Genomic DNA, 96,410 nt, shown 5'->3' with positions numbered 1-96,410 from the left:
GCGGTGACGGCTTGTGTGAGAAAGCTGCTAACTATCCTGAATGCGATGCTGCGGGATAATAAAAAATGGGTGACAAATTAATCATCACCCGTTGACTTTAAACACAGCTGCTCTCCCGCAGGGAGAGGGTTAGGGTGAGGGGCATCACATCACTTCAGCGCCCGCAGATGGCCGATCTCCTGCCAACCGTGACGCGCCGCATCTTCCAATACCGCACACACCTCATGGATCGCCGTCGGCACTGCCTTGCTGAAAGGCTCCCCCTGCAGCAAATGGGCAATTAACAGCGCGGTGAACATGTCACCCGTCCCCTTCACCGGCGAATCGATTTTGGCATGGGTGAAGCTTTGCGCCTCGTCGGCGGTGACCAGCAACAGGCCAACTTCTTGCTCGCTGTTTGCAACGCCGGGCGCGCTGGTGACCAGTACCCACTGCGTATTGCCTTTGAGCAGCGCCCGTGCAGCCTGTTCGGTTTGCTCACGCGTGCTTAGCGCCATGCCGCACAACTGTTCCAGCTCGAAACCGTTCGGCGTAAGGCCATGGGCCAGATTGAGGTAAGGGGAACGATAACGCTCAACCAGACGTTTATCGACGTAAACCCCTTCGCCGTAGTCTCCCATCACCGGATCGATATAGATCTTGATGCCCGGATTGAGGGTAATCACCCGCGGTAGCCAGTCGGCCAGAATATGGCACTGCGCCACGTCACCCAGGTAACCGATAATGATGGCCCGCGCGCGGCACACGACTTCACGGGCGATCAAATCTTCCAGAAAACCGCTGAACCATTCGCTGGAGATCGCTCCCCCGTGCGGCGCGCCGTAATAGGGCGGGCAACCAAACAACACGCTCGGTACCTGCAACACCTCCAGGTTCTTCTTCAACAACGTGCGGTAGGCAATGCCATTCCCCACGCTACCGTAGACCACCTGCGACTGAATGGTGATCACATCAATGGGTGGTGGCCGCAGTTTAGAGCCTTGTTGCATGTGGACTTCCTTGGTTCATTGTTATTCAAGCGCAACGGTCGGCAGAGGTAACTCGCCGAGGTAGAGAAGTTTAACCTATTGAAGGGCATGGCTACAGTAGGTCGCGGGAGAGTTTGATGATTTTTCGTTGGATCGCTTGCGATTTTTCCTGTGGCTAATCGTGATGCGAATCACAAAGCTTACCGTCGCCGGTTGCCTGGAGATCGCGTCCGCGGTATTACTTGCGTCGTAGCCTAATCAGCTACTCAATCATTTTTATGATGGCGTGTTACTGCGCAAGCAGGCAAGACCAAAATAGAAATGCACTTCTTCTGCCGAAGGGGAGCATTTTCATTTTGGTCTTTTTTTTTGTTTTTTTGCCGGGGAAAACCTATGGATTATAACAAGTTGGGCTTGGACATATTGGCACTGGTCGGGGGGAAGGCTAACGTCAGCAAGCTGACGCACTGCGCCACCCGCCTGCGGATGGAATTTAACGACGATAGTCGGGTCGATGCCAAAGCGATCGAAGCTTTGCCCGGCGTGATCAGCGTGGTCGAGCGTGGTGGCCAGTTCCAGATTGTGGTGGGCAACAACGTGCAGCAGACTTTCCGCGCTTTGCAAAAAGCGATCGGCCAACCGCTGGGCAAACCGGGCGGACAGCCGAAGAACAAGGCCAAGGGCGGCGTCTTTACGCAGATTATCAGCGTGATTTCGACCACCTTTACGCCGGTGATCCCGGCTATTACCGGCGCGGGGATGATCAAGGCGCTGCTGGCGATCCTCAAGTTAACTGGGGCGATCAGCGCGGCCAGCCCAACTTACCATCTGCTGGATACCATCGCCGATGCAGCCTTCTTCTTCCTGCCGGTACTGCTGGCCTACGGTGCTTCGATCAAGTTTGAGTGTAACCCTATTCTGGCCATGACCATCGCGGGAGCCTTGCTACATCCCAATCTTGCCCAGATGCTGGCCGCCGGTTCGCCAATCGATTTTATTGGCATCCCGGTGCGGTTGGCCGATTATGCCGGTTCGGTGCTGCCGATCATTTTCACGGTGTGGTTGATGTCCTATATCGAGCGCTTTGCAGAGAAAGTCTCGCCGACCATGATTAAATTCTTCACCAAACCGATGATCATCCTGCTGGTTACCACGCCGCTAGCCTTGGTGGCGGTAGGGCCGTTCGGTATTTTCCTTAACGATCTGGTGGCCAGCGGCGCGGCGATTATCGATGGCAAGGCCAGTTGGCTGATCCCGATGCTAATGGGCGGGCTGCAACCGTTCCTGGTGATCACCGGCACCGCGTGGGCGATGACGCCTATCGCCACCGGGCAGTTGAGTAAAAACGGCTTTGAGATGATTAATGGCCCCGGCATGTTGGCTTCCAACATTGCCCAGGGCGCGGCAACCCTGTGCGTCGCGTTCCGCACCAAGAACAAAAATCTGCGTCAGTTGGCCTCATCCGCCGGTTTCACCGCGCTGTTGGGGATCACCGAACCTTCACTCTACGGCGTCACGCTGAAACTGCGTAAACCGCTGATCGCGGCCATGATTGGCGGTGGCTGTGCCGGTGTCTATGCGGGAGTCAGCGGTTTGGTGCGCTATGCCTTTGTTTCGCCGGGGTTGGCAGCATTACCGGCCTTTATCGGTGAAAACCCAATGAATATCGTGCACGCTCTTATCACCTGCGTCATCGCCATCGTCGTGACCTTTGCCTTGACCTGGATACTGGGCTTTGAGGATCCGGTTGATGAAGAAGAGGTAACAGTCACAGACAGCGTATCGTCTGGTGATGACGCGGTGCTACACAGCCCGTTGGCTGGTCAACTGGTGGCGTTGGAACAGGTGAATGACGACGTATTTTCGCAAGGGCTGCTGGGCAAAGGCGTGGCGATACTGCCTGAGCAAGGCGTGCTGTGTGCACCCGTGGACGGGGAAATCGTGACTTTCCTGCCTTCGAAGCATGCCGTGGGCATTAAGGCCGATAACGGCATGGAAGTGCTGATGCATATCGGCATCGATACCGTCAATCTCAACGGTGAGCATTTCAGCTCTCAACTGCAGGTGGGCGATCGGGTGAAAACCGGTGATGAGCTGGTGCGTTTTGATATTGCCGCCATTACCGCGCTGGGTTACGACATTATCACCCCGGTGCTGGTGGTCAACAGCGAGCAGTATCCGCACCTAAGCTGCCGACAGCCAGGCCCTGTGAACTTTGGTGAGCAAATTGTCGCGCTGAATACCAAGGAGCAAAATGTATGATTTACCAACAGCTGAACGATTTTCCACCAGGCTTCCTGTGGGGGGCCTCAACCTCGGCTTATCAGGTTGAGGGGGCATGGGACGAAGACGGCAAAAGTCCTTCCATTGTTGATATGCTCGATCATCCCGTCGAGACGGCAGATTTTAAGGTGGCCAGCGATCATTACCACCGCTTCCGTGAAGACGTTAAGCTGTTCGCCGAATTAGGGCTGAAGGCGTACCGTTTCTCCGTTGCCTGGACGCGCATTTTGCCCAACGGTACGGGCGAGGTGAATCAGCCTGGCCTGGCGTTCTACCGTGACCTGATCGATGAACTGCTCAAGCACGGCATTGAACCGGTGGTCACGCTCTACCATTTCGATCTGCCCTATGTGCTGGAACAACAGGGCGGTTGGAGCAATCGGCAGACCATCGATGCCTTTGTCGAGTATGCGGACGTGCTGTTTACTGCCTTTGGCGATAAGGTCAAATATTGGCTGACCATCAACGAACAGAACACCATGATCCTGCACCCTGGTGCTATCGGGGTACCAAAGGGCGGCGAACTGCCTACCAAGCCGGTACTTTATCAACAGAGCCACCATATGCTGGTGGCGCAGGCGCGGGTCATGGCTTTGTGCCATCAGCGCTGCCCCAAGGGAAAAATCGGCCCGGCGATCAATACCACTTCCATGTATCAGGAAACCTGCCATCCGTTGGATGCCATCGCGGCCCACAACTGGGAAACGCTGCGCTGCTGGAGCTTTCTGGATGTTGCCGTTCATGGCCGATACAATGCGTTGGCCTGGCGATATTTGCAGGATCGTGGCCTTGCCCCAGTGATTGAAGCCGGAGATACGGAACTACTGCTGCAAGGGCGGCCGGATTATGTGGCGATTAACTACTATTCCACCGCCACCATCGCCGCCAGCCGTGGCGATGCCTCGGATATCACAGCTCGTGCGGGGGATCAGCAAATCATGCTGGGTGAGCCGGGCGTATATCGGGCAGCGGAAAACCCCTATGTCGATAAAACGCCCTATGGTTGGGTGATCGACCCCGTGGGCCTGCGGCTGACGCTGCGCAAGGTTTATGAACGTTATCATCTGCCGATTTTAATTACTGAGAATGGCATCGGCGCGCCGGACCAGCTATTGTCTGGGGATATCATCAATGATGATTACCGCATCGATTTTATGCGTGCGCATATCGAACAGATGCAGTTGGCGATTAACGATGGTGTCGATCTGCTGGGTTACTGCCCGTGGGCGGCGATCGACCTGGTCAGCACGCATCAGGGCTACGCCAAGCGCTACGGTTTTATCTATGTTAACCGTGGTGAACAGGATCTGCGCGATCTGCGGCGTATCAAGAAGAACAGTTTCGCCTGGTATCAGCGCCTGATTGCCTCGAACGGCCAACAACGTGGGTAACACAGTTTAATGATGAAAGTCATCAAGGTGCTCAATAACAGCCTGGTGCTGTCCACCGACAGCGATAACCGCGAAGTTATCGTGATGGGCAAGGGCATCGGGTTTAACAGCAAAGTGGGAGATGTGCTGGCTGCGGCCAACATAGAAAAAGTCTATGTGGTGCAGAACGGTCAAACCGGCCACGACCATCTGCGCCTGATAGAAGCCACGCCGGAGCAGCATATTGAACTGGTGCAGATGATCCTCAGGCTGGCTAACAGCCAACTGGGCGGCCGGGTCAACGAACAGATCTTTTTCACCCTGGTGGATCATCTCAGCTTTGCGATTGAGCGCTGCCGTAAAGGCATCATCATTCAGAACCGGCTGTTGCATGAGGTAAAACGCTTTTATCCGCAGGAGTTTGCCGTGGCATTGCAGGCACTGGCGCAGATCAACGAGCGTTTGGATATCCTGTTGCCGGAGGCAGAGGCGGGGAACATTGCCTTTCACCTGGTCAATGGCCAAACCGACGTGCAGAGCATGGAGCACACGTTGCTGGCGGTGAAGATGCTGAAGGATATCTTCAACATCATCAAATACCATTTCCGTATCGATATCGCCACAGATTCGCTCAATTACTCGCGTTTCTTGTTGCATATGCAGTTTTTCATTCAACGGATGATCGATAACAAACAGGTAAAGTCGAAAGACGATTTCCTGTTCTCGCAGGCGACGAAAGAGTATCCCGATGCCTATCGTTGCGCACTGGTGATCCGTGACTATGTGAAAAATCTGCTGGAAATGGAGATGTCCAACGATGAGCTGCTGTACTTGGTCATCCACCTGACGCGGATTGTCGATCGGGACGATTAAGCTCGATCTTCAGTGCGTTCACCGTAGCGATAATGGCTCTGAAATGCATTAGACATCATGGCTTGGCCGCGTGCATTATGCCAGATAACAACTGAGATAATGTGGGAAACGCAATGTCAGATCCTAATGCGCTACAGGGCCATGAAATGGCAAAGCCACCAAGCAATACTCAACTGTTTACCGGTTTTCTGATGCTTGGCCTGATCGGCTTTGGCGGGGTGCTGCCGCTGGCGCGCAGCATGTTGGTGGAACAACGCCGCTGGTTAACTGCTGAGCAGTTCACTGAGCTGCTGGGATTGTGCCAGTTCTTGCCGGGTGGCAACGTCATTAACCTTTCCGTAGCGGTGGGTATGGAGTTTCGCGGACTGCGTGGCGCGCTATGTGCTTTGCTCGGGCTGATCTGCGCCCCAACGGCGATTGTGGTCGGCCTGGGCGTGATTTATGCCCGCTACCAAAACGATGCCCATGTGCAACACGTGTTTGCCGGTTTAGCCGCAGCGGCGGCGGGTTTACTGCTCTCTACCGCGTTGAAAATGTTGTTGCCGCTGTGGGGGAAATGGTTGCCGTTAGCGATTGTCGCCATTGCTTTGGTGGCGATTGCCTGGTTACGCTTGCCCTTGCTGCCTACCATGCTGGTGCTGGCTCCGCTAAGTATTCTACTGGCCTGGAGGAAACCTTCATGATGGCGGTGCTAATCTCGTTGGCGATCATTTTTACCGAGCTTTCACTGATGGCGTTTGGCGGTGGCTTTACCATTCTGCCGGAAATGCAGCGCCAGGTGGTGGAGGTGCATCAATGGATGAGCGCCCAGGAATTTAGCGCGCTGTTCGCCATGGCGCAGGCGGCTCCGGGGCCGAATATGATGATCGTGCCGCTGATTGGTTGGCACGTCGCGGGCTGGGCCGGGCTGTTAGTTTCCTCTGTGGCCAAGTTTGGGCCGTCGTCCATCATTACCATTTTGGTGATGGGCGCATGGCGGCGTTTTAAAGATAAGCCCTGGCGGCGTATCGTGCAGGTTGGGCTGGTGCCGGTGACGGTCGGGTTGGTTGCCGCCAGCGGCGTGCTGATTGCCCAGGCTTCAGCGACCAATTGGCGGTTAGCAATATTAATTGTGTTAGCAACGCTGCTGAGTATGAATAAACGTATTCATCCATTATGGATCCTGGCGGGCGGGGCAGTGCTGGGATTAGTGATTGGGTGACGCCTTAACGTTCTGAAGGGAGCCGTATGCTGCGCTCCTACGTAGCGATATATGTCATTATATTTATCTTAATTAATCGGTGACGTAATTAAATTAACTAAATTATCTAAGTAAACCACAAGGCTAATAATTCACAATGTTTTTGTGATTAAACTCTAAAATTAAAAATCCCGCTTTTGTTTTATATTGATAATTTCATGATGATAAAGTGATAATCAACTCGCTGTACTCTTTTACATTGTCAATAATAAGGATATTTTCTATGAAGCTCTTAGGGCTTTAATTGTTGGGGTAGATGTCTGACGGTCGAGGAAATAACTGCAGCTCTAACGCTGGCAGTTCATGCTCATGGTAGTCAACTAACATAAACCTTTTAAATGAATGTATACCGGTTATGTCTGACTGGACAAATTTCATGAAAGCAATTGTACGTATACTTGCCTCTTTGGCCAGCTTTTATCTGGCTGCAGCTTTATTAAAAGGGGCCTGCGTGTGGTCGTTGGGTTGGTATGCTGCACCAGCCAATATTTCTCACTTACTGGTTTCTCTCTCGTGCTGTTATGTAGTGGCGAAATTGGTTTTTTGTGTAGTGAACTATTTCTACCCGAAGTAGTAAGCTGTAACCGGTTCAGCACGTAGGGGCGCTGCAGGCTGCGCCTGAGGTTATTAATCTCAAGCCACCCGTTTTGGCAGGTGGCTTTTTTATCACGGCAGTTGACGGTAATCCTCGTCGGATACCGGTTCCAACCACTCATTGGAGGAACCCTCGGCCGGGACCGCCACGGCAATATGCGCAAACCAGCTATCCTGGGCTGCACCGTGCCAGTGTTTGGCTCCTGCCGGGATATTGATTACGTCCCCGGCGGTAAGTTGGCGAGCCGGTTTATTCCACTCCTGATACCAGCCGCGCCCCCCGGTCACCAGTAGGATCTGGCCGCCCTGATGGTGGATATGCCAGTTATTCCGACAGCCTGGTTCAAACACCACATTGCCAATGGCTACTCCTTCGGTGGTCAACATGTTCAGGTAGCTGGTGCCGGTGAAATATTGCGCATAGGCGTCATTTTTTGGCCCTTTGGGGAAAATACCGTTACCGTCAAATTTCTCGCTCATTTCGTCTCCGCCGTCAAATTACGCCTGCTTTCAGGAAGCAATCAAAAAGGGTGGCCGATGTGCTTATGGCCGACAGGAGGAAGTGTATTACAGGGCCGATTCAATGATAAGGTAGCTAAATATGCATACACCTATGCAAATAATTCATTAGTCATGACAATGACCTGCAAGTATGCGGCCTTAGCTGGCAGTGCTCTTGAGGGTAAATATGGGTGGAAAGAACCATGAAGCAAGCGTTTAAAAACGGCATATTGGCATTACTGTTGTCCAGCGTGGCAGGGGCCGCCTGGAGTGAGCAAACCCTGGTTTTCGTTCGCCACGGTGAGAAGCCAGACAACAACAGTGGTCAGCTGACCTGCAAAGGCTTTAACCGCGCCTTGGCACTGCCGGAGGTCTTAATCTCCCGCTTCGGTAAACCCGAAGCCATTTATGCCGCAGGCCCCAAGAAAAATAAGCTGGGCAGCTCTATGCGGGCATTGACCACGATTACCCCAACGGCCATTCGGCTCTCACTGCCGGTGAATATCCAGTATCACGCCGATGACATTGCTGATTTGCAGACGGCTCTGCTGGACGATCGTTTCCGCAATGCCGTGGTGTATGTCTCTTGGGAACATCACAACTTGGTGCAGGTGGTAAAAAACATTATCACCGCAGAAGGGGGCGATCCCCAACAGGCGGCCAAATGGCCGGGCAGTGATTTTGACAGTATCTATGTTCTGACGATTGACCATGACGCGCCCGCCAACAAGATCCGCTTCGAACATCAAACCGAAGGGCTTAAGAATGTCGCGGATACTTGTCCAACCGGAATGAAGTGACAATATCAGTGCAGAAATGCAGTCGTCGGAGTCACTAGGGGCGCGGTACGGCGCCCCTATCCATTTAGAAACATTACCCCTTTGATTTTTCGCTATTTCTCAAGGTATAGGCTGGGTGGCACGCCAAGTACACGGCGGAATAGTGCAGTGAAGGCACTTGAACTCCCATAGCCAAGGTCCAGCGCAACGCGAGTAACCGATTCCCCATTATTGAGGCGGGTGATAGCCGCCAGCAAACAGGCTTGTTGGCGCCACTCGCTAAAGCTCACCCCAGTTTGAGCTCGGAACACTCTGGTGAAAGTGCGCCGACTCATGCCTGCCTCAGCAGCCATTTTGTTGATATCGATAGAAAGCGAGGGATTTTCAATCAGTTGACGACACAGTATGGCTAAACGAGGTTCGTCGGGCAACGGAGTATTTAGCAACAGCGACGGCATAGTGGCAATTTCATCAAGCAACAGAGACATGATCTTGCCTTCTCTATTATTCAGGTCATAGAGCGCTGGCAAATCCACTGCCTGTACTAACAGGTTCTGTAGCAGGGGGGATACTCCAATGACTCGACAGCCATCGGGTAGTCCTGCGGCGCGGGCAGCGTCCGGGGTAAAAAATGCGTTCAACATGGTGACGGGGCCACGCATATGCATCTCATGGTCGATGCCAGCAGGTATCCAGCATGCCCGCTGTGGTGGAACAACCAGGTTTTCGCGCGCCGTGAACACGCTGATCGTCCCGGAGGCGGCATAGGCAAACTGGCTGCGACGATGTGTATGGGAGGGAAAAGTCGAAGACGCCGGGTAGTCATTTGCGGTGACTACGGCAATTCGTGAAATGTCTTCGTAGGGGTCGAGTAACGTATTACGCATGGCCCAAACTCTATAATGATTGACTCAATATTGAAAGCGAGCTGGTACTGCGGATCCTACAATGGCCACGGTAAGGAAATCATCTGGCACATTCAGTTTATTAGGAGTCGATATGTCCAACACGTTTCACCGAGTAGGTAGTGGTCCACATCCTGTCATCGTTCTTCACGGGTGGTTTGGTGATTGCCATGCTTTCACGCCAATGGAGGACGCCCTCAGCCGCGAAGAATTTACTTATATCTTTATGAACTACCGTGGATACGGGAGCATGAGCTCCGCCGCTGGCACTTATAGCATGGATGAAATTGCGATGGATACCTTATCCCTTGCTGATGAGCTTGGATGCGACACGTTTAGCTTGGTAGGCCACTCGATGGGAGGAATGGCAATTGAACGTGTAGCGACTTTGGCCCCTGAGCGCGTGCGTATGTTAGTGCCTGTCGCACCGGTTCCTTCCTGCGGTGTGGCCTTCGACCCTGTAGGGCAAGCATTGTTTAATGGTGCGGCTGATAGCATCGAGAATAGGAGGAACATCATCCATCGTAGTACTGGACAGCGCCTTTCACGAGCGTGGATCGACTGGAAAGCTGAGTATTCAATGGCGCATTCGTCCAGAGCCGCTTTTGCCGCTTACTTGAATGCATGGAGCAACACCGATTTCAGCGCGGAGGTACAGGGTTTACCACACAGGGTTAAGGTGCTGATCGGGGAGCATGATCCGACATTCAACACAGATCTGATGCGTTCCACCTACCTTGCATGGTATCCAAAGGCTGAACTGGAAATACTTGAGAATGCCGGTCATTACCCAATGAATGAAGTACCGCTCGCCTTGGCAACGAGTATAGAGAACTTCCTACGGCAGGCCTAATTTTTGAGCGCAGCTAAAAAGCCTTCGGGGGGTGACAAGGTTTTAGACCATGGCTATCGATTTATTTTCCGCTGCTTACTTTGATTGTTGCTAATAAAATTACCATATCGCTTTAACGGTTTTCATTATAGGAATGATTAATAGGCATTTACTGTCGAATAAAAAATAACTTGACCTTGATAAAATAATTTAGAATGATAGTCATTATCAACTTTTGGATGGTTATTCTGTGATGACATCATTTGAGAAATGAGTAGATAGGTTATATCACAACCCTTAGCATCTTCAGGCATTTTTATAATGCCTGAACAATCTCTCTTATTTTTATGATTTATTGAAATCAATATTGTAATTTTAAAAACAAGTTCATTACTTACATTTCAGGGGGGTTAATGAAAAATATTCTATTTATCTTTTTTTGTGTTTTTCTTGGCGTTGCCATAGGTTCTATTGCGAGAAGTTTTAACGCGTCTCCGTTATTTCAGTCCTTGGCTATTTCTACTGGCATAGCAATCGTGATGTTTATTTATTATCAAGTAACAGGAGTTTTTAAATGAAAGTCTTAAGCTTTGATGAAATTAATATGGTTTCAGGTGCAGGAAATGTAAACTGGGAACAAGCAGGTAGAGAGGTTGCCGTTGGCGGAGCCACAATCGCTGGCACGGCATTCGGAACGGGTTTGGCTGGCCCATTAGGGCCGGCAATTGGACTAGCCGCAGGGGTTGCGGTGGGAGCATTATAGGATGCTGCAGGAAACCAAAACGCCAGTGGGCCAGCCTGGAATGGAATTTGTCGACCTAATAAGCCATTAATATGCATGAGTAAACAAGGTCAATACGAATCCTACTGCAATGGGCTGTAATCTTTCGTGATAGGGGGCAATCATTGAGGTGGTTTACATCACACCTCAATGATTTTTGTGTTAATTCATGGATTATCTTAAGTGGGCAACGGTATCTCGACGCTTATCTTTAATACCGTCACTGAACCCCACGTTTCCATCGATATAGATTGAACATCCCCGGTTTGGAAAACATCACCAGGTTGCCCAGCAGGATCAGGCACAGGCCAATCACCGCATTCAGATGCCACTGGTAACCCTCATACAGAGTGGAGATCGTTAGCGCCACCAACGGGAACAGCAAGGTGCTATAGGCGGCGGCCCCTGAGCCGATGCGGCCTAGCAGGGTGAAATAGGCGGCAAAGGCGATCACCGTGCCAAAAATCGCCAGATAGAACAGCGATCCCAGATAGCGAGTGGTGAATTCGAGCTGCAATGAATCGCCCTGTGCCAGTGCGATGGCAAACATCAGCAGTGTGCCGTAGCTCATGGCGTAGGTATTGGTGGAAAGCATATCCAGCCCACGGCGTTGGTGGCGCGTGCTGAGCATGTTCCCCAGCGAAAAACCGTAGGTGCCCAGCGCGCTCAACCCGATCCCTTTAAGCAATTCTGGCGCCATCTGGGTCGCCATCAGATCCTGCCAAAATAGCGCCACGATGCCGGTCATGCCTAACAGTGCCGCAGGCAGCAGATTCGGGCTGGGGCGTTGGCGGAAGAAAATCATGCTGTTAACCGCGTTGAACAACACCGCCATCGAGAAAATCACCGATTCCAGCCCGCTGCTGATATAGGCCGCCGCCAGGTAGAAACAGTAAAAGTTAAAGCCAAACACACAGCAACCCTGCAACATGCAGAACAGGTGGTCCCGCAGGCTAATGGCCCGCAGACGGCGTAGCGCCAGCATGGCTAGCCACATCACGGCGGCAGCAAGCAAGAAACGGTAACCGATCGACACGGGGATCGCCACCGTGCCTTGTTGCAGGGTAATCGCAATCCAGGTGGTGCCCCAAATCAGCACAACGGCAAGGTACAACAGCGTATTCATGAGTTCTCCTGTTAATGATGGCAGGAGTATTCATCTTTTTGCGCTGTAACGCTTTCAGCCTTTTGCGGCCAATTGCATATTCTTGCGCTTTTTTTGTTAAAAGCGCCCGGTGACAACTGGCATCCCGCGCCGCCACTCTTTAAACTGGAACGGCTTGGATCACAGGAATAGGGCAGCTATGGCATACCTGGCATTTGAAACATTGCACCAACATAAAGCCCGGTTGCACAACAGCGTGCAGCTGGGATCTGGCGTGCAATTGGCGGCCTGGTCAAACTGCAATGACCGTATCACCCAGGAAAGTGCCGATCACCACACCCTCAGCCTGTACGTGGCGGATGGTTATGAGTGCTATCAGAAGGTGCCAGGGGGGTGGCAGAACGGCGGCGGCCCGGATCGCTTTTGCATCATGCCGCGTCATTACGAATCCACCTGGGATGTACGCAGCAATCTCTCCTTTGTTCATCTGTATTGTACCGACCAGCATTTGCGCCATTTGGTGGAGCAGACCTGGGATCGCAGCCCGGCGTCCATCAACGTAGAGCCGCTGTCGTTTGCGGAAGATCCGCAAATCACGCTGCTGTATCGCCAGTTTTTACTTAATCACAATTGGCAAGACAGCGCCAACCAACTGGCACTGAGCAGCGCCTCCACGTTGTTGATGTCGCATATGCTTCAGCGCTACACCCAGTTGCAATGGCGGCTGCCCAGCGTGCGTGGTGGGCTGGCACCGGCCGTGCTGAAGCGGGTGCAAGAGTTTATCTATCACCATCTCGATCAACCATTGGTGCTGGCAGACTTGGCTGCTCAGGCGGAATTGAGTGAGTTTCATTTTGCCCGCATGTTTAAACACAGCACCGGGCAGGCACCACATCAGTACGTGATGCAAGTGCGTTTGCAACAGGCGGAGAAATTACTGCGCAACACGCTGATGCCGCTAACCCAGATTGCGCTGGACTGCGGCTTTAGCTCGGCCAGCCATTTCAGCCACCGTTTCAAGGCATTCTATGGCTATACGCCGATACGGCTGCGGCAGCAAAGCCGTTAATCTCTGAGGAGAAAGGATATGGAACAACCCTTTTGTGGTGTTGAGGTACTTTTTGTCGCGGGTTTTGGCCCGATCACCCAAAACACCAGCCAAAGTGCCGCGTTGTATCAGCAAGCGCTGGGGTTGCCGCTCAAGCCAATGGAAGGGAATGAGGACTATCTGTTGACCGAGCACGATGCCTTGCCCGGGGTGAAGCACTTTGCGTTGTGGCCTTTGGCGCAGGCTGCCAAATCCTGTTTTGGTCAGGATCAGTGGCCACAAGATTTACCGGTGCCGCAGGCGTGGATGGAGTTTGACGTGGCGGATATGGCGAAGGCCACCCAAACGCTGCTGGATCAAGGCTATCAACTGCTGGTAGCCAACCGTTTGGAACCGTGGGGCCAGAGCGTCACCCGTCTGTTAAGCCCGGAAGGCTTGCTGGTTGGCGTGACTTTAACACCCTGGATGCGGGCTAACCCATAACCCACTGGCTACCTATGGCACAGCACCATCGGCGGATGGTGCCAAGAACGGTGGTTATGGCAAGGGGAAGGCGGTCGGGTTTTGGCTCATGACATCGATGAAGACGTCCTTGAAAGAGGCCCAGAAATGCATAATGCCAGCCAGGTTGAAGGACATACCCATCAGCCCCATCACAAACCAGCAGCTAGTGAACAGCCCCAGGCTGCTGAACACAAACGCCATGCCGTTACGGCTGGCTTTGCGGCACACCACATTCAGTTGGCTGGCCAGAAACATCATCACTGCGCTCAGCAATTCCCAGCGCATCATAATAAAGCCAGTGGCTATGGTACTCATCGGTGGTGATCCTTTGCTACAAACGCCGCATCCATCTCCTGGTATCAGACTCTGGGGAAGAATGCGCATTGATAGACGGTGGTTTAGGTTGTTGGTGTGATCTACGTCACATTGTAGCATCGGAATAATTGGTGTCTCAATAGTCGTCATGGCCTGTCTGACAAATCACAGCAACATTCCAATATGTTGAAACATTTATGCCAAATCATTAGCAACCTTTTAATGTGGCTCCAGGGTTATTAACGCTATGCTGGCCGGCTTTTCGCACCCATTATAGCTATCAGTCAGGCAGGTAAGACTCCGCGCATGGCCCAATTAAAAGATCCTTTCCGTGACCATCCCGCCGAAGAAACGTTGTTTATTCGCCGTGCCTGCGTGGCGATGGTGTTGGTCGTCGCCTGTTTTGGTTTGCTGGTTTACAACCTTTATCAGTTGCAGATCAAACAGCATGCGTTTTACCAGACTCGCTCTAATCAGAACGATATCAAGATGCTGCCGATTGCCCCTCATCGTGGCCTGATCTTCGATCGCAACGGCATCCCGCTGGTGCGCAACATACAACTGTATCAGATTGAAGTGACCCCCAGCAAGATTGCCGATATGGCAACGCTGTTGCAAAACCTGACGCCAATCGTCGATCTGACGCCGGATGACATCGCCTCATTCCGTGACGATATGCACCACAATAGCCGCTACAAGCCCGTCACGCTGAAGACCGGACTTAGTGAAACCGAGGTGGCTCGTTTTGCGGTAAACCAGTATCGCTTTGACGGTGTAACCATCGAGACCTACCAGCAGCGGCAATATCCTTACGGGGCACAGTTGGCGCACGTGGTGGGGTATGTCTCGCGCATTAACGATAACGATGTTAAAAAGCTGGAGCAGCAGGGATTAGCGCAAAACTATGCGGCCGACCACAATATTGGCAAACAGGGGCTGGAAGCCTATTACGAGAAAGAGCTACACGGCACCACTGGCTATCAGGAAGTGGAGGTGGATAACCACGGGCGTATCGTTCGCCTGCTGAAGGAACAGCCGCCCCAGGCGGGCAAAGATATTTATCTGACGCTAGATCTGCACCTGCAACAGTACATCGAAAGCTTGCTCAAAGGGCAACGGGCGGCGGTAGTGGTCGCCGATCCGCGCGACGGAGGCATTCTGGCGATGGTTTCCAGCCCTAGCTACGATCCCAACCCGTTCGTCAAAGGTATTGGCTATCAGGCCTACAAGTCGCTGCTCAGCAACCCGGACTTACCACTGATTAACCGCGTGACGCAGGGGCTATACCCGCCAGCCTCAACGGTAAAACCTTATATGGCGGTATCGGCACTGTTTGCCGGTGTCATCACCCCAACCACCACTTTCTTTGGCGCACCCACCTGGACCCTGCCGGGAACGCAGCGGCACTATCGCGACTGGTTGAAAACCGGGCACGGCCTGCTGAACGTCACCAAGGCGATCGAGGAGTCAGCCGATACCTTCTTCTATCAGGTTGCCTATGAGATGGGGATCGACCGGATCCATCAATGGCTAAGCCAGTTTGGCTATGGCAAGGCGACGGGAATCGATCTAAACGAGGAATATCGCGGCGTTCTGCCGAGCAGGGAATGGAAGCAGCGGGTACATAAAAAAGGCTGGTACCAAGGTGATACCATCTCGGTGGGTATTGGCCAGGGGTATTGGGTCGCTACGCCGCTCCAGATGGTGAAAGCACTGACCACGCTGATCAACAGCGGCAGGGTGAAAACGCCGCATCTGCTGTATTCGATGAAGCAGGGCCGGGAAGTCGAACGCTATCAGCCATCAGAGCAGGCCGTACAGATTGGAGAGGCCAAATCGCCGTATTGGGGGATTGTGCGCAACGGTATGTATGGCATGGCGAACCTGCCTAACGGGACCGGGTATAAACTGTTCCATACCGCGCCCTACCAGATAGCGGCCAAATCGGGGACGTCACAGGTTTTCAGCCTGAAAGAAAACCAGACTTACAATGCCAAAATGATCCCGGTACGCCTGCGTGACCATATCTTCTATACCCTGTTTGCGCCGTATAAAAACCCGCGGGTGGCGATGGCGCTAATTTTGGAAAATGGTGGTGGGGATGGCGTAGTTGCAGGGCCAACGGCCAGGGCAATTCTGGACCATATTTTCGACCCGGCCAATGCGCCTACGCCGGGGGATAACGACGGTAGCATAACGCAGCTGGGAGACAGTGACGATGTGCAACATTAAACGCGTATTTCTCACTACAATAATAAAATCAATAAGCCTGCGAAAGCAGGTTTTTTTTGTGGCCGCAAAACGTGTGCCGCCACCTTATCGCCATTCAGTCAAATGACGATCCCTAAGTGACTGTTTTAAACAGCTGTAAAATTAAAGCAACAAAAAAGCGTTTGTTTTTACTTTCTTACAAACTGCAACCTTCAGGCAATCTGACTCAGGTTAGACTTAGCTGATAAATAATCAGTTTAAAAACGTAGGCTTAACAGTGGCTCCTCCAACCAAGAAAAACGGTAAAAACTACTCGACGGCGCGTTTTGGCTGGATTTGCGCGGGCATCTTGGTCTGCTTTTTTCTCTTGATGTTCCGGGTCGGCTATTTACAGTTGCTGGAACACCAACAGTTGGCCGATCAGGCTGACCAGCGTTCCATTCGTACCCAAGTGGTGCCCACCAACCGAGCGATGATCACCGACCGTAATGATGCGGCGCTGGCGGTCAGCGTTTCTTCCAAAGATATCGTGTTGGACCCCAAACATATCCTCGACACCCAAACCGATACCAGCACCGAGCGCTGGCAGAGTTTGGCCAACGTGTTGAAAATGCCGCTTGCTGATGTTCAGCATCTGATCCAGGCCAACGCTCGTAAGCGCTTTGTCTATCTGGCTCGCAAGGTGGAGGATGACAATGCGGCCTATATCAGCAAGCTGCACCTGACCGGCGTTAGCACCGAGCAGGACTTCAGCCGTTTCTATCCCATGGGGCAAGACGCCGCCGGGCTGATTGGCATTGTGGGGCAGGATAATCAGGGGCTGGAAGGGATTGAGTTGGGTTTCAACCCGTTGTTGCAGGGTAAAAACGGCCTGCGTGTTTATCAGAAAGACGGCAGCGGTGCGGTCATCGGCGTGATTAAAAGCGTTGACCCAGTGCCGCCACCGAACGTGACGTTAAGCATCGACAAATTTATTCAGTACGTGCTGTTTTCCCAGATCCGCGATGGGGTGATCGCCAACCAGGCCGATTCCGGCTGTGCTGTGCTGGTGAAGGTGAATACCGGTGAGATCCTCGGTATGGCCAGCTATCCCTCTTTCAACCCTAACAACTACGCCAATACGCCGGTGAAAGACATACATAATGTCTGCAGCAGCGACAGCTTTGAACCCGGCTCGACGGTTAAACCGGTGGTGGTGATGGTGGGGTTGGATCACAAGCTGATCCGGCCAGATACCGTGCTGGATACTACGCCTTATACGGTGAACGGCCATCTGATCAAAGACGTGGGCCATTGGTCGAAACTGACCATTACCGGCGTGCTGCAAAAATCCAGCGATATTGCGGTTTCGCATATTGCGCTGGCGCTGCCTGCCACGGTGTTGCCTGCCGTTTATCGCAGTTTTGGCCTTGGGCGGCCAACCGATCTGGGGATTGGTAACGAAAGTAGTGGCTATTTGCCCGCTCACCGCGCGCGCTGGGCCGATATTGAACGAGCTACCTTCTCCTTTGGTTACGGTTTACGCGTCACGCCGCTGCAGATGGTGCGTGAATATGCCACCATCGGTTCATTCGGTGTTTATCGCCCACTTTCTATCACTAAAGTCACGCCGCCGGTCATGGGGCAGCAAGTCATGTCCGCCGAGGTGGTAAAAACCGTGGTGCACATGATGGAGAGCGATGCGTTGCCTGGGGGAAGCGGCCTCAGTGCCGCAGTGCCTGGCTATCGCTTGGCAATCAAGACGGGGACTGCTGAGAAGATGGGGCCAAACGGCAAGTACGATGGGGGTTATATCAACTACACCGCAGGCGTGGCACCGGCCAGCGATCCGCAGGTTGCCCTCGTGGTGATGGTCAATAACCCCAAGGCAGGCAAACACTTTGGTGGCTCGGTGGCGGGGCCGGTATTTGGCAAGATTATGGCCCAGGTGTTGGAGCATATGAATATCCTGCCGGATGCTCAGCCGTTGAAGGTGGTGGCGGTAGCCAAGGGCTGAGGGGTATTACTTCTCAACCACCCGCAGATCGATTCTGCGGTTTTTGGCACGATTGGCTTCGCTATCGTTAGGTACCAAGGGGTAAGCCGAGCCGTAACCTTCTGCGCTGATACGGCTTTCCCCAATCCCCATTTTTACCAATGCCATGCGTACGGCATCGGCACGATCCTGCGATAAACGCCGGTCCATCTGTTCATTGGCCGACTTGTCGGTATACCCCCCCAGTTGGATCTCCACATCCGGGTAAGCACGCAGAATATCGACGATATTCCTCAGCTGTTCCTGTGATGCAGGGGTTAACTCGGTGCGGTTGGTGTCGAACTGCAGACGATCCAGCGTAAACCAACGCTTTTCGCTAGTGGGAGCATTGCTCTCAATATAGGTGATCAGCAGGTTCTCGACGCTACGCTGCGACAGCAGGAGCTGCTTTCCATCGGCCAACCGGCGGTAGGTCACATCGCTCTGGCCGCTGGCCTGCATGGGTTGTAACACGCTAAAACCGCGTAGTGAGAACAGCAGCGATACCAATAGCAGCGACAGCATTAGCCACGGCCAGATACGGCGTTTGGGGGGCACCAGCGATCCGGTGCGGGAAACGGCCGGATCGGCTGGGATAAGCGCAGGTAGCTGATTGAGCACCGCCGTTGGTTGGACTGCGGCAATCTGCGGCAACTGCCACTCGAGCCAGCCTTTTAACGACGGTGATTGTAGGGAACGTTGGCGCAGATATTGGCCCAACAGGCCAAACACCACCGCGGAGGCCACGGAAAACAGCCGCTCGGCGACCTGTTTTTCCAGCACATAAAAGCTGACAAACAGCTGGGTGAGGTGCTTCACTTTGTGGCCAAGCACCATCGTCAGCAATGCTGGGCTGAATTTGCCCAGTGCTTCATCCAGAAAAGGCAATTCGAAGGGGGGAGTACGCCCGACCAACTGGCGGAAACGGAGAGAGTTGCCATTGCGATGCAGGTAGTCGCGGGTCTTTTGCAGGATCAAGGCCCCCATACCGTTAAGGCACAGCGCGATCTTTTCCTTAGCCGTTACCAGCTTTTGTTCCAACACTGTCAGCACCTGGGGCGAGATCGCCGCCATTTGCTGGTTAATGACATTTCCCATCTGGTACATCCGAACCTCCATTTCATCTGCGCGTATTCTGCACCGCAGAGTATGGTCAGTTCAACTTGTTAAACTACGAAACTAACATGGATAAGTCTGATATTTCAGCCTGACTAGGGTGTTTTCATAGCCTGACCGATTCTGCTGGTGAATCCGGGCTCGAGCTCTGTCGGGCAGAGTAACAGACTGGCCTGCTAAGCCGAAGAGATTAATGATTAAAAAATGAGTAGCGAAGCGGAAAGGAAGGTTGTGTCTCCCGAAGCCCTGGCTTGCCAAAGGTGATGTTCGCTTGACAATGGTTCTTTTGGGGCTGAATTTGAATTTTAGCGGTGCATTATTGTTTGAAAACGCTTCCTGTTTAAACATCATGCGTCAAATCAATGCAGGACATGATGAGAAACCCTCCGACATTTTTCGGTCACCAAGATAAATTAGAGAGGGTTGAAGTTTAATGATCGCTATTTTTTAAATAGGATGAAAGGTAAAAATACTTTAAATCAGGTTATTTCTTGAATTAACCTCAATCAAATCTTTTGTTATTTTGAATGCTCCTGTCTTGCGGGATTATTCTTGTAAAAATAAATCTCCTTTAATTAATGAAAAAATGACACATCCGACCAAGTAAAGTGGCGTTATGGATTTTTATTCTTCATTATAGCTTTGCAATTAGAATAATATTCCATTTTATTTATTGGCGGTGTTTTTTACTGGGGTTTTATTGATTGTTTTAAACATTTCGCGATAACATTCTCGTTAAGCAATGCAGACAATACCCTATTGCAATATTATTGCCTTATAGGGGACACCATCATTGCCATATTGTATCTGCATATTATGTCGCTTTCACACGAAGCTGTTTCAATGGATTTGACGATGGGAGTCAGAAAGGATGAATCTTGGTGTGGATATTATTGAGATCGCACGGGTAAACACCGCATTAATGCGAAGTGGCAATAGGCTGGCACAGCGTTTGTTAACCCCGGCAGAGCAGCAGGCTCTGGGGGATTTGGCCGAGAACGTCGAACGGTTGGCCGGTTTCTGGGCTGCCAAGGAAGCGGCGGTGAAGGCGCTTGGTACCGGATTCCGCCTGGGGATCTTATTCCACAACATCGAAATCAGACACGATGAGCTGGGCGGCCCTTATTATTTTTTCAGCGGTGAATTTGCCAGGTTGATGCGGGAGAAAAAATTGACTCGTGCCACGCTGAGTATTTCTCATTGTCAATCGCATGCCATTGCCGCAGCGGCATTGGGCTAATTATAGAATAAGGGAATATCTATGTCTCACTATCCCGACATCGGGGGTAAAAATGTGGTTGTCACCGGCGCCAGTGGTGATATTGGCCTAGCCATTTGTGAGAAATATCTCGAGCAGCAGGCTAAGGTTTTTGCTATTTACCATCATGATAATAGCGGTTTGGGAAAATTAAAAACCTCCCATCCGCAAGGTGACAACCTGCATATCATGCAGTGTAATGTTGCCGATGTCAGCGAGGTCTCCAGCCTGGCCAATGAGCTTGAGAAACAGGCTCATGAGGTGCATGTGCTGATTAATAATGCCGGGATATACAAAGACAACGTATTTTCCGCGCTGACATATGAGGAGTTTGATCAGGTTATCAAGGTCAATCTGTATGGCACCTTTACCATGACCAAACGGCTGTTGCCATTATTGCGTCACGCCCGCAATTCAACAGTGGTAAATATATCTTCGATATCCGGCATCACCTCCAGCTTTGGCCAGAGCAATTACAGCGCCGCCAAGGCTGGCATTATTGGCCTTACCCGCACCTTGGCCAGCGAAATGGCCTCAAAGGGGATCCGCGTCAATGCCGTGGCACCGGGGATGATTGAATCCAGAATGGTAAAAAAAGTGCCGCGCCAGATAGTGCGCAACGTAATGTCTGCTATCCCGTTGAAACGTCTTGGTCGTGTCGACGAGATCGCCAACGTGGTGGCTTTCTTAAGTTCAGACGCATCCAGCTATATCGTTGGTCAGACTTTGGTGGCCGATGGCGGCCTGGTGATGCGTTAACCGACAGGAATGTTGTATGGCTAATTATAACAAGAGCTTAGTCCAGCCCAATCTGCTGCTAAAAATGGGGTCCTGGCGTGCACCGATATTTATGGTTGACCGCATCGTGGACTTTTCACCGGGAGAAAGGGGCTCGATTACCGTGATCAAGCACGTCACCTTTAATGAATCCTATATTCCGGGGCATTTTCCAGACAACCCGGTAATGCCCGGCGTGATGATCGCCGAGATCTTCGGCCAGTCTAGTGAATACCTGAGTCTGCTGAACGATTTCTGCCAGTTGCATGAGCGTGAAACCCAGCAACCGTTGAAGAAATTTGATGAGGTATCACGTGCGCTGCAGACGCCAGAAGGCACGGCACGAGTGATAGCCGAACGGGCGCGCGTGTTAGGCGTGCTGGCCTCTCAGGACGTCAAATACAAAAGCATGGTTGCGCCTGGCGACACCATTGAAGTCAACAGCCGCTTGGCGTTCGCCGATATGAACGGGTTTCACCACTACGAAGTGGAGGCGCGGGTTGGCCGGAATGTGGCGTGCGTCGGGCGGATTGTCAATTTTCGTACCGATCGCATTCTGGCTGAAGGCAAAGGTATGTACGTTTAACTAACAGGGAGTAATACCGCTATGAGCAACATCGCGCTTATTGAAAGGATTGAACAGCGCAAATCTGTGCTGGAGAAAATCAAAACGGGGCTAATAGAACGCCTGAACCTCTATCAGAAAGTCAATCAGATTGACGATGACACACCGCTGTTTGGTAGCGGGTTGAAGCTGGATTCGGTGGATGCCACCGAGGTCGTCGTGTTGCTGGATGAAATCTTCGGCATCCGTGTGACAGAAGGTGACGATCCTTCCTACATGCGTAGCGTCAACACCCTCACTTCGTTTGTTATTGGCAAGCAGGGGGAAACCACCAACGGAACAGCAACAGGAGCGGACAAGGAATGACCAAACTCACTGACATTCATCGGCAGCACGGGGCGGTAATGGGGGAGCGTAACGGCGTTGCCATTCCCCTGAGTTATTTTGCAGCGGATGAGGAGCACAAGGCGGTACGTCAACACATTCTGCTGTCCGACTACTCCCATTTTGGCATCGCGGCTATCAACGGTGACAGCGCTTGGTCGTTGCTCAACCAGTTGGTTTCCGGCGATGTTTCATCGATCCGGGATGAACAAGCCATGTACAGCCTGATCCTCGATGATGGAGGCAATATCATTACCGACCTGTATATCGCCTGTGATGACGAACGTTTTCTGTTGCTGTCGGAGTGGGTCAGCGGTGAAACGCTGTGCGACATGCTGCGAGCCAAGCTGGCAGGCAATGAAGAAGAGTTTGAGGATATCGACTCGATCGAATCGCTAACGCCAGAGTGGGGCATGTTGCACTTTGAAGGGCCATACGCCTGGGAACTGTTGGCTGAAGTCTATGGGATGGACGTGATTGGCCTGCCATACCAGGAACACATGCACGTTGAGGACGATCTGATCCTGCTGCGCAGCGGAAAACATGGCGAGTACTCTTACAAACTGATGGGGCCACAGGATCTGCTGGCCAACGTTTGGATCCAGATGCTGGAGGCTGGCGAAAGGTATGACATGCGTACCGGCGGGCTGAACTACCAGCGGAAAGTGCGCCTGGAAAATCCTTGCTGGGAACCCGGCATGTTCAACGCCTACACCGGCTGCCCGATCGCATTGCAAATGCAATGGGCAGTGCGCTACGACAAAGAAGCTTTCACCGGCCTGGCAAGTTTGAGTGACCGCGTAGAGCAGGGCATCAGCCACCGTATCGTGGGGATGAGCATTGCCGGGACACCGAACGCCATCCCGCAACGCGGCGACAAAGTGATGTTTGACGGTAACTGCATCGGTGAAGTGATCGTCTGCGACTATTCGGCAGATCTGCAAGCCTGTCTGGGCCGTTTGTTCGTGACCGACGCCTGGGCTTGGGCAGACATTGATGGCTATCACGTGGTGACGGCTAATGGCCCGGTGGCGGTAACAACGTCAGCGGTGCCTTTCGCCCGTAACTACAGCTTCCTGATTAATCCTTCTGAACACAGTTATGTCGACAGCTCGCGCCCACGCGATCTGCTGCAACAGCTTGAATGGCAAAAACTCAGAGAAGAGAACGAGTAAGCCGAACACCCCCTTAAGCATCACGCTATTTTGCGCCATGGCAACATGGCGCACCCACATTCGATTTCTGGTTTGCTGACACGGAAGGCACTATGACAGTCACGCGTAAACGAGTGGTGATCACCGGTATGGGTCACCTCTCTTCCATTGCCACTAACGTTGCCGAGTTCAAACAGGCACTGCTGAATAAAACCTGCGGGATCAAGCCCAGTAAAAAGTATCTCGAATGGTTCGAGGATGCCAACGCCTCCGAGGTAATGCAGCCTTTGAGTTGGCCCGATCTCCCTCCTGAAACCGTTGCCTCAATGGATAATGCTTCGCTGTGGGCCTATAAGGTTGGCGATGAAGCTTTGCAGCAAGGCCAGTTACCACGCGGAGAACTACGGGATAAAACCGGGCTGATCATCGGCGTTTCCTCTGCCGGTACCGAGCCCTTTATGCCGCTGATTGAACGTCAGACGGAGCGCTTCTCGTTACAGAAGGCCATGGTATCCGGCAGTTTTTCTTCCTGTAGCGCCATTGTCTCTTCGCTGCTGGGGCTGAAAGGGGGCTTTGAACTGGTCGCTACAGCCTGTACGGCCAGTACCAACGCGATGGGGATTGGCTATGACCTGATCCAGAACGGCAAGAATGCCACGGTGCTGGTGGTTGGCACCGAGCCTGTCTATCTGCCGACCTTTGCCGGATTTTACGCGCTCCATGCCATGAAACGTACGCCGTCCAGCCCGTTCTCCGGCACTCCAGGGATGTCGGTTGGCGAAGGTGCAGGCGCTTTGTTGCTGGAAGAATACGAGCATGCTGTCGCTCGTGGTGCGACGATCTATGGTGAGATGGTCTCTTACGCCACCTCTTGCGATGCCTATCACGAAACGGCCCCCGACCCACGGGCCGAAGGGGCAGTACAGGTGATGCGCCATGCGATGCAGAACGCAGAGATCGGGCCGCAGGATATTACTTATATCAATGCCCACGGTACCGGCACGGACGCTAACGATCGCTGCGAAACGCTGGCCATGAAAAAGGTCTTCCCGAATATCATGGATATTCCGGTGAGTTCAACCAAGGCTTATGTGGGGCACAATATCGGTGCCGCCGGGATCATCGAGCTGACCGCCTGCTTCCTGACCTTGCCGGAAAACAAGATCCTGCCAACGCTCAACTTTACTACGCCGCGCGCAAACTGCGATCTCAACTATGTGCCCAACGAGTTCCAGGAAGCCGAAGTCAAGATGTTCATGAAGAACAACTATGCCTTTGGCGGTAACAACTGCTGTGTGATTGCCAGCGTCAAGCCTGAGCAAAGTCCGGTAACGCATTATCAACCCAAACGCGTCGCGATCACCGGCATGGGGGCGGTCAGCTCCGTGGGCCACACCTTGCAAAGCATGCTGGAAAAAATGTGGGCGCAGGAGCCACTACCACAACTGTTCTCACCGGCACTTGATGACGATACCCGCCAGGGATTTCGTGAATTACTCAATGTCATGTTGAGAAACCAGGGAGTGGCGGACTACATGGGTAACCGCTTCGGTGAACAGGATGTGGAATGTGAGCTGAACAAACCGGGCGGGGTGCATCAGGTACAAGGATTGGACGCCCGTAAGACACTACGCCGCTTTGATCCTCGTAAAGCCAATACCATCAGTACCTTTGCCTTACTGGCCCTTACCCAAGCCATGAATGACGCCGGGCGTAAGATCAAACGGGACGGTCAGACGATCGGCATGATCCTTGGTATGTCCAAAGGGCCACATTCGACGGTAGATCGCTACCTGCAAAGCCTGTTCCCAGACCCAACCAAAGTGCGAACCTCCGAATTTCCAGGTGCGCTGATGAATGCCATTTCGACCTTCTGTTCCATTTCCGAAGGGATCAAGGGCTATAACACCTCGCTGGCAACGGGTATCAATGCCGGATTGGGCGCATTGACTTATGGCTATGAGTTGGTCCGCCAGGATCTGCAACCGCAGATGATTGTAGGGGGGGCGGATGAAAATATGAACACCTTCGTCATCTGCCTGCAGGCGCTGAACAGCGATCTGTTACTGACACGCGACCCGGCTGATTTCCAGATCTACAGCAAGGACGCCAAAGGCTATATCCCAGGTGAAGGCGCAGGCATGTTGCTGATTGAAGATTTACAGCATGCACAGGATCGTGGCGCCCACATTCACGCCGAGATTGTCGGCTATGGCAAATCCAGTGATGGCTGTTACTTTGCCAAGGATGATATGCCAGCCCGGATCGAGTCCATGGCGGTGGCCATTCGTCAGGCATTGCATGAAGCAGGCATGGAGCCGGAAGAGGTGGATCTGATCTGTGGCACCAGTGATGGCACTGCCGCCCGAGATGCCGTTGAGATTGGGGCGATCCGTAGCACCTTCGGCGAAGCTCGCCGTAATCTGCCGTTTGTTAACTACAACGCCTGGTTTGGTCTGGTGGAGTCCTGCGTCGGTATCCTCAATATCGCGGTGGTCACGGAGATTATGAAGCGGGGTGAAATCCTGCCGATCCCTTACACCGAAAACTTCTGTGCGGAAGATATCGCCTTTGTCACCCAACCGCTGAAGAAAACCGTCCGTAACGCTCTGGTGCTCGGCTCAACGGAAGGTGGCAATCACTATGCCGTGGTGCTGAGGAGTATGGCGTGATTCAGAATGTCGTCCTGAGTGGTTGGGGCGTCACCAGTGATTATGCGCCGGATTTTCCGGCGCTGATCAAGGGCCTGAGCGAAAACAGATTGGCCAGCACACAGCCCTGGTTCGCCACCGAAAGCGAATGGCAGGATCTGCGTTTGAGTTGCAACCCGCACCATGTTGCTGACCATCAGCCATCCGGCGTGATGTTGACCCGCCTGCAGCCGGTTATCAATCAGGCGCTTGCCAGCGCTGGTATGACAAGGGATCAATTGCAGGGAAAGCGGGTTCGGGTTTATCTGGTAGGCCATGGTGAGCGCCCCGACATCGCTGATTTTATGGGGTATCAAGAGCGTAACGATCAGGAAGAGCTACGGTTATTTCCAAAAATCAAACGGCTGCATGCCAAGAGTTACGGTCAGGATCGGCTGGCGCGACAACTCACTCAGAGCTATCAGCTAAGTTGGCCACCAGTTTCGCTTTATTGCGCCAGCAACTCTTCTTTAGCGGCGGTCCATTTGGCCCACTCGGCCATTGCTGCCAATGAGGTTGATTTGGTGCTGGTCGTTGGCTGGTTTGAAACGCTGACGCAGGACATTATCTTCCTGGGTGGCCAGGACATGCTGGGGGAAGAGGGTTCACAACCGTTTAGCAGCCATAACAGCTGCATTCTACCCACCAACGGTGTCGTGGCGGTGATCGTTGAAAGCGAGCAGCACGCTCGTCAGCGCAACGTTACTCCGCCTGTCAAAATACGCAGCTCTGTGTTTTGCCAGAGCAGCGGTGCCAGGGGCAGCAGTTCCTTCACGGCGGATTTCCGCACCATTGCCCAGACGTTTGAGCGGGCGCTGCTGGAAGCCGGACTCACTGCGCAAGATATCGCCTGCGTTTTCCCTCATGCCAATGGGGTGATCGCCAGCGACAAGGCAGAAGCCATGGCGCTGCAAAAAGTCTGGGGGAAATGCGGGGTTCCGGTGGTCAGTTACAAGGGACAGGTCGGTTACATGGAGAGCTGCTGTGGTTTGCTGGACCTGATGCTGGCGGCGGATGCGTTACAACAACGTCGTCTGCTGGCGCTGGCCACGCGTTACCCGATTAACGACAGCCTGCAAATTCATGTTCATGCCGATAGCCCACCGTTGGCACTGAAACGACAGCACATCCTCAAGTCTGGCATCGGGCTCGATGGTTCGGCTATCGCCATGGTGATCTCCGCTAACAGTGAGGGTGCAGATGAACACGGTTAAACAAGTGATACCGGCGGCGGCCATCAATCTGGTGGGATTCTCCCTGCTGGAACCCTGCACGCCGATGCAACGGTTTTTCCCTAGCTGGTACAACGTGTGGGAAGCCTGGTTGCATAAAAAGGCCAATGCCAAAGCGGGCAGCAACCAGTGGTTGTTCCGTCGTTTCGGCATTGACAGTGAAATGCTGCCTGAAGAGGCGCTGCGTAAAGCCAATTATCGTGGCTGGCTGAACGACATGAGTGCGGCCTGTGCTGAGGCGGTGGCACAGTTGGGGAGCAGGGGGGAGTTTCGCCTGCGCCATGAGCGTAATGCGTTTATTTATTGTGATTCCTGGGGGGAAGCATCGGTATTTGAAGGGGTCAACAGCTGGCGAGACTCGTTGAGCGTCGATATTCTGCCCAAAGGTATCGTGCGGGATTACGGCATCAAGGATTTCACCTGCAAATTGCGCGGTGAACGTAACGGCTTGGTGAGTGCTTTGCGGATGGCGCAGGACTGCCTGAACAGTCATATGGCCGATAACGTCATCATCTGTGGCCAATTCCGCAGCTTCCCGGTGTTGGTTTTCTCTGAGGCAGAACACTTTCCCTCATCCAGCAAACGGGGGCCGATCCCCGCCAACAGTCAGTTCAGCGTTGAGCGTGTCGGTTGCCTGATCCTCAAGAAGCAACCAGGCCAGGGCGTCGCTCTACATTTGAGTGATTATCAAGCCTTGTCGGGTTCTACCCAACGGCGCTCTCTGCAGTTGGCTGACCACTGTAAGCGGTATCTGGCTACGGATACCCAGGCCGTGTTGGGCGTTACACCGCCGGCACTGTCTTTTCGTGCCTTGCAGCGGCAAGCGTTTGAACAGTTGCCTCCCGGCCTGGCTTGCGTCTCGCTCAGTGAACTCTACGGCGACAGCGGTTGCATGAACCCGGCATTGGCCTGGCAGTATCTACTGCAAAGCAATATCACCGGGCACAGCTTGTTGAGTGTGCTCGACGGTGAGGGTGGAGCCTGGTTGCTGGAGAACTGGGTACCGCAAGCCGGTCACTTACCGTCAAATTATCGGGGAACATCATGACCACCCTACATATTGCACAACCTTTGCCTGTGGTGTCGATGCAACAGGCAGGCAAACGCTTTGGTAAAGGGCCGGGTGCCATTGTGGCGCTGGGATCGATTACCAGCGAAATCCATGACGGCGAGTTTATCGCGTTATGTGGGCCATCCGGCAGTGGTAAAAGCACGTTGCTCAATCTGATGGGCGGTATCGATTATCCCACCAGTGGCCATGTCTATTTGCTGGGTAACGACCTTTCCACGCTCAATGACCAACAAGCCGCTTGCCTGCGTGCTGATGCCATCGGCTTCGTATTCCAGTTCTTTAACCTGCTGCCGGTACTGAGCGTGTTCGATAACGTTTATTACCCACTGATGCTTAACGGCTTCAGCCGCCGCGTGGCGCAAGATCAGGTGATGGACATGATCGAAAAAGTGGGGTTGGCGGCGCACTACAAACGCACGCCCGGCGAGCTTTCCGGCGGGCAGCAGCAGCGCGTGGCGATCGCCCGTGCGCTGGTTAAACGCCCACGCTTGATCGTTGCCGATGAACCCACGGGCAATCTGGATACTCGTACCGGGCAGGAGATCGTCGATCTGCTGCTTACCATGAATCAGGAATTGAAAACCACGTTTGTTATTTCCACCCATTCCTTGACGCTGCGCGATCGGGCCAAACGGGTGTTGGAAATCAGGGATGGGGAACTGGAAAATGATTTTGTTATCGCTTAAACGTTACGCTGTCACTTTATTAGTGTTGGTCAGTGGGCTTTCGCAAGCCACTGGTTTGCAGGAAACGCAGGACAACCTCAACTTACAGGCGATCCTGGCGGTTAATTCCCAAGCACCAATGAGCACGTTGAACACTGCGGCCAGCCAGTTGCAAGCCTTGTATCAACAGCACCCGGATCGCCGCATCGCCAAAATGTTTTATGGCTACGCACAACTGTTTATGGCCACGGATTTTCTGGCCAAGAAGAATTACATGCGTGCGGCAGAAACCTCAAAACTGGGTTTTTTCTACATAGATGAAGCGGCGGAAAGCGAAGAGAGCGACTGGCAGATGCGCTTTCTGCGTGTGCGGATGGATGCATTTGTTCCCGCCACCCATGGCCGTTGCGTTGTGGCCTTGAAAGACCTGGACTATTTGCAGCAGACCCCGGCGGTACCCGCTGATTTGCAACCGATGATCACGCTGATGTCCGCGCATGCCCTGGCCAGCTGCCAGCGTGTGGCTGATGCCAAGGCGGCCTGGGCGGCGTTGGCACAGCAGGGCGCAGAGGGAAAACGTCTGTCCGAGCACAGCACGGCCCCTGAATGGACGCCTGCTGAACTGAACACCATCATCCAGCCGCTGACGGAGGTACCGCTATGATGAATATCCTGTTCTGGGTTGCCAACATGATTATCATTTACGCCTTGTTGGTGGTGATCCTGACGGCGATCCGTAAACCTACCGATATCCGTTACACCTTCCTGAATCTGTTTCGCCAGCGCCGCCGTTCCGGGGTAACGCTACTGGCGATCACCTTGGGAGGGGTGGCGGTGTTTATCTTCGGTGGGTTTGTCGATTACTCGTTCTGGGCGCTGCGTGAACAAACCATCCGCACCAACCTGGGGCATATTCAACTTTATCAACAAGGCTACCTCAGCAGCGGGGCCAACAATTCGCTGCAGTACACCATCGATAACTACGATGAGGTGAAACAGCTCCTGCAGGCCGATCCGGTGATTGCACCGAAGATCGCCACCATTACCGGGCAACTGGCTTTTACCGGCATCATTTCCCAGTATGACAAGGGGGCTTCCACCTTCTTTACCGGAGTGGGGATCGAACCTCTAACCTCGTTGGTGCTGGGCTCGCTGGATAAAATCATTTCTGGTAGCGACCTGTCGCGGGTTGCGCAGCAGGACATCACCCTGGGTTCTGGTATTGCGAACGCCTTGTCCGCGGGCTATGGCGACTGGGTCGACATGTTGGTGGTCAACCCGCAAGGCGGGCAAAACGCCATGTCTTCTCAGGTACGCGGCGTCTTCCAGTCCGGCATCAAAGAATACGACGATACGGCGATCAAAATGCCGCTGCAAACGGCCCAGCGTCTGTTGCAGACCCAGGACGTCAGTAAAATCATCATCATGCTGCAGGACACCGACCAAACAGAGGACGTGTTGGCGCGGGTCAACCAGCTAATTGAACAGCATCAGTTCAAGCTGGAAGCGCGCTCCTGGTATGAGTTGGCCATTTTCTATCATCAGGTGGTGAATCTGTTTGAAGGGATCTTCCTGTTTATCAAATCCATTGTCAGCGTCATCGTGGTGTTCATGATCGGCAACACGTTGATGATGAACGTCATCGAACGTACCCGCGAAATCGCTACGCTGCGCGCACTAGGCCTTAACCAAGCCTATATTGGCCGTTTGTTTGTGCTGGAAGGGATCATCATTGGCATTATTGGCTCGGCGCTGAGCGTCAGCTTCGGCATTCTTATCGCTGCACTTATCAATATCAATGGCATACCGATGCCGCCTTCACCGGGTTATACCCAGGGCTATCTGGCTTTTGTGCTGTGGGATCAGGACTTCAATCTGTTCTGGTTCTCCTGCGCGTTGCCGCTGGTGACGGCATTGATAGCGTCCATTATCCCGGCACGCCGGGCATCGAAACTGGTTATAGCGCAAGCGTTCCGTTTTGTTTAAACCCTCAGGGAGAGAAGAGACATGTCAAAGGGACAAACCGTACTTATTACCGGCGCAGGCCGTGGCATTGGTATGGCGATTGCCGAAAAACTGGCGCAAGAGGGCTATGACCTGATCCTAAACTACCGCAAGGATCAGGGGAAAAGTGCGGCCAATCTGCAACGCTTTGTAGCAGCAGAAACCCGGGTGAAGGTGACCTTGGCCAAAGCGGATATCGCCGAACCGCGCGATATCAGTGACATGGTGAATAAGCTCAGGCAGCAGGGGATCGAACGTATCGATCATCTGGTGCTGAATGCCGCCGCCGCGCCGTTCAAAGCCTTTATGGACATGACGCGCAGCGACTGGAAGCTGTTGCTCAATACCAACCTGATCGGCAACACCGCCTGCGTACAGGAAGTGGTACCGATGATGCCTCAGGGCGGTACGATTTGCGTGATTTCCAGTTTAGGCAGCCAGCGCGTATTGGAGAAATACCCGCTCGGCATCGCTAAATCGGCACTGGAAAATCTGGTGAGCTACCTGGAGGTGGAACTGTATGACCGCAATATCCGGGTCAACGGCATCTGCGCCGGGGTGGTGAATACCGATATGCTGCCGTACCTGGACGAACTGTGGTCAGCAATGTTCGAACGTTGGAATAACGCGCCGCGCCGTTGGAAGGTGGAGCCGGAAGAGGTGGCCAACATTACCGCGTTTCTGGTCTCTGAGCAGTCGAGCGCGATACGAGGCAGCACCCTTATTGCCGATCTTGGCATGATGCTGGATATATAGCCCCATAAACAAGGACCGTTCCCATGAAATACCAATTAGCTGGATGCCTGGTTTTACTGGGCCTGTCGTGTGTGGCTCAGGCGGCAGATCCGTTGGATCGTCATCAACTGAATAGCCTGACCCAGGAAGATCTGCGGGCCCGTGAGATTATCCGTCGTGCCGATCGCGTGAGAGCACCCGAGCGGCCTTTCCGCTATACGCTGACGCTGCTGGAACATAAGGAAGGGCGTGATGTTACGGAGAACCAGCAGGTGCTGGATATTTCCATGCGCTTCTATAAACCCTCGGAGCAGGTAGAGAAAGGGGATGCGCGTGCACTGGTGCGCTTTATCTCCCCGGTACGCGACAAAGGTAAAGCCTTGCTCTCCGATCTGGACAAGATGTGGTATTACGCTCCAGACCTGCGGCGTCCGATCCCGATTTCCCGCCAGCAACGCCTGATGGGGCAGATTTCCAACGGTGACGTGGTTGCCGCAGACTTTGATTACTCCTATATCTCCCGGCTGGTTGGTGAAGAGGCCTGTGGCCAGACGATCTGCTACAAACTTTCGTTACAGCGCCGTTGGCCCTATGTCACCTATCCAGCGATCAGTTACTGGGTGGAAAAAGACACCGGTTTCCCTAGCCGGGCCGACTTCCTTTCTGCCGACGGCGTACCGATCAAGCGTTCGTATTACCGCGATTATCAACAGGTGTTGGGCCAGATGCGGCCAACCACTATCGTGGTGGAAGACGCGCTGCGCAAGGATAACTACACCACCATGCGTTACAGCGACATCCAGTTGGAAACGTTGCCGGAAAGCAACTTCCAGAAAGAGTATCTGCTGAGGTTGAACGGTTGATGGCGAGCAGGCGATCCCCGATTAGCGGGGTTCTGCTGCTGGTGGGCGCCTATAGTAGCAGCAGTTGGGCGGTTGACTGTCTTATCCAACGCAGTTACGCGGGCATAGAGGGGATATCGTCCCATTCCTCGGACTCATTATGGCAGTTTGACGACCCGGCATTTCGTAACAACGCTATGGCCAATCTGTACCTTTCAGGTGTGTCCCACTGCACGTTGACCGAGACCCTCAGCCTCAAAGCGCAGGCCAGTGGTGAGTACGCTATCCAGGCACGACAGCCGGGAACTCTGGAGGATCAACGCCGCCAGGGGCTGGGCATACTCAACGAGGCCACTGCCAGTTGGGCGGTCAGCGACAGTGGGTATATCGATGCCGGTAAGGTACGTAAAACCAGTGGTTATCTGTTCTCGGTCGCGCCGCTCGACCTGCTGCGCAACATCAGCGGCAGCATGCGTAGTGTGCGGGTGTTTGGCCTGGGGGAGCGCGGGCGCAATTTCTACGAAGAAGGGGCGTATGGCATCAGCAGCTCATGGTACCGCAACGAAGGAACCTTCACGTTAGCGGCCTTTCCGCGCCTCAAGCGCAACACCCAGCGCCAGGAAGCCGCCTCGGAGTGGGACGCGATCCTGCGCACCAACAGTACCGACAGATACTATGCCAGTTACACCGCGACCGGTCTGAAGGCGTTCAACCCGACTTTTTCGCTACTGGCTGGCGATCGGAAAACCGTGGCGTTAGGCACTAGTGGCAACCTGACGGATATGCTGATCCTCAGCGTTGAGGGGGCGATTTCCCATGGGCAAACCTGGCGTCACCTAGACATGGCTTCCGCGCGTGCCATGCGCCAACTTGCCAATGTGCAGGAGCCGTACAAGGTGCGCGCCCATGGTGCGCAAGCGGATATCGGCGTTGGCCTGCGTTACACCACTGGCGATCAAAGCGAATACGGCGCGGAATATTATGGTCAGAGTCAGGGCTACAGCCGCAGTGAGTGGCAGGACAACGTCAACACCATTCGCTTCGTTAATGGGGGTTACGGCCAGTCATTGCCACCGCTACCGCCATCGTTCATGGCGGATATCCGTAACGGCTATCAGCAGTACTCCCGCCTGATGGCGGCAGAAACCGATAACGTCGGGCGGGGCGGCGACCTGCTCGGCAAACACTACCTCACCCTCTATACACGCACCAATAAAGAGCAGGTCGGCAGTATCGACTGGTCGGTCTCCGGTATGGTCAATCTGGTGGATGGCAGCAATGTGCTGAATCTGCACCTGAGCACGCCGCTCAAAAACAACATTGAGGCTTACACCGGCGTTGCGGCCAGCTTCGGCAGTAAAGAGAGTGAGTTTGGCACCTTCGGAGAAAAAGGAAATATCTATGCAGGTATGCGAATCAATTGGTAATACATCGGCCGCAACTAACGTCGCGGACGGTTGGATGATGATTTTCCCAGGACAAGGATCCCCGGCGATCGGCATGGGCAGCGATGTCTGTGATGTTTCACCGGGCACCAAGGCGGTGTGGGATTGTGCCAGCGATGTTTCCGGGCTGGATGTACGCAAGCTCTGCCAGAAAGGGCCGATGACACGCCTGACCAAAACCCTTTATCAGCAGTTGGCCGTCACCACCGTTAACGCCGCCATGCTGACGTTGTTACGCGAACGGACCCCGGTGTTGGAAACCGGTTACGCCGGGCATAGCGCAGGTGAATATACCGCGCTGTATGCCGCCGGGGTGATGGATCTGGAAACGCTGTTCCGCGCGATCACGCTGCGCGCGACGATCATGCAAAACCTGGCAGAAAAGCGTAAAGGGGCGATGTATGTGGTCAAGCCCTACGGTCATGATGCGCTGCGCGAGCAGATCGATAATCTTGGGCTGGGAACCGTACTCAACGTGTGCTGTGACAACGGGCACCAGCAGCAAGTGGTAGGGGGGGAACTGACCGCCGTTAAAACCCTGGTTAATCACCTGGCGCGCGATGGGGTAAATACCATCAAGTTGGGCGTCAATGGCGCCTGGCATACGCCGTTGATGCATGATGGGGTGGCACTGATGCGCCAGGCATTGGCCGACCTGCCATTCTCTTCGCCGGTTTGCCCACTGATTATGAACAGCAGTGGCAAAGCGGAATATAGCGTGGCGCAGATCAAGGAAAATCTGGCGTTGCACCTTATCCATACCGTGCGCTGGCGTGAGAGTATGGATCGGTGGGCACAGATGGGACATCGCCGCTACCTGGAGATCAGCAACAAGAAAATCCTCAGCCACCTGTTGGCGGAGCACTACGGGTCTGACGAGGATTACCATATCCAACACTATTACCATCTCGTTGGCAGCAGTGTTAAGCATGCGGGATAAGGGCGATATGATGCCAACATTGACTACTTTCAGCCAAAGATACATGCGAGGAGCCGTGATCCCCGTGGTGTTGGTCTCCGCTATTCTGACTTCGTCGCTGATCCGCAACGTCATTGACATTACTCTGCCGGAGATGATTGCCGGGTTGGGGGCAATCTGTCTGTCGATTGTCTGGAGTATGATGCGCGATGGTCAAGGTTACTGGGCGTACAGCGTATTCACCTTGCGGGTGTTTAAAAACCCGCAAGCGGTCGCGGGCCAGTATAAAGAGCGTAAAACAGCAGGGATGGCGAAATTGCTGTACCAGCCTGGCTGGGCTTCCTTGGTCATAGTGTGCCTGGCGGCGGCGCTGAGCGGCCTGATATGGCTATGCGGCCCAGACTGGCATTATCCGTTGATTGCGCTGTTTGGTGTCTTGGTGCTGCCAGCCTTGATGGTGGTTCAGCTAGGCAAATCAACCCCGTTCAATATCCTGCTGGCCTTGAAGTCCTATAGTGAGCCCGAAGCCTATCACCCTCGGCAGCGTCGCTTGCCAAGGTTGGTGGCCGAAGATTTGCTATTGAATCTGCTAACCAATTTCGCCCTGGTTTTGCCGATTGCCCGTAAGCCCGCATTCAGCATGGCTCCCGGCTATGCCGATCCTGCCTTTATCGTCGCGTTTATGATCCTGATGGGGGCGGTGACGCTGTTTATGCTGGTGTTTGCTGGCCGGACGCGGCGCTATGTGTTGTTTGGGGAATTACTCAATGGCACGCTGGACGCCAACTCTGCGCCTGTTGCTATCTGGGCGTTCACCGGCAAGCTGGCGCGTTGGCAGCGTGGTCTGCTCTGGTTACTGGCTTCACAGCTGTGGGCTATTGCGATCTGCCTGATTTTTGCGGCATTGCAGATCACTCCGCAATTTATCCCGCTATACCTTTGTGCCTTGTTGCCGTTATTGGTCGTTTACTGTGCGGAACGCTATCAGACCTTATATGACAACTACCATGACGCGCTGGAAATGCATAAACGCCATCAGGTGTATGCTATTAACGATGTCAAAACGATGAGGTAATTCATAGGGGGCACCTGGCGCCCCCTATGTGACTAGAGAAGTCCGCGGTTATTGGATATTGAAGAAGCCAACGCGCAACAGCACTTCAGCGACCACAATCAACCCGCTGCCCAAGGCAAGCAACCGCTTGTTGATACGTTGGGAACGCCAGCAGAGTGCCAGTGCGCACACACCAGCGATCAATATGACCCACGAGGCTAAACGCAGGCTGGCCAACTGAGCAAACGCTGCCAACGGTTGATGTGGGAAGGTGACAACGTCACTATTCCACACCGAGGTCAGGTACTCCATATACACGGGTTGCACCAGCAGGCGGCACAGCGTGATGGCAATCAGCAAGGCCACCGCCGTTACCGCCAGCTTTCCCATAAGCTGCGAGGGCAGATCGGGGCGGATCGCCAGCGACCACAGACTGGCGACCGCGCCTAGGCTGAGTACCGAACCAAAGAACATCAGGTAGGTGTTGAAATGCATCCATGTCACTACAGAGCTGTGAACATAGATGGCACTCATACAGAAGATGTCGACGATCCCCAGTAGCGAGGCAATCAGCAGTAAAACGATCGGCAGCCGTTTTGAGATCAGGGCAATCAGTGTCCCCAGCCCTAAAAACGCCAGATAAAGGCTGGCAAAGATGATTTCACGGCTCAGCCAGGAGCTTTCCACATGCCGTAAGGCGTGGAACGCATTCAGCGGATACCCAAGGTGGGCAGTTGAAACCATCAGGCCCAGTGCCCCGAAGATAAACGCGAGCAGCATGAAAGGCAGCGCCAAACGACGCTTTTCCTGGCTGCCCAGCCCTTGCTTGGCCAGCACCAGGCTAAAGGTGGTGAACAAGGTGATACCGACGGAAGCCTGCACCAGCAGGGTGAAAATGATAAGAGGCCATTCATGCATGATTATTTACTCCCCTGTTCTGCACCTTGATGCGGTTTGACGACCAGATTAGGGTGAGTAATGGCGGAGTCAGGCAGACCCTGCACATCACAAAGATCACCATATTTCGCCCGCAGTTCATCAATAGGGCCAAACTTGATGGCTCCCAACGGACAGGTTGCCACGCAGATGGGTTGTTCCCCAGCGGCTTGTAAATCGATGCAAAAATCGCACTTGGACATCTGGCCGGTAGTCTCATTGAGCTGTGGTGCGCCGTACGGGCACGACCAGGCACAATAGCCGCAACCGATGCACTTATCGGTGTCGACGCGCACGATGCCATCACCGGGGCGCTTATGCATCGCGGTGGTTGGGCAGTTCACCTTACAGATCGGATCCTTGCAGTGGTTACAGGATATCGACAGGGTATAGGCGTACACGTTGTTATGGAAACCGCCCTGGCCTGTGGAGACAAAACCGCCGCCTTTGACCTCATAAATGCGACGAAAGCGTCGCCCGACCTCCAGATTATTCTTGTCTTTACAGGCGACTTGGCAGGCTTTGCAGCCGGAACAGCGAGAGGAGTCAATATAGAACCCAAGCTGGCGATCGCTGACAGGGGCATACTCGATAAATTTACTCATGCTTTGGCAACCTCCACAAGCATCGTTTGGTGAGAGTTACCTTTCGCCAACGCGGTGATCCGCGCAGAGCTAAGCACGTTGGCACAGCCGCCATGATCGACGCCGTTGGCGTCAGGCTGCCACCAAGATCCCGCTTGCAATGCCACCACGCCGGGCATAATACGCTGGGTAACCTCTGCAGGAACCAGCGTCACGCCGCGATCGTTGTGGATACGAACGTAATCTCCTTGCGCAATGTGCCGGTGGCTGGCATCTGCGGGGTTGATCCACAGCTTCTGCGTCTGCACCTCCTGTAACCACGGGTTGGCATATTGGGTGGAGTTAGCCCGATTTTTGCCCTTCCAGGTGATCAACTGCAGCGGGTATTTAGCCGCCAGTGGGTCTTCCGGTCCCTCATGCGCGGGAACGTAATGGGACAACGCCGGAATTTCCGGGTGGTGCATGTCATACAGACGTTTGGAGAAAATCTCGATTTTTCCTGACGGCGTCGGGAACGGATGGTTTTGTGGGTCACGAATGTTATCGGCAAAGGCAATATGCGGCTTGCCTTTGAACAGGTGGCGGCGCTGCACCAACAGCTCATCAAACGTCGGCAAATGTTCATCTGGCATGGCCTTGCGGGAGTTTTCCCAGATCTGCACGATCCACTCCTTCTCGCTACGCCCAAGGCTGAATTCCTGCTCCACGCCCAGTTTCTGGGCCACTTCACGGATCCAGTCGTAATCGGAACGGCGTTCAAATTCAGGTTCGATCAGTTTTTCAGACAAGATCAAATAGTTCGCCGTTCCCCAGGTTTCGCCGATATTCCAACGTTCCATAAAGCTGGTTTCGGGCAATAACACATCGGCATATTTTGCGCTGGGCGTCAGATAGAGATCGCTTTGCACAATAAATTCGATCTTGGACTCATCGGCCAACACCTTGACGGCCTGGTTGATATCCGGGTTTTGGTTGGCCAGGTAGTTACCCGCCAAGGAAAATAGCAGGCGGATATTGCTATTGAGCTGGTCGCCACCGGTCAAGCCATCTGCGGGCGTGACCTTGCTGGCATCATCCGCCGCCTGCACCCAGTTCATTATGGAGATTTTTTCTTTTACCGGGTTGTCTGGCATTTCTGGGCCTGTGGTAAATTTACGGTTACCAATGCCGCCATAGCCGCCAGCCCAACCGCCTTTGATACCAACGTTACCGGTGATGGTTGCCAACAGCGTCGAACCTCTGGCGGTGCGCTCGCCACAGTTATGCCGCTGCGGTCCCCAGCCCTGGATCAGCGCTGCCGGTTTGGCCGTGGCGTAATCACGCGCCAACTGACGAATGGTTTGCGCCGGGACATGGGTGATAGCTTCAGCCCACTCTGGGGTTTTCTTGATGCCGTCTTTAGCCCCCATCAGATAAGCGACCAGCGATTCGTTGGCTGGCACGCCTTCCGGCATCGAACCCTCATCAAAGCCCAAGGTGTAGCGGGTGATAAACGCCTGATCATGCAGGTTTTCACTGATGATGACGTACATCATCGCATCCATCAGCGCGTTGTCCGTGGCGGGGCGCAACGGGATCCACTGATCCGCCAACGAAGACGAGGTGTCTGAATAACGTGGATCCACCACGATAAAGCGGGTGCCGTTCTGCTTCATCTGCTGAAAATAGTGATTGGTATGGCCAAAGATAGTTTCAGTAGGGTTATGTCCCCACAGGATCACCAGTGGCGTCTCGCTCAGGGTATCCAAGGTGTTGCCACTGGCCGCGGCCCCGTAGGTATAGGGGGTTGCCGCACCGGTGTTACCCATACTGACCGAGTGATAATACTCAAGGTAGCCGCCGGTCAGGCTTAGCAGACGGCGAGCCATTTTATCGCCTGAGAACGCGCCGCCGGTAACTGCGGTATTGTTATGGACGAAGCGCGAGGCGGGGCCGTATTTCTCGGTGATCCGTTTCAGGTTATCGGCAATTAACGTGGTCGCTTCATCCCAGGTGATACGGACAAACTTACCTTCGCCGCGTTTACCGACGCGCTTCATCGGGTATTTAAGCCGATCGGGGTGATAGACGAATTTACGGTAGCCGCGGCCACGCACGCAGGCGCGCATGATCGGCATTTCCGGATCAAACTCGGCATCGGGCAGGGTGGTGATGCGGGTAACCATACCGTCTTGCACATGGGCACGGATATCGCATTTACCGCCGCAGTCAAAGCTGCTACAGGTCGGAATGATGCGTTCTGCTGGCACAGTTCCAGCAGATGTGTCGTTTTTGATGCCCCCATTGGCATAGGCAAATCGAACGCCAACCAACGGGGCTGCGGCTAGTGCGCTGCTCACTTTAACGAAGTGACGGCGGCTAATCCCTGGTGGGGAATCGTTATTATATTTATCGGTCATGATATTTACTCAAAAGAAAAAATATTATCGACGGTTAGCCACTCTCGCTTCATTGCGAAATATCAAACGGATCTACTTATTTAGGGGTAATTTAATGATTTCATGACCGCAATGATAAAGTTACTCATTTGCGTTTAGCGTTTTGTTGTATTACATAGCAGGCAGTAGCAGCTAAATAAGAATATTCTTGGGTTGTTAACTTAAAAACAAAAAGCGCCCATCATAAGTGAGAGTTGCAGAAAAACGGTGCCATTCATTCTCTTTGTGAATGTAATGAACGGCATGAATTTACTGAAAAACCTTATTTCCAGTTATGTGAACCGCTAATATTCAGGTATGATGCATGGTTTCCACCACGCTGAGAAAATATGACGACTCTCGCATTGGTGAGAAAAACTTATGGGATTGTGACAAGCAAACTCATATACTGTATTGACTTAGGCTAAATCGAGGGACTGAAGGCTTATGAGGTACGATCCAGTTTCGCAAACTTTTGTTGATGATGACTACCGCCTGCAAGATCACCTTGATTTTAAGCGGCAGCATGCGGATATCAACTATGAAAAGCTGCATGCTCAGCTCAACGAAATGAAAGATGAGAACATGTATGCCTTACTCACGGTAGAGGAGGCGCAGTATTTCTTAAAAACCCTATGCGATCCCAATGCAAACCAGTCGTGGAAGGATGCGATGTTTTCCTGCACCGACCCGATGTCGTCTTTTGCTGGCAATATCGCCGAGGCACTATCCGTAGGCAGGATCGCGATGGAGCTGAGAGGGTTTGGCGTCACGGCAACCGAATACGTGGGGAGAAATGGCAATCGCTACATCCGGTTGTCGGGATACCCTGGCATCAGAAGGTATTTAAATGCTACCCGCTACCTGATTGATAACCAGAGAATATTAGATATAGGCATCGGGACCAGAGGTATTGAGAATGGCATTATTGGTGGGGCAAGATTCTGTATTGTGTTTGCCGCCGCTTATCGCGCAGTTGAGTTGTTGCTAAAAGACGAATATGGTCTAACCGATTTCTTTGTAAATTTAACTATGGATATGGCTAAATTGGCGGTGTCAACTGGGGTTGCATGGGGAGCAAAAACGATAGCTACTGGTTTTATGGTCGCGGGAAGTAGTGTTGTTGGGATCGCTATTGCTGTGTTTGCCATCGGACTTTTCGTTAGCCTCTTATTATACTGGATTGATACGGAGTTTAAAATTAGTGAAAAAATAATAAAGCACTTGAAGTCCTATAAAATACATAACTCACCTTATCATCCAGATCAATTTTTTAACACTTGGGGGAGGCTCAGTCGTGGTTAAGTTAAATAGACCTATTTATGGAGCTTTCGCAGTTTTTCTTTTACTCCTTGCATTTTGGGGTTGTTGGTTTTCTTTACGTGGGTACCTGGCCTTTTTTAAATTAAGTGAGCTTGTTATTTTTTCATGGAAGGTTGGGGTCTTGGTTTTCTTTGCTCCATGGGTTTTCTATTTTTCATATTTGACAATGTGTTGTGCAATAAAGAATAAATACTCAAAAATGAATAATAAAATAGCTAATTTTCTATCTACTATTGCTATATCTGGTGCAGTACTTAGCTTATTATCTTCGATGTATATTAGCCAAAATCTTAAAGATAATGGTTATAAAATCTGCCCAAGGAAGTCCTGGATGGCTCCAAATGAATATGTAAGAGATCTAAAAATGTGTCCGTAGTGAAATTGTTAACTCTTCTGTACTTGGAGGGTTCTCAGTGATGGATGATGTAACCAGACCGCGTTATGCCGTTTTTGCGGTTTTTCTTTTATTGCTTGTATGTTGGACTAGTTGGTTATCTTTAAGTGCTATATTGACTTCTTTAGATTAAGTGATGTCATTATTTTTTCTTGGTGAGTTGGGTTGATGGTTTTTTCAACACCTTTCATGCTTTACTTTTTATATGTTATTTTCAATTGAGAGGCTTGCCGACAAAAGCGAGCAATAAACTATTTGGTCGATTAGGCATGCTTGCTATGATTGGGGCGGTAATTAGTTTGTTTTTTCATTCTATGTGGGCTATAGCCTCAAAGAGAACGGCTACAAAACCTGCCCCGGAAAATCCTGGAATGCGCCGACAGAATATGTAAGGGATATGAAGTTGTGTTAATAACAAAATACCAGATACCCGTAAGAAGAGTATCTGGTCATGAAAATCAGTAAACCCTGTCATCCCAGATGCTATAACCCGAAGTGCCCGCGCTCTTATGGCTCCAGCTAATGGACTTATACTTTACCTGCACTTTTTCAAACGGCATTTTGTCACCCTCATCGATGGAATGGGGGTAGATACAGGTGATATCGACAAGGGTGGCCTCGGTCAATTTAACTTCGTAGTAAAGTTCTAACTGACCAGCGGGATTGACGCGGTAAAAGTAAAAAATGATGTCTATCGGTTCATTTTCCGTTATTGCCACACCGAGTAACGGAGATGACTTATCGATAGGCTTAATAAATTGTACAGGGTGGTGGGAGACATTCTGTTCACGGCTGATGCTATGATTTAAGCCTAATACCTGCACCTGATTTTCATGGCCTGCCTGGCACCGGTTGCCAATAGAGTCCAGCGATGAGCATCCGGCGGAGATTAGGCCCTGTCTCTTGCCGTTAATACTTGCGTAAATCAAATTAGACATATCGCTTCCTTATGTAGTCCATACCTTCATTAAAAACACGATCAGTGCCGCTGTGGCGGCGCTGGGGGCACCGTAAGTTCGAGCGTAAACCGAAAATGCTCGCCGCTTGAGTCCGTAAATTTCGCCTCGGCGATATGGCCTTCATTTTCCGCATACAATGAGAAAAAACGCTCCATAACCACCGATAATACTTCTACCGTTTCAAGTTGACTATTTTTAATGCTTTCATTGAGTTGTCGATCCAGTTTGGCCACCAACTCATTTTGGTCATTAATGACATTGTTGCTTGTCTTGGTCATGTCCATGCCTCTTTCATAAGAACAGTCACCACAGGCATTAATGAGAAGTGGTGGGTAATTTTTCAAGGGTGAGTTTGAGCATGCGACCATCTGAAACCTTCATCTCAGCGCTATCCGTCTTATTTGCTCTGAATAATAAAATGCAAATCCGCATCAGTAATGCCAGCTTTTCTTCGGGTATTAAGGGACTATCGCGTAGAGCCTGTTCAAGCTGCTCGACTAGTTGCTCCATCGCCGGAGTTTTATGACCGAATAGCGTCCTTGATTCTTTTTCCATACTAACCTCCCTTGTCATGAATCATCAATAATACAGATTACCTATAAATAACAGGGGTTGTCTATAAAAACGCATGCGCAGCAGTTTCTGTTATTCAAAATTAAAATGTCAGCCCCTTGTTCAATTATAAAAATGTATGTTATTGACGCTTTTATCTGTGCTTGATTGGCGTAGGTTACAATGCGAAAACAGACGTTGTTATTTACTTGACGGCGGCAGGGGACGCCTGAGCCGAATGGATCACAAATCCCGGTGGACAGAGGCTGCGAAAAAGCGACAATAAGCGGGTTAACTTAATCAAAGGACATGAAGTAATGCATACACTTGACGCTATTGAGCAACGCCGCGCGACCAAACAGTTTGATACCCAGCATGTGATGACGCTGGATGAGAAGAAAGCGCTGCTCAATATTGCCCTGCAAAACACCCCCAGTGCTTTCAACCTGCAACATTGGCGCCCGCTGCTGATCGAAGATCGTGCACAGCGTGAGCATATCCGCGAGGTGGCCTGGGGCCAGGCGCAGGTAACCGACGCCTCCATGCTGGTTGTACTGTGTGGCGATCTGTCCAGTTGGGAATCCCAGGTGAAAAACATCTGGCGTGAAGCGGCGGAACCGGTGCAACAGTTTATGCTGCCCGCTGTCGACCAATATTACCGTGGTAAGGCTCAGGTGCAGCGTGATGAAGTCATGCGCAGCAGTGGCTTGTTTGCTCAGACTTTGATGCTGGCAGCCAAGGCTCAAGGATATGACTCTTGCCCGATGGACGGCTTTGATTTTGACGCCGTGGGCAAGATCATCAATAAGCCCGAGCACTACCAGATTGCGCTGATGGTGGCGATTGGTAAGGGCATCGGCCAACCTTATCCACGCATTGGTAAACTGCCGGTTGATGAGATTGTGCAGATCGACCGTTTTTAATTGAATTGCCTCTCTCCCCGTTGGGAGAGAGGTTTCTGAACTAACCCATCCCCTGAATAATTTTCCCCAAACTTTCACGCTGCGTTCCACTAAGCGCTTGCGCACCGCCGTGGCCTGCATTCTCTGCGATTAATTGATATAACCCCACCAGCCAATCGTAGATATACAGCGCCGTGTTATTGATCGGTTCGACCGGTAATGCAGTCATGCGTAGATCGGCGCTCTGGCTGGGTTTGGTAAAGATCTTATGGCCGCGGTTAATGCGGCTTTCTGGCCGTTGCGCCTGCGGACGCAGTTGGAAGCCAAGCCAGGCGACAAAATCCCCCAGCACCGTCAAGGTACAGGCGATTTGCCGCTCGACGTGATTTTCCCTGCTGTGGCCCGCGTGTCCCGGTTCGGCCAGGGCATTCCCTAAGCGTTGCCAGATATCCAGCCGGAAACTGGCGGTGATCAACTCATCGGCCAGCGTGGTCAAGGTGGCCGTTTCAACCGCCAGCAGGTCGATTAACGCACGATTATCAGCCAGATTACGCAGTTGGGTGATCCATAGCTGTTGCACCTGCAAAACCACGTTGGCGCCAGACTCCAGCGGAGATGCCGCTGTAGGTTGCTCGTCAAACAGATCTAACGCGATCGCCAAGGGATCGTCGTTATGCGGGCGATCTTGCTGTTGCTGGCAAAAGAGTGGCAGCAGGGCGTTGCGGTCAGGCAACAGGTGCTCCAGCAGTTCACCATGCAGCGTGGTGCGGTCTTGCAATGCTTTTACTGTGGCCTTGGCAAGGGGCGCTTTATTCTCGGTTTCTACATTGAGCCAGCGGCCAAGCAGGTTATGCCGTAAATCTTGCTCAAGCCGATCGAAACGTTGTTGCAGGCGGTTATGACGGGCTGCGACATTCACCGAAGTGAGAAGATAGTCGGTCATTCGCCGGACTTCATCTTCATTCATAGCCAGCAGCGTTCCCCAAACCTCGCCGGGATGGCCAACGTAACGTTGTACGGCTTGGTCAAAATGGGCCGACGAACGCTGATCGTACGGGGTAAATGCCCAGATCAACTCGGGATGCCCACGGCTGCCTTCTTCCTGATGGTGTTGTACCCAATAATCCAGCGCCCGGCCGACCATGGTTGCTTCTTCACGGCAGGCCGCCGCATGGCAGACGATCAACGCTTGCATGGCCTGTTGGTCGCTATAGCGTTGTAGCAACGTGAGGCTCTTGGCCTGCTGCAGGCTCTCATCGTCTGCCCTATAGGCAGGCAGGTCCAGATAATCGGTCTGCGCAAAGCCGCTATGGGCCGGGGGGCTTTGTAATGGGATCAGCAATTCTGCGACCAATAACCTCAGCTCTGCCACGGGCATCGTTATCACACCGTTATCGAGTTTGAGCTGAACCTTGTCATCGGTCTCTTCCAGGTTTGCTGGCGTAAGGATGCCGTAGCTGGGCTGCTGATTTTCATCCGTCAGCAGGCTGAGCGGAGCCAGCACGCTTGCTGCGTCCTCAAGTTGCTCCAGCCGGTAAGCCAAGCGACGGTAACAGGAGGTTAGTGCCGGTTCTTTCCCCCACAGCGGAGCAAACAACTGTGCCCGGTCATCAATGGACAGATAGGGAGCGATAGCCAAGGCGTTTGGCCAGTATTCGCTGTCCCAGCGCTGTTGTAACCGTGGGTCGTCTGTACGCAGGCTATCCCAGAGGGCAACAATATCATCGGCACCGATACCCGGCAGAGCCTGAGGTTGGCAACGTTTTGTCAACGAGGTGAGGAGTTCTTCGATCTCTGTTTTTTCTATTGTCTGTAGCATATGACTGCTACGCGCCAACATGCACACTAACTCCACCGCCGTCAGCAACTGAAGCTGCACCGGATAATCAGGATCTTGTTGAGCTACGGTGTGGCTAAAGCGGATCGCTATCCCTACGGCGGAGTGCCCTGGACGGATGTGCGTCAGGTAATCCAGTGTTTTATCGGCGAAGGTGGTCGCCAGGCAGTCTGGCTCGGCCGTGGCCAGCGAGGCGATAAGATGATTTTTTGCCGCTTGCGATCGGCCATAAAAGCCCAGCGATCCCGGTTGAGTGGCGGCAATCGCCAGCCGCTGAAGCCGAATGCGACATCGGCGCAGGTTAAGCATTAGGGTTGGCGCTTCTAGTGCAAAACGGGGCGTCTGCAGGCGGACATTATCCGCCCAGACCAGCGCCTGAGCGATACCTTGATTTAATAACGGCCAGCGCTGGGTAAGCGGGGAGATTGGGGGGATAGCTGACTTCATGCAAAAACGCTCCCGCTGTCGATCCAATAGTGGGTAGCCCCGGTGGCACTGTCGATCAGCGTATTCAATTTGAGTTGCAGATGTTCGGTGGGCACCGGGCTACCGTCTTCCAGTTCGGCGCTAGTGACGCTCCAGCGAGCGGGAGAGTCCGGCTGCGGAGCAATTTTAACCCGTAACAGGTTATCGCCAGCCAGGTTACGCGCCAGCTGTGGATCGATAATCGTCAGGGTAAACAGCGGGGCGGCGGGCCAGTGTTCGTTATCTAACTGACGGAATCCCAGGCACAACGCGCCGTTGAGGGCAAAGCTGACGTTGCTGTCCAAGCCGCCATCCGGGGTGTCCAGATCGAGATCGGCATAAAAAACCTGATTGGCGGGCAGGCGATTGTCCCCATCCAGGCGCCCCAAGTAACGCACCGTTGAATAAGGGCGGAAATCGGCCGCTTTGAAGTAAACCCCCGGTAAGCGCAACTCCAACGCTAACAGACATAGCATCGCCCCCACCGCCGCAGTGGATTTGGGATTGTCGATCCGCCCTTGCTGGCTGAAAGGATACCAGCCGCTGGTGTGATAACCATCCAGCGAAACGATGCGGTTGATCGGCACCGGCTGCAGCTGCCGGAACAGGGCCTGAATGCCGGGGAACCGGGAAGGACGACCAGTGAGCAACAGCACGTCGCAGTTGTGCAGGGCGATCACCTCGGTTAACAACCGCAGATTGCGGGTAAGCGCCATGCGCGGTGCCAGGAATTCGGCGTGCAAGTGGCTTAGCCGCAGGATTAGCGGCGTCTGCAAAACGTCGAACAGTTCTGCCTCTGCCGGTAAACCGCGTTGTACCGCAGCATTGATATATTTCAATACGTTATCGGTGGGCTTTTGCGTCAACAGTTCGCCCAGCACGGCGTCTATCTCGCTGCGAGTCTGCACCGGGGTGAAGCTTTCATAGCGTTCCAGGATCGCCTGAGCGAGCGGAATGAAAAGTTGCAGTGTCACTTGTTGCTGCAGCACTGGGCTCTCTTCCTGGCCAAACAGTTCTGCCATCAGAGCTGCCGGTTCTGCCACGCCGACGCGTTTGAATTCGGCCTGTAGGGCGGGTAATAGATACAGGCGGATCACTTCCAGCAGAATGTCATCGCCCGCCACCTTGAACCCTTCACGGAATAACAGATGCGGCGTCACTTTGACGTTGTTGCCAGCTGTCTCTTCCAGACGGTACTGGGTGATTGCCAAATCGGTGGTGCCGCCGCCGATATCCACCGAGGCAATACGCAGCGTTTTCCCCGGTTCAGCGGAGTCTGGACGTGCCATGGCGCTAAAGAACGCCTCCGCCTGGCCCGCGAAGTTGGCCTGGATTTCGTTATACAGATAGACCATCTGGCCACAGGTGGCCTCATCCCACTCCATCTGCACGGCAGGGACTGGCACCGAACTGGCTATGCCGCTCAAGTCTTCGTCTGCCGAATGCCAACCCATGCCTTGCCACACGAGCGCGATCGCTTCATGCATCCGCTGGCGGAAGATTTCACGTTCCGGTACCGGCATAGCGGAAGGCAGGGTCAGAATGATATTACGCATACGGCGAGGTGCTGCCCCGTTCCGCAAGGACAGGCGCTGGGCCACGCTGTTGATCTGCATCAGCGCCTGGGCCAACAGCTCGCTCAGCATCAGGGCCATCAGCGAACTGCGGCTGTAGTTTGGGGTGAAAACCGGCAGGCGCTCTTCCGGTGGCAGGCTGGATAACGGCTGGCCTTGGTCATTGATCAACAGAGCCAATGGTTTAGCGATAGCAGGCGGTTCCTGCAGGCAATGCTCTGCCGTACGGTTGAAGCGCCAGCCTGGGGCGTAGCTCTCCTCATCCCACAGATAGCGCCGTGGGCTGGATAGGCCGGTAGATGCCGTATCGCCTTGCCGCTGTAGCGCCAGACGGCAGGCTTCATGGCCCACCCGAGTCAGGGAAGGCCAGAGAAACGCATCGTCGCGGCCACTTTCAAACGAATAATTGGCCTTGCCAAAGTTGGCAGGGGCAAATTCCGTGCGGCTGGAAAACAGGCCTTGGTGTAGATAATGCGGTTCGCTGAGATCGCGCAGTTGCAGTTCATAGCTGTGTTTCAAGCCGTTGCGTTCCGCCGGGTGATCTTCTACCAGGATGCCGCAGGTATGAGAGTTGCCGACATCAAGTATCAAATCCACATTCACCGCGGCTTGCTGCACATCGCTGCCTAGGGTGATATTCGGCACGTTTAGTTGGCTGCCCAGCAGTTCCAGCAGGTTCAGGTAATGTGCCTGGTATTCAAATTCGCGCAGCGAAGCGTTGATATTGCGTTCCGGGCGCTGCTCCAGGGCGATGGCCTGTTGGGTAAAGACCTCGCGTAGCCAGCCATCCACCCAGGTGGCATCCAGGAAATCCCCAAGATCCTGGCTATGGTGCGCCAGCGCAAAGCTCAACCCGGTGATGATGTCCTGCTGATTAGGGGCCAACTGTTGGTTTTCACGCCCTGCTGGATAGACTTGGGTATCAAATGCCAACGTGATGCGCAGCGTGTGGCCTTGCCGATCCGGCTGATCCAAACGTCTGATTTGCATACGTACCCAGTTGTCCGGCCCGCTGAGAAAACTGTTTGGCGGGTTGAAGCGCAAGAACGGCAGCGGTAACCAAACGCGATCTAGCAGCCGCAATGACTGCTCCAGAGGAAAGCTGAATTCCGGGCGCACCATTTCGGCCGGTTCGCCTGGGGCTACCGGCAGGAAATAGCGATCCTTGGCCTGATGATAGTTCAGCCGCAGCAGTGGGCCGTTGGCGGTCTGTCGGACAAATTTGCCAGGGCGCTCGGCATCTAATACCGGCGTAAGGGAGAAGTCCAGAAATTGGATCCCGCTGTTGGGTATCAGCGTAACGCGCTGCGGATATGCGATGGGGGTCGCCAACATTATTTACTCTCGCGCTTGATCGTCATAGGGAATACCGTTTCGTTGTTGCCATAGCGCCCGCTGCATTCTGCGGCTGCGCCAGCTTCACCTTGCTTACACACCAGCTCCGGCATTTGATAACGGGAACCGTCGCTGCAACGGGCCTTGGTACGGCTGTTGATCACCAGATTGCCGGATTGCATCAGACCGGCGTTGACCTCAACCCGGCAGGTGACTTTGTCACCCTGAACGATCCTGGCGGTGCCCTTGCCACGGTTAAACTGATACAGCAGGCTCGGCGGTTTGCCGGTCAGCGGATCCTTGATCGCCAAGGTGACGCGCCATTTGCCGTTGAGGAAGGCGGTTGAACCGGCCTTTACCGCTTCGGCGGGTAACGTCAGCGCCAGTTTATCGACCACTACCGGCGTGATGACCGGCGGGGGCAGCACCTCCGCATAGCCTAATGGCAACTGTAGAGCGGCGGGAGTAATAACCGGCTTGGGTTGTACCTTGACCGGCTCAACCGTTTTTATTGCTGGCTGAGGGGTTGGCTTAGGGAGTAACAGCCAGATCCCGGCGGCCAGAATGAAAGCAGCAGGCAGTAGCAGCAGCCACCAAGCGTGGTGAGGCTTGTCATCCGTCGTGGGGGGCTGTGGTGCTGGCGGTTGCGGTTCAGCAATGGGCTCAGCAATGGGTTCAATAATCGGTGGGGCGATGGGGAGAGCTGGGCGATCTTTCGGACGTAGGCAATCCAAAGGCGCGTTACGGATCTTGCCATCGGCTTTCACGCAGCCCCAGAAGGTGATCACCGGTTTGCCATCTACCAGGAATACGGCGTTCTGATCCGGGAACTGCATGGCCTTGCTGAGCAACGCCGCAAACATTTGCAGGTTGGCTTTACCACTGTGGCGAGCGCGTAGACTGATGGCTTCTGCGGTGGTCTGGAAATGTTCCAACAGCGGCAAGGCGGCTGCCCGTGCATCGTCATCGGCCGCTTGCCAGGAGATCGCCCGCCCAGCGATTGGCGCATACCAGTCAATGCGGTCGCCTTGCGCGTTGGGGATCGCCAGGCAATTCGCTACGCCTGGCTGTTGCTGGAGGCGCAACGCCTCACGTAACTGCGACGCCAACGCATAAACAGGTTGCCCATTTTCGCCCAATGTAAGAACGTCATCTAGATTGCCACTGCGTAAAAAGGGTTTTGCCACACCGGATGCCTTGCTTGTTAGCGATACCCTATGGATTTCAAGCTGCAGCTAGGCAACAAACTTACTCATCCCCAGGAGCTTACTTTTGGTAAGTGACTGGGGTGGGTAAGTGCAGTTAACACCGCTGCAGCTTGAAAGACGACGGGTAAAACGGCTAGTTTAAGTGGCTATAGCCTGATCAAACGGCTGAAAACAGGGGCAAAGTGGCATCTGTTTTGTGCATCGGATTGCCAGCGGTAGCGAACGATATTATCCTGCAACTTGCTGTTTTGCTTTTCCGAGAAAGACCCTGAGTTTAATTGGAGTGGATGTAGCGATGAAAACGCCAGAGATACCTGCGAATGAAGTACAGCGATTGAAGGCTCTGCGTTCCCTGCATCTGTTGGACACTCTGCCAGAAGAACGCTTCGATCGGGTGACACGCATGGCCCGCCGGTTGTTTGGTGTACCCATTGCCTTGGTGAGTCTGGTCGACGAAAACCGCCAATGGTTCAAGTCCAACTGTGGGCTTGGGGCGGCTACGGAAACGCCAAGAGATATCTCGCTGTGTGGTCACGCCATCCTGGGTAACGATATTTTGTGCATTCCCGATACGCTGCAGGACGATCGCTTTGCGGATAATCCGCTGGTCAAAGACTCACCACACATCCGTTTCTACGCCGGTTGCCCATTGAGCTACTCCGGCGATCTCAAGATGGGTACCCTGTGCCTGATTGATGACAAACCCCGGCAGTTTGATGCCGAAGATGCGGTGGCGCTGCGCGATCTGGCCTCGATGGTGGAGGATGAGCTACGTGCCTTTCAGGCATCAACCTCTGACGAACTGACGCAAATATCCAATCGCCGTGGCTTTATCTCCCTGGCAGGTCATATGCTGCATCATTGTCAGATGAAAGGGGTTAAGGCCAGCCTGATATTTATCGACCTCGACAAATTCAAGTTGATTAACGACACCTTCGGCCACGGGGAAGGTGACCGGGCGTTAATCTATTTTTCCGAGCTGATGAAACGGGTGTTTGGCTATTTTGACGTGATAGCCCGTTTAGGCGGTGACGAGTTTGTCGCGCTGATGGGCAGCCGTACCAAAAGCGAAGCCGAGCAGGGGATTTTAGCCCTGCAACGCTACGTGGATGAACATAATGCTTCACAGATCACCCCTTACCAACTGGCGTTCTCCTATGGCATCGTCGAGTTTGATCCCTCTGCGCCCCATAGCCTGGAAACCTTGCTGGCAGAGGGAGACTCCACTATGTACCGGATCAAGAAATCCAAGTTCATGCAGGGGTAATCGGCATGTTATTTGCCCCACCAGACTCATGTTGAATCGATGGCTAATTCGGTAGGGTAGTACTGAGCATGCGTTACGTTACTATTAAGTGTGAGACAGTCGATTGAAAACAAAACAGTCAAAAATCCCCAAATCAATTTATAGGCCCATGCATTGCGACGAGTTTGACCTATGGGCGGACCTCTCTTTAAATGACTATATTGAAGACCTGATGACCAATCATCGGTACAGTCGTAAAAAAGCCAAGGAAGAAGCGTCTAAATCATTTAAAACAGCCTTGCCGGCGGGTATCAATACTCAAAATAACCATTTTAGAACTTATGAACATGACGCTCAGGCTGCGGGATATCTATGGTTCAGCTTGGAAGATAACTCGGCTTTTTTGTCAGATATAATGCTTATCCCAGAATTTCAGGGTAAGGGGATGGGCAGGGATTTTATCCGTGCGTTCCTGAATGAGCTGACTCGCCAGGGTGCGTATGAGGTAGAACTAAGAGTGTCACCGGACAATCAAAGGGCTTTAAAATTATATAAAGAGTTTGATTTTCGGATAACGGGTTTTGATATGAGTCTTTTGCTGGAACCCGAGTTATCGGCAATCCGTTAATCATAATGTTCGGGGACAATGGTTTACTTCTGATTGCCTACTTACACCGCCTGTTAGATTCAGGAGAAATGACTATTAATCCCGCCCCCCCTTGCCGTGCTGCAGTTACCTCAAATCATCTCTGGGAAGATCGGCGGTATTTCAATCAGTTGCTTTTCTTGCGAGTTGGCATCGATCAGCGCAAACGCCGCCTGCAACATCTTGTTGACGTCCTGCTTCACCATCACGATGTCATGGCCTAACAGCAGTACGAAAGGGTCCCAGTCAAAACAGCCCATCACCGGCTGTTTATCACCGCGATAGCCAGACGCTACCAACCAGCGCATCACGCCTTCAAGCGAGATCGTCGAGTTGACGAACAGCCCGGTTCGCAGATCGCCGCCTTGAGCAATAAACGTTTTCATCGCCAGCTCGGCCTTGTCTGGGGAATAGCCGCAGGCCAACAGATTCTCTTCGATGACCTCAACGCCTAACTGCCGGTGGGCATCTCTGAAGCCGCGCAGGCGTTCCGTGGTGTTATGGTCAACCCCGCGTCCCCCCACGAAGATCAGCGGCTTGAGGTAGCCCAGCCGTTTTTCACAGTTGGCCAGAATTCGTAACGTTAGCTCTTTGGCCCCGGCATAGTTATCGGTGATCACCGAAGGGGCGAGGGTGCCTGGCAGATCGAGATTCAGCGTTGAAATACCGGAGGCGGCGCAGATCTCGGTGATATTGTCGGGGGCGGTAGCGCCGGTAGAGATGATCCAGTCAACCTGATAGGAAAGCATGGTACGCGCCGCTTCGATTTCCAGTTCAGGATCGCGGCTGGTACAGGTGATCACCGGGAACAGGCCGCGTTCACGGGCCATCGATTCGAACAGCTCGACGATCGAACCAAAGTAACGGTTGTCATACTTGGGGACGATCATGCCGATCATCGTCGATTTGCGGCGGCGCAGCAGGCTGGCCTGCTGATTGACGGTATAGCCTTGTTCTTCGGCCAGGCGCAGGATTTTTTCTGCCAGCTGGGCGCCGATACGGCGCTTTTTCCAACTGCCATTGAGCACGGCGCTGACCGCGCTTGAGGAGGCTCCGGCCAGTTCGGCCAGATCGTAAATCGTCGTTTTTTTTGCTTTGAACCCAGTCACAAATTTCGCTCCCCAATTTTCTATATCTTGACAGTAAAAATAAAAAGTAGCAATTATGCTCAATCGATTGAGCGCCATGAGCAAAGAGTGTGACAGGGGACGTAAATACCCTCTCACCTCAAACTTCTCACACACGTAGAGGGGGCTGGTACGGCGTTGGGGTCAGCTGCGGTGGTACGTTTCCAACCCTTGCAAATATATAGCTGGGTCAGGAACAGCTGCACGCTTTAGCCCTTGCGAATTCGGTGCTTAAGTCAGGCTCGGGAGCTAATCCGTGGCACGCTCGGTTCCCTCTCCCTTTGGGAGAGGGTTAGGGTGAGGGGCAATATCGACAGCCAAATTCTTAACGCGATGAACTTACACGCAGTGACTTCGTCGTGATGATTTGATCTTTTGTTTAATAAAGGAACCCAACCATGACAGATTTCACCCAATTGAATTTCTCCCTCAAAGGTAAGGTCGCGGCGATCACCGGTGCGGCCTCGGGTATCGGCCTGGAGTGCGCGCGTATTTTCCTGCAGGCCGGGGCTAAAGTGGTGCTGATCGACCGTGACCAGGAAAAGCTGCAACGCCTGACCGATGAACTTGGCGAAAACGCGTATCCACTGGTCATCGATTTGCTCAACCCACAGCAGGTTTCCGGTATGCTGCCCGGCATTCTGGCTGCTGCCGGACGCCTCGATATTTTTCACGCCAATGCTGGAGCCTATATTGGTGGCCCGGTGGCGGAAGGCGATCCGGACGTTTGGGATCGCGTGCTTAATCTCAATATTAACGCCGCATTCCGTTCAGTGCAGGCGGTGCTGCCGCATCTGATCGAGCAAAAGTCTGGCGATATTCTGTTTACCAGTTCGATCGCCGGGGTCGTACCGGTGATCTGGGAACCGATTTATACCGCCTCAAAATTTGCCGTTCAGGCGTTTGTGCACTCCACACGCCGCCAGGTAGCGCAGTATGGCGTGCGGGTTGGCGCAGTGTTGCCAGGGCCGGTGGTTACCGCGCTGCTGGACGATTGGCCAAAAGCCAAGATGGATGAGGCTCTGGCCAACGGCAGCCTGATGCAGCCAAGGGAAGTGGCAGAAGCGGTGTTGTTTATGGTAACGCGCTCTAAGCATGTCACCGTGCGTGACCTGGTGATCCTGCCAAATAGCGTCGATCTCTGATAGGTGAAAATGATGAACAATCAACAGCAGGTCGTTATCGGTGTCGATGTGGGTTCAGGCAGTGCGCGGGCAGGGGTTTTTGATCTCTCCGGTACCATGTTGGCGCATGCCAGCCAAGAGATCACCCTGTTCCGCGGCCCTGAAAATTATGTTGAACAATCCAGCCGTGAGATATGGCAAGCGGTGTGCAGCAGCATCAAGCAGGCGGTTGCCGCATCCGGTATTTCCCCAGACAACGTGGCAGGCATTGGCTTTGATGCCACCTGCTCCCTGGTGGTACTCGATGTAGACGGCAAACCTCTGGCGGTAGGGCCATCGGAAGATCCCGACCGCAACATTATCGTGTGGATGGACCATCGGGCAACGGAGCAGGCCGAGCGGATCAACGCCACCGACCATCCGGTACTTAACTACGTTGGCGGAAAAATCTCTCCAGAAATGGAGACGCCCAAGCTGCTTTGGCTGAAGGAGAACCGTCGTGCGGTTTACGATAGCGCCTGGCAGTTCTTCGATCTGGCCGATTTCCTGACCTGGCGCGCCACAGGAGATCTGGCTCGTTCCGTCTGTACGGTGACCTGCAAATGGACCTATCTGGCCCATGAGAAACGTTGGGACCCGGACTATTTCCGCACCATCGGCCTTGAAGAGTTGGCAGACGAAGCGTTCCGCCGCATTGGGGAACATATCAAAGAACCTGGTACGCCTTGTGGCAACGGCTTGACGACAGAAGCTGCCAAAGAAATGGGATTAGTGGAGGGCACGCCTGTCGCCGTGGGCTTGATTGATGCTCATGCTGGCGGCATTGGTACCGTCGGTGTTGGCGGTGGTGTCACCAATAACCTGGCTTACGTGTTTGGCACGTCGTCCTGCACGATGACCACTACGCAAAACCCGGCCTTTGTTCCAGGCGTTTGGGGGCCCTATTACTCTGCGATGGTGCCTGGGTTCTGGCTTAATGAAGGTGGGCAAAGCGCGGCGGGGGCGGCGATCAAGCAGCTGGTCTCGTTCCACCCCGCGGCACCAGAGGCGGCGGAGCAGGCTAAGGCGTTGGGTATTTCACTGCCAACCTTGTTGGCCGATTTGGCGCTGACCAAAATGGTTTGTGCGTCGTCAGCAGCAAAACTTGCCAATGGTCTGCATGTGGTTCCCGAGTTCCTTGGCAACCGCGCCCCCTTTGCCGATCCCCATTCCCGTGCCGTGGTGGCCGGGTTGGGTATGGAAAGCAACCTCGATAACCTGGTGGCCCTGTATATTGCCGGTATTTGCGGAATTGGCTATGGGCTCAGGCAAATCCTCGATGCCCAGTCCCAGATGGGCGTCACCGTTGAGCAGATCGTGATCAGCGGCGGGGCTGGCCGTCATCCGTTGGTACGGCAGTTGCTGGCGGATAGCTGTGGCTGCACGGTAGTGACAACCAAGGCGGAGGAGCCGGTATTGCTGGGGTCGGCGATCCTGGGGGCAGTGGCGGGGAAGGTTGCCACCTCGGTGGAGCAGGCGATGGCGCAGTTTTCCGAGTTGGATAGCCAATATCAACCGAATGCGGATTTCCACCCGTTGCACGCTAACCGCTATGCGGCCTATAAGCTGTTGCAGAGCACGGCCAAACGGATCCGTGAGGAGCTGCAATAAGTCGGGAAACTCAAGGGGCGCAGCATGCTGTGCCCCTACGAATTATCTTCTGCCGCTTCCTTCAGTAACCATTCGCTAAATATTTCCATCGCTGGGGTCATTGCCTTGGATTTTAAATGGGTTAACCAGTAACTGCCCATGTTGATTTCGGTAGCAAACGGGCGCACCAGTTGCGCGGTGGCGAGTTCCCGGGAAAACATTTTCGGTGGGGCTAATGCCACACCACCGGAATGGATAGCGCTCTCGATCATCAGACGGGATGAATCAAAGATCGCGCCATTAACTCTCACCGCCTGCAGGCCAGCGGCGGCAAACCAGTTTTCCCACTCTTCAGCACGGTAAGAACGCAGCAGATCTTCTTGCAGCAAATCGGCAGGAGTGACGAGCCGCTTAGCCGTAGCGGGGGTACACAATACGGTCAATGGAGCATCAAACAGCATTTCGTTACGGGTTGATGGCCACAAACCCATGCCAAAACGGATGGCGAAATCCAGCCCTTCGGCGGCCAGATTGACAACGTTATTGTTGGTGCGCAGCCGCAGTTCGACAAAAGGATGCTCTTGCCTGAACCGATCAAGGCGCGGCAACAGCCAGCCCACGGCAAAGGTGCCGACGGCGGCGACGGTGAGCACCTCCTGGAATTGTCCCCCTTCAAACTGCCGGAAGGCTTTCTCAATATGGCCAAAGGCGTCGGTTAGCACGGCAAACAGCGCCCGCGATTCCTCCGTCATTTCTAAACCACGGGGTAAGCGTTTAAACAGCACCATACCCAGGCGCTCTTCAAGCAGCCGAACCTGTTGGCTAACGGCGGCCTGGGTAACATAGAGCTCCAGCGCTGCCCGTGTGAAACTCAAATGTCTGGCAGAGGCTTCGAAAGCACGTAGGGCATTCAGGGGAAGATTAGAGCGCATAGGTGTTATCCAAAAGATTTTCTTTATGCTAGAGAAAATTCTTGTCGCTTGTCAATAACGGCCTAACAGAGGATATTTCCCGCCATCTGAAGAGAACTCCGCTGCATTAATCTATTTTATGTGAGGCAAAACATGGTTAAAAATACATTACGTCAAACCACCCTGATGGTCGCTACGGTTATGCCGTTGCTGTTCGGTAGCGCACCGCTATGGGCGCAATCCGCTAATGCCAAGGCGAATATTCAGCAGCAACTGTCTGAACTGGAGAAAAACTCCGGTGGCCGCCTGGGCGTGGCGCTGATCGATACCGCTGATAATTCGCAGATCCTGTATCGCGCGGATGAACGTTTTCCCATGTGCAGCACCAGCAAGGTGATGGCGGTGTCGGCGTTGTTAAAACAGAGCGAGACGGATAAAAATCTTTTGGCTAAGCGGATGGAGATCAAGCAATCCGATCTGGTCAACTACAACCCGATCGCCGAAAAACACCTGGATACCGGGATGACCTTGGCCGAGTTCAGCGCCGCCACTATCCAGTACAGTGACAACACGGCGATGAACAAGATCCTTGAGCATCTTGGCGGCCCGGCAAAGGTTACAGAGTTTGCGCGTACTATTGGCGATAAAACCTTCCGTCTCGATCGTACCGAACCCACTTTAAATACCGCTATTCCGGGTGATAAGCGCGATACCACCTCGCCGCTGGCGATGGCAAAAAGCCTGCAAAACCTGACCTTGGGCAAAGCGCTTGGTGAACCACAGCGTGCTCAACTGGTTGAATGGATGAAGGGGAACACTACCGGCGGAGCCAGCATTCGTGCAGGTCTGCCAACTACATGGGTGGTTGGGGATAAAACCGGTAGCGGTGATTACGGTACCACTAACGATATCGCCGTGATTTGGCCAGCTAACCACGCACCGTTGGTATTAGTAACCTATTTCACGCAGCCACAGCAGAATGCCGAAGCTCGTAAAGACGTGTTGGCTGCGGCTGCTAAAATTGTCACCGAAGGATTTTAAATCGGGGATGTTCACCGCGTAGACGCGCAGTGATTTTGTCAGCATAAAAAAGGCCGGAAAATCCGGCCTTTTCTGATCACGCCTGGCGATTAATAATCAATGGCATCGCGGATAATCGGGCAGGTCATACAGTGGCCGCCGCCACGGCCACGGCCCAGCTCACTACCGACAATCTCAATGACCTCAACCCCTTCTTTGCGTAGCTGGGTATTGGTTTTGGTATTACGATCGTAAGCCAGCACCACCCCAGGAGAGAGCGCCACCATATTGTTGCCGCTGTCCCACTGTTGGCGTTCGGTGTCGTAGTCGTTGCCTTCGGTTTCCACCACCCGCAGTTTTTTCAGGTTCAGTGCTCCGGCAATGGCTTCAACAAAGGTGCCTTTATCGCGGCTCAGCTTCATGCCGGTTGGGCCATCATCCGGGCGCAGTGAGAAGGTTTTGATCTGATTGACGATCGCCGGGTAGAGCGTCACCACATCGCGATCGCAGAAGGTAAATACCGTATCCAGGTGCATGGCTGCACGCAGTTTCGGCATGGCGGCAATCATCACCCGTTCAACACCGGAATGTTTGTTGGCAAACAGCGCGGCGGCCAGTTGGGTGATCGCCTGATGCGAAGTACGCTCACTCATCCCAATCAGCACCGTTTTGTTGCCGATCGGCATCACGTCCCCACCTTCGAGCGTGGCGGTACCGTGGTGCACCGTAGGGTCCCCCCACCAGACGTTAACATTGGCTTCGCCAAAGTCTGGGTGGAACTTGTAGATCGCCGTGGTCAGAATGGTTTCTTCGTGACGGGCAGGCCAATACAGTGGGTTCAAGGTCACGCCGCCGTAGATCCAGCAGGTGGTATCACGGGTATATAAGGTATTCGGCAGCGGTGGCAGCAGGTATTCTGTAATGCCTACCGCTTCGCGGATCAGTTTCAGCTCTTCGTGGTCGGCATAGCCTTCTTTGGCCAGCTCGGTAGTGGAGAGGCCTCCGATCAGTACCTCCGCCAACGCCCGTGGTGCCAGGCCATCAAGGAAGCTACGGGTTTCATTCAAGATCCCCAGCGACACTTCATTAGGCACAATCTGCTGATCCAGGATCCACTTTCTGGCTTCGGGCAGCGCCAGGGTTTCGGCCAGCAGGTTGTGCATTTCAACCACGTCCACGCCGTGTTCACGCATCTTGGTCATGAAGTCAAAATGGTCACGTTTGGCGCGCTCAACCCACAGCACGTCATCAAACAACAGCTCATCACAATTACTCGGTGTCAGCCGGTTATGCGCCTTGCCAGGGGCGCAGACCATGACTTTATGTAATTTCCCTACTTCTGAATGAACACCAAACTTGGACTGCGTCTTTTTTTTAGTCGACATAATGACTTGCCTCGATCAGATTGTGATAACGCCAGTGGCAATGCTGTAGATTGCAGCAACGGCGGCGACCATAACGATTACAAAGAGCCCCATCTCGGCCGGGGTGAACACTTTTGCGTGCTGTTCACGTTTGGCCATAATGTATAGCAGCGTGCCTGGGCCATAGATGATGGCGGAGAGCAGCAGATACTTCATACCACCGGCGTACAGCATCAGCAGTGCGTAGAAGGTGGCGATCAGCGCGAAGATCAGATCCTTTTTATGATCGCGTTTATCGGTTTCGTAGGTTTCGCCGGTCATGGCCAGTTTCAGCCCATAGGCACCCACCAACAGGTACGGGATCAGGGTTAGCGAGCTGGTCAGTTCGAGCGCCAGTTGGAAGGCGTAATCGCTAAACAGGGTCAGGATTAAGAACACCTGAATGGTGATGTTGGTCAGCCAGACGGCAGAAGAGGGCACCGCATTGCTGTTTTCGGTGGCGAACACCTTCGGCATACTCTTGCTTTTTGCGGCGGAAAACAGCACTTCTGCCGCCAGCAAAGACCAGGAGAGATAAGCGCCCAGTACCGAAACAATCAGGCCCACGCTGATGAAGATCGCCCCCCAGCGCCCAACGATAGCTTCCAACACGCCCGCCATCGAAGGTTGGCGTAACGCGGCCAGATCGGGACGGAGCAGCACGCCGTAAGACAGCATGGTGATCAGCACCAACAGGCACAGTACCCCGATGAACCCCAACACCGTGGCAATCCCCACGTGGCTGCGCTCTTTGGCATAGCGGGAATAGACGCTGGCACCTTCAATCCCCAGGAATACGAATACCGTTACCAGCATGGTGCTGCGCACCTGGCTGAACAGGGATTCAGGTTCCGCGGTCGGGACGATGGCGGCGGCGGCATGCCCTACATAGCCGTAGTCATTGAGATGGGAGAGATCGCCCACGCTTGCCAAGGAGACTGCAGAAGCTGCGGTCTCTGGAGTTCCCCAGAAGTTGAGTGCAAACACGTCACTTTTGAAGGCAAAGATCAGCACAATGATAAAGATGAGGATCGGCAGGATTTTAGCGATGGTGGCAATGGTGTTGATAGCCGCAGCACTTTTAACCCCGCGCAGTACCAGAATATGGAATCCCCAAAGAATGACCGAGGCAAACAACACCGCGGGAATGGTATTGCCGTCGCCAAATATCGGGAAGAAGGCCCCCAGGGTAGATTTGATCAGCACAAAGTAAGAGACGTTACCAATACAGGTCCCGGCCCAGAAGCCAAGTGCAGAGGCAAATCCCAGATAATCACCGAATCCGGCTTTGGCATAAATAAACACGCCGGAATCGAGTTCGGGTTTACGTTGCGCCAGCGTTTGAAACACAAAGGCCAGCATTAACATCCCACCGCCCGCAATACACCAGGCGATAATGGCACCAAACCCTCCCGTAGCGCGCCCAAAGGTGGCCGGTAAAGAAAATATACCGGCCCCTATCATGGAGCCCACTACCAGTGCGGTGAGTGACCATAGGGACAGTTTATTCGTTGATGAGCTCGTCATGATTTTCCTTACTGACACCAAGTCAAATAAAGTATTGCGTAATTAAAGGATAACGTTACTAACCGACTTACGATTAAATCATAGTCATAACCGGCAAATTTTCCTGTCGCAAATAACTTTTTTCTTCAACATCAGCATTGTTGGTTACGAACGAGGGGAAATACTGTTGCCTGACGGAATAAAAAACCAAGCACGAGAATATTCTTGATTAACAATCCTTTAAAGCTACTAAAAATAATGATAATGCTTTACTTTGGCGGGCTGGAACTCGCAGGCTCAATCAGATTGATTGTTTTTAAATAAAATCAATAACATAATAAAAGGTAACGGATTGTTGCTGGCTAGGGGAGCCAATGTGCTTTAAGCATAAAAATGCAGGTTGTATAAAAATAGTTAATATATCAAAGTCTGTCCATTGGCTTCTGGGAAAACTCCTAATACATGACTAGTCATTCGGATCATGGCTAAAGATGCGCGTTGTGCAGTGGGTGTTAATGTACTAAGATTATTTTTATAAAAAACAGCAGGGTGTGTCATATCAACCCGGTGATGGATGGAAAACCATGATCAACAGTGTCAGCCAGCAGGCATTAAAGAGTTTAAGTTGTTTTGCCGCCGTCACCTTCTTCTCGACCAGCCAAATGTGTGCTTTCGAGTGTTTCCTCCATGCGAATACCATGGGGATATTGTACTTTGTGTCTATTATTGCCAAGCCGTTGTTTTTTATCATTATCGGTTATATGGATGAGGTAGAGAAACTCACCAGGCAGGAAATTATGGTGAAAATAAAATCCATTATCCTGATCATGATTTTCTGGAACATTGTTTCATCCTTGATAAAAACCCAATACATTCATCAGGGTTATATTTTACAAAATGGCATATTATTGAATATGGGGATCATCTACTTAATTTACCCCATTATCCTTAAGGGTATTAAGCATTTGAAAATCACTGCGGCCGTGTTTGCCGGGTTGGTTGCCGTTATTGCTCTGTTGGATATTTTCAGCCCGCTGGATACCCAAGACGATCCGCTGTTTATCTCCAGCTATTCGTTTATTTGGGTTTGGGGTGGCTACTACATTATTGGCCATGTGTTAGGGGAAGCACCAGGTCGCAGGTTCACCAAAAAAACCAGCGTGCTGTGGGCCGCCAGGTTGTTGGTGATCCCGATCGGTATCTCCATGTATTTCTACGAACTTTATCTATCAACCCATACCCAGATCAGCGTCGCCGGCTGGTTTGTGTTGGAGCACCTGCACCTGTTGGGCATGAGCCTGGCGCTGTTTATCCTGTTTGATAATATCGCCATCAAGAGCCGATTGCTTACCCGCGTCGTGGAGTTTATTAGCCCGGCGATGGTGGGCGTCTATATCGTTCACTACAGCGTGTTCTATTTCATTACTACGCTGTATGACTTCAATGACGCCACGCTTAAATTTACCTTACTGGTCCTGGTTTTTGTCGCCTCGGTATTGGTTTCACGGTTGTTGCTACTCAACCGCTTTACGGCTCGGATTATCTCCTTCTGAGGGCGCTGCCACCGGGATATGGCGAATATTAAAACCGGTTATGCCAAGTGCCAGAGTGATCAGCGGTGCGGCAATATTAAAGATGGCAAACGGCATGTAGGCCATGGTCGAGACACCCAGTACCGCAGCCATATAAGCTCCGCAGGAGTTCCAAGGGATCAGCGGAGAGGTGACAATCCCGGCATCCGAAACGATGCGCGAAAGATTCTCTGGTGCCAGCCCTCGCTTGGCAAATTCGGCACGGTAAAGCCGGGTGGGTAGCAGCAGCGCAATATACTGATCGCCCGCGGCAATATTCAGCCCAATTGCGGTAGCAACCACCGAGGTAAACAACTTGCCCACGGTTTTGGCCCGCAGCAGCAGTGGCGTAACCAGTTTGTTCAGCAGGCCGAAGTCATCCACCATAATGCCAAACGTCACCGCGCCGATAATCAGCCAGATCGTAAACAACATACTGTCCATGCCGCCGCGTGACAGCAGGGCGTCGATCTGTTCAATACCTGAGTTCTCTTGGAAACCGGTCGCCATCGCCAGCCAGGCCGCCTTGATGGCCAACAGCGGGCTGGCAAGATCGGGCTCGACAATAAAGCGTTCGATCACCTGTGGTTGCATAAAGGACGTCATGATCCCCGCCATCAAGGCCGAGCACATGATGGCCAACGGGGCGGGCACCTTGGCTACCGATAATGCCAACAGGAAAACCAGCGGCAAGAGGTTCCACGGAGTGATGTGGAACAGTTCGTTAAAACGGGTCAGTTCGTTGTTGGTGATGGTGGCATCAAAGGCACTGTGCTGATTTAGCCCTAACAGAATAAAACCGATCAGGGCAATGACCGCCGCCGGAATAGTAGTCCAAAGCTGGGTGCGAATATGTTTATACAATTCGACGCCGTTGAGTTGAGCGGCCAATACGGTACTTTCAGACAGCGGCGAGATCTTGTCACCCACGTAAGCCCCAGAAATCACGGCTCCAGCCGTAATTTCTGGTGATATCCCCAGCATATTGGCCAGCCCAACCAACCCGACTCCCAAGGTGCCCGCCGTGGTCCAGGAGCTGCCAATACTTAAAGAGACGCCAACGCAGACCAAAAAGGCTATCGGATAGAACCAGTTGGGGGTGATCATGATAATGCCGTAATACACCATGGTAGGAATGGTGCCGGACATGTTCCAGGTGCCAATCAGCGCCCCGACGGAAAACAGGATAAAAATGGCCCCCGAGATGGTGGCAATGCCTTTGCGGCCGGACTCGGAAACCTCCTCCCAGCTATGGCCATTCTTCAGGATGACCATAGCGGTGATCATGGTACTGATGATGATGGCCACCTGCAAAGGACCGTTGACGGCTTCAAGCCCAAACAGAGCAACGGAAGATCCGACCAGCAAAATCAACGTGACTATCGGTAGCAGAGCATCCAGATAGCTTGGGGCTTTAACAGGGCGGGGAGTTTTAGCTGATTTACTCATGGGCACGGCTCCACAGACAGTTAAGACAGGAGGGGTCAGGCAACGGCAATACCTGCGGTAGCTACTGAGGTAAGTATAGCCATGGGCGGTATAGGGCAATGATTATTTTCACTATTGCGGGTCAGCGTTGAAGCTCTGTAAACGTGCAACGATATGCCGATCCAGTGGCAGACAGCGGAAATCGGTCATGATCTGCAGCTCTGCCGCCGAATTGAGGGTGGTAAGGTAGCTTTTTCGGAACTCGGTTGGCGTCATGCGGCAATATTTGTTAAAGGCAAAAATCAGCTGCTTATGGCCGCTGAAACCGCAGGAGTAGCTGATGTCGGTGATCGGGATGTTGGTGTCTTTCAGTAGCAGTTTGGCCTTATTAATTCTGATCATGGTCAGATATTCTTTAAAGTTGTAGCCGCTGATCTTTTTGAAGATACGGGAAAAGTGGTGATAGCTGACGCCAGCGTGTTCGGCAATGGTGGCCAGGTTGAGCTCATCGTCAAAATGTTGGTTGATAAACTCAATGCCGTATTTGACTAACTGTTGGTCTTTTTTCCTGACACCAACCTGCTGTTGGTCGGCCTGGTTTGGCGCTGTGGTGGCAAGCGAGCCCAACAGGTGATAAATCAGGGCAATGCGGGTAAACGAGGGCTGTGCCGTAACCAGGTTATCGAGCAGGGCAATGACGGCGTTGCTAATCTGCTTCTCTGCTGCGCGGTCGCCCTGATTAAACATCAGCGGGGCCGGATGGGTTTCATCAAACAGATGGGGGGAAAACTGGATGGTCAGTAGTTGGCTGTTTGGGGCGCGAGCTTCAAGGGAATGAATTTCGTCCGGGTTGATATACAGCATGCTGCCCGCGCTGGCCACCGAGGTGGCATGGCCGAGGGTCACGGAAAACTCGCCGGACAGGATGCAGATCAGCTCAGGGGCCGAGTGCCAATGGGGCTCGCAGTAGTAAACCTCGGCGGCGAAGACGTTGAGCTTTTCGGCGTCAAACGAGATCAGTTCATAGCCGCTGCCTTCATGGATCGCTGCTTGCGCCTGCCGATGGGATTGTGGCTTGGGTTGTCGCGTAACAGAGAAAGGAAACATCGGCTTATTTATCCCCTGAGGTTGGTGATGAAAATACGGGTGTGGGATCTTTCTCCCTCACCCTAATCCTCTCTCCAAGGAGAGGGGGACTGTCCGTGCTACAACTTTACGCTGTGCCCAGAGTTAAAATGCCGCAAATTGAATTACGTACTTATTTACATCACCGTACCGCTCCCTCTCCCTGCGGGAGAGGGATTGGGGTGAGGGGTCACACGGCGGCAGGCTCCGCTAATGCAGCCTCCAACTCCTGCTGAGTAATATCAATAGCCAGGAACTCCGTCAGGGCGATAAACAGGCCGCAGAACAGATCCGGAGCTATCGCGATGAGCTTTTCGCGCATCAGCGCCTCCGGCAAGCCGTTCTTGCTGACCAATAACTTCACTACGCGGTCAAAAGCCGGTGGGGTAGCGATCAGTTGCTGCAACGAATTGTCCACCTTTAGCGGTAAATAATAGGGCTTGGCGCACAGCTTGACCACCGTGCTCAGCGCGATATCCCGCGAAGAACGTGCCACGTGAAGCTGATACTCGCCAGGATCGACCACCCAAGCGGCCATACCCGGATGGAAACAGGCAAAATCCGGCCATTCCAGCGTCATGGTCACCGTTTTGCTTTCGCCCGCCTCAAGATGCACCTTGGCGAAGGCTTTCAACGCTAGGACTTCGCGTGCCAGATCTCCCTGCGGTGCAGTCAGGTAAAGTTGCACGATCTCTTTACCGGCCCGATCGCCACGGTTGGTCACCTCAACGCTGACGGTTAAGGGCTGGCCCTCTTCAAGTTCGGTGGCCGAAGTCGCCAGCTTGGCATAGCTAAACTGGCTATAGCTCAGGCCAAAACCGAACGGGAACTGAGGCGTCAGCTTACGTCGGTCGTAGTAGCGATAACCTACGTACAGCCCTTCGCTGTAGTGATGGCGCAGGTTTTCCCCCGGGTAATCGAGCCATGCTGGAGTTTCTTCCAGCGTATTGGGCACCGTGACCGTCAGCTTGCCGCAGGGGTTGGCCAGGCCAAACAGAATATCCGCCACCGCCCGGCCCATGCCCTGGCCCGCAAAGAAGGTCTCCAGCAGGGCTTTGCAGTCTGACAGCCAAGGCATCACCACCGCATCGCTGTTAGCCAACACGACCACCACATTGGGTTGTCGTTTGGCTACCGCACGGATCAGCGCTTCATGGCTAGGCAAGATATTCAGATCCCGGCGATCGCCGTTTTCCCCATCCTCACCAATGGCGGTGCTGACGAACACTACGGCGACGTCCGCCTTGCTGGCTAGCTCAACCGCATGTGCCTGCGCTTGCGGGTCGACGTGATTATCATCCGGGGTGCCGATGGCATAGTCGATCTGGAAGTCGTTTCCGGCCACCTCGAAAATTTCATCCAGCGGACGATCGAGCATGTAAGGCACGGTGGTAGCACAACCCGAGCCCTGGATCACTGGCTCCTGCGCCGGTTTACCCAATACGGCGATGGTAGTTTTCTTGCCGGCTAGCAGCGGCAGGATATTCCCTTCGTTTTTCAATAACACCATCGATTCGGCAGCCAACTGCTGTGCCAAGCGATGATGTTGCGGGTAATCGGCCTTGGTGCCCGGCTTGCGGTGCCGCTGCACCTTGTCGATCAGGGTTAACATCCGCATGCAGGCAGTAGCGAGCACCTCTGTAGGGATTTCACCGCGCTCGATCGCCTGCAACAGCTCCTGTTTATCACGCTGGGTTTCCGGCATCGCCAAATCGTTACCCGCCAGCAAAGAAGCGGGGCGGTCTTTGATGCCGTACCAGTCGGACATCACCAGTCCGTCATAGCGCCACTCATTGCGTAGCACCTCGGTCAGCAACCAGTGGTGTTGCGACGTTTGCACGCCATTGAGCCGGTTATAGGACGACATCACCGTCCAGGGGGTGGATTTGTCAATCGCCCGCTTGAATCCCGAGAGGTAAATCTCGCGCAGCGCCCGTTCTTCCACCACTGAATCCATTTCGGTACGGCGGTATTCCGAGTTGTTGGCGGCAAAGTGCTTCAGGCTGGCACCCACGCCACCGTCCTGCAGCCCATTGATCAGGGCTGCGGCCACGTCACCGCTGACCACCGGATCTTCCGAGTAATATTCATAACCACGGCCAGCCAAAGGTGTGCGGCGAATATTGATCCCCGGGCCAAGCAGAATGCCGACGCCCATCTCCTGGCACTCGTTGGCCAACGCCTCGCCCATCTGGTACACCAGATCCACGTCCCAGCTACAGGCCAGGGTTGAACCATTCGGGAAGCAGGTGGCCGGTTTGGATTTGCTGAACAGCGCCTCAGAGCCGCCTTTTTGTTCTTCCTGCTCCACCTCGCCCGCGCTTTGGCCAATCACAGCCAGAAAATCGCTAATGTGCCAATTTTCCCCCTGTTCGATCTGGCTGGTGCTGTAACGGACGCCGTAGGTGCCATCCGTCATCACAATGTCGCTAATGCCATGCTGCGGTAAGCTGGCCGTGCGCCACAAACCGCTACCGCTGAGCAGCGCCACTTTTTCTTCGGCAGTCATGGCGGCAATGATGGCGTGGAAATCTTTTTTCATAGGGATACCTGCTGGTTACTGCGCGCTAGCTTTGCGCAATTCAATGTCTTTGATGATATTCCGGTAGGTGTGCTCATCCAGTTTGTAGAAGAAGATAAACAGCATCCCCAGGGCAAACATCAGGCCAGGAAACAGCGTCATCATCATATTGATGCCGTTGAGCGCGTTGGCGCTGATATGCTCGGACGAGTAGTCAAAGTAATCGAGCATCAAGCCGGCACAGCCGCCGCCAATCGCCATGGCAATTTTGGTGATGAAATTAAAGAAGCCGTAAATGGCCCCTTCGGTACGTACGCCGTGTTTCCATTCGGCATACTCAACGGTATCGGCAATCATCGACCACATCGCGACAAAGCCCATCCCCAAGGTAATGCTGTACAGGCACACGCCGGTCATAATCAGGTAGGCGTTATCACCCGCCAGGAAGTATTGGAACAGCAAGCCGACAATCCCGATCAGCAGCCCCAACTGAACCATTTTCTTTTTGCCCATCAGGCTGATGATCTTTTCTGAGATCACCGTACCCGCCACATAGGCCGCAGATTGGATCATGAAGAACTTGGCGGTAAAGCTTTCATCTCCCAGGGTGTATTTGATGAAGTAGATAGCAATGGCCATCCATACCGTATAGGCGATATAGAAAAACACCGTGAACAGGGAAAGATGGATTAACGGCAGGTTGCCGGAAACGGCGGTGATCATCTCTTTAAGCGTGGGGGCCTTTTGATCTGGCAGGCTTTTTACCCGCTCTTTGGTCATACCAAAGCAGGCCAGGAAGAAGAAGGTGGCCAACAGGCTAAAGCAGCTGACGGCAAACACATAACCCATCTTCTGATCGGTGAACTGTGAGATCAGCAGGTCGGCGGTGGTCGAGACAATCAAGTAACCCACAATAGCCAACACAAAGCGGTAAACCGACAGTGAAGCCCGTGAGCCTTCGTGCTGGGTCAGCATATTGGTCATGGCAGAATAGGGCGTGTTGACCGCCGTGTAGGCCAGGCAATAGAGGGTGTAGGTGATCAGCGCGTAATAAAATTTATAGTCGCTGTCGAAGGTGCTGAAACACAGGACCGTCAAAATCCCCAAGGGCACCGCGCCGTACAGCAGGTAAGGGCGCAGCTTGCCGTGCCGGGTTTGAGTCTTATCAATAAAGTAACCGACAAAGATGTTAAAAATTGCATCCAGCACCCTGGCAATCACAAAGATCAGGCTCGCCTGTACCGCGCTGATGCCGTAAATATTGGTGTAAAAAAACAGTAAGAACAGGGAGACAAAGCCAAACGACAGGTTGGAGGCCAGATCGCCGAAGCCATAGCCAATCTTTTCCCGTACGCCGACCTTCACATAACTGTCTGAGACGATTTCTGTTGTTTTCATTCTGCTTACTCACTCAGGTTGATTCGCCTTGAGTATACCGAGAGCACCGAGGGTGGCTTGCCAGCGGTTGTTTATACAGTTCCTATTTTTTGCTCGCCCCGGGCTTTGTCACGGAGTTGTGAGAAAGCTCACAGGTATTGCTAAATTCGACCGCAAGGGCGCTGCATGCTGCGCCCGATGCTGACATATGGCGTTTGGTGCACTTATAAGTTGCATTCCATGCGCCTTCCGCCATGTCATGGTTTGCCATACGCTGACTGACAAGTTAATTCAGGGATCAGTCAACCATGAAATCCACCGTACCAAATATCTTGCCCGCACCACCATCGGCCCTGCGCGGCGGGCTAATCAGCCTGGCCTTGCCAACGCTGCTCTCTTCTCTGGGCAGCAGCATCACCAACGTCAGCCTACCCACATTAGCGCAGGTGTTCGGTGCTTCGTTTCAAGATGTGCAGTGGGTGGTGATCGCTTATCTGCTGGCAATCACCACGCTGATTGTAGGCGTCGGACGGTTAGGGGATATCATCAGCCGTCGCACGCTATTACTGGCCGGACTCAGCCTGTTTATGCTCGCCTCGCTGGGTTGTGCTGTCGCTCCGACCATCTGGTGGCTGATTGCGGCACGTGTTGCGCAGGGGTTAGGGGGGGCAGTGATGATGGCCATCACTCTGGCGCTAGTTGGCGAAACCATCAGCAAGGATAAGGTCGGACGGGCGATGGGGCTGCTCGGCACCTTATCCGCAGTGGGAACCGCGCTTGGCCCAACGCTGGGGGGCGTCTTGATTGCCGGGTTTGGCTGGCAGTCAATTTTCCTGATTAACCTGCCGCTGGGGGGCGTCGCGCTGTTTTGTGTTTATCGCTATCTCCCGCAAACCGATCCGCAGCAGGTAACGAAACAGGGGGGTTTTGATTTCGTCGGAATGGCCTTGCTCGGTTTGACGCTGGCACTATTTTCGCTTGCCATGACGTTAGGGCACGGCCATTTCGGCTCGCTCAATAGCCTATTGCTGTTGGGAACAGCCGTTGCGGCCTGCGCGTTCGTCTGGGTTGAGAAAAAAGTGGCAAGCCCGCTGGTCCAACTGGCCCTACTGCGTCAGCCAATCCTGAGCAGCGGCCTGCTAACCAATATGCTGGTGAGTACGGTGATCATGACGTCCTTTGTGGTAGGGCCGTTCTATCTTGCGCACGGGTTAGAGTTAGCGCCACAGCAGGTTGGCTTGGTAATGTCCGCCGGGCCGCTGATCGCCGCATTGGCGGGTGTGCCATCGGGATATCTGGTCGACCGCTTCGGCGCACCGCAGATGATTAGCCTGGGATTACTGGGAGTTTGCCTGGGGGCATCAGCTTTGTCGATGATTTCACCCACGCAGGGTGTTGTGGGCTATATCTTGCCGATCTGCCTGATCACCGCAGGCTATGCCTTGTTCCAGGCGGCCAACAACACGGCGGTGATCAAACAGGTTGGCATCGAGCGGCGTGGGGTGGCTTCTGGTCTGTTAAATTTGGCGCGCAACCTTGGCTTTATCATCGGGGCTTCCGCCATGGGGGGCATATTCGCTTTGGCCTCGGCAGCCAGCGATATACGGTTAGGGAGCGCGGCAGGTTTACAGCTGACCTATCTGGTAGCGGCCGTTTTAGCAGGGCTGGGGTTGTTGTTGGCGCTGTGGAGCCAGTTGTATCGCAAGGGGCAGCCTGCTACACAAGAGTGACGTTGTCACAGACGCGGCTACCCCCAACATCTCTTTCACAATGGCTCGTGGCCGAGCTACGATAATGTATCCAGCCCAGCCTAACTTTGAGGGATAAATGATGAACCAACCTATTGCCAGCGTGGCCTTGGAAAAGGCCTATCGCCTGCTTAATCATGGCCCAACGGTGTTGGTATCCGCCAGCCACGACGGTGTCAATGACGTGATGGCCGCCGCCTGGGCCTGTGCGCTGGACTTCTCGCCGCCGAAGCTGACGGTGGTGCTGGACAAGATGACCAAAACCCGTGAGCTGATCGAGCAGAGCGGGTGCTTTGTGATCCAGGTTCCCACTGCGGCCCAGCTACAACTGACCTATGAGGTTGGTAACCGCAGCCTGCATACCGATCCCGACAAACTGGCAAACTGTGGTGTTGAGCTGTTCAGTTTTGACGATCGACCACTGCCTTTTGTGGCCGGATGCTCTGCCTGGCTGGCGTGTCGGCTGATCTCTGAGCCCCATAATCAGCAGGCCCACGATTTGTTTATTGGCGAAGTGACCGGAGCCTGGTCCGATACGCGAGTGTTTAAAGATGGTCACTGGCATTTTGACTCAGCCGAACCTGCACTGCGTAGCCTGCACTATATTGCCGGTGGGCAGTTCTATGCTATCGGTGAATCGCTGAAAGCGAAAACGGGGAGTTAAACTCTGGTGCGAGGTGGTAACCTCTCGCCATAAGACAGCAAATAGCTGATGCTGAATTATACTGAGTTCAAGGCGTTCGGCACGGAGTATGGCCATGAACTACACTATGCGCAGTGCTGGCTGGCTGCTGATTTATTTGTTTTTCATTGTTGCTCCGCTGTTTGCTCTATTACTGGGGGCTATGCCGCCCGCGAGGGATTTCTGGACCGAGTTTTCAGTTGCCTTAGGTTATGCCGGGCTGGCAATGATGGGGTTGCAGTTCGGTCTGACCGCTCGTTTCCGCTATGTGACCGAACCATTGGGCGAAGATGTTATCTATCATTTTCACCGTCGTATCTCGCTAATCGCCGTGGGGCTGGTGATTGCCCACCCGATTATCTTGTTTGTCGTCCGCCCCGAACTGCTGCCATTACTCAACTTTATTGAAGCCCCTTGGCGCGCCCGTTTCGCCGCGCTCTCAACCTATTCGCTGATTGCGTTGGTGGTCACCGCGCTTTGGCGCGTGCAATTGAATATCCGTTACGAAACCTGGCATCTTACTCATATCATCCTGGCGCTGATCGCGCTTGGGGCAGGGATCCTGCATATGATTGGCTGGAGTTTCTATCTGGATGATCCTTGGAAACGTGGGTTGTGGATTGCGCTGATCGCTTTTTGGCTCGTCTTGTTGCTGTATGTGCGGATCATCAAACCCCTGTTTATGCTACGCAAGCCTTATCGGATTGCGGCAGTCCGCCAGGAACGGGGAGACACCACCACGTTGCTGATGCAGCCGGAAGGGCATCCAGGCTTTCGCTTTTCACCCGGTCAGTTTGGTTGGCTGACCGTCTGGGGTAGCCCATTCAGCCTTACGGGCCACCCGTTCTCATTCTCCTCCAGTGCCGAAGTTGCGGATGGACAGGTCGAGATGTCCATTCGTAATCTGGGTGATTTCACCAGCACTATTGCTACATTGCAGGTTGGGCAACGCGTCTATCTTGACGGCCCCTATGGCGCGTTCACGCTGGGCAAACAGGCCGATCTGCGCGTGCTGATTGCTGGCGGTGTGGGCATTACGCCGATGATAAGCATGATCCGCACGCTGGCCGATCGTGGCGATCGCCAACCGTTGATGCTGATTTATGGCAGCAAAGACTGGGAGTCGGTCACCTTTCGTGAGGAACTGGCCGCCTTGGAACAAAGAGTGAACCTGAAAGTTGTCCATGTGTTGACACAGCCTCCAGAGGACTGGCCTGGTGAGCGGGGCTTTATCACTGCGGAACTGTTCAAACGCCATCTGCCACCCGGTTATGCCGAACATGAGTACTTTATTTGTGGTCCGAACGTCATGATGGACGTCATAGAGCAGGCGCTGGCCGATTTGCACGTGCCGATGTCGCGCTACCATTGCGAGCGTTATAACTTTGCCTGAGGAGAGAGCCGATGCGCCGTCTGTTTGCCGATCGCCTGGCCATTGCCACCATCGTCGTTGTGATCCTGCTAGCCCTGCTGTTTGCTTATTTGCGGGTCAGTTAACCGGCGAATCGTCGCGATCCCGCCACGCAGAGGATAATCCCCAACGTGGTGGCCAACATCAGCAGGCTGACGGGTTCATGCAGTAAGCCTGCCGCCAGCGCCAGGCCAAAAAAGGGCTGCAGCAATTGCAGTTGTCCGACGCTGGCAATACCACCCTGGGCCAGGCCCCGATACCAAAAGATAAAACCAATCAACATGCTGAACAGCGAAACGTAGGCCAGGCTTATCCAGGCTGGCAGGCGGATAGCCTCCAGGGATGAAGGCATCAGCAGCAGTGAAGTCACCAGCATCACGGGTAATGCCAGCAGCAGCGCCCAACAGATCACCTGCCAGCCCCCTAACTCCCGCGACAGTTTTGCCCCTTCGGCATAGCCCAACCCGCAAACCACCACCGCCGCCAGCATTAACGAATCCCCGACCAGCGAAGCGGAAACACCCTGAACAAACGCAAAACTCATCACCAACAGGCTGCCGATAATGGAAAACAGCCAGAAAGCCGGGCGAGGGCGCTCGCCACCCCGTAACACACCAAATATCGCGGTAGCTAACGGCAGCAGGCCAAGAAAGACGATGGAATGGGCTGAGGTGACATGCTGAAGCGCCAACGCGGTCAACAGTGGGAAACCCACCACCACGCCCAACGCAACGATCACCAGAGAGAATAGCTGATCGCCTCGTGGCCGCTGTTGCTTAAACAGCCCTAACAGCAGGAGTGCGATCAAGCCTGCGATAGAAGCACGAGCGACGGTAAGAAATAGAGGATCAAAACTGAGCACGGCGACTCTGGTGGCGGGGAGTGAACCGCTGAAGATCACCATGCCCAGAAAGCCGTTGAGCCAGCCGCTGGTGCTATTTCCCTCGTTCTTCACCTGCATGTGACACCCTTATTTTCGACGTTGTAAGATTGTGGATCGGCATGTTATGCCGCAAAATAATGACAATCAAAAAATTGTCATGGATACAAGTTGCTATGGCGCGTGCTCGTTACAAATCGCTGGTCGATAGCTTTGCCGCTGATATTCGCGCAGGGCGTCTTATACCAGGGACCCGTTTGCCCACCCATCGCCAGCTTGCCGCCCAGGAACGTATGTCGTTGGTCACTGCCTCAAGGGTGTATGCGGAACTTGAAGCGATGGGGTTAGTCAGCGGGGAGGCGGGCCGGGGGACCTTTGTTCGGGAGATTTCGCTGCCGCCGGGCTTGGGCATCGATCAGCAGGCCGTCGCCACGGACATGCTCGATCTGAACTTCAATTACCCAACGCTGTCGTCACAAAGCGAACTGCTGAGGGCTGCTTTACGCCAGTTGGCTTCCTCCGGCGATCTGGACGCATTGCTACGCTATCAGCCCCATGCAGGCCGGCCACACGAGCGGGCGATCGTAGCCAGACATCTGAGCCACCGTGGCTTAAATCTGGCGGCAGAGAATATTTTACTGGTTAATGGCGCTCAACAAGGGTTAGCCGTCACCGTGATGGGGCTGTTGCAACCGGGCGACGTGGTCGCGGTTGATGCCCTGACCTACCCGGGTTTTAAAATCCTGGCCGAGAGCTACCATCTTGAGCTGGTCGCCATTCCCGCGTTAAGTGACGGCCCTGATTTGGCTGAACTTGAACGGCTATGCCAGCGCCGACAGGTGCGGGCCGTTTACTGCATGCCAACGCTGCATAATCCGCTAGGCTGGGTGATGAGCGAGCCACAGAGGCATCAGTTGGTGGCGCTGGCGCGCGAGCATGGGCTGCTAATCATTGAGGATGCCGCCTACGCCTATCTGGCAGAGAAACCGCCATTGCCGTTAGCGAGTCTCGCCCCTGAATCCACGGTATATATCTCCGGTTTTTCCAAGAATGTTGCGACCGGGTTGCGTGTTGGCATAGTGGCCGCCCCGGAAAAATGGACCCCCGCATTGGAACGAGCCATTAGGGCAACCACTTGGAATACCCCGGCGATCATGACCGCGATCTTGTGTGAGTGGATCGAAGACGGCACCGTTATGCGGCTAGAAGACGAAAAACGCCAAGATGCCCGATTACGTCAGTCAATAGCTCGTGAAGCACTGAGCGAGCTGAACTATATTGGCCACCCTGATTCGTATTTTCTGTGGTTACCCTTGCCAGAGGAGGTTAGGGCGGATCGCATCGCTGCAGCCCTGCTAAAAGAGCGTATTTCGCTCTCTACCGCAGAACCTTTTGCTACCTCGGTTCATGTACCACATGCCCTGCGTTTGGCGTTGGGTTCGCTGCCGCTGCCCACCCTGCGTGAGGCATTAACAACGGTTAAGCGGGTCATACAGTTGCACTGTTATCTTTAAGAGGGGCCGTGGGCGCAGCATGTGTGCACATCGCTTTGTCATCAATCTGACCGCATGGCGTTTTTCCCAAATTCCATGTGGTCCCCCTATTCATAGCCTAAATATCTGATAACTTAATCCTACGCGTTATTTTATGGATAATTGATCCCCAGGGAGACAGCGGTGCGTCATTTCGAATTCAAAGATGATAAATCAAACAAATTTTGGCAAATCGAGCAGTCGGACAGTGATTTAAACCTGCGCTGGGGCAAGATTGGTACGCAAGGGCAAAGCCAGACCAAGAGTTTTGATAACGAAGCCAAGGCCTCGGCTGCCATGACCAAGCTGGTGAAGGAAAAAACCGGCAAAGGCTACGTTGAAATTGCCGTTGATGAAAACGCCACCATTGGCGCCACGGCGCCAAAACCGAAGGCCGAACCAGCAGAAAAACCCCGCGCTGAGCCAATAAGCGATACCCCAGCAGAAAGTACGCCTCAGGTCTCTGCTGCCACCATACTCTCGCAATCCGTTATCTCATCAGACATCGCCAGACCTGCTGGCGAAACACCACCGTGGCTAGCCAATGGTGAACCGATTTCCTTACCGAAGAATTTAAGCGTTCAGGCATTGGCCAACCGAGCCCATCCGGGCGAAAAGCCGGAGCTAAACGCTAAGCAGAGCTGGATCAAGCTTCGCAACCACCTCTATAAAAGTGACGATTTTCAGACTGACTTTGACTCCTCGTCTGCGGAGTTGCGCCAGACTTATGTTGCAAGCTGGCAACGGTTGGCCGATCAACAGATGGACGGCACCATTGAGTCAGATGCGGTGTTGTTTGCCCTTGCATGCAATGCCGGTACCAACCGTTATTACGGCGACAACAAGACAGATATTACCGACTTTTTAGTGGCCAGAAAGGGATTGCCGTACGCGATTGATGTGCTGCTACTGGCGCAAGGGATCTGTGTTGAATCAAACTGGGATAGTGATGCGCAAAAGCACAGTTACTACCTCAATACGGATATCGCAGATCCGCTAAGCGGCTCGTGGATGTCTCCCTATAGCTGCGCTGAGCTGCATTTTCGTAAGTATCTGGCTTGTGCCGATGAGGCCGAATGGCAGATTTGCGTGACTAAACTGCTCGCAGGCTTGCCGCAGCTGCACGTTAGCCGCCAGCCGTTGATTGCCTTGTTATTGCCTGAACGCCCAGATATCGCGAACCGGTTAGCCGGTGAGTTGCTCCAACAGGGGGATAGTGACGTCACGCCATGGCTACAGTTGGTCGCCACCGACGAGGCTGTCCTGAAGTCGTTAGGAGCAATGAGCCGTTCTGTGTATCGTCACGCTGCATTCCTTAACTGTGAATTTAGTATCGCTACGCTGATTGCAGAGCGCGGCGTTAACGCGGTGCCAATTCTGGCCTACCAGCCGGAAATCACCCTTACCGGTGATGCTCTGGCCTGTATTGGCACGCCTGCGGCAATTACCGCACTGGCGCAGGTCTCCGGTCAGGGTAAAGCGTTTCTGGCGCGGTTTATCGACGCCGCGCACCGCTGGCCGCTGGCATCGATCCCGGCGCTTGCCGAGCTGTTGGCCTCTAACAACAAAGACAGCGGCATGTTGAGCGCTTGCTTAAGCAATCTGCTGTTGGCCAATCCTGAACAAGTGGCCAAGTTACTGCCCTGGATGAGCGGGGCCGCGCAAACTCAGGTGCAAGACTTGATTGCCCGCGTATCTGGCCCGGTTGAATTAGCCGATGAGGCTGATTTACCCCTGGTGCTGGTCAGCCCGCCTTGGCTACAGAAAAAGAAAAAACGCGAAGCGGCAGCCCTGGCACTTGAGCCTCAGGTGCTGGCACCGGTACTCGATTTAACCGATGAAGAGAAAAAACAGTGGTTAGCGCTGAATGGGTGGGAAGAAAAACGCTATCAGGCTGCCGCAAAAAACATGAACACGCTGGCCAACGAGCTGGGTTTCCAGATCTATCAATCAGGTAATAGAAAGAGCCAGAACGAAACGGCGGCCATTGCCATCAGAAACCGGGATACGCAGGGGCTGATTGACGCCTGGAAGGCTCAGCTTGCGCAGACCAGTTGGTCAAACTTTAGTATGCGCTTTACCTCCCTGTTGCCCGATGAGATGGCGCTGGCCTTATGGAACAGTTTGTCTACTCACCAATGCAGCGGTGAGGGGTATATGGTGGCCAAGTTTGGCGAAGCGGCTCTACCTGGCCTGATCAACGCGGTGCGCTCTCGTCCAACGGAACTGACCACTATCTGGGGCCACGTGGGGGCCTGCGAATTGGCTCCGCTTATCGCCCGTGCCTACCTCAAGCTGAAAACGCTGCGTAGTGAAGCCCAGCAATGGCTGTGCAAATATCCGCACCACAGCGCTATCGGCCTGATCCCGGCGGCCTTAGGCAAAAAAGGAGAAGCCAAAGATTGCGCGACCTCGGCGTTACGGATGCTGGCAACGCAGGGGCACGAAGCGTTGATTATGCAAACCGGTGAAGCTTACGGCAATCCAGAGGTGATCGACGCACTGCGCGCTATGCTGGATGAAGATCCGCTCGATCGCTTCCCAAGTAAAATCAGCAAATCGCCGGACTTCTATCAACCCGCAGGTTGGCGTCGTCCATTACTCAAGTCCAGTAACAAAGCCTTACCGGACAGTGCGCTGGAACACTTGGGTACTATGCTGCGCTTCCCGGTCAGTGAGGGGCTGTATGAAGGGATCAATCAGGTTAAACAGGCCTGTGATCCAGACTCACTGGCGGACTTTGCCTGGGATATGTTCTCGGCATGGTTATTTGCTGCGGCGCCGTCCAAAGAGGGCTGGGCATTTATGTCTCTGGGCCTGTTTGGTACCGATGATACTGCACGCAAGCTCACGCCGTTTATTCGTGCCTGGCCGGGAGAGGCTCAGCACCAGCGGGCGGTTAACGGCCTTGAAGTGTTGAATCAGATCGGATCTGACGTGGCGCTGATGCTGCTGAACGGCATCGCGCAGAAGGTCAAATTTAAAGGCTTGCAGGACCGGGCGCGGGAAAAGATTGCGGCCATTGCCGAAGCCCGCGAGTTAACCATTGAGGAGTTGGAAGACCGTTTAGCACCGGATTTAGGGCTGGATGAAAACGGCTCGCTGCGGCTGGATTTTGGCGATCGCCAGTTTACCGTCAGCTTCGATGAAACGCTGAAACCGTTCGTGCGCGATATGGATGGCACCCGCCTGAAAGATCTGCCGAAGCCGAAAAAGACCGACAATCAGGAACTGGCCAACGAAGCGGTGAACATCTTCAAGCTGCTGAAAAAAGATGCCCGCACCGTGGCCGCCCAGCAAGTTGTGCGCCTGGAAATTGCCATGTGCCAGCGCCGCCGCTGGACACCTGAGCTGTTCGAGCTGTTTTTGGTACGCCATCCGCTGGTACGCCACTTGGTGCAACGCCTGGCGTGGGGCGTGTATCTGGTGGACGATGCATCGACTCACGGCGGCAAATTGCTGGACTGTTTCCGCGTTGCCGAAGACGGCAGCCTGACCACAGCAGAAGATGACGAATACACCTTGCCACAGGGCGATAACGTACGCATTGGTATTCCGCACGCGCTAGAGTTGCCTGAGCACCAGGCGGCAGGCTTCGGCCAACTGTTTGCCGATTATGAACTGTTGCAACCGTTCGTGCAGTTGGGCCGCGATACCTACAGCTTGACCGAACAAGAGCGGGCAAGCCGTGAGCTGCTGCGCTGGAAAGGGGCCGTAGTCCCTACTGGCCGTATTCTTGGGCTGGCGAACAAAGGCTGGCGCCGTGGTGATGCCCAGGACGGCGGCGCGATCATGGACTTCATCAAACCCATCGATCGCCAGTTGGGGTTTAGCCTGTCGTTTGAACCTTGCATTATCGTGGGCATGGTCGATGAATACCCTGAACAGACGCTGGAGACGGTGGTGATCGACGACGGCCAGTATTACTGGCAGCGAACCGAAGAACGCAAACCATTCACCCTTGTGGATGACATCGTCATCAGCGAACTGATCCGCGATATGGAAGCCCTGCGCGCCTAAGCTTGCCTTGATCCCGACACATGTCGGGATCGTACCGCCTACCAAGAGAATCCATCCCTATGTCTGAACAACAAAAAATGCAGCGGCCACCAGCGGAAATTCAATACGCAGAACAACTTGCCCTGTTGGCAGAATTGGATAACCAGCCGCGCCCACCGGGCTGGACACTTAGCCTGAATGCCGCTCGGCGCTTTATTCTGGGTGACGAAAAGTTAGGCATTGAGCGTAAAATTGTCGCCGACGTGGCCTCGATTGAGCGGATGCTGGTCACGCTGGCGACTGGCCGCGGCCTGATGTTGGTTGGTGAGCCGGGCACGGCCAAATCCATGCTGTCTGAACTGCTGGCGACCGCCATCTCCGGCACCTCCAGCCTGACGATCCAGGGCGGGGCATCGATTACCGAAGATCAGATCAAGTATTCATGGAACTACGCCATGCTGATCAACGAAGGGCCTTCGCTGAAAGCGCTGGTTCCGGCACCGCTTTATCAGGGCATGCGCGACGGCAAAATCGTGCGTTTTGAAGAGATCACTCGTGCACCATTAGAGGTGCAGGACTGCCTGCTGGGTATGTTGTCCGATCGCGTGATGACCATCCCCGAGCTGAATGATGACCATAACCTGCTGTATGCGCAGGAAGGGTTCAACATTATCGGCACCGCCAACACCCGTGACCGCGGGGTGAACGAAATGAGTGCCGCACTGAAGCGTCGCTTTGATTTTGAAACCGTATTTCCGATCATGGATTTCCAACAGGAACTGGATTTGGTGGCTACGGCGTCCAACCGGCTGTTGGAAAAGAGCGCCATTCCTCACACCGTCCCCGTTGAGGTGCTGGAACTGCTGGTCACCACCTTCCGCGATCTGCGCGGCGGTGAGAAATCAACGGGTAAAGGCGGCGACAACGCCATGGATCGGTTAACCGCCGTGATGTCGACCGCCGAGGCGGTGAACGTGGCCCATGCGGTGGGGGTACGGGCATGGTTTCTTGAACAGCGTAGCGGTGAGCCTGCCGATCTGGTGGAGTGTATCGCCGGGACGGTGGTCAAAGACAATGCGGACGATCGGGCAAAACTCAGGCGCTATTTTGAGCAGAAGGTCGCGAAAAAGCCCGGTAACCACTGGCGGGCCTATTACCAAGCCAGACACCGTTTGCCTTAAAGGCGCTGCGTAATGAATCAATCACCGGAAATCATCGGTATCCGCCACCACAGCCCGGCCTGTGCCCGGCTGGTAGCGGCGAGAATTAACACGCTAAAACCGCGCTACGTGCTGATAGAAGGGCCGATGGACTTCAACTCCCGGCTTGATGAGCTGTTTTTGCCCCATCAGCTACCGCTGGCTATCTATAGCTATGGCGTGCCACAACAGCCTGGACAGGGCGTGCGCAGAGGTTCCTGGTCACCGTTTGCCGAGCATTCTCCTGAGTGGCAGGCGCTGCAGCAGGCACGAGCTATCAAGGCGGAAATACGCTTTATGGATCTGCCGGCCTGGCATGCTGCGTTTGCCGATATTGCCAACCGCTACGCCGATTTGGCCGATGCCGAACAGCAGCAACGGGCCGAGGATTTTGAACAAGCATTGAGCCTGGAACTGGGTATTCAGGGGCGCGATGCGCTTTGGGATCGGTTATTTGAAGATCGGTGCGATGTGCAGGAGCTGGAACAACGCCTAAGCCTCTATTTCGAACGGTTACGCGGAGAGGTTCCCGGCTCGCAAGGCAATCAGGCTCGTGAAGCCATGATGGCCCGCTGGATCCGCTGGGCTATGGATCAACAGGACGGGGCCGTGTTAGTGGTGTGTGGCGGCTATCACGCCCCCGCTTTGATGAAGCTGTGGCAAAACCTCCCCAGTGAAGAGCATGAGCCTGAGCTGCCCGCTTTAAGCCAATGCTTTGACGATTGGCAAGGCGACGCGCAATACATCACTGGCTCTTATTTGGTGCCCTACAGCTATAAACGGCTGGATGCTTTCACCGGCTATGCGTCCGGTATGCCGTCACCGGCGTTCCAGCAGTGGGTGTGGGAATTTGGCCTGGAGCAGGCGGGGCTATACGCTTTCCAGCGCATACTTGAACGGCTGCGCAAGCTTAACCTACCGGCGTCTACCGCCGATATGGGCGCGGTGTATTTACGGGTTCAGGCACTTGCGCGGCTGCGGGGCCACCAGTTGCCGTTACGCAATGACTGGCTGGATGCCATGGCCGGTTCGCTGGTGAAAGAGGCGATGGATGTCCCGCTGCCGTGGACCTATCGCGGTCCTTTACGGCCAGGAACCGACCCCATTCTGGTGCAGATGATGGCGGTTTTAGCCGGGGAGTCGCACGGTAAACTTGCGGCCAATACGCCACGTCCGCCGCTGTTGATTTCGCTGGAACTCGAATTGGCGCGGTTGGCGATTTCGATCCCCTCGGAGGTCAAACTCGACCTGCTTAAACCTGAAGATCGCCAGCGCAGCAGAGCCTTGCATCAGTTAGCGATATTGGCGATCCCTGGCATTCATTGCCTGAAGGGGGTTGGGCAGGCCATGTCGGGCGAAATGAGCGAACACTGGCAGCTTCGAGCGCCGCTTGAGCAGGTTGCAGCGCTGATTGAAGCAGCCTCCTACGGCGCTACGCTGGCCGATGCTGCACTGGCCAAGCTGGAAGAGGCCCTGCTGGATCTGCACGGTAGCCAGGGGATGGTGGTAGCGCTGGTTAAATTACTGAATCAGGCGGCATTGGCCGGGCTGGCGGATTTCAGCAGCCGGGTAGTAGAACAGCTTACTGTGGCGGTGAGCCAGGAAGGGAACTTTGAAGACCTGGGCCTGGCGCTGGAAGCCGCCCACACGCTCTATCGCCACGGTGAAAGCGTAGGTATGCAAGGATCAGCGATCTTGTTGTCGGTGATCCAGATAACTTTCGACCGCGCGCTATGGCTATGTGAAAGCTATGGCAGCGTGAACCCCGCCGACAGCCATCGGCACATTGTGGCATTTCAGGCGATCCGCTTGGTGACGCGGGATCTGCTCGCGCTGCCTGATGCCGACCGCAATACGTTATTTCCCGCGCTGGAAGCCGATCGCGCGCTCACCGTTTGGCAAAGAAAAGCCGCGTCTACCGATGCCGATCCGCTTAGCCGTGGTGCGGCATTGGGCGCATTACTCAGCCTGAATGACACCCAGCCTGATACCGCTTCGCCGATCGCACAGCCGTTAGCGCTGCTGGCCACCCTGGCAGCCAATAAAATGGGCGATGCGCTCAGCGGATTGATTGCGTTGGCGCGCCACCAGTTGACCCAGGATTTAACCTTTGTTGACGGCCTGAACCAGTTGGTTACCGCACTGGATGACGAAGACTTCCTGCTGGCCTTGCCGGCGATGCGCGGTGCATTTGCCTGGCTGCCACCCAGGGAGCGCGGTGAGTTTGCCCGCCAGATACTGGATCTCCATCAGGCGAGTCATCTACCGGTATCGTCGTTAAATCGCGAAATTACTGCCGCAACGCCGCAGGAGATTGCGGCTATGCAACAGGCCGAAAAGCGGGCACTGGAAATCCTTGGCCAATGGGGGCTGGCGTAATGGCAAATCAATTAACTCCAGAATTACAGCGCTGGCGCTTGCTGTTAGGCGAAGCCGCCGAGGCCTCGTTGGGTGAATTAGACGCTCACTATCGCTCCGTCGATAGCGCACTTGAATGGCTGTATGGGCGGGATCCGGAGCGTTTGGCTCGCGGTGAGCGCGGAGCCAGCCTGGGTAAATCCAACCTGACCACGCCTGAGTGGATTAATGAAATTCATCAGCTGTTCCCGAAAGAGGTGATTGAACGGCTGGAAGTGGACGCGGTTGAGCGCTACGGCATTGACGATGTGGTCACCAATCTTGACGTGCTGGAACGTATTGAACCCTCGGAAGCGTTACTGAAAGCGGTGTTACACACCAAACACTTGATGAACCCGCAGGTATTGGCCGCCGCACGCCGATTGGTGGCGGAAGTGGTTCGGCGGATCATGGAACGCCTGGCACGTGACGTGCGCCAGTCATTTTGCGGCAGCCGTGACCGCCGCCGCCCCTCGCAGGTCAAGGTGGCGCGCAACTTTGATTTTAAACGCACCGTTGGCAATAACCTGCACCGCTGGAGCCCACAGCACGGCAAGCTGTTTATCGAAAACCCGGCGTTTATGAGCCGGGTTAAACGCCATAGCGAACGTTGGGACATCATCCTGCTGGTAGACCAGAGTGGCTCGATGGTGGATTCGGTGATCCATGCCGCAGTGATGGCGGCCTGCCTGTGGAATTTACCAGGCATGCAAACCCGGCTGGTCGCCTTTGATACCGCGGTGGTGGATTTGACCGCAGACGTCAGCGATCCGGTTGAACTGCTGATGAAGGTACAGCTAGGTGGCGGCACCGATATCGCCAAGGCGGTGGGCTATGCCCAGTCCTGCATCACCAATCCCCAGCGCACGATCGTGGTAGTGCTGAGTGATTTCTTCGAGGGCGGCAGCGAAAGCGAACTGGTTCGGCGGGTGCGTACCTGCATTCAGGCCGGAGCCAAAGTGTTGGGGCTGGCAGCGTTAGATCACCAGGCCAACCCACAATACGATCGTGACATGGCTAACCGGCTGGTCGCGGTCGGCGCACAAATTGGCGCCATGACGCCCGGCGAACTGGCGGCCTGGCTGGCTGAAAAGGTACTAGGATGACTCAACGTTCAGATTTACTCGAACTCACGCCGGAAGCCCTGATGGCGTTAAGTAACGCGGGTTTCGTTAAGCGCGCACAGAAAGAGGTCGCCGAAGGAAAACTGCCTGAACTGACAGAGCGTAACGATGGCTGTATTGATGCCAAGTTCAGCGACGGTAACCAAGTCACTTTTCCGCCAGGCAAAACCTTGCGGGATGCGGCCTGTAGCTGCCCGGCCAGCAGCATGTGCCGCCATCGGGTCACGCTGGTCCTGGCCTATCAGGCGTTACATGCCACTGGGGTGCCCCCAGAAGCTGACGATGCTCAGCCGCAAGAACCTGCACCGGCTTGGTCCCCGGCCAGATTTAGTGAACAGCTTGGCGATGTCCCGCTCTCGGTTATTAGCCGGGCTAAAAAGCTGATCCAGAGCAGCGTAGTGGTGCAATTGAGCAAAGGCAGCGGGGCGCAAGCCACTCCGTCAGCGCGTTTACCGATGTGTGACGTGCGATTTTTCTCCCGCAGCAGCCTGGCTCATGCACGCTGTGACTGTATTCAGGAGGCGATTTGCGAACATATTGTGATGGCGGTCTGGGGTTTTGAGCAGGCCGAACTCAGCCAGCCAGACTTTGAGCAGTTAACGCTGCAAATCAGTTTGCCTGACGGCGAACAGGCGCAGGTAAACGCCTTATTCGACCAATCAGAAGCCGTCTTATTACAAACGTCGTTGGATAAATTGCTGCTCAAGCTGTGGTCAGACGGCAGCAGCCAGCCTGAGACGGCCATCAACCCCCTGATGGCAGAAGTGAGTCGCCATGCCCAGCAGCTTCAGTGGCGCTGGATTAGCGAAAGCCTGGCGGATATTCAGCAAGGGATGGCCGATCAACATAATCGTTCAAGCCGCTATCATCCGGTCGAATTCTTGCAGCGCATCAGCGGGCTTTCCGCCCGGTTGGTCGCGGCCAGGTGCATGGACCAACAGGCGCAGCAGCAGACCTTACCACGCCTTCCGGCGGCTGAAATTCTTGGCCTGGGCGTCAAAGGTGAGATCCAGCTGGAACATCTGAAACTGGTTTCACTCGGCGCGCGTTATTGGGCCGACGAGCAGCAGGAAGGGGTGGATCTGATCTACACCGACCCGGACTCCCAAGCGCTGATGGTGATCGAACGCCAGTGGCCTAGAAAGAGCGATCCACAAGGCGTGGCGACGCCGATAGGCAGCCGCAGGATTGCCGGCCACCCGGTAAAAAAACTGGCGGCCTGCCAGGTGATCACCAATGCCGCCAAGCGCCGGGCAAACGGAGCGTTGGACATTGCCAGCGGTAAGCAATATACCAGCGTATTGCCGCTCTCTGCCCGTGCGTGGGAGCTGCTGGGGGAACCGCTCAGGCAGCCTGATGCGGCAGCGCTGAAGCGTCATCTCCAGCAGGCATTGCCGGATTTTGTACGCCCCAGACAGCCGATCGAGCAACTGCATATCTTACCGGTTAGCGAGGTGCTCGACTGGTGCTGGGACCCGGCCTTACAGTGCTTGCAGCTTGAACTCTTAAGCGGAGAGGCGGGTGATGATAATTTGGTGACAGTGTCACTAAATTACGATAGTGCCGCCCCTCAGGCTATCGAGGTATTGGCCAGGGCAATGCTCACGCTAGCAACTCCGCCACGGTTGATTTCAGGCAGGGTGAAGATCGCGTCAGGCAAACTGATTATCGAGCCGTTGGCCGTCGCCAGTGACACCCAGATATTCTCGCTGTGTGCCGATGAGGCTGAGCCTTTCCCGATGGAGCGCCAGGCCGATCTGCAACAGCGCTCAGGCATGCAGCAAGCGTTGGCAGACACCGAAACGTTGCTGGCTCAGTGGTTACAGCAGGGGATCCGGCATCAAGGAGGGCGCGGGATTGAGCGGGTGGAAATGTTAGCCGAAGCGCTAAATGGCTATGGCCTGGTGCAGCTGTATGCATGGTTAAACGAGTTACCCGAGCGTATTCGCTCCAATAACCACACGCAATTAGTCCAGCGGTTGATGACGATTTATCAAACGCTGCGCCTGGTGAAAGACCGGCAGAGTAATTGACTTTGACAGCGCCATGACAGTTCGACTAAGCTTGCCCCACTCATTTGGGGAGTAGCCTTCCTTCATCATGAAGGAGGATGTGTCAACATACTCAGCAACTTGCTGTGGCACATCCGTCGATCAGATTGGCGAGACCATAGGGGTAATATTTCTTTTGGATTGGACGAGGAATATTACACCATGGTTTGCTACGTCCAGTCGGTATTTCCATAATGACCCTTTTTTCTGCTTTAATTTCACATAACCTCAGCAAAAAAACCGCCCAAAAGCCTGGCGAATTGAGGGCTAAAGGATGACGCTGTCATTTTTCCAGCTCGCGATATCTTTAATCATCATATTGATTGCCTCTGAAATTTTCACCAATGCTCTGGAACACCTTGGCGAAAGGTTGAAGATCTCTGAAGGGGTAACCGGTTCGCTTTTTGCCGCCATTGGCACCGCCTTACCTGAAACCATGGTGCCCATTTTGGCCCTGGTTGCCGGCACGTCGGCCGCTAATGTTAATGAAGAGATTGGCGTGGGGGCAATATTGGGCGTGCCGCTGATGTTGTCTACGCTGTCGGTCTTTTTGATGGCGCTGGCCGTGGTTAGACGGCGGGGCATTAACGGGTCAATCACCCCAGAGCCCACGGGGTTTATACGGGATACGCATTTCTTCCTGCTGGCTTTTGTGTTAGCCGCAATTGCCTTGTTCATTCCTGTGGAGATGAAAATAGCCAGAATGGGCGTCAGCGTGTTGTTGGTCTTGCTTTATGTCACCTATATTGTAAAAACCTTACACGCTTCGAAAAAATTAGTGGCTGAAGGCAATGGAACAGCGGCAGATAACGTCATGTTCTTATCCCGAGTGGGATTGCCCACCACGCTATTTACCATCATCCTGCAAACCTTAATGGGTTTGGGCGTATTGGTAGCAGGGGCTTTAGGTTTTATAGACGGTGTTGCCGCAGTATCGGAAAAGCTTGGCATTTCGGTGTTGTTGCTGTCATTGATTATCATTCCTATAGCTACCGAATTGCCAGAGAAGGTGAACAGCATTCTGTGGATACGCAAAGGAAAGGATACTCTGGCATTAGGCAATATTACCGGCGCAATGGTTTTTCAAGGCACGATATTACCCGCCATCGGTATATTGTTGACGCCATGGCAACCCCGGCATGAAGTGTTGATCGGGGTGTTTATTACGCTTTCATCGGCATTTTGGCTGTGGATCAATGCCAGAAACAAAAAGCTGAAAGTGTGGATGTTATTTATTAATGGGGCTTTTTATTTCGCTTATATTATCGCCTCAATCTCATTTAGCGGCTAAAACAATAGAATAATTAACCCTCCTCAAATACGACTGCAGCGGCCATTGGAGCCGCTGCAGTCAGCGTGACTGTGCTCCAACTTGGTCGCTCATTGCCTGCCGTAAAAAATACTTGACCTTCCAAACGTGACAAGCCGGATAAAGGCAGCCTGCCAAACCTACTGTCGACAATTGTCGCGAAAGGTATACCGATGCAAGTCAAAGCTATAACCCTGCTCACTGCGGCGATAAGCGCCGCGTTCATTATCTCCGGATGCAAGGAGGCGGTGCCTTCCGGCGCAGCTGCCAAACCGCCTGGCGTTCCGGTGGCCGAAGTCGTCGTGCGCCCGATAACGCCTTTTGTGGAATTCACCGGATCGCTTACCGCGGTCAAGCGGGTTGAACTTCGCCCACGGGTCTCGGGCTATCTCCAGGAGGTCACCGTCCCCGAGGGGCGCTTGGTTAATCAAGGAGACCCGCTGTTTCTCATTGATCCTCGGGAGTTCGTAGCCGCAGTGAACGTTGCCAAAGCACGCCTACGCGAGGCTGAAGCGGCATCGCTACTCGCCAAGGCGGAATATACACGAGCCGAGAAACTGTTCGCGCAAAAGGTCGTCGCGCGAGCATTTCTTGATACCGCCACCGCGGCAGTGAACGCAGGCAAAGCCAAGGTGGATGCCGCCAAAGCCGCGCTGGATGCTGCGCAACTGGATTTGAGTTTCACCCGCGTCACCGCCCCCATCAGCGGACGTGTCGGCCAAACCCTGGTCACTGAAGGTAACTATGTTGCCAGCGGTGTGACTCCGTTGACGACCATCGTCTCGATCAATCCGCTGCATGTCTATTTTGATGTCGACGAACGCACTTATTTACGTTCGCTAGCCGCTGACAGAACCAATAAAACCTCAGAGGCGGTCAAGGTAACCAAAGTCATGGTGGCGCTGATCGCCGACAAGACCTACTCGCGGCCCGGCCGTGTCGATTTCCTCGCCAACTCTGCCGATCGCAGTACGGGAACGGTGCGGGTACGTGCGGTGGTGGACAATCCTGATGGGCAATTAACCCCCGGTCTGTTCGCCAAAGTCAAATTGGAGACCGGCGCACCGCAGCCCAAGGTGCTGGTTTCTGACCTGTCGATTGGCACCGACCAGGGCAGCCGCTATGTGCTGGTCGTTGGCAAAGACGATACAACAGAATACCGGCCGGTCGAACTTGGCTCGATAGCCGATGGAATGCGGGTGATCGAACAAGGTCTGCAAGCGGGCGAGCGCATCGTCGTCAAGGGATTGGTTCGACCAGGGATGCAGATTACGCCACAGTCCGCGACGATTGACGGTACGCCTATTGCGCTGCCGCAAACCTCAGGAGGCGCGCAATGAGCTTTCCACGTTTCTTCATCGATCGGCCGATCTTTGCCATCGTGCTCTCGGTGCTGATGGTGTTGGCTGGCACCGTTGCCTTCTTCCAATTACCGCTCAGTGAGTATCCGGCCGTGACGCCGCCAACCGTGCAGGTAACCGCCTCTTATCCGGGCGCCAACCCCAAGGTGATCGCTGAAACGGTGGCCGCGCCGCTCGAACAGGCAATTACCGGGGTAGAGGGCATGTTGTACATGTCGTCGCAGTCGGCCACCGATGGCCGGATGATCCTGACCGTAACTTTCGCCCAGGGAACCAATGCCGATATGGCGCAGGTTCAGGTCCAAAACCGGGTCGCCCGTGCGTTACCGCGTTTGCCTGAAGAAGTACAACGCCAGGGGGTGGTTACACAGAAAACCTCGCCAGACATTCTGATGGTGGTGCACCTGCTATCGCCAGATAAGCGTTACGATCCGTTGTATATCTCCAATTTCGCCTATCTGCAGGTGCGCGACGAGCTGTCCCGTATTCCGGGGATCAGCGACGTGCTGGTTTGGGGAGCGGGTGAATACAGCATGCGGCTGTGGCTCGATCCAAACCTGATCGCAGCACGGGGGCTGACGGCTGGCGACGTGATAGCCGCGGTACGTGAGCAGAACGTACAGGTGGCGGCGGGTTCGGTCGGCCAAGCTCCTAACTCTACCGCCGCCTTCCAGGTGACGGTGAACACCCTCGGGCGGTTGACCGATGAAGAACAGTTCGGCGATATCATCATTCGCACCGGTATTGATGGCCAGGTGACACGCCTACGGGATGTCGCCCGCATCGAGATGGGTGCAGATGCCTACGCTTTGCGCAGCCTGCTTGACGGTGAGCCTGCCGTGGCGCTGCAAATCATTCAAAGCCCGGGAGCCAACGCGCTGGACGTTTCGCAGGCAGTGCGGGCCACCATGCAGCGGCTTGAAGGCAACTTTCCGGCCGGGCTCAGTTCACGCATCGCCTATGATCCGACGGTGTTTGTTCGGGCTTCACTGGAATCGGTAGCTACCACGCTGTTGGAGGCCATCTTCCTGGTGGTGATCGTGGTGGTGCTGTTCCTGCGCAACTGGCGGGCTTCGCTGATCCCGCTGATGGCCGTGCCGGTATCACTTATCGGTACCTTCGCCGTAATGCATCTGATGGGGTTCTCGCTCAACACCTTGTCGCTGTTTGGTTTGGTGCTATCGATTGGTATCGTAGTCGACGATGCGATCGTGGTGGTGGAAAACGTCGAGCGGCATATCGAAAATGGTGAAGATCCCCCGCAAGCCGCCAGGAAGGCGATGGACGAGGTCACCGGGCCAATTATCGCCATCACCTCGGTACTCGCCGCGGTGTTTATCCCTACCGCCTTCCTCAGCGGTTTACAAGGCGAGTTTTATCAACAGTTTGCGCTCACTATTGCCATCTCGACCATTCTGTCGGCGGTGAATTCGCTCACGCTCAGCCCGGCGCTTGCCGGTCTCCTGTTGCGGCCACGTAAGGTGGGGATCACTCATGATCCTCGCAGCCTGCGTGGTCGTGTCGAACGGAGGTTTGAGCGGTTGGCCAAGCCTTTCCAACGCGCACCGGACGCCTATGGCAACACGGTCCGCAAGGTTGTGCGGGTCAGCGGCCTGGCTCTGGTGGTTTACGCTGGGCTGCTTGCGCTGACCTTCTTCGGCTTCAAGGCCGTACCGCCGGGCTTTGTCCCCATGCAGGATAAGTATTATCTGGTTGGCATTGCCCAGCTTCCCAACTCCGCATCACTGGATCGCACCGAGGCCGTCGTTAAGCAGATGTCGAAGATCGCACTGGCGGAACCCGGTGTTGAAAGCGTTGTGGCATTCCCGGGGCTTTCAATCAACGGTTTTGTTAACGTGCCAAATGCCGCCGTGATGTTCGTGATGCTTGACCCATTCAAAGATCGCACCACGGACGACCTCAGCGCGATGGCAATCGCCGGGCGTTTACAGGCCAAATTCGCCAGCATCCCCGACGGTTTCCTTGGCGTATTTCCGCCACCACCGGTGCCAGGACTGGGTGCAACCGGTGGTTTCAAAATGCAGGTTGAAGATCGCGGTGGTGCCGGGCTGGATGCGCTGGTTCAGCAAACTCAGCTCCTGATGCAGAAAGCCAGCGGAACGGGGCAGGTGGCCGGGCTGCTCACCAGCCTTGACGTCAATGCACCGCAGCTCGACGTCAGTATCGACCGCACCCAGGCGATGAGCCAAGGCGTTCGTCTGGCGGACGTTTTTGAGGCACTCCAGGTGTATCTCGGCTCGCTGTATGTCAACGACTTCAACCGCTTCGGCCGCACCTACAAAGTCACGGCTCAGGCCGATGCAGATCACCGCATGCAAGCTGAAGCCATTGGTCGGCTGCAAGTGCGCAATGCGGCCGGGGAAATGCTGCCGCTGTCAGCGTTTGTCACCGTTACGCCAAGTTCCGGCCCGGATCGTGTGATGCATTATAACGGTTACCCCTCGGCGGATATCTCCGGCGGTGCTATGCCGGGCGTCAGTTCCGGACAGGCGGTGGCGCTGATGGAGCAACTGGCGCAGGAGGTGCTACCTGAAGGCATGAGCTTCGAGTGGACCGATCTCACCTATCAACAAAAGCTGGCCGGAGACTCGGCGCTGTTTATCTTCCCACTCTGTGTGCTGCTCGCTTATCTGATCCTCGCCGCGCAGTACAACAGCTGGCTGCTGCCCCTGGCGGTATTGCTGATCGTACCGATGTGTCTGCTGAGTGCGATCGTGGGTATCTGGTTGGTGGAGGGAGACAACAACGTGTTCGTTCAGATTGGGCTGATCGTGTTGGTGGGGCTGGCTGCCAAGAACGCCATTCTTATCGTTGAGTTTGCACGCAGCCTCGAAGCCAAAGGCTCGAGCGCACTTGAGGCGGTTATCGAGGCTTGTCGACTGCGGTTACGGCCGATCCTGATGACCTCGCTGGCCTTTATTGCTGGCGTGGTTCCGCTGGTGTTGGCCAGTGGCGCAGGGGCGGAAATGCGCCACTCCATGGGCATTGCGGTGTTTGCGGGCATGATCGGCGTGACGCTGTTTGGCTTGTTCCTGACTCCGGTCTTTTATGTGGTGATGCGTGGCCTTGCCGCCCGAGTCGAGCATTATCGCTCAGCATCAAAACAACGCATCAAGGGGAGCCAGCCATGAGAGATCGCTATCAAACTGTGCTGCTTCCTCTGAGTGCGCTGTTCTTGCTGGCCGGATGCTCGGCGGTGGGTCCTGACTATGCACCACCCTCGTCGCCGCTGCCAACCAACTTTGGTGAGCCAACTGCCGGGCTCGGCTCTGGGGCCGTCGAGGTTGAGTGGTGGCGTACTTTCGACGATCCGGCGCTAACGGCCTTGATCCAGCAGGCATTGGCAGCGAACCATGATATTGGCATCGCGGCCATGCGGCTGGAAGAGGCCAAGGCCATGCTGCGGGAAGATCGCCAGAGCTTCCTGCCCAGCGGCGGCCCCGCGCTTAGCTATGAGAACCGCCGTTGGGGTGAAGTGGAAATTTCACCCGACCAGCCGCGGCAACGCGAAAGCTATCGCGGAGCCATCGATGCCGCTTGGGAACTCGATCTGTTTGGGCGCGTGCGGCGTTCGGTGGAGGCTGCGCAGGCGCAAGCTGGCTCCCGCGAGGCGTTACTGCGTGAAGTGCAGGTGAGCGTCATTGCTACGGTGGCCGCTACCTGGTTCGAATTGCGCGGTCTCGAGGCCGAAATTGCCGTTGTAACCGACATCAGCCAAAGCCAGCGTGAAAGCCTGAAGCTGGTTGAACAGCAGGCCAACGCCGGTTCAGCCAGCGAGTTTGACCGACTGCGTGCCGAGGCGCTGTTACGTAATGTTGAGGTGGCCATGCCTGAGTTGGAACGCCGTCGGGCGGCAAGCACCAACGCATTGGCCATCCTCCTCGGCACAGTACCTCAGTCGTTCAGGCCGCCAGCAATTGTGCCGTTGGATGATTCGTTGGCTGTGCGAACCATCGCCGTGGGCGATCCCGTATCGCTCCTCTCGCGGCGTGCCGACATCGTGGCGGCGGAACGGGACCTTGCTGCGGCTACTGCCCAGATTGGCGTCGAGACGGCTGCGCTCTATCCCGAGATCCAGGTGCAGGGATCGCTCGGCTTTGTGGCAGGGAATCTTGATGCGTTGAACGGTGCCGAGGCGCTTTCAGGCTTTATCTTGCCGGTGATTCGCTGGTCGCTGCTGGATATTGGCCGCACGCGCGCCCGGATCGCCGCCAGTGAAGCCCGCAGCAAACAGGCCTTGGTCGGCTATGACCAGGCCGTATTGCGCGCCTTGCAGGAAACGGATAATGCCTTTAAAGCCTATGGCTCAGCGGGCAGCACGCTTGAGCTACGCCTGCTGGAGTCTGCAGCCAATCGCGAAGCAGCGCGTCTGCTCCAGGTGCGATTTGCCGAAGGTGACGGTCTTTATCTGGAGGTGCTCGATGCCGAACGAGCTCACTTTGCCAGCCAGCGCGCGCTGGTCGTCGCACGGACTAACCAGCAGCTTGCCATTGTCAGCATCTATAAGGCGTTGGGCGGCGGTTGGGAAGTCTGTACTCAGACGGAACGCAATTGTAATGGGGCCAGCGGTATAGCCAATGCCCCCCTACAGAACTGATTGCTAACAGGCCTTGACCTTCCCCTGGTGGGAAGGTTTAAGCTTTTTGTTACCGAAACTTCCCAGGAGTAGAGCCATGGCTTCCGTTTCCCTCCCATCAGGTTCCAATCAAGCGGCTCGTCTGAGCCTGCCGGTCGAAGGAATGACCTGTGCATCGTGCGTTGGCCGTGTTGAGCGCGCACTAAAAGCCGTTCCCGGCGTGCAAACGGCCACGGTCAATCTTGCCACCGAGCGGGCAGATGTCACCTTCAGCGGCGTGGCCGATCCACAAGCGGCCGTTAGTGCTATCGAGAGCGCCGGTTACGCTGTACGAGAAGAGACCACTGAACTGGCGATCGAAGAGATGACCTGCGCATCCTGCGTCGGAAGAGTTGAAAAGGCGCTGACGCAACTTCTAGGCGTCCTTTCAGCCAGCGTCAACCTGGCGACCGAGCGTGCGCGGGTACGGCACCTCGCCGGGGTTGTCTCCACCGCTGACCTTGAAGCGGCGGTTGTGCAGGCGGGTTACAAGGCCCGTCGTTTGTCTGCTGAAACGGAGAATATAAACGATCAGGATACCGAACGCCGCGAGAATGAAGCGCGTGGCTTGCGCCGCTCTTTGCTGATTGCGGGCATTCTCACGTTGCCGGTCTTTATCCTTGAGATGGGCTCGCACCTTATTCCTCCGATGCACCATTGGGTACAGGGCGTTTTGGGTGAACAGACGAGCTGGTATATACAGTTTGTACTCGCCACCCTGGTGTTGTTCGGCCCGGGCCTGCGCTTTTTCCGTAAAGGTATTCCGGCGTTGCTGCGTGGGGCTCCCGATATGAACTCGCTGGTGTCGGTGGGTACGGCAGCGGCGTACGGCTATTCGGTGGTGGCGACATTCATTCCCGAGGTACTGCCTAAGGGAACCGCTAACGTCTACTTCGAAGCAGCCGCCGTCATCGTGACCTTGATCCTGCTTGGGCGCACGTTGGAGGCTCGCGCCAAGGGGCGAACGTCGCAGGCCATCAAACGGCTGGTCGGGCTTCAGGCCAAGACCGCGCGCGTTGAACGCAACGGCGATACCGTTGAGATCCCGCTTGATCAGGTGACCACCGGTGACGTGGTGTTCGTTCGTCCAGGGGAGAAGATCCCAGTCGATGGCGAGGTCGTCGAGGGGGCATCTTATGTGGATGAGAGCATGATCACCGGTGAACCTTTACCCGTATCGAAGGGCGTAGGCGCTGCCGTTGTGGGGGGCACCATCAACAAGACCGGTGCTTTCAGCTTCCACGTCACCAAGGTCGGGGCCAATACGGTGCTGGCGCAGATCATCCGCCTGGTTGAGGAAGCGCAGGGCTCCAAGCTGCCGATCCAGGCGCTGGTCGATAAGGTGACCATGTGGTTCGTACCGGCAGTGATGGCTGCCGCCGCGCTGACCTTCCTGGTCTGGCTGATCTTTGGCCCGGAACCGGCACTGACCTTTGCGTTGGTGAATGCAGTTGCGGTACTGATTATCGCTTGCCCGTGCGCCATGGGGCTGGCTACGCCGACATCAATTATGGTCGGTACCGGGCGTGCAGCTGAACTTGGCGTGTTGTTCCGCAAGGGGGAAGCTTTGCAGGCGCTGCGTGACGTGAGCGTTATCGCCCTCGACAAGACCGGCACCTTGACCAAAGGACGCCCAGAACTCACCGATCTCGTTCCCGCTAAAGGTTTTGAGTACAGCGAAGTGCTGGCTCTGGTGGCGGCGGTTGAAACCCGCTCTGAGCACCCGATCGCCGAAGCGATTGTGTTGGCCGCCAAACAGCAAGGCATCACGCTGGCCCCCGTTGAAGGCTTCGACGCCGTGCCGGGCTTTGGCGTAACGGCCAAGGTTGATGGCAGGGTGGTCTCAGTCGGTGCGGATCGCTTCATGACGCAGCTTGGTCTTGATGTGGCGAGCTTCAAATCTGCCGCCCAGCGCCTGGGCGAACAGGGTAAGAGCCCGCTCTATGCCGCTATCGACGGTCGTTTAGCGGCGGTTATTGCGGTTGCCGATCCGATCAAGGAAACCACGCCAGAGGCTATTAAGGCGCTGCACGCACTGGGCCTCAAAGTGGCGATGATCACCGGCGACAATGCGGCAACGGCGGCAGCGATCGCCAAACAGCTCGGTATTGATGAAGTTGCGGCAGAGGTGTTGCCCGATGGCAAGGTTGCTGCGCTGAAAAAGTTCCGGGTCAACGGGGCGCGAGTGGCCTTTGTGGGGGACGGTATCAACGATGCCCCGGCGTTGGCGGAAGCGGACGTTGGGCTGGCTATCGGTACCGGTACGGATGTGGCTATCGAGGCGGCCGACGTGGTGCTGATGTCTGGCGACCTGCGCGGGGTGCCGAACGCTATCGCGCTTAGCCAGGCGACGATCCGCAACATCAAACAGAACCTGTTCTGGGCCTTTGCCTACAACGCGGTGCTGATCCCGGTGGCGGCGGGCGCGCTTTATCCGTTGAACGGCACCTTGCTTTCGCCGATCTTCGCGGCGGCGGCGATGGCGCTTTCAAGCGTCTTTGTACTCGGCAACGCGCTGCGCCTGAAGCGCTTCCAGGCTCCGATGACGATTGAGGCCTCCAGCAGAACGGCGGAAAGCGGGGCGGAGATTATCCCCGTTACCGCAAGTAAATGACCGATGTCGGGCCATTGTGACATCCCTCACCCTAACCCTCTCCCACAGGGAGAGGGGACCGACCGTGCTACAACTGGATGCAAGTGTTCACCTTAGCTCCGGAGCTTCGAGG

General features: G+C 54.3%; 76 protein-coding genes, 1 pseudogene and 1 riboswitch. Of the genes and pseudogenes, 53 read left to right on the top strand and 24 right to left on the bottom strand.

Annotation, left to right across the window (positions count from 1 at the left end):
- Positions 1-149 precede the first annotated feature (149 nt).
- Positions 150-989 carry a PfkB family carbohydrate kinase gene (locus tag IMQ33_RS05725; RefSeq protein ID WP_098931056.1) on the bottom strand — a complete coding sequence of 280 codons (840 nt, stop codon included), beginning with the start codon at positions 987-989 and terminating at the stop codon, positions 150-152.
- 372 nt (positions 990-1,361) lie between these two features.
- Between IMQ33_RS05725 and IMQ33_RS05720 the strand changes: the two genes are divergently transcribed.
- The 5 genes from IMQ33_RS05720 (at position 1,362) to IMQ33_RS05700 (ending at position 6,695) form a co-directional block, all read left to right on the top strand.
- Positions 1,362-3,230 carry a beta-glucoside-specific PTS transporter subunit IIABC gene (locus IMQ33_RS05720; RefSeq protein WP_196062855.1) on the top strand — a complete coding sequence of 623 codons (1,869 nt, stop codon included), beginning with the start codon at positions 1,362-1,364 and terminating at the stop codon, positions 3,228-3,230.
- On the top strand, positions 3,227-4,642 hold the full coding sequence (locus tag IMQ33_RS05715; protein WP_098931058.1) for a glycoside hydrolase family 1 protein: 1,416 nt from the start codon (positions 3,227-3,229) through the stop codon (positions 4,640-4,642). The genes IMQ33_RS05720 and IMQ33_RS05715 overlap by 4 nt, the downstream gene beginning before the upstream one ends.
- A gap of 12 nt (positions 4,643-4,654) precedes the next feature.
- The gene (licT, locus tag IMQ33_RS05710) at positions 4,655-5,494 is read left to right on the top strand and encodes a BglG family transcription antiterminator LicT (protein ID WP_065685853.1); all 840 of its coding nucleotides are present in this window, start codon (positions 4,655-4,657) and stop codon (positions 5,492-5,494) included.
- Positions 5,495-5,607: 113 nt separating this feature from the next.
- Positions 5,608-6,177, top strand: a complete 570-nt coding sequence (locus IMQ33_RS05705; RefSeq protein ID WP_161741210.1) for a chromate transporter — start codon at positions 5,608-5,610, stop codon at positions 6,175-6,177.
- A complete protein-coding gene (locus IMQ33_RS05700; protein WP_024530961.1) occupies positions 6,174-6,695 on the top strand; it encodes a chromate transporter in 522 nt (173 codons plus the stop codon). Before IMQ33_RS05705 ends, IMQ33_RS05700 begins: the two co-directional genes overlap by 4 nt.
- A gap of 705 nt (positions 6,696-7,400) precedes the next feature.
- Here the strand turns inward: IMQ33_RS05700 and IMQ33_RS05695 are convergent.
- Positions 7,401-7,808: a cupin domain-containing protein gene (locus IMQ33_RS05695; protein WP_065685799.1), complete on the bottom strand. Its 408-nt coding sequence runs from the start codon at positions 7,806-7,808 to the stop codon at positions 7,401-7,403.
- Between the two features lie 224 nt (positions 7,809-8,032).
- Between IMQ33_RS05695 and IMQ33_RS05690 the strand changes: the two genes are divergently transcribed.
- The gene (locus IMQ33_RS05690; protein WP_065685800.1) at positions 8,033-8,629 is read left to right on the top strand and encodes a histidine phosphatase family protein; all 597 of its coding nucleotides are present in this window, start codon (positions 8,033-8,035) and stop codon (positions 8,627-8,629) included.
- 92 nt (positions 8,630-8,721) lie between these two features.
- On the opposite strand, the gene IMQ33_RS05685 is transcribed toward IMQ33_RS05690, so the two are convergent.
- Entirely contained in the window at positions 8,722-9,495 is a 774-nt protein-coding gene (locus IMQ33_RS05685) for a helix-turn-helix domain-containing protein (RefSeq protein WP_196062854.1), read from the bottom strand.
- 112 nt (positions 9,496-9,607) lie between these two features.
- Between IMQ33_RS05685 and IMQ33_RS05680 the strand changes: the two genes are divergently transcribed.
- The 3 genes from IMQ33_RS05680 (at position 9,608) to IMQ33_RS05670 (ending at position 11,108) form a co-directional block, all read left to right on the top strand.
- Positions 9,608-10,366, top strand: coding sequence for an alpha/beta fold hydrolase (locus IMQ33_RS05680; RefSeq protein WP_196062853.1), 759 nt, complete (start codon positions 9,608-9,610; stop codon positions 10,364-10,366).
- Between the two features lie 392 nt (positions 10,367-10,758).
- Entirely contained in the window at positions 10,759-10,923 is a 165-nt protein-coding gene (locus tag IMQ33_RS05675) for a hypothetical protein (protein WP_161711578.1), read from the top strand.
- On the top strand, positions 10,920-11,108 hold the full coding sequence (locus tag IMQ33_RS05670; protein WP_196067750.1) for a colicin V family bacteriocin: 189 nt from the start codon (positions 10,920-10,922) through the stop codon (positions 11,106-11,108). The genes IMQ33_RS05675 and IMQ33_RS05670 overlap by 4 nt, the downstream gene beginning before the upstream one ends.
- A gap of 238 nt (positions 11,109-11,346) precedes the next feature.
- Here the strand turns inward: IMQ33_RS05670 and IMQ33_RS05665 are convergent, their stop codons facing one another.
- A complete protein-coding gene (locus IMQ33_RS05665; protein WP_196063061.1) occupies positions 11,347-12,252 on the bottom strand; it encodes a DMT family transporter in 906 nt (301 codons plus the stop codon).
- A gap of 178 nt (positions 12,253-12,430) precedes the next feature.
- Between IMQ33_RS05665 and IMQ33_RS05660 the strand changes: the two genes are divergently transcribed.
- A complete protein-coding gene (locus tag IMQ33_RS05660) occupies positions 12,431-13,300 on the top strand; it encodes a helix-turn-helix domain-containing protein (protein ID WP_065685804.1) in 870 nt (289 codons plus the stop codon).
- 18 nt (positions 13,301-13,318) lie between these two features.
- Complete coding sequence (locus tag IMQ33_RS05655) at positions 13,319-13,762, top strand: glyoxalase (protein ID WP_196063060.1); 444 nt, start codon at positions 13,319-13,321, stop codon at positions 13,760-13,762.
- Between the two features lie 54 nt (positions 13,763-13,816).
- On the opposite strand, the gene IMQ33_RS05650 is transcribed toward IMQ33_RS05655, so the two are convergent.
- Positions 13,817-14,098: a YjcB family protein gene (locus IMQ33_RS05650; protein WP_024530953.1), complete on the bottom strand. Its 282-nt coding sequence runs from the start codon at positions 14,096-14,098 to the stop codon at positions 13,817-13,819.
- A 306-nt stretch (positions 14,099-14,404) separates the two neighbouring features.
- On the opposite strand from IMQ33_RS05650, the gene mrdA reads away from it, so the two are divergent.
- Together mrdA and IMQ33_RS05640 are read left to right on the top strand one after the other, a co-directional pair.
- Entirely contained in the window at positions 14,405-16,330 is a 1,926-nt protein-coding gene (mrdA, locus tag IMQ33_RS05645; protein ID WP_196063059.1) for a penicillin-binding protein 2, read from the top strand.
- 256 nt (positions 16,331-16,586) lie between these two features.
- A complete protein-coding gene (locus tag IMQ33_RS05640) occupies positions 16,587-18,305 on the top strand; it encodes a penicillin-binding transpeptidase domain-containing protein (RefSeq protein WP_046808264.1) in 1,719 nt (572 codons plus the stop codon).
- Between the two features lie 6 nt (positions 18,306-18,311).
- Here the strand turns inward: IMQ33_RS05640 and IMQ33_RS05635 are convergent, their stop codons facing one another.
- On the bottom strand, positions 18,312-19,430 hold the full coding sequence (locus IMQ33_RS05635) for an OmpA family protein (protein WP_196063058.1): 1,119 nt from the start codon (positions 19,428-19,430) through the stop codon (positions 18,312-18,314).
- Between the two features lie 880 nt (positions 19,431-20,310).
- On the opposite strand from IMQ33_RS05635, the gene acpS reads away from it, so the two are divergent.
- From acpS to IMQ33_RS05555, 16 genes are all read left to right on the top strand, one after another.
- Positions 20,311-20,679 (top strand): holo-ACP synthase, encoded by a 369-nt coding sequence (gene acpS / locus IMQ33_RS05630; RefSeq protein ID WP_196063057.1) that lies wholly within the window; start codon positions 20,311-20,313, stop codon positions 20,677-20,679.
- Between the two features lie 21 nt (positions 20,680-20,700).
- Positions 20,701-21,456: an SDR family NAD(P)-dependent oxidoreductase gene (locus IMQ33_RS05625; RefSeq protein WP_098931070.1), complete on the top strand. Its 756-nt coding sequence runs from the start codon at positions 20,701-20,703 to the stop codon at positions 21,454-21,456.
- Positions 21,457-21,472: 16 nt separating this feature from the next.
- Entirely contained in the window at positions 21,473-22,060 is a 588-nt protein-coding gene (locus tag IMQ33_RS05620) for a 3-hydroxyacyl-ACP dehydratase FabZ family protein (RefSeq protein ID WP_021806448.1), read from the top strand.
- Between the two features lie 21 nt (positions 22,061-22,081).
- Entirely contained in the window at positions 22,082-22,405 is a 324-nt protein-coding gene (locus IMQ33_RS05615; RefSeq protein WP_065685810.1) for an acyl carrier protein, read from the top strand.
- On the top strand, positions 22,402-23,598 hold the full coding sequence (locus IMQ33_RS05610) for an aminomethyl transferase family protein (protein WP_196063056.1): 1,197 nt from the start codon (positions 22,402-22,404) through the stop codon (positions 23,596-23,598). The genes IMQ33_RS05615 and IMQ33_RS05610 overlap by 4 nt, the downstream gene beginning before the upstream one ends.
- A gap of 92 nt (positions 23,599-23,690) precedes the next feature.
- Positions 23,691-26,249, top strand: a complete 2,559-nt coding sequence (locus tag IMQ33_RS05605; RefSeq protein ID WP_196063055.1) for a beta-ketoacyl synthase — start codon at positions 23,691-23,693, stop codon at positions 26,247-26,249.
- A complete protein-coding gene (locus IMQ33_RS05600) occupies positions 26,246-27,481 on the top strand; it encodes a beta-ketoacyl synthase N-terminal-like domain-containing protein (RefSeq protein WP_196063054.1) in 1,236 nt (411 codons plus the stop codon). Before IMQ33_RS05605 ends, IMQ33_RS05600 begins: the two co-directional genes overlap by 4 nt.
- Positions 27,468-28,547 (top strand): hypothetical protein, encoded by a 1,080-nt coding sequence (locus IMQ33_RS05595; protein ID WP_196063053.1) that lies wholly within the window; start codon positions 27,468-27,470, stop codon positions 28,545-28,547. Before IMQ33_RS05600 ends, IMQ33_RS05595 begins: the two co-directional genes overlap by 14 nt.
- Positions 28,544-29,257, top strand: a complete 714-nt coding sequence (locus IMQ33_RS05590) for an ABC transporter ATP-binding protein (RefSeq protein WP_161711568.1) — start codon at positions 28,544-28,546, stop codon at positions 29,255-29,257. The genes IMQ33_RS05595 and IMQ33_RS05590 overlap by 4 nt, the downstream gene beginning before the upstream one ends.
- Positions 29,238-29,900 carry a hypothetical protein gene (locus IMQ33_RS05585; protein WP_196063052.1) on the top strand — a complete coding sequence of 221 codons (663 nt, stop codon included), beginning with the start codon at positions 29,238-29,240 and terminating at the stop codon, positions 29,898-29,900. Before IMQ33_RS05590 ends, IMQ33_RS05585 begins: the two co-directional genes overlap by 20 nt.
- Positions 29,897-31,222, top strand: coding sequence for an FtsX-like permease family protein (locus tag IMQ33_RS05580; protein ID WP_196063051.1), 1,326 nt, complete (start codon positions 29,897-29,899; stop codon positions 31,220-31,222). Before IMQ33_RS05585 ends, IMQ33_RS05580 begins: the two co-directional genes overlap by 4 nt.
- 21 nt (positions 31,223-31,243) lie before the next feature.
- The gene (locus tag IMQ33_RS05575) at positions 31,244-31,996 is read left to right on the top strand and encodes an SDR family oxidoreductase (RefSeq protein ID WP_196063050.1); all 753 of its coding nucleotides are present in this window, start codon (positions 31,244-31,246) and stop codon (positions 31,994-31,996) included.
- Positions 31,997-32,019: 23 nt separating this feature from the next.
- Entirely contained in the window at positions 32,020-32,838 is an 819-nt protein-coding gene (locus IMQ33_RS05570) for an outer membrane lipoprotein-sorting protein (protein WP_196063049.1), read from the top strand.
- Entirely contained in the window at positions 32,838-34,244 is a 1,407-nt protein-coding gene (locus tag IMQ33_RS05565; protein ID WP_196063048.1) for a hypothetical protein, read from the top strand. The genes IMQ33_RS05570 and IMQ33_RS05565 overlap by 1 nt, the downstream gene beginning before the upstream one ends.
- Positions 34,245-34,278: 34 nt before the next feature.
- Entirely contained in the window at positions 34,279-35,202 is a 924-nt protein-coding gene (locus tag IMQ33_RS05560) for an ACP S-malonyltransferase (protein WP_230326868.1), read from the top strand.
- Between the two features lie 7 nt (positions 35,203-35,209).
- Positions 35,210-36,256, top strand: a complete 1,047-nt coding sequence (locus IMQ33_RS05555) for a hypothetical protein (protein WP_196063046.1) — start codon at positions 35,210-35,212, stop codon at positions 36,254-36,256.
- 48 nt (positions 36,257-36,304) lie between these two features.
- Here IMQ33_RS05555 and IMQ33_RS05550 read toward each other — a convergent pair whose 3' ends face one another.
- From IMQ33_RS05550 to IMQ33_RS05540, 3 genes are read right to left on the bottom strand one after another with little or no spacing between them, the layout of a single operon-like run.
- Complete coding sequence (locus tag IMQ33_RS05550; protein ID WP_196063045.1) at positions 36,305-37,153, bottom strand: DmsC/YnfH family molybdoenzyme membrane anchor subunit; 849 nt, start codon at positions 37,151-37,153, stop codon at positions 36,305-36,307.
- A 2-nt stretch (positions 37,154-37,155) separates the two neighbouring features.
- The gene (locus IMQ33_RS05545) at positions 37,156-37,776 is read right to left on the bottom strand and encodes a DMSO/selenate family reductase complex B subunit (protein WP_196063044.1); all 621 of its coding nucleotides are present in this window, start codon (positions 37,774-37,776) and stop codon (positions 37,156-37,158) included.
- Positions 37,773-40,154, bottom strand: a complete 2,382-nt coding sequence (locus IMQ33_RS05540) for a DMSO/selenate family reductase complex A subunit (protein WP_065685823.1) — start codon at positions 40,152-40,154, stop codon at positions 37,773-37,775. Before IMQ33_RS05540 ends, IMQ33_RS05545 begins: the two co-directional genes overlap by 4 nt.
- Positions 40,155-40,619: 465 nt before the next feature.
- On the opposite strand from IMQ33_RS05540, the gene IMQ33_RS05535 reads away from it, so the two are divergent.
- From IMQ33_RS05535 to IMQ33_RS26360, 3 genes and pseudogenes are all read left to right on the top strand, one after another.
- Positions 40,620-41,477 (top strand): hypothetical protein, encoded by an 858-nt coding sequence (locus tag IMQ33_RS05535; protein WP_173409279.1) that lies wholly within the window; start codon positions 40,620-40,622, stop codon positions 41,475-41,477.
- Positions 41,470-41,871, top strand: coding sequence for a DUF1240 domain-containing protein (locus IMQ33_RS05530; protein ID WP_186531282.1), 402 nt, complete (start codon positions 41,470-41,472; stop codon positions 41,869-41,871). Before IMQ33_RS05535 ends, IMQ33_RS05530 begins: the two co-directional genes overlap by 8 nt.
- A 328-nt stretch (positions 41,872-42,199) precedes the next feature.
- Positions 42,200-42,301: pseudogene (locus tag IMQ33_RS26360) on the top strand (DUF1240 domain-containing protein); the annotation flags it as partial.
- A 46-nt stretch (positions 42,302-42,347) separates the two neighbouring features.
- On the opposite strand, the gene IMQ33_RS05520 reads toward IMQ33_RS26360, so the two are convergent.
- Genes IMQ33_RS05520 through IMQ33_RS05510 form a run of 3 tightly spaced genes read right to left on the bottom strand, consistent with a single transcriptional unit; the run spans position 42,348 to position 43,403 of the window.
- Positions 42,348-42,827 carry an Hcp family type VI secretion system effector gene (locus IMQ33_RS05520; protein ID WP_024530297.1) on the bottom strand — a complete coding sequence of 160 codons (480 nt, stop codon included), beginning with the start codon at positions 42,825-42,827 and terminating at the stop codon, positions 42,348-42,350.
- Between the two features lie 41 nt (positions 42,828-42,868).
- Positions 42,869-43,126, bottom strand: a complete 258-nt coding sequence (locus IMQ33_RS05515) for a hypothetical protein (protein WP_065685825.1) — start codon at positions 43,124-43,126, stop codon at positions 42,869-42,871.
- Between the two features lie 37 nt (positions 43,127-43,163).
- Positions 43,164-43,403 carry a hypothetical protein gene (locus IMQ33_RS05510; RefSeq protein WP_024530295.1) on the bottom strand — a complete coding sequence of 80 codons (240 nt, stop codon included), beginning with the start codon at positions 43,401-43,403 and terminating at the stop codon, positions 43,164-43,166.
- Positions 43,404-43,717: 314 nt separating this feature from the next.
- Between IMQ33_RS05510 and IMQ33_RS05505 the strand changes: the two genes are divergently transcribed.
- Complete coding sequence (locus tag IMQ33_RS05505) at positions 43,718-44,323, top strand: nitroreductase family protein (RefSeq protein WP_024530294.1); 606 nt, start codon at positions 43,718-43,720, stop codon at positions 44,321-44,323.
- 40 nt (positions 44,324-44,363) lie between these two features.
- Here IMQ33_RS05505 and IMQ33_RS05500 read toward each other — a convergent pair whose 3' ends face one another.
- Genes IMQ33_RS05500 through IMQ33_RS05490 form a run of 3 tightly spaced genes read right to left on the bottom strand, consistent with a single transcriptional unit; the run spans position 44,364 to position 50,700 of the window.
- Positions 44,364-46,586, bottom strand: coding sequence for a virulence factor SrfC family protein (locus tag IMQ33_RS05500; protein ID WP_196063043.1), 2,223 nt, complete (start codon positions 46,584-46,586; stop codon positions 44,364-44,366).
- Positions 46,583-49,513: a virulence factor SrfB gene (locus tag IMQ33_RS05495; RefSeq protein WP_196063042.1), complete on the bottom strand. Its 2,931-nt coding sequence runs from the start codon at positions 49,511-49,513 to the stop codon at positions 46,583-46,585. Before IMQ33_RS05495 ends, IMQ33_RS05500 begins: the two co-directional genes overlap by 4 nt.
- Positions 49,513-50,700: an SrfA family protein gene (locus IMQ33_RS05490; protein ID WP_098931093.1), complete on the bottom strand. Its 1,188-nt coding sequence runs from the start codon at positions 50,698-50,700 to the stop codon at positions 49,513-49,515. Before IMQ33_RS05490 ends, IMQ33_RS05495 begins: the two co-directional genes overlap by 1 nt.
- Positions 50,701-51,016: 316 nt before the next feature.
- On the opposite strand from IMQ33_RS05490, the gene IMQ33_RS05485 reads away from it, so the two are divergent.
- Both IMQ33_RS05485 and IMQ33_RS05480 read left to right on the top strand, forming a co-directional pair.
- The gene (locus IMQ33_RS05485) at positions 51,017-51,988 is read left to right on the top strand and encodes a sensor domain-containing diguanylate cyclase (protein WP_065685829.1); all 972 of its coding nucleotides are present in this window, start codon (positions 51,017-51,019) and stop codon (positions 51,986-51,988) included.
- Between the two features lie 103 nt (positions 51,989-52,091).
- Positions 52,092-52,595: an N-acetyltransferase gene (locus IMQ33_RS05480; protein WP_196063041.1), complete on the top strand. Its 504-nt coding sequence runs from the start codon at positions 52,092-52,094 to the stop codon at positions 52,593-52,595.
- 110 nt (positions 52,596-52,705) lie between these two features.
- Here IMQ33_RS05480 and IMQ33_RS05475 read toward each other — a convergent pair whose 3' ends face one another.
- Positions 52,706-53,722: a LacI family DNA-binding transcriptional regulator gene (locus IMQ33_RS05475; protein ID WP_253082561.1), complete on the bottom strand. Its 1,017-nt coding sequence runs from the start codon at positions 53,720-53,722 to the stop codon at positions 52,706-52,708.
- 416 nt (positions 53,723-54,138) lie between these two features.
- On the opposite strand from IMQ33_RS05475, the gene IMQ33_RS05470 reads away from it, so the two are divergent.
- Together IMQ33_RS05470 and IMQ33_RS05465 are read left to right on the top strand one after the other, a co-directional pair.
- Positions 54,139-54,885 (top strand): SDR family oxidoreductase, encoded by a 747-nt coding sequence (locus tag IMQ33_RS05470; protein WP_065685832.1) that lies wholly within the window; start codon positions 54,139-54,141, stop codon positions 54,883-54,885.
- Positions 54,886-54,897: 12 nt separating this feature from the next.
- On the top strand, positions 54,898-56,514 hold the full coding sequence (locus tag IMQ33_RS05465; protein ID WP_196063066.1) for an FGGY-family carbohydrate kinase: 1,617 nt from the start codon (positions 54,898-54,900) through the stop codon (positions 56,512-56,514).
- A gap of 35 nt (positions 56,515-56,549) precedes the next feature.
- Here IMQ33_RS05465 and IMQ33_RS05460 read toward each other — a convergent pair whose 3' ends face one another.
- Entirely contained in the window at positions 56,550-57,425 is an 876-nt protein-coding gene (locus IMQ33_RS05460; protein ID WP_196063039.1) for a LysR family transcriptional regulator, read from the bottom strand.
- 132 nt (positions 57,426-57,557) lie between these two features.
- Between IMQ33_RS05460 and blaFONA the strand changes: the two genes are divergently transcribed.
- Complete coding sequence (blaFONA, locus tag IMQ33_RS05455; protein ID WP_186531270.1) at positions 57,558-58,445, top strand: FONA family class A beta-lactamase; 888 nt, start codon at positions 57,558-57,560, stop codon at positions 58,443-58,445.
- An 89-nt stretch (positions 58,446-58,534) separates the two neighbouring features.
- Here blaFONA and arcA read toward each other — a convergent pair whose 3' ends face one another.
- Both arcA and IMQ33_RS05445 read right to left on the bottom strand, forming a co-directional pair.
- A complete protein-coding gene (gene arcA, locus IMQ33_RS05450) occupies positions 58,535-59,809 on the bottom strand; it encodes an arginine deiminase (protein WP_046808254.1) in 1,275 nt (424 codons plus the stop codon).
- 15 nt (positions 59,810-59,824) lie between these two features.
- A complete protein-coding gene (locus IMQ33_RS05445; protein ID WP_196063038.1) occupies positions 59,825-61,354 on the bottom strand; it encodes an amino acid permease in 1,530 nt (509 codons plus the stop codon).
- Between the two features lie 563 nt (positions 61,355-61,917).
- On the opposite strand from IMQ33_RS05445, the gene IMQ33_RS05440 reads away from it, so the two are divergent.
- On the top strand, positions 61,918-62,886 hold the full coding sequence (locus IMQ33_RS05440; RefSeq protein ID WP_083196372.1) for an acyltransferase family protein: 969 nt from the start codon (positions 61,918-61,920) through the stop codon (positions 62,884-62,886).
- Here the strand turns inward: IMQ33_RS05440 and IMQ33_RS05435 are convergent.
- The 4 genes from IMQ33_RS05435 to IMQ33_RS05420 all read right to left on the bottom strand — a co-directional run bounded on the left by IMQ33_RS05435 (position 62,848) and on the right by IMQ33_RS05420 (position 69,376).
- Positions 62,848-64,353, bottom strand: a complete 1,506-nt coding sequence (locus IMQ33_RS05435; RefSeq protein ID WP_196063037.1) for a Na+/H+ antiporter NhaC family protein — start codon at positions 64,351-64,353, stop codon at positions 62,848-62,850. The two genes, IMQ33_RS05440 and IMQ33_RS05435, sit on opposite strands and share 39 nt — an antisense overlap.
- 111 nt (positions 64,354-64,464) lie before the next feature.
- Positions 64,465-65,439: an AraC family transcriptional regulator gene (locus IMQ33_RS05430; protein ID WP_196063036.1), complete on the bottom strand. Its 975-nt coding sequence runs from the start codon at positions 65,437-65,439 to the stop codon at positions 64,465-64,467.
- A 208-nt stretch (positions 65,440-65,647) separates the two neighbouring features.
- The gene (locus IMQ33_RS05425) at positions 65,648-67,999 is read right to left on the bottom strand and encodes a beta-glucosidase (RefSeq protein WP_196063035.1); all 2,352 of its coding nucleotides are present in this window, start codon (positions 67,997-67,999) and stop codon (positions 65,648-65,650) included.
- Between the two features lie 15 nt (positions 68,000-68,014).
- Positions 68,015-69,376: an MFS transporter gene (locus tag IMQ33_RS05420; RefSeq protein ID WP_065684921.1), complete on the bottom strand. Its 1,362-nt coding sequence runs from the start codon at positions 69,374-69,376 to the stop codon at positions 68,015-68,017.
- A 287-nt stretch (positions 69,377-69,663) separates the two neighbouring features.
- On the opposite strand from IMQ33_RS05420, the gene IMQ33_RS05415 reads away from it, so the two are divergent.
- From IMQ33_RS05415 to IMQ33_RS05405, 3 genes are all read left to right on the top strand, one after another.
- Complete coding sequence (locus IMQ33_RS05415; protein WP_196063034.1) at positions 69,664-71,085, top strand: MFS transporter; 1,422 nt, start codon at positions 69,664-69,666, stop codon at positions 71,083-71,085.
- Positions 71,086-71,185: 100 nt separating this feature from the next.
- Entirely contained in the window at positions 71,186-71,767 is a 582-nt protein-coding gene (locus IMQ33_RS05410; RefSeq protein WP_065684923.1) for a flavin reductase family protein, read from the top strand.
- Positions 71,768-71,861: 94 nt separating this feature from the next.
- Positions 71,862-73,178, top strand: a complete 1,317-nt coding sequence (locus IMQ33_RS05405) for a ferric reductase-like transmembrane domain-containing protein (RefSeq protein ID WP_196063033.1) — start codon at positions 71,862-71,864, stop codon at positions 73,176-73,178.
- A gap of 100 nt (positions 73,179-73,278) precedes the next feature.
- Here IMQ33_RS05405 and IMQ33_RS05400 read toward each other — a convergent pair whose 3' ends face one another.
- On the bottom strand, positions 73,279-74,157 hold the full coding sequence (locus tag IMQ33_RS05400; protein ID WP_196063032.1) for a DMT family transporter: 879 nt from the start codon (positions 74,155-74,157) through the stop codon (positions 73,279-73,281).
- A gap of 95 nt (positions 74,158-74,252) precedes the next feature.
- Between IMQ33_RS05400 and IMQ33_RS05395 the strand changes: the two genes are divergently transcribed.
- The 11 genes from IMQ33_RS05395 (at position 74,253) to IMQ33_RS05345 (ending at position 96,298) form a co-directional block, all read left to right on the top strand.
- Positions 74,253-75,590: a PLP-dependent aminotransferase family protein gene (locus IMQ33_RS05395; RefSeq protein WP_196063031.1), complete on the top strand. Its 1,338-nt coding sequence runs from the start codon at positions 74,253-74,255 to the stop codon at positions 75,588-75,590.
- Between the two features lie 162 nt (positions 75,591-75,752).
- A complete protein-coding gene (locus IMQ33_RS05390; RefSeq protein ID WP_196063030.1) occupies positions 75,753-79,628 on the top strand; it encodes a WGR and DUF4132 domain-containing protein in 3,876 nt (1,291 codons plus the stop codon).
- 59 nt (positions 79,629-79,687) lie between these two features.
- Positions 79,688-80,788: an AAA family ATPase gene (locus IMQ33_RS05385; protein ID WP_196063029.1), complete on the top strand. Its 1,101-nt coding sequence runs from the start codon at positions 79,688-79,690 to the stop codon at positions 80,786-80,788.
- Positions 80,789-80,800: 12 nt separating this feature from the next.
- Positions 80,801-83,185 carry a DUF5682 family protein gene (locus IMQ33_RS05380; protein ID WP_196063028.1) on the top strand — a complete coding sequence of 795 codons (2,385 nt, stop codon included), beginning with the start codon at positions 80,801-80,803 and terminating at the stop codon, positions 83,183-83,185.
- Positions 83,185-84,309, top strand: a complete 1,125-nt coding sequence (locus tag IMQ33_RS05375; protein WP_196063027.1) for a VWA domain-containing protein — start codon at positions 83,185-83,187, stop codon at positions 84,307-84,309. Before IMQ33_RS05380 ends, IMQ33_RS05375 begins: the two co-directional genes overlap by 1 nt.
- Positions 84,306-86,360, top strand: a complete 2,055-nt coding sequence (locus IMQ33_RS05370) for an SWIM zinc finger family protein (RefSeq protein ID WP_196063026.1) — start codon at positions 84,306-84,308, stop codon at positions 86,358-86,360. Before IMQ33_RS05375 ends, IMQ33_RS05370 begins: the two co-directional genes overlap by 4 nt.
- A gap of 33 nt (positions 86,361-86,393) precedes the next feature.
- Positions 86,394-86,490: riboswitch (yybP-ykoY riboswitch) on the top strand.
- A 162-nt stretch (positions 86,491-86,652) separates the two neighbouring features.
- On the top strand, positions 86,653-87,669 hold the full coding sequence (locus IMQ33_RS05365) for a sodium:calcium antiporter (protein WP_196063025.1): 1,017 nt from the start codon (positions 86,653-86,655) through the stop codon (positions 87,667-87,669).
- Between the two features lie 191 nt (positions 87,670-87,860).
- A complete protein-coding gene (locus tag IMQ33_RS05360) occupies positions 87,861-89,027 on the top strand; it encodes an efflux RND transporter periplasmic adaptor subunit (RefSeq protein ID WP_196063024.1) in 1,167 nt (388 codons plus the stop codon).
- The gene (locus IMQ33_RS05355; RefSeq protein WP_196063023.1) at positions 89,024-92,200 is read left to right on the top strand and encodes an efflux RND transporter permease subunit; all 3,177 of its coding nucleotides are present in this window, start codon (positions 89,024-89,026) and stop codon (positions 92,198-92,200) included. Before IMQ33_RS05360 ends, IMQ33_RS05355 begins: the two co-directional genes overlap by 4 nt.
- Positions 92,197-93,666, top strand: coding sequence for an efflux transporter outer membrane subunit (locus tag IMQ33_RS05350; RefSeq protein WP_196063022.1), 1,470 nt, complete (start codon positions 92,197-92,199; stop codon positions 93,664-93,666). The genes IMQ33_RS05355 and IMQ33_RS05350 overlap by 4 nt, the downstream gene beginning before the upstream one ends.
- A 76-nt stretch (positions 93,667-93,742) precedes the next feature.
- The gene (locus IMQ33_RS05345) at positions 93,743-96,298 is read left to right on the top strand and encodes a heavy metal translocating P-type ATPase (protein ID WP_196063021.1); all 2,556 of its coding nucleotides are present in this window, start codon (positions 93,743-93,745) and stop codon (positions 96,296-96,298) included.
- Positions 96,299-96,410 lie beyond the last annotated feature (112 nt).

Source organism: Serratia sp. Res13-Sevr-LER1-36-b (genome assembly GCF_015673035.1).
Classification (GTDB): Bacteria; Pseudomonadota; Gammaproteobacteria; order Enterobacterales; family Enterobacteriaceae; genus Chania; species Chania fonticola_C.
Note: the sequence above shows the minus strand (reverse complement) of the source record. Positions and strands in the feature narration are given on the sequence as shown.

What these genes read in the sequence shown, in the direction of transcription:
- IMQ33_RS05725 (WP_098931056.1), bottom strand. Translation starts at nt 989, where the DNA reads ATGCAACAAGGCTCTAAACTGCGGCCACCACCCATTGATGTGATCACC.
- IMQ33_RS05720 (WP_196062855.1), top strand. Translation starts at nt 1,362, where the DNA reads ATGGATTATAACAAGTTGGGCTTGGACATATTGGCACTGGTCGGGGGG.
- IMQ33_RS05715 (WP_098931058.1), top strand. Translation starts at nt 3,227, where the DNA reads ATGATTTACCAACAGCTGAACGATTTTCCACCAGGCTTCCTGTGGGGG.
- licT (WP_065685853.1), top strand. Translation starts at nt 4,655, where the DNA reads ATGAAAGTCATCAAGGTGCTCAATAACAGCCTGGTGCTGTCCACCGAC.
- IMQ33_RS05705 (WP_161741210.1), top strand. Translation starts at nt 5,608, where the DNA reads ATGTCAGATCCTAATGCGCTACAGGGCCATGAAATGGCAAAGCCACCA.
- IMQ33_RS05700 (WP_024530961.1), top strand. Translation starts at nt 6,174, where the DNA reads ATGATGGCGGTGCTAATCTCGTTGGCGATCATTTTTACCGAGCTTTCA.
- IMQ33_RS05695 (WP_065685799.1), bottom strand. Translation starts at nt 7,808, where the DNA reads ATGAGCGAGAAATTTGACGGTAACGGTATTTTCCCCAAAGGGCCAAAA.
- IMQ33_RS05690 (WP_065685800.1), top strand. Translation starts at nt 8,033, where the DNA reads ATGAAGCAAGCGTTTAAAAACGGCATATTGGCATTACTGTTGTCCAGC.
- IMQ33_RS05685 (WP_196062854.1), bottom strand. Translation starts at nt 9,495, where the DNA reads ATGCGTAATACGTTACTCGACCCCTACGAAGACATTTCACGAATTGCC.
- IMQ33_RS05680 (WP_196062853.1), top strand. Translation starts at nt 9,608, where the DNA reads ATGTCCAACACGTTTCACCGAGTAGGTAGTGGTCCACATCCTGTCATC.
- IMQ33_RS05675 (WP_161711578.1), top strand. Translation starts at nt 10,759, where the DNA reads ATGAAAAATATTCTATTTATCTTTTTTTGTGTTTTTCTTGGCGTTGCC.
- IMQ33_RS05670 (WP_196067750.1), top strand. Translation starts at nt 10,920, where the DNA reads ATGAAAGTCTTAAGCTTTGATGAAATTAATATGGTTTCAGGTGCAGGA.
- IMQ33_RS05665 (WP_196063061.1), bottom strand. Translation starts at nt 12,252, where the DNA reads ATGAATACGCTGTTGTACCTTGCCGTTGTGCTGATTTGGGGCACCACC.
- IMQ33_RS05660 (WP_065685804.1), top strand. Translation starts at nt 12,431, where the DNA reads ATGGCATACCTGGCATTTGAAACATTGCACCAACATAAAGCCCGGTTG.
- IMQ33_RS05655 (WP_196063060.1), top strand. Translation starts at nt 13,319, where the DNA reads ATGGAACAACCCTTTTGTGGTGTTGAGGTACTTTTTGTCGCGGGTTTT.
- IMQ33_RS05650 (WP_024530953.1), bottom strand. Translation starts at nt 14,098, where the DNA reads ATGAGTACCATAGCCACTGGCTTTATTATGATGCGCTGGGAATTGCTG.
- mrdA (WP_196063059.1), top strand. Translation starts at nt 14,405, where the DNA reads ATGGCCCAATTAAAAGATCCTTTCCGTGACCATCCCGCCGAAGAAACG.
- IMQ33_RS05635 (WP_196063058.1), bottom strand. Translation starts at nt 19,430, where the DNA reads ATGTACCAGATGGGAAATGTCATTAACCAGCAAATGGCGGCGATCTCG.
- acpS (WP_196063057.1), top strand. Translation starts at nt 20,311, where the DNA reads ATGAATCTTGGTGTGGATATTATTGAGATCGCACGGGTAAACACCGCA.
- IMQ33_RS05625 (WP_098931070.1), top strand. Translation starts at nt 20,701, where the DNA reads ATGTCTCACTATCCCGACATCGGGGGTAAAAATGTGGTTGTCACCGGC.
- IMQ33_RS05620 (WP_021806448.1), top strand. Translation starts at nt 21,473, where the DNA reads ATGGCTAATTATAACAAGAGCTTAGTCCAGCCCAATCTGCTGCTAAAA.
- IMQ33_RS05615 (WP_065685810.1), top strand. Translation starts at nt 22,082, where the DNA reads ATGAGCAACATCGCGCTTATTGAAAGGATTGAACAGCGCAAATCTGTG.
- IMQ33_RS05610 (WP_196063056.1), top strand. Translation starts at nt 22,402, where the DNA reads ATGACCAAACTCACTGACATTCATCGGCAGCACGGGGCGGTAATGGGG.
- IMQ33_RS05605 (WP_196063055.1), top strand. Translation starts at nt 23,691, where the DNA reads ATGACAGTCACGCGTAAACGAGTGGTGATCACCGGTATGGGTCACCTC.
- IMQ33_RS05595 (WP_196063053.1), top strand. Translation starts at nt 27,468, where the DNA reads ATGAACACGGTTAAACAAGTGATACCGGCGGCGGCCATCAATCTGGTG.
- IMQ33_RS05590 (WP_161711568.1), top strand. Translation starts at nt 28,544, where the DNA reads ATGACCACCCTACATATTGCACAACCTTTGCCTGTGGTGTCGATGCAA.
- IMQ33_RS05585 (WP_196063052.1), top strand. Translation starts at nt 29,238, where the DNA reads ATGATTTTGTTATCGCTTAAACGTTACGCTGTCACTTTATTAGTGTTG.
- IMQ33_RS05580 (WP_196063051.1), top strand. Translation starts at nt 29,897, where the DNA reads ATGATGAATATCCTGTTCTGGGTTGCCAACATGATTATCATTTACGCC.
- IMQ33_RS05575 (WP_196063050.1), top strand. Translation starts at nt 31,244, where the DNA reads ATGTCAAAGGGACAAACCGTACTTATTACCGGCGCAGGCCGTGGCATT.
- IMQ33_RS05570 (WP_196063049.1), top strand. Translation starts at nt 32,020, where the DNA reads ATGAAATACCAATTAGCTGGATGCCTGGTTTTACTGGGCCTGTCGTGT.
- IMQ33_RS05565 (WP_196063048.1), top strand. Translation starts at nt 32,838, where the DNA reads ATGGCGAGCAGGCGATCCCCGATTAGCGGGGTTCTGCTGCTGGTGGGC.
- IMQ33_RS05560 (WP_230326868.1), top strand. Translation starts at nt 34,279, where the DNA reads ATGATGATTTTCCCAGGACAAGGATCCCCGGCGATCGGCATGGGCAGC.
- IMQ33_RS05555 (WP_196063046.1), top strand. Translation starts at nt 35,210, where the DNA reads ATGATGCCAACATTGACTACTTTCAGCCAAAGATACATGCGAGGAGCC.
- IMQ33_RS05550 (WP_196063045.1), bottom strand. Translation starts at nt 37,153, where the DNA reads ATGCATGAATGGCCTCTTATCATTTTCACCCTGCTGGTGCAGGCTTCC.
- IMQ33_RS05545 (WP_196063044.1), bottom strand. Translation starts at nt 37,776, where the DNA reads ATGAGTAAATTTATCGAGTATGCCCCTGTCAGCGATCGCCAGCTTGGG.
- IMQ33_RS05540 (WP_065685823.1), bottom strand. Translation starts at nt 40,154, where the DNA reads ATGACCGATAAATATAATAACGATTCCCCACCAGGGATTAGCCGCCGT.
- IMQ33_RS05535 (WP_173409279.1), top strand. Translation starts at nt 40,620, where the DNA reads ATGAGGTACGATCCAGTTTCGCAAACTTTTGTTGATGATGACTACCGC.
- IMQ33_RS05520 (WP_024530297.1), bottom strand. Translation starts at nt 42,827, where the DNA reads ATGTCTAATTTGATTTACGCAAGTATTAACGGCAAGAGACAGGGCCTA.
- IMQ33_RS05515 (WP_065685825.1), bottom strand. Translation starts at nt 43,126, where the DNA reads ATGACCAAGACAAGCAACAATGTCATTAATGACCAAAATGAGTTGGTG.
- IMQ33_RS05510 (WP_024530295.1), bottom strand. Translation starts at nt 43,403, where the DNA reads ATGGAAAAAGAATCAAGGACGCTATTCGGTCATAAAACTCCGGCGATG.
- IMQ33_RS05505 (WP_024530294.1), top strand. Translation starts at nt 43,718, where the DNA reads ATGCATACACTTGACGCTATTGAGCAACGCCGCGCGACCAAACAGTTT.
- IMQ33_RS05500 (WP_196063043.1), bottom strand. Translation starts at nt 46,586, where the DNA reads ATGAAGTCAGCTATCCCCCCAATCTCCCCGCTTACCCAGCGCTGGCCG.
- IMQ33_RS05495 (WP_196063042.1), bottom strand. Translation starts at nt 49,513, where the DNA reads ATGTTGGCGACCCCCATCGCATATCCGCAGCGCGTTACGCTGATACCC.
- IMQ33_RS05485 (WP_065685829.1), top strand. Translation starts at nt 51,017, where the DNA reads ATGAAAACGCCAGAGATACCTGCGAATGAAGTACAGCGATTGAAGGCT.
- IMQ33_RS05470 (WP_065685832.1), top strand. Translation starts at nt 54,139, where the DNA reads ATGACAGATTTCACCCAATTGAATTTCTCCCTCAAAGGTAAGGTCGCG.
- IMQ33_RS05465 (WP_196063066.1), top strand. Translation starts at nt 54,898, where the DNA reads ATGAACAATCAACAGCAGGTCGTTATCGGTGTCGATGTGGGTTCAGGC.
- IMQ33_RS05460 (WP_196063039.1), bottom strand. Translation starts at nt 57,425, where the DNA reads ATGCGCTCTAATCTTCCCCTGAATGCCCTACGTGCTTTCGAAGCCTCT.
- blaFONA (WP_186531270.1), top strand. Translation starts at nt 57,558, where the DNA reads ATGGTTAAAAATACATTACGTCAAACCACCCTGATGGTCGCTACGGTT.
- arcA (WP_046808254.1), bottom strand. Translation starts at nt 59,809, where the DNA reads ATGTCGACTAAAAAAAAGACGCAGTCCAAGTTTGGTGTTCATTCAGAA.
- IMQ33_RS05445 (WP_196063038.1), bottom strand. Translation starts at nt 61,354, where the DNA reads ATGACGAGCTCATCAACGAATAAACTGTCCCTATGGTCACTCACCGCA.
- IMQ33_RS05440 (WP_083196372.1), top strand. Translation starts at nt 61,918, where the DNA reads ATGATCAACAGTGTCAGCCAGCAGGCATTAAAGAGTTTAAGTTGTTTT.
- IMQ33_RS05435 (WP_196063037.1), bottom strand. Translation starts at nt 64,353, where the DNA reads ATGAGTAAATCAGCTAAAACTCCCCGCCCTGTTAAAGCCCCAAGCTAT.
- IMQ33_RS05430 (WP_196063036.1), bottom strand. Translation starts at nt 65,439, where the DNA reads ATGTTTCCTTTCTCTGTTACGCGACAACCCAAGCCACAATCCCATCGG.
- IMQ33_RS05425 (WP_196063035.1), bottom strand. Translation starts at nt 67,999, where the DNA reads ATGAAAAAAGATTTCCACGCCATCATTGCCGCCATGACTGCCGAAGAA.
- IMQ33_RS05420 (WP_065684921.1), bottom strand. Translation starts at nt 69,376, where the DNA reads ATGAAAACAACAGAAATCGTCTCAGACAGTTATGTGAAGGTCGGCGTA.
- IMQ33_RS05415 (WP_196063034.1), top strand. Translation starts at nt 69,664, where the DNA reads ATGAAATCCACCGTACCAAATATCTTGCCCGCACCACCATCGGCCCTG.
- IMQ33_RS05410 (WP_065684923.1), top strand. Translation starts at nt 71,186, where the DNA reads ATGAACCAACCTATTGCCAGCGTGGCCTTGGAAAAGGCCTATCGCCTG.
- IMQ33_RS05405 (WP_196063033.1), top strand. Translation starts at nt 71,862, where the DNA reads ATGAACTACACTATGCGCAGTGCTGGCTGGCTGCTGATTTATTTGTTT.
- IMQ33_RS05400 (WP_196063032.1), bottom strand. Translation starts at nt 74,157, where the DNA reads ATGCAGGTGAAGAACGAGGGAAATAGCACCAGCGGCTGGCTCAACGGC.
- IMQ33_RS05395 (WP_196063031.1), top strand. Translation starts at nt 74,253, where the DNA reads ATGGCGCGTGCTCGTTACAAATCGCTGGTCGATAGCTTTGCCGCTGAT.
- IMQ33_RS05385 (WP_196063029.1), top strand. Translation starts at nt 79,688, where the DNA reads ATGTCTGAACAACAAAAAATGCAGCGGCCACCAGCGGAAATTCAATAC.
- IMQ33_RS05380 (WP_196063028.1), top strand. Translation starts at nt 80,801, where the DNA reads ATGAATCAATCACCGGAAATCATCGGTATCCGCCACCACAGCCCGGCC.
- IMQ33_RS05375 (WP_196063027.1), top strand. Translation starts at nt 83,185, where the DNA reads ATGGCAAATCAATTAACTCCAGAATTACAGCGCTGGCGCTTGCTGTTA.
- IMQ33_RS05370 (WP_196063026.1), top strand. Translation starts at nt 84,306, where the DNA reads ATGACTCAACGTTCAGATTTACTCGAACTCACGCCGGAAGCCCTGATG.
- IMQ33_RS05365 (WP_196063025.1), top strand. Translation starts at nt 86,653, where the DNA reads ATGACGCTGTCATTTTTCCAGCTCGCGATATCTTTAATCATCATATTG.
- IMQ33_RS05360 (WP_196063024.1), top strand. Translation starts at nt 87,861, where the DNA reads ATGCAAGTCAAAGCTATAACCCTGCTCACTGCGGCGATAAGCGCCGCG.
- IMQ33_RS05355 (WP_196063023.1), top strand. Translation starts at nt 89,024, where the DNA reads ATGAGCTTTCCACGTTTCTTCATCGATCGGCCGATCTTTGCCATCGTG.
- IMQ33_RS05350 (WP_196063022.1), top strand. Translation starts at nt 92,197, where the DNA reads ATGAGAGATCGCTATCAAACTGTGCTGCTTCCTCTGAGTGCGCTGTTC.
- IMQ33_RS05345 (WP_196063021.1), top strand. Translation starts at nt 93,743, where the DNA reads ATGGCTTCCGTTTCCCTCCCATCAGGTTCCAATCAAGCGGCTCGTCTG.